Source organism: Raoultibacter massiliensis (assembly GCF_900199545.1).
Classification (GTDB): domain Bacteria; phylum Actinomycetota; class Coriobacteriia; order Coriobacteriales; family Eggerthellaceae; genus Raoultibacter; species Raoultibacter massiliensis.
In genome coordinates this window covers 2,049,522-2,136,154 of sequence record NZ_LT962671.1, presented here as the reverse complement: position 1 = coordinate 2,136,154, position 86,633 = coordinate 2,049,522, and the positions used below count along the sequence as shown (strand labels likewise).

71 protein-coding genes, 2 tRNA genes and 1 other RNA gene are annotated in these 86,633 nt (G+C 58.5%); 52 read left to right on the top strand and 22 right to left on the bottom strand.

Annotated features, from left to right (window positions below):
• Positions 1-227: 227 nt before the first annotated feature.
• From C1719_RS13410 to C1719_RS13385, 5 genes are all read right to left on the bottom strand, one after another.
• Complete coding sequence (locus C1719_RS13410; RefSeq protein ID WP_102375568.1) at positions 228-5,174, bottom strand: isopeptide-forming domain-containing fimbrial protein; 4,947 nt, start codon at positions 5,172-5,174, stop codon at positions 228-230.
• A 383-nt stretch (positions 5,175-5,557) separates the two neighbouring features.
• A complete protein-coding gene (locus C1719_RS13400; RefSeq protein WP_102375566.1) occupies positions 5,558-6,562 on the bottom strand; it encodes a hypothetical protein in 1,005 nt (334 codons plus the stop codon).
• Positions 6,543-7,100, bottom strand: a complete 558-nt coding sequence (locus tag C1719_RS13395) for an RNA polymerase sigma factor (protein ID WP_102375565.1) — start codon at positions 7,098-7,100, stop codon at positions 6,543-6,545. The genes C1719_RS13400 and C1719_RS13395 overlap by 20 nt, the downstream gene beginning before the upstream one ends.
• 731 nt (positions 7,101-7,831) lie before the next feature.
• Positions 7,832-7,905 (bottom strand) — tRNA-Gln (locus tag C1719_RS13390).
• A 69-nt stretch (positions 7,906-7,974) separates the two neighbouring features.
• A tRNA-Lys gene (locus C1719_RS13385) sits at positions 7,975-8,050 on the bottom strand.
• Between the two features lie 220 nt (positions 8,051-8,270).
• On the opposite strand from C1719_RS13385, the gene infA reads away from it, so the two are divergent.
• From infA to C1719_RS13335, 10 genes are all read left to right on the top strand, one after another.
• Complete coding sequence (infA, locus tag C1719_RS13380) at positions 8,271-8,489, top strand: translation initiation factor IF-1 (protein WP_102375564.1); 219 nt, start codon at positions 8,271-8,273, stop codon at positions 8,487-8,489.
• 192 nt (positions 8,490-8,681) lie between these two features.
• A complete protein-coding gene (gene rpmJ / locus C1719_RS13375) occupies positions 8,682-8,795 on the top strand; it encodes a 50S ribosomal protein L36 (RefSeq protein WP_006363204.1) in 114 nt (37 codons plus the stop codon).
• Between the two features lie 22 nt (positions 8,796-8,817).
• Complete coding sequence (gene rpsM / locus C1719_RS13370) at positions 8,818-9,186, top strand: 30S ribosomal protein S13 (protein WP_102375563.1); 369 nt, start codon at positions 8,818-8,820, stop codon at positions 9,184-9,186.
• A 9-nt stretch (positions 9,187-9,195) separates the two neighbouring features.
• Entirely contained in the window at positions 9,196-9,594 is a 399-nt protein-coding gene (gene rpsK / locus C1719_RS13365; RefSeq protein WP_102375562.1) for a 30S ribosomal protein S11, read from the top strand.
• 16 nt (positions 9,595-9,610) lie between these two features.
• Positions 9,611-10,237, top strand: a complete 627-nt coding sequence (rpsD, locus tag C1719_RS13360) for a 30S ribosomal protein S4 (protein WP_102375561.1) — start codon at positions 9,611-9,613, stop codon at positions 10,235-10,237.
• Between the two features lie 33 nt (positions 10,238-10,270).
• Positions 10,271-11,221, top strand: a complete 951-nt coding sequence (locus tag C1719_RS13355) for a DNA-directed RNA polymerase subunit alpha (protein WP_102375560.1) — start codon at positions 10,271-10,273, stop codon at positions 11,219-11,221.
• Positions 11,222-11,234: 13 nt separating this feature from the next.
• Positions 11,235-11,909 carry a 50S ribosomal protein L17 gene (gene rplQ, locus C1719_RS16265; protein WP_102375559.1) on the top strand — a complete coding sequence of 225 codons (675 nt, stop codon included), beginning with the start codon at positions 11,235-11,237 and terminating at the stop codon, positions 11,907-11,909.
• A 170-nt stretch (positions 11,910-12,079) separates the two neighbouring features.
• Positions 12,080-12,910, top strand: coding sequence for a MerR family transcriptional regulator (locus C1719_RS13345; RefSeq protein ID WP_102375558.1), 831 nt, complete (start codon positions 12,080-12,082; stop codon positions 12,908-12,910).
• A gap of 170 nt (positions 12,911-13,080) precedes the next feature.
• A complete protein-coding gene (locus C1719_RS13340) occupies positions 13,081-13,557 on the top strand; it encodes an SAM-dependent methyltransferase (protein WP_102375557.1) in 477 nt (158 codons plus the stop codon).
• Positions 13,558-13,795: 238 nt separating this feature from the next.
• Positions 13,796-15,550, top strand: coding sequence for an FAD-dependent oxidoreductase (locus C1719_RS13335; protein WP_102375556.1), 1,755 nt, complete (start codon positions 13,796-13,798; stop codon positions 15,548-15,550).
• A 191-nt stretch (positions 15,551-15,741) separates the two neighbouring features.
• On the opposite strand, the gene C1719_RS13330 is transcribed toward C1719_RS13335, so the two are convergent.
• The gene (locus C1719_RS13330) at positions 15,742-17,205 is read right to left on the bottom strand and encodes a response regulator transcription factor (RefSeq protein WP_180963617.1); all 1,464 of its coding nucleotides are present in this window, start codon (positions 17,203-17,205) and stop codon (positions 15,742-15,744) included.
• Positions 17,206-17,478: 273 nt separating this feature from the next.
• Here C1719_RS13330 and C1719_RS13325 point away from each other — a divergent pair, with 273 nt between their 5' ends.
• The 6 genes from C1719_RS13325 (at position 17,479) to eno (ending at position 21,978) form a co-directional block, all read left to right on the top strand.
• A complete protein-coding gene (locus tag C1719_RS13325) occupies positions 17,479-17,715 on the top strand; it encodes a hypothetical protein (RefSeq protein WP_102375554.1) in 237 nt (78 codons plus the stop codon).
• Between the two features lie 49 nt (positions 17,716-17,764).
• Positions 17,765-18,085, top strand: coding sequence for a hypothetical protein (locus C1719_RS13320; protein ID WP_102375553.1), 321 nt, complete (start codon positions 17,765-17,767; stop codon positions 18,083-18,085).
• Between the two features lie 92 nt (positions 18,086-18,177).
• Positions 18,178-19,023 (top strand): energy-coupling factor transporter transmembrane component T family protein, encoded by an 846-nt coding sequence (locus C1719_RS13315; RefSeq protein WP_102375552.1) that lies wholly within the window; start codon positions 18,178-18,180, stop codon positions 19,021-19,023.
• 44 nt (positions 19,024-19,067) lie between these two features.
• Positions 19,068-19,496: a toxin gene (locus C1719_RS13310; RefSeq protein WP_245874528.1), complete on the top strand. Its 429-nt coding sequence runs from the start codon at positions 19,068-19,070 to the stop codon at positions 19,494-19,496.
• A 1-nt stretch (position 19,497) separates the two neighbouring features.
• Positions 19,498-20,514 (top strand): type II TA system antitoxin MqsA family protein, encoded by a 1,017-nt coding sequence (locus tag C1719_RS13305; protein ID WP_102375550.1) that lies wholly within the window; start codon positions 19,498-19,500, stop codon positions 20,512-20,514.
• Between the two features lie 171 nt (positions 20,515-20,685).
• The gene (eno, locus tag C1719_RS13300; RefSeq protein WP_102375549.1) at positions 20,686-21,978 is read left to right on the top strand and encodes a phosphopyruvate hydratase; all 1,293 of its coding nucleotides are present in this window, start codon (positions 20,686-20,688) and stop codon (positions 21,976-21,978) included.
• A 213-nt stretch (positions 21,979-22,191) separates the two neighbouring features.
• Here the strand turns inward: eno and C1719_RS13295 are convergent, their stop codons facing one another.
• A complete protein-coding gene (locus tag C1719_RS13295) occupies positions 22,192-22,386 on the bottom strand; it encodes a helix-turn-helix transcriptional regulator (protein ID WP_245874527.1) in 195 nt (64 codons plus the stop codon).
• 284 nt (positions 22,387-22,670) lie between these two features.
• On the opposite strand from C1719_RS13295, the gene C1719_RS13290 reads away from it, so the two are divergent.
• The 6 genes from C1719_RS13290 to C1719_RS13265 all read left to right on the top strand — a co-directional run bounded on the left by C1719_RS13290 (position 22,671) and on the right by C1719_RS13265 (position 28,381).
• The gene (locus tag C1719_RS13290) at positions 22,671-23,414 is read left to right on the top strand and encodes a helix-turn-helix domain-containing protein (RefSeq protein WP_180963616.1); all 744 of its coding nucleotides are present in this window, start codon (positions 22,671-22,673) and stop codon (positions 23,412-23,414) included.
• A gap of 133 nt (positions 23,415-23,547) precedes the next feature.
• Positions 23,548-24,162, top strand: a complete 615-nt coding sequence (locus C1719_RS13285; protein ID WP_102375547.1) for a hypothetical protein — start codon at positions 23,548-23,550, stop codon at positions 24,160-24,162.
• Between the two features lie 93 nt (positions 24,163-24,255).
• On the top strand, positions 24,256-25,599 hold the full coding sequence (locus tag C1719_RS13280; protein WP_180963615.1) for an FAD-dependent oxidoreductase: 1,344 nt from the start codon (positions 24,256-24,258) through the stop codon (positions 25,597-25,599).
• A 395-nt stretch (positions 25,600-25,994) separates the two neighbouring features.
• Positions 25,995-26,402, top strand: coding sequence for a putative toxin-antitoxin system toxin component, PIN family (locus C1719_RS13275; protein ID WP_102375545.1), 408 nt, complete (start codon positions 25,995-25,997; stop codon positions 26,400-26,402).
• A 138-nt stretch (positions 26,403-26,540) separates the two neighbouring features.
• On the top strand, positions 26,541-27,797 hold the full coding sequence (locus C1719_RS13270) for a molybdopterin molybdotransferase MoeA (RefSeq protein WP_102375544.1): 1,257 nt from the start codon (positions 26,541-26,543) through the stop codon (positions 27,795-27,797).
• Positions 27,798-27,898: 101 nt separating this feature from the next.
• On the top strand, positions 27,899-28,381 hold the full coding sequence (locus tag C1719_RS13265; RefSeq protein WP_102375543.1) for a MogA/MoaB family molybdenum cofactor biosynthesis protein: 483 nt from the start codon (positions 27,899-27,901) through the stop codon (positions 28,379-28,381).
• Positions 28,382-28,443: 62 nt separating this feature from the next.
• On the opposite strand, the gene C1719_RS13260 is transcribed toward C1719_RS13265, so the two are convergent.
• On the bottom strand, positions 28,444-30,693 hold the full coding sequence (locus C1719_RS13260; protein WP_102375542.1) for an oxidoreductase: 2,250 nt from the start codon (positions 30,691-30,693) through the stop codon (positions 28,444-28,446).
• A gap of 118 nt (positions 30,694-30,811) precedes the next feature.
• The gene (locus C1719_RS13255) at positions 30,812-32,293 is read right to left on the bottom strand and encodes a helix-turn-helix transcriptional regulator (RefSeq protein ID WP_180963614.1); all 1,482 of its coding nucleotides are present in this window, start codon (positions 32,291-32,293) and stop codon (positions 30,812-30,814) included.
• Positions 32,294-32,475: 182 nt separating this feature from the next.
• Between C1719_RS13255 and alr the strand changes: the two genes are divergently transcribed.
• Both alr and C1719_RS13245 read left to right on the top strand, forming a co-directional pair.
• Positions 32,476-33,750, top strand: a complete 1,275-nt coding sequence (gene alr, locus C1719_RS13250; protein WP_245874526.1) for an alanine racemase — start codon at positions 32,476-32,478, stop codon at positions 33,748-33,750.
• 125 nt (positions 33,751-33,875) lie between these two features.
• Positions 33,876-34,514: a uracil-DNA glycosylase gene (locus C1719_RS13245; RefSeq protein ID WP_102376085.1), complete on the top strand. Its 639-nt coding sequence runs from the start codon at positions 33,876-33,878 to the stop codon at positions 34,512-34,514.
• Positions 34,515-34,551: 37 nt separating this feature from the next.
• Here C1719_RS13245 and C1719_RS13240 read toward each other — a convergent pair whose 3' ends face one another.
• Positions 34,552-35,475 (bottom strand): magnesium transporter CorA family protein, encoded by a 924-nt coding sequence (locus tag C1719_RS13240; RefSeq protein ID WP_180963613.1) that lies wholly within the window; start codon positions 35,473-35,475, stop codon positions 34,552-34,554.
• A 286-nt stretch (positions 35,476-35,761) separates the two neighbouring features.
• On the opposite strand from C1719_RS13240, the gene C1719_RS13235 reads away from it, so the two are divergent.
• Positions 35,762-36,922 (top strand): hypothetical protein, encoded by a 1,161-nt coding sequence (locus C1719_RS13235; protein WP_180963612.1) that lies wholly within the window; start codon positions 35,762-35,764, stop codon positions 36,920-36,922.
• A gap of 94 nt (positions 36,923-37,016) precedes the next feature.
• On the opposite strand, the gene C1719_RS13230 is transcribed toward C1719_RS13235, so the two are convergent.
• Positions 37,017-37,991 carry a LysR family transcriptional regulator gene (locus C1719_RS13230; RefSeq protein WP_180963611.1) on the bottom strand — a complete coding sequence of 325 codons (975 nt, stop codon included), beginning with the start codon at positions 37,989-37,991 and terminating at the stop codon, positions 37,017-37,019.
• Between the two features lie 210 nt (positions 37,992-38,201).
• Positions 38,202-39,131, bottom strand: a complete 930-nt coding sequence (locus C1719_RS13225) for a LysR family transcriptional regulator (protein WP_180963610.1) — start codon at positions 39,129-39,131, stop codon at positions 38,202-38,204.
• Positions 39,132-39,418: 287 nt separating this feature from the next.
• Between C1719_RS13225 and C1719_RS13220 the strand changes: the two genes are divergently transcribed.
• From C1719_RS13220 to C1719_RS13185, 7 genes are all read left to right on the top strand, one after another.
• Complete coding sequence (locus tag C1719_RS13220) at positions 39,419-39,844, top strand: hypothetical protein (protein ID WP_102375536.1); 426 nt, start codon at positions 39,419-39,421, stop codon at positions 39,842-39,844.
• Positions 39,845-40,181: 337 nt separating this feature from the next.
• Positions 40,182-41,030: a sulfide/dihydroorotate dehydrogenase-like FAD/NAD-binding protein gene (locus tag C1719_RS13210; protein WP_102375534.1), complete on the top strand. Its 849-nt coding sequence runs from the start codon at positions 40,182-40,184 to the stop codon at positions 41,028-41,030.
• A gap of 2 nt (positions 41,031-41,032) precedes the next feature.
• Positions 41,033-42,484 carry an NADPH-dependent glutamate synthase gene (gene gltA, locus C1719_RS13205; protein WP_102375533.1) on the top strand — a complete coding sequence of 484 codons (1,452 nt, stop codon included), beginning with the start codon at positions 41,033-41,035 and terminating at the stop codon, positions 42,482-42,484.
• Positions 42,485-42,523: 39 nt separating this feature from the next.
• The gene (locus tag C1719_RS13200; protein ID WP_102375532.1) at positions 42,524-43,150 is read left to right on the top strand and encodes a hypothetical protein; all 627 of its coding nucleotides are present in this window, start codon (positions 42,524-42,526) and stop codon (positions 43,148-43,150) included.
• Between the two features lie 12 nt (positions 43,151-43,162).
• Positions 43,163-44,059 (top strand): ATP-grasp domain-containing protein, encoded by an 897-nt coding sequence (locus tag C1719_RS13195; protein ID WP_102375531.1) that lies wholly within the window; start codon positions 43,163-43,165, stop codon positions 44,057-44,059.
• Positions 44,037-45,404 carry a hypothetical protein gene (locus C1719_RS13190; RefSeq protein ID WP_102375530.1) on the top strand — a complete coding sequence of 456 codons (1,368 nt, stop codon included), beginning with the start codon at positions 44,037-44,039 and terminating at the stop codon, positions 45,402-45,404. The genes C1719_RS13195 and C1719_RS13190 overlap by 23 nt, the downstream gene beginning before the upstream one ends.
• An 11-nt stretch (positions 45,405-45,415) precedes the next feature.
• Positions 45,416-46,714, top strand: coding sequence for a bifunctional folylpolyglutamate synthase/dihydrofolate synthase (locus C1719_RS13185; RefSeq protein WP_102376084.1), 1,299 nt, complete (start codon positions 45,416-45,418; stop codon positions 46,712-46,714).
• Positions 46,715-46,776: 62 nt separating this feature from the next.
• Here the strand turns inward: C1719_RS13185 and C1719_RS13180 are convergent, their stop codons facing one another.
• Positions 46,777-48,201 carry a response regulator transcription factor gene (locus C1719_RS13180; RefSeq protein ID WP_102375529.1) on the bottom strand — a complete coding sequence of 475 codons (1,425 nt, stop codon included), beginning with the start codon at positions 48,199-48,201 and terminating at the stop codon, positions 46,777-46,779.
• 242 nt (positions 48,202-48,443) lie between these two features.
• On the opposite strand from C1719_RS13180, the gene C1719_RS13175 reads away from it, so the two are divergent.
• Both C1719_RS13175 and C1719_RS13170 read left to right on the top strand, forming a co-directional pair.
• Positions 48,444-50,180: an FAD-dependent oxidoreductase gene (locus C1719_RS13175; RefSeq protein ID WP_102375528.1), complete on the top strand. Its 1,737-nt coding sequence runs from the start codon at positions 48,444-48,446 to the stop codon at positions 50,178-50,180.
• Positions 50,181-50,418: 238 nt separating this feature from the next.
• Positions 50,419-51,969, top strand: coding sequence for a helix-turn-helix transcriptional regulator (locus tag C1719_RS13170; RefSeq protein ID WP_245874525.1), 1,551 nt, complete (start codon positions 50,419-50,421; stop codon positions 51,967-51,969).
• Positions 51,970-52,154: 185 nt separating this feature from the next.
• Here C1719_RS13170 and C1719_RS13165 read toward each other — a convergent pair whose 3' ends face one another.
• From C1719_RS13165 to C1719_RS15795, 4 genes are all read right to left on the bottom strand, one after another.
• Complete coding sequence (locus C1719_RS13165; RefSeq protein ID WP_102375527.1) at positions 52,155-53,879, bottom strand: FAD-binding protein; 1,725 nt, start codon at positions 53,877-53,879, stop codon at positions 52,155-52,157.
• 471 nt (positions 53,880-54,350) lie between these two features.
• Positions 54,351-55,892, bottom strand: a complete 1,542-nt coding sequence (locus C1719_RS13160) for a helix-turn-helix transcriptional regulator (RefSeq protein WP_102375526.1) — start codon at positions 55,890-55,892, stop codon at positions 54,351-54,353.
• Between the two features lie 94 nt (positions 55,893-55,986).
• On the bottom strand, positions 55,987-57,618 hold the full coding sequence (locus C1719_RS13155; protein WP_180963609.1) for an FAD-dependent oxidoreductase: 1,632 nt from the start codon (positions 57,616-57,618) through the stop codon (positions 55,987-55,989).
• Positions 57,619-58,187: 569 nt separating this feature from the next.
• Positions 58,188-58,337: a hypothetical protein gene (locus C1719_RS15795; RefSeq protein ID WP_180963608.1), complete on the bottom strand. Its 150-nt coding sequence runs from the start codon at positions 58,335-58,337 to the stop codon at positions 58,188-58,190.
• Between the two features lie 453 nt (positions 58,338-58,790).
• Here C1719_RS15795 and C1719_RS13145 point away from each other — a divergent pair, with 453 nt between their 5' ends.
• From C1719_RS13145 to C1719_RS13100, 9 genes are all read left to right on the top strand, one after another.
• Positions 58,791-59,255, top strand: coding sequence for a type II toxin-antitoxin system RelB/DinJ family antitoxin (locus C1719_RS13145; protein WP_102376082.1), 465 nt, complete (start codon positions 58,791-58,793; stop codon positions 59,253-59,255).
• Positions 59,256-59,729: 474 nt separating this feature from the next.
• On the top strand, positions 59,730-59,966 hold the full coding sequence (locus tag C1719_RS15905; RefSeq protein WP_102375523.1) for a zinc-ribbon domain-containing protein: 237 nt from the start codon (positions 59,730-59,732) through the stop codon (positions 59,964-59,966).
• Positions 59,967-60,229: 263 nt separating this feature from the next.
• On the top strand, positions 60,230-61,906 hold the full coding sequence (locus tag C1719_RS13135; RefSeq protein WP_102375522.1) for a PucR family transcriptional regulator: 1,677 nt from the start codon (positions 60,230-60,232) through the stop codon (positions 61,904-61,906).
• Between the two features lie 281 nt (positions 61,907-62,187).
• Positions 62,188-63,459, top strand: coding sequence for an MFS transporter (locus C1719_RS13130; protein ID WP_180963606.1), 1,272 nt, complete (start codon positions 62,188-62,190; stop codon positions 63,457-63,459).
• Between the two features lie 23 nt (positions 63,460-63,482).
• Positions 63,483-63,734 (top strand): hypothetical protein, encoded by a 252-nt coding sequence (locus tag C1719_RS13125; RefSeq protein WP_102375520.1) that lies wholly within the window; start codon positions 63,483-63,485, stop codon positions 63,732-63,734.
• 373 nt (positions 63,735-64,107) lie between these two features.
• Complete coding sequence (locus tag C1719_RS13115) at positions 64,108-66,468, top strand: molybdopterin-dependent oxidoreductase (RefSeq protein ID WP_245874524.1); 2,361 nt, start codon at positions 64,108-64,110, stop codon at positions 66,466-66,468.
• A 15-nt stretch (positions 66,469-66,483) separates the two neighbouring features.
• Positions 66,484-66,819 carry an oxidoreductase gene (locus tag C1719_RS13110; RefSeq protein ID WP_102375518.1) on the top strand — a complete coding sequence of 112 codons (336 nt, stop codon included), beginning with the start codon at positions 66,484-66,486 and terminating at the stop codon, positions 66,817-66,819.
• A gap of 144 nt (positions 66,820-66,963) precedes the next feature.
• Positions 66,964-68,310: an MFS transporter gene (locus C1719_RS13105; RefSeq protein WP_146007908.1), complete on the top strand. Its 1,347-nt coding sequence runs from the start codon at positions 66,964-66,966 to the stop codon at positions 68,308-68,310.
• A 46-nt stretch (positions 68,311-68,356) separates the two neighbouring features.
• Positions 68,357-70,720, top strand: coding sequence for a molybdopterin-containing oxidoreductase family protein (locus tag C1719_RS13100; RefSeq protein ID WP_245874523.1), 2,364 nt, complete (start codon positions 68,357-68,359; stop codon positions 70,718-70,720).
• Between the two features lie 40 nt (positions 70,721-70,760).
• On the opposite strand, the gene C1719_RS13095 is transcribed toward C1719_RS13100, so the two are convergent.
• Positions 70,761-71,843, bottom strand: a complete 1,083-nt coding sequence (locus C1719_RS13095) for an acyltransferase family protein (RefSeq protein WP_102375515.1) — start codon at positions 71,841-71,843, stop codon at positions 70,761-70,763.
• Positions 71,836-72,927, bottom strand: coding sequence for a D-alanine--D-alanine ligase family protein (locus C1719_RS13090; protein WP_102375514.1), 1,092 nt, complete (start codon positions 72,925-72,927; stop codon positions 71,836-71,838). Before C1719_RS13090 ends, C1719_RS13095 begins: the two co-directional genes overlap by 8 nt.
• Before the next feature lie 405 nt (positions 72,928-73,332).
• On the opposite strand from C1719_RS13090, the gene C1719_RS13085 reads away from it, so the two are divergent.
• Positions 73,333-73,659, top strand: coding sequence for a hypothetical protein (locus C1719_RS13085; protein WP_102375513.1), 327 nt, complete (start codon positions 73,333-73,335; stop codon positions 73,657-73,659).
• Between the two features lie 547 nt (positions 73,660-74,206).
• Here the strand turns inward: C1719_RS13085 and C1719_RS13080 are convergent.
• Positions 74,207-75,616 carry a helix-turn-helix transcriptional regulator gene (locus C1719_RS13080; protein WP_180963605.1) on the bottom strand — a complete coding sequence of 470 codons (1,410 nt, stop codon included), beginning with the start codon at positions 75,614-75,616 and terminating at the stop codon, positions 74,207-74,209.
• Positions 75,617-75,911: 295 nt separating this feature from the next.
• On the opposite strand from C1719_RS13080, the gene C1719_RS13075 reads away from it, so the two are divergent.
• Positions 75,912-77,525, top strand: coding sequence for an FAD-dependent oxidoreductase (locus C1719_RS13075; protein ID WP_102375511.1), 1,614 nt, complete (start codon positions 75,912-75,914; stop codon positions 77,523-77,525).
• A 154-nt stretch (positions 77,526-77,679) separates the two neighbouring features.
• Here C1719_RS13075 and C1719_RS13070 read toward each other — a convergent pair whose 3' ends face one another.
• Positions 77,680-79,038 (bottom strand): response regulator transcription factor, encoded by a 1,359-nt coding sequence (locus C1719_RS13070; protein ID WP_180963604.1) that lies wholly within the window; start codon positions 79,036-79,038, stop codon positions 77,680-77,682.
• Positions 79,039-79,231: 193 nt separating this feature from the next.
• On the opposite strand from C1719_RS13070, the gene C1719_RS13065 reads away from it, so the two are divergent.
• The 7 genes from C1719_RS13065 (at position 79,232) to recR (ending at position 85,751) form a co-directional block, all read left to right on the top strand.
• Positions 79,232-80,842, top strand: a complete 1,611-nt coding sequence (locus C1719_RS13065) for an FAD-binding protein (protein WP_102375509.1) — start codon at positions 79,232-79,234, stop codon at positions 80,840-80,842.
• Between the two features lie 200 nt (positions 80,843-81,042).
• Positions 81,043-81,723: a DNA-3-methyladenine glycosylase family protein gene (locus C1719_RS13060; RefSeq protein WP_102375508.1), complete on the top strand. Its 681-nt coding sequence runs from the start codon at positions 81,043-81,045 to the stop codon at positions 81,721-81,723.
• Positions 81,724-81,846: 123 nt separating this feature from the next.
• An RNA gene (gene ffs, locus C1719_RS13055) (signal recognition particle sRNA small type) lies at positions 81,847-81,940 on the top strand.
• A 44-nt stretch (positions 81,941-81,984) separates the two neighbouring features.
• Positions 81,985-82,635: a VTT domain-containing protein gene (locus tag C1719_RS13050; RefSeq protein WP_102375507.1), complete on the top strand. Its 651-nt coding sequence runs from the start codon at positions 81,985-81,987 to the stop codon at positions 82,633-82,635.
• A 1-nt stretch (position 82,636) separates the two neighbouring features.
• Positions 82,637-84,781 carry a DNA polymerase III subunit gamma/tau gene (gene dnaX, locus C1719_RS13045; RefSeq protein WP_102375506.1) on the top strand — a complete coding sequence of 715 codons (2,145 nt, stop codon included), beginning with the start codon at positions 82,637-82,639 and terminating at the stop codon, positions 84,779-84,781.
• A gap of 54 nt (positions 84,782-84,835) precedes the next feature.
• The gene (locus tag C1719_RS13040; protein WP_102375505.1) at positions 84,836-85,144 is read left to right on the top strand and encodes a YbaB/EbfC family nucleoid-associated protein; all 309 of its coding nucleotides are present in this window, start codon (positions 84,836-84,838) and stop codon (positions 85,142-85,144) included.
• A 10-nt stretch (positions 85,145-85,154) separates the two neighbouring features.
• The gene (recR, locus tag C1719_RS13035; protein WP_102375504.1) at positions 85,155-85,751 is read left to right on the top strand and encodes a recombination mediator RecR; all 597 of its coding nucleotides are present in this window, start codon (positions 85,155-85,157) and stop codon (positions 85,749-85,751) included.
• 36 nt (positions 85,752-85,787) lie between these two features.
• Here recR and C1719_RS13030 read toward each other — a convergent pair whose 3' ends face one another.
• On the bottom strand, positions 85,788-85,982 hold the full coding sequence (locus tag C1719_RS13030; protein ID WP_102375503.1) for a hypothetical protein: 195 nt from the start codon (positions 85,980-85,982) through the stop codon (positions 85,788-85,790).
• Positions 85,983-86,633: the final 651 nt, after the last annotated feature.

Genomic DNA, 86,633 nt, shown 5'->3' with positions numbered 1-86,633 from the left:
ATTGAGTTGTAGCGCTTCGCTGCTCGTTGCTCGTTGCTCGTTGCTCGTTGCTCGTTGCTCGTTGCTCGTTGCTCGTTGCTCGTTGCTCGTTGCTCGTTGCTCGTTGCTCGTTGCTCGTTGCTCGTTGCTCGTTGCTCGTTGCTCGTTGGCGTATGGTGTGCCGGCGTTTTCGAGGGGTACGGGAAGCGCTTCTCGGGTTGATTCGATCCGAGAAGCGCTTTCTTGTTTTACTTCCAACGCAAATAGTTTTTTCTTCTTCGCTTTGCCGCGCGCGTCTTTCGGGGTCGCGGGTCGGCGGTGACGTCGACGTCGATGCGGTGCGGTCGCCTGTCCTCCTTTGCGCGCTTTGCACGAAAAGCGGCGGTGACGAGCAGGCCGAGAGCCAGTGCGGCAACGGCTCCAATCGCAAGAGCGAGGCCGCTATCGCCTGTTCTTGGGTAGGCTGCTTTTTCTCTCGTACCCGCCGTCGCGGGTAGCGGGTGTTCGACGATGTTGCTGGTGTTGTCGAGTGTTTCGTTCGAGCCGACGAGATCTATCGCTTCGGAGGCGAACGAAGCTTGGTTTGCGACGGTGCGGATCGATGGAGTGGATTCGACGGCGATTCTGAACGAAGCTTCGGCTGCCTCCCCGGGGTTCAATGTAGGTATCAGCCACTCGATCTGGTTGTTTTCGCGATCGTAGGTGCAATTCTGCGGCGTTGATTCGCCTGCGAACGTTGCTCCTGTCGGCAGAGGATCGTGCACGAGCACGTTTTTTGCCGCCTCGTCACCTTGGTTCGTGGCAACGAGCGTATAGTCGATCTCGTTTCCCGCCTGTACGATCTGCCCCGCTGCGGGAGCGGATGATTTGACGACGTTGACTATCGGGCCGAAAGGTTTTTCGGCTCCGACCGAGTGCACGACGCGTGCGGTGATCCGTTCGGGCTCGGGCAGCGTCGGATCGCCTGCGGTCTCTTGGGCCGAGGTGGTCGAATACCGCGCTTCGTTGATGATCCTGCCGGAGGCGATAGTCTCGTTTACTTGTACGGAAAAGCCGATCGTGCGCTCGCTTGCGGGGGCGAGATCGGTGAGCACCCATTCGATGTAAGGGCTTCGCTCGTCGGATGCGCGCACGAACGCACCCTCATCGGTGGCGGATTCGAATACGTAGGTGGTCCCCTCGGGAACGTAGTCGCGTACGCGCGTCGTCGGTGCCGTGTCATCTCCCGTATTGCGAACGGTGATGAGATAGGCGATGACGCTTCCCGGATCGACCGCCGATCCCGATGCCGGGTTCGCTGTCTTGTAGGCGGTTGTCGTGTAGCCGTAAACCGGATCGGACGTATCGGATGCATCGGAGATGGCCACCTCGTGCTCTGCGAATGCATCCCCGGTGTTGTCCGCCGAGGCCGTCGCAATGTTCTTGACCGAATCCCCTGCGGTTGCCTGTGGGTCGATCACCGACTCGTACGTAACGATCAGCGCATTTTCCGACGATAGGCTGGCTCCGGTTTCTATCGAAAAGCCGGTGGGCACACCGTCGTCGGATAGGCGATAATCGATGCGCGTTGGTTCGACGGTGTTACCGTCGGCATCGGAAACGACGATCGATCCTCGCGCTATTTGCGCTGCCGATGCGGCTTCGAGCTCATCTGCAATATGAACGTTGCGTGCTGGCTCCGCCTCGTCGGTGTTGCGGATTGCGAGCGAATAGCGCGCTGTGCATCCTGGCGCGTATGCTTTGCCATCCGATGATTTCTCGATGACGAGCGAGGTGCTGTCGGGATCGGCGCTGGCAACCGTGCAAGAGGCCTGTGCGCGCGGCGCATCGTCGGCTTCGGTCCAGGCGGTATTGCCCACTGTTCCCGATGGGGTTTTCGCCGCGAACTTCGCCTTGTAGGATACGATGAATTTCGATGAGTCGGGGAGGTCTGCATGCGTGTTGACAGTGAAGCCGACATGGTCTTCGGTATCGTTGTCGATCCACTCGATATCCCATCCCGAAACCGTGCGACCCTGGTGGTCGCGAAGGGCTACCGAGTCTTCGAGCACAATCGCGGCTCGCGGGCTGTCCGAGGAGAATTCGTCGCCAATTCGTACATCATGAGCTGTTTCACCTGTTCGCAGACTTGCTACCTCAATCGTGTATTCTGCGATCTCTCCAATGCGGTACGAACCCCTATCGGCGGTTTTCGCTATGCCCAAGGCCGGCCCCGCAACCGAAACGGTCTCTTCGTCGGTTGCCGGCAGGTTTTCATCGCTTGTGACCGCAATGCGGTTCGTAGCCGTTTGCGAAGCGAGCGCCTGGTCTGTAATCAGGGCTTGGTATTCGATTCGGTAGGCATGTTCGCGCTCGACTTCCAAAGGGTTCAGCGCCGATGTTTCGATGAGCGCTCCACCCGAATCGCAATCCCATATGCGATGGTTTCCCGTGTTGACGAGCGCGCCGTTCGTCTCGACCTTCCAGTCTTGCGTTCCGATGTTCTGGACAATGGTAGTTTGGTCGGTAACGATGTCGCCGTCCTGATCGCTGACCACGATGGAGTTGCGCAACAGCTCCATGCCGGGTGTCTCGAAAACGTCTTCGAAGACCACGTTGTTCGCCAGGGTGCCGCAAGCTGTATTGGACGCATCGATATGGTAGGTGACGACATCTCCCGTTTGATAGGCGAGCGAAGGGGCTTGTTTGGATACTTCGAGGCGCGGGGAATTAATCCAAACGCGGGCAGCCGGGTCGTTTTGGGTGGGGGCAGTGGCGTTTTTGGCGTGTGCGACTCCCCGGGAAAGCACTTCGAGACCGTTCGCTTCTTCCGTGGGAACGCAAGTGAACATGAGACGAACGGGGGTATCCGAGGGAAGGCAGGACAGCGTCAAGGACGCTCCACATCGATCTTCCTCGATTTCGGTTGCGCCGACGACGAGTCGCTGCTCGGTTTCTCGGTGGATGCTGTCGTCGCCGTGGGTGGGGTAGGAGATGCTGAGCGACTCGTTTTCGAACGCCATGCCTTCCATGCGAACGGCGTCGGGCCCGTCTGCGATGGACATGCCTTCGGGTAGTACGAGGCTTGCCAGCGCAAGATCGTTCGCGATGGTTCCATCGACGGTGTTCTCAACGGTGAGCGCAAACGTTATCGGCTCGCCGACGCGATGCTCGTAGCTGTTCTCGGTCGAAGGCGATACGGACACCTCTTCGGCGACGACGAGACGCGGCGAGTTGATGAAAACCTCCGCCTCGTCGGTTGCGGGCAGCGTTTCGGCGCCGGCGACACCCGCTTCGATGTTCTTCGCGTGCGCTTCTGCCGTGTTGACGACTTCGGTTCCGTTCCCCTCTTCGGCCGCCGTCGCGCGGTAGGCGATTTCTATCGGCTTCCCATAGTCGAACGTCTTCAGCTTTACCGTCCATCCCGCTTCGGTTTCGATGGTTTCGGCGCCTTCGCATCCGGTTGCTTCCACTGATCCGGGCACGAGCTTCAACCCTTCGGGCAGCGTGTCGGAGACGATCGCTTCGCGCGCTCTCGTGTTCTCGCGAATTTGATCGACCGTTGCATGGAAGGTTATTTCGTCGCCGACGAGAAACTCGTATTCGTCGGCGGTCGAGGGATCGGGATCGCTGTATTTGTTGATTGCGAGCTCGGGGGAAACGAGTTCGGTCACGACTCCTTCCGTTGTCTGTTCGATGCCGTTGATAGTGCTTTTCGCGCTGTTCGAAAACGACAGCGTGTCATCGTCGGGGTAATCGACAACCTCGGCGGCGATTTCGAGATAGTAGGTTTCTCCTGCCATGGCCATTCCGTTCTCGCAGAAGTCTCTTGAAAACTCGAACGTGACGAGTCTTGACGCCTCATCGAAGTGCGCGGTTCCGGCGGCCTCGAGCTCCGCGCCCGAATCATCGAGCAAACGTGCGCCTTTGTATTGCAGCGTGCTCGGCAGGGCATCGGATAAGATGAGCGAATCGTAACGGATGAAGCTCGTTGCGCCGAGGTCGTTGACTTGCTGGGCGATGCGGTATGTAACCGTGTCGCCCAATCGGACGCCGTCAGCCTTGTCGGCGGTTTTCGACGGCGCAGGCGGCGTGATTGATGTGAGCGTCATGAAATTGGTCGCAAACCACATGCTCCCGTTTGTCGCATAGCCATCGCCCGCAATTCCTGCGGTTCCCGACCACGAGGCGGTTTTGATCGCGTATGCTTTCGCATCGATTGCGTTCGAGGCGCCGCAATCGACGGCGAAGCAAACTGAGCGCCAGTAGAAGGTCTCCTCGCCGATCAGATCGGAGAAGTCGATTTTGCTGCCGTCGCCATCGAACACGTCGGGGCATCCGATGAACGTCGTGTAGCCGTCGTTGTATTCTGCCGTTTTGTCGTAGAGCAGGCTGCCTGGTAGAATGCTGTAAGGGGTTTTCACTCCGTTTCGGTTGTAGAGGCGCGAGGCGGCGGGGGCTTCGTTGCTTACATAGCAGGCGGAAACGCGGTCGCTCGGAACCGCGAACCCCTCGCCTCGGTTGAGCGAGGTGGCGGTTACGTACATGCGTCCGAGCTCGAGAGGGCTTCCGGTGTTCGCGTCGAAGAATTCGTAGCGCGTGTCGAGGACGTCGGTTCCTACGAAGAAGACGCCATGGCTGAAGCACTTCGGTATTTGAACGAGTGGATGGCCGGTATAGCTTTCGCTGTAATCTCCCTCCTCGTCGATGGATTTGCCGTCGCGGATCGTATAGGTTGTCTTAAGGGCGACGGGAACGCTGAACGAAGCGTCTGCAATGTCTTTCATATCGCCGATGTAGTCGTAGTAAACGCTGACGCTTGCTCCGTTTGCGGCAGAGGCGGTTTTGTCGCAAAGGAATCCGAATCCTGGAATTCTATCAGCGTTTCCGTAGACGTTTTCAGTATAGATCTGCATGGCCCGATAAGGGGAAATGTCTCTGTCGGGGGCGTAGCGCGATCCTCCATCTGCCAAGGCGACCATCTTGCCGCCCGAGGCGGAGAAGTCGGTGATTTCAATATCGTTCTCGTGATCGGCGAGGTTGATGTATTTACCCTCGTCGAAGAACGTCGTCCTATCAACCGAAACCACGCCTCTCGCTTGGAGCAGATCGGTATGGGGCGAGCCATAGGCGATAGGCGGACCGCATATGAGACCGGCTGCGCAGATGAGCAAAGATACGACGAATACGAGCATGCGAATCGGGTTGACGGGCATCGGCTTCCTCCTTGGTGTGCTTTCGTGCGCTTCTGAGTGCGCGCACCGTGGAAGCAAGCCTATCGCGCCCGTCTTTCGCGGCAGTCCGAGAAATCCGAGTGCGTTTTGGCGGAGATTGCGCGCAACTGGGAAGGGGTGCTTACGAGCTTGTGAGGTGTTAGAGAAGCAATGCGGAGTCCGAAGCGAAGCGGGAGGGAGCAAGAAAAGATCAGGGGAGGAGCAAAAAAGAGCGATGCTCGGCGTGCATGTTGGCGAGAAGCTTGGCGGTCGAATCGATCGAGGCCGACGGACCGCGTCTCGATCTGGGGATGTCCGGTTCGAGACGCGGGTTATCGAATCTGGATGCGGATGCACTTATGGTGTTGTCGGAGAAGGCTGCTCCGTTAATCAAGCTGCTCGATGACGAAGAAGGACGCCCGATCTTCCTTGCGACCTCCATCGACGTAGTCCTGATAGCGTTCAGCGAAATCGTCGACGGGTGCGATGCGGTACGAGTGGGTCTCGGTTGTTCCGTTCGAATACGTGGCCGTGATGGCGAGGGTGGCATTGCCGATCGCTTCGGCGGCCTTTGTTTGAACGAGCACTTCTAACTGGCTATGGGCTTCGTTGTAGGCATCCTGCTCGGCCTGGGGAAGCGGTTCATGGCGATTGGCGTCGATGCGTTTCAGGTATTGGTCGACTACTGCCGTTGGTTCGGCGAGATCTTCGTCGACGGAAACGTTGGCAACGATGTAGATGTAGCCTTTGCCAGGGTCTTTGAGGTCGCCCGGTTCGACGGAGAAGCTGTTGTGGCTGAAGTCTTCGGGTGCCGTGCTTGTATCGCGGGCGGGGTCGAAATTGAAGTAAACACCGTCGCCTTCAAGTTCGTAAGTTAGTTTTTCGATGCCCGTGCCCTCGCAGGCAAGATCGAAGTAGGTCGAGCAGATGTAGCCTTTTTTCATGCCCGTGTCGTGTATGAAATCGTTTTCGTAGGGATCGGAATCCTTCCAATCGGATTCATCGAAGCTATAAAAACCGCCCCAGCTTGCGAAATCGCCGAGGGCGAGCTTTATATTGTCGGGTCCGTCGAAATCCGTTCCATAGGCATAAGCTGTCAGCGTAAAGGAGTTTTCTTCGACGCCGATAAGGTGTTCCGCCGTCGGCGCGAGAAGGATTCCGCCGAGCACTACGGCAACGACGCACGCGGCTGCAACGGCAAAGCGCCGGATGGGCCTTCTTGGGGGCCGGCTCTGCCGCAACGGGATTGACGCTGTGGATGCCCCGGATACCTCAGATGCCTCTGATGCACGTTCGTCTTGAATGGCCTGATCGATGCGAGCGCGCGCGGTTTCGGGAAGCGCGACATTGCTCATGCGATCGCGGTAGTCGTCAAAAAGATTGCGTTTCACGGCTTACTCCTTTCTTTTCCCTCGTTGCCCGAGGCTCCGGATCGAGTACATCGCGCAGCTGCTTGCGCGCGCGAAAGAGGCGCGTGCGTACCGTTGCGGGATGCACGTCCAGTATTTTTGCTATTGAATCGGTCGGGCATCCTTCGATGTAGTGGAGGTGGACGACCTCTCTGAGTTTTTCTGGCAGCTGCGCGAGTGCCGTCCATACGGGATGCTCGGTTAACTCGTCGAGTGCGGAATCGCCAACCGCCCGATCCGCCAGAGGCTCCAGATTGTCCATGGTATCGACTTTGCGCTTCCAGGCGCTTCGATGGTATTCGCGGCAACGATTCGTGGTGACGTGCAGAAGCCACGCTTTCACATGCTCGTCGCCGTTGAAGAGCACGGTGCTTTTCAGCAAGCTGAGGAAAGCATCCTGTGCGATATCCTGCGCGTCGGCTGCGCAGCGCGTGTGGGAAAGCGCCAGCCGATAGACCGCGCCGCCCCACGAGTCGAGGGCCTGCTGCATGAATTGTTCCGAACGTAGTTGCTCAGCCATATGATCACCTCCTCACATCATACATGCACCAGGAGGTCGATTTGTTCCATGCGAGGGCGATAATGTGCCCATTGCATTTAGCGATGGGTATCGAGGCTCCAATGCGGCCAACTCGCGTTAGGGTAGCATTGCGCATCGTTTTGCGTTGAAGCAGAGCCATGTAATAATTTCCCTTTGCGAAAACAAGCTAAAAATGGCGGTCAAGGCAAGCTTCTGTCACCTCAACTGCGCCCAAGTCGCGTCTAAGCTGCTTACCTGTCGACGTTTGCGCAGGTCGGAAAATTCGAACGCTGAAAAGTGCGCCAAAAAGGCATCCGAAGGGCCCGCTGCAGATCGGATCTTTGACAGAAGCTTGCCTTGACCGCCATTTTCGGATCGTTTTTCCAGAGGAAGCTTGTTGGATGGGTGATTCTTGCAGAGAACCTCTGCAGAGCGCCCTTGCGAAGCACCCTCGGCGCGAGTCCGTTCGGCGAGACCTGATTTCAGGGGTGCATATCCGTGCGGAGCACGTGTTGCGGGGCTTGCGCAGCAGCGGCGAATTCGGGAGGTCATTCGTGCAGCGGCGCTTGGCTCGGGAGGTTGCATTCGTGCAGCGGCGCTTGATCCGGGGCATTCGTGCAACGGTGCTGGATTTAGGCGTATCCGAGCGACGAACGTCAGATTCAGTCTGCAGCTCCTGCCGCGCTTCAAAAAAAAGAAACTCCCCGGAGGGAGTTTGCCTGAAACTGCAATGGCTGGCCCACCAGGATTCGAACCTAGATAGCTGGTACCAAAAACCAGAGTCCTGCCGTTGGACGATGGGCCAGTGCGATTGCCTTTCCGCCATGTGCGAAACGGCAGGTGACGCGTTTCCAGCGCAGAGCCAAGGTAAAAGTGGTGGGCCGTGAGGGAGTCGAACCCGCGACCTTGGGATTAAAAGTCCCCTGCTCTACCAACTGAGCTAACGGCCCACTTTTTGCCTGAACAGCATGTGCATGCTGCATCCGCGAAACGCGACTCCTTATTGTAGCGGCGAGCCCGAAGTCGGTCAATGAGAATTATGCGATACTTTCAGACAATTCTTCTGTGCAGCCTGTGTGAACGAAGATATTGTGTGCTTGCATGGTGGCCTGCATTTTTGATATCATCTACGTTTGTCGCTTAATGACCTATTTGCTTTAAGGAGCACTTTTGACCAAAGAAGATGTAATCGAGCTTGAGGGTACGGTCCTCGAGGCATTGCCGAACGCAATGTTTAGGGTAGAACTCGAGAACGGCCACAAGATATTGGCTCATATCTCCGGCAAGATGCGCATGCACTATATCAAAATCCTTCCGGGAGATAAAGTAACGGTAGAACTTTCAGTGTACGATCTCAATCGCGGACGCATCACGTATAGGTACAAGTAAGCGATAAGTTCCCGCGCTTCGGGTTTCCGAATGTGCGGTTTTTGTGTGCTTGCACGATGCAAGTGCGCAGAACAAACGTGTGGATCAGCCCGATCCGCCATAAGAGACAACAATCACCTGCGGCTGGGTGTGGCTATACAGTAAAGAAGATGAGGGTCGCTTTAGACCTGCACAAACCGAAAGGAATTTATTATGAAGGTACGTCCTTCGGTCAAGAAAATGTGCGACAAATGCAAGATTATCCGACGCCACGGCAAGGTTCTCGTCATCTGCGAAAACCCGCGCCACAAGCAGCGTCAGGGCTAGGAAGAAAGAGGAGAAATAACCTATGGCACGTCTTGTTGGTGTCGACCTTCCTCGCGATAAGCGCATTGAAGTCGGCTTGACCTACATTTACGGCATTGGCCCCACCACAGCCAAGAAGATCATTGCAGAAACCGGTGTCGATCCTGATATTCGCGTGAAAGACCTGAGCGAAGACGATCTGACCAAGCTGCGTGATTACATCCAGGACAACCTCAAGGTCGAAGGCGACCTGCATCGCGAGGTTTCCCAGAACATCAAACGCCTCATGGAGATCGGTTGCTACCGCGGCTTGCGTCATCGTCGCGGCCTGCCCGTGCGCGGTCAGCGCACGCACACCAATGCGCGCACGCGCAAAGGTCCCAGGAAGCAAATCGGCGGAAAGAAGAAGTGAGGTAATTAAGTGGCAGCAAAGAAGAACGTGCGCACGCGCCTCAAGCGTTCCGAACGCAAGAACATCGCCGTCGGTGCAGCGCATATCAAATCTACGTTTAACAACACTATCGTGAGCATCACCGATCCTCAGGGTAATGTGATCTCGTGGCAGTCCGCTGGTACGGTCGGGTTCAAGGGCTCTCGCAAGTCCACCCCGTTCGCAGCGCAGATGGCTGCGGAAGCGGCAGCGAAGACCGCGATGGAGCACGGCCTGCGTAAGGTCTCCGTGTTCGTCAAGGGTCCGGGTTCCGGTCGTGAGACCGCCATCCGCTCGCTCCAGGCTGCTGGGCTCGAAATCGCCAGCATTCAAGATTGCACGCCTATCCCGCACAACGGTTGCCGTCCGCGCAAGCGTCGTCGCGTTTAACTGAAAGGATCTACACATGGCTCGATACACAGGGGCGGACTGCAGATTGTGCCGCCGCGAAGGGACGAAGCTGTTCCTTAAAGGCGATCGCTGCTATACGGACAAATGTGCCTTGGAGCGTCGCAACTATGCGCCGGGTGAAGCCGGCAAGAAGCGCGTGAAGGAAAGCGAATACCGCAATCAGCTCCGCGAAAAGCAGAAGACCAAGCGTATCTACGGCGTGCTCGAGAAGCAGTTCCGTGGGTATTACGATCTTGCCAACCGCCAGCAGGGCGTCACCGGCGAGAACTTGCTGCGCATCCTCGAAAGCCGTTTGGACAACGTGGTGTACCGTCTCGGTTTCGCCAAGTCCCGCGCAGAGGCTCGTCAGCAGGTCCGTCACGGCCATATCACCGTCAACGGCAAGCGCGTCGACATTCCGTCGTTCCGCGTGCGTCCGGGCGATCTTGTCGCCGTGGCTCCGAAGGCCAAGGATATGCTTGTCATCAAGAGTGCGCTCATCTCCAACGAGCGTGTGCAAGTCCCCGCATGGCTGGAAGTCGACATCGAGAAGCTGCAGGGCAGTGTGCTTTCCCTCCCGCAGCGCGATCAGATCGATCTCGACATTCGCGAACAGCTTATTGTCGAACTTTACTCGAAATAACATTGCGGCATACTAGAAGGAGGCTTACACAATATGACAGAGTTCATGAGGCCGACGGTAACAACGGAAGAGATTAACGAGACCGTTGCTCGTTTCGTTGTCGAGCCGCTTGAGCGTGGTTACGGTTACACATTGGGTAACTGCATGCGTCGAGTGCTCCTTTCGTCGCTGGACGGTGCGAAAGCAACCGCGATCCAGCTCGAGGGAGTGCAGCACGAGTTCACCACCGCTGAAGGCGTGATCGAAGATATTACCGACATCGTGCTGAATGTGAAAGGCCTGGTGTTTTCCGCACTTTCCGATGACATCGAAGAGGCGACTGCTCACGTATTGGCTGAAGGACCTTGCACGGTCACCGGTGCGGATCTCGATATCCCCACCGAATTCACGCTGATCAACCCCGAGCATGTCATTGCCACGGTTGCCGACGGCGGTCAGCTCGATATGACCATCCGCATCGGCGTCGGCCGCGGCTACGTCTCGGCTGAGCGCAACAAGCGCACCGAGGATCCCATCGGCGTCATCCATGTCGACTCGCTGTTCTCGCCGGTTCGTCGTTGCACGTTGAACGTAACCGACACCCGCGTTGGCCAGCGCACCGACTACGATAAGTTGGTGTTGGAGGTTGAGACCGACGGCTCCATCGCCCCGACTGAGGCGATCTGCCGCGCGTCTAACATTATCAACCAGTACATGGGCGCGTTCTTGAGCCTTTCCGATACCCTCGAGGAAGAGGAAGGCGAGGTTGCCTCGATCTTCGCTCCCGAAGGCCAGGAGAGCAACGCGGAACTCGACAAGCAGATCGAGGATCTGGACCTTTCGGTTCGCTCCTACAACTGCCTGAAGCGCGCGGGCATCCATTCCGTGCGCCAGCTCGTCGAGTTCTCTGAGAACGACCTTTTGAATATCAGGAACTTTGGTGCGAAATCCATCGAAGAGGTCAAAGATAAGCTGATCTCGATGGATCTCAATTTGAAGCTATAGGAGTTAGATAACGATGAGACACTATAAGAAAGGTCGCAAGCTCGGTACCGACGCGAGCCACACCAAGGCAATGAAGAAGAGCCTGGTCGGTGCGTTGTTCCTGAACGACCGTATCAAGACGGTCGATGCGCGCGCCAAAGAGATCCGTGGCGATGTCGACAAGATCATCACCTGGGCTAAGAAGGGCGACCTTCATTCCCGCCGTCTCGCCATTGCGGCGCTTGGCGATAAAGAGCTCGTTCGCGAGATCTTCGAGAAGGTCGAGCAGGGCATGTTCTCCGATCGTCAGGGCGGCTACACCCGCATCATGAAGCTCGGCAACCGCAAAGGCGACAATGCCCCCATGGTCATCATCGAGCTCGTGACCGAGCCCGTGAAGAAGAAGGCGGAAGAGAAGCCGGCTGCGAAGAAATCCGCCGCTAAGAAGGCTTCTCCGAAGAAGGCCGAGAAGACCGAAGAGGCCAAGGCTGTTGAGGCTGAAGAGGCCAAAGAGGCCGCCGAAGAGCTCGAGCAGATCGAGGAGGCAGTGAAGGAGGAAGCCGAGGCTTCCGTCGAAGCTGCCGATGAGGCGGGTGACACCGAGGCCGCCGTCGAGGCTGCCGAGACCGCTGCTGAGGCTGCGGAGGCCAAAGAGGAAACCCAGAAGGCTGAAACCGCTGCTGAGGAAAAGGCTGAAGAGGCCAAGTAAGCGCAGCGCTTGCGAACAGCATAGAGCTAAATCAGACGGGGGCTTCGGCCCCCGTTTTCTGTGTGCGGGGCTGGTTGCGGCCAACCGATTCGACGGACCGCATCGGCTTGCGCTTCCTGACAACGGGAGCGGAGCATCGGCGGCAAGAGGATATTATCGGAGGTGCAAGCATGTTCAAAATAGGGGAGTTCTCTCGGCTGTCGCGCATATCGGTGCGGATGCTTCGTCACTACGATAAGCTTGGTTTGCTCGTGCCGGCTGAAATCGATGCGAAAAGCGGCTATCGCCTCTATTCGGTGGAACAGCTTCCCCATGCCAACAAAATCACAACGTTGCGTGACATGGGATTCGGCATCGAGGATATCAAGCGATTATCGACGCTTGATGACGAGGCGCTGGCAAACGAACTGGAAAGAAGGGGCAAGGAGCTTCGCGCAGATATCGAGCGAAGCGAGCGGATGCTCTCCGATTTGGAAAATCTTAGACGTGCGGTGCTTACAGGCTCGAGCCTTTTCGACTACGAGGTATCGCTCGTATCGGTTCCTGCCTACGACGTCGTCTCTTTGCGGATGACCATTTCCGCCTACGATGACGAGCGTCTGGCGTGGGAGGCGCTTGGCGCGTACATGAAGGCGGAAAGGATATCCGTTTCCGATCCGTACATCGAATTCTGCGAGTTTCATAACGAAGGCGGCGAAGGCGAGGGCGTCGACATCGAAGTTGCCGTAGCTGTCGATGAAATGCGCGAAGGCTCGGGGGCGGTTCGCTTTTACCGAACTCAGGCATACCCCGAGGTTGCCTCGGTCATGATATACGGTCCTTACGAGAACATCGCTTCGGTGTATGCGTCGTTCGCCCAATGGCTCGAAGCTCATCCTTCGCTCGAAATGGCGGGAAACACCCGCGAGATCGCCCATCGCGGCTGCTGGAACGCGGATGACCCTTCTGAATACCTGACGGAATTCCAGATACCCGTCCAAACGAAAACCGCGCGGAGCTGATCGCTGCTCGTCTGTTGTTGCAGTGCGGGTGACCCGAGGGTCCCGGCATCAGCCTGCAGGTCGATACGGTGCGTCTCATGCGCTCGTTTTCTGCTGCGCCGAAACATCCTGTTGACCCTGACACGATGTCAGCCTGTATGTTCCTTAAGCCAATTGAAAGGAGCAGCTTCATGAAAGAGATAACCATCAATCCCATCGGCGAGATACGTTCGGGAGAATGCGGGCAGGTCATCGCAATCGACGAGGCCTACCGAGCGGGCCTTCGCGGTCTCGAAGGCTTCAGCCATCTCATTGTTTTGTGGTGGGCGAGTGGGGCCGATGAACCCGAGTACCGCACGCTTCTCGACGCGGGAATGCCCTACCGGAAGGTGAAAGCCCCCTTGGGAATTTTCGCCACCCGCTCTCCCATCCGACCGAACCCGGTATGCGCATCCGTTGTCGATGTGGCGGATCTCGATATCGAGCGGGGATGCGTCAGCACGTACTACATCGACGCCGAGCTGGGAACCCCCGTCATCGACATCAAGCCGTACACGCCGAGCGTCGATCGCGTGGCGAGCCCCTCGGTTCCCGCGTGGTGCGATCACTGGCCTGCTGATGTCGAGACGTCGGGCGATTTCAACTGGGATGCAGAGTTCACGTTCTAATTGAAACCCCAGGTCATTTATCCCCCAAAACGGGCCAAAGGTTGAAAACCGAATGTAGCCCCGTTGCGGGGGATACCCTGCTTCCTGATTTTTCATAGAGTGCGGTGCGAGAGGAGCGGGCACAAGCCCCGATAGGGAAATCCTCTTACACGCATGTTCGGCATGCGCCCCATCCGCGGGCAACGGGTGCGGATGGGCGAAACCAGCTGCGTGAAACCATCAGGAAGGGAGAAAAAACATGGAATTGGATCGTAGGAATTTCCTCAAAGGCGCTGGCGTCACTGCCATGGGGGCTGTGGCTGCGGCCACGCTCGGGGCGTGCGCGCCGAGCGGCGATGCCGGCAAGAAGGATGTTGAAACGCCCGTGTCGGCCGACGGGGAGGAATATCTGACCGCAGAATCCATGAAGCGCAAATGGTCGTTCGAGATTCCGCCCGAGCCGATTGCGGAGGGCGACATCGCCGAAACCATCGAGGCCGACGTGATTGTCGTCGGCGCCGGCACGGCGGGCCTCATGACGGCGAACAGCGCCGCCGAAGAGGGCAAGAACGTCGTCATCGTGTCGGCCTCCACCAAGCCGACGTCGCGCGGCGGTTCGAACAACGCCGTGTTCTGCAAGGCGTTCGAGGAGCAGGGGTATCCGCGCGTTCCCGTCTCGCAGTACCAAAAGGAGATATTCTGCCAGATGCACAAGGTCGACCAGCGCAAGTGGTACCAGCACTACAACAACTCCGAGACGGCCATGAACTGGACGATCGACCTTATGGAAAAGGCCGGCTACTCGATCGATATCGAAATCGGGACGCCCGATGAGGAGGATAGCCTCTACCTGCAGCGCACGGCTGCCGTGGGCTGGAATCTCAACGGCCAGGAGCCTCCTGAGGAGAACATGGAAGTCGTTACAGGCAAGATGCAGCCGCTCTTGGTCTACGAGCTTGCCCGCCATCTCACCGAAGATCTGGGCGGTGCGATCTATTACAAGAACGTTGCCGAGCAGCTTGTTCGCGAAGGTGACAACACGGGACGCGTAACCGCGGTCATCTGCAAGCGAGAAGACGGCACCTATGCGAAGTACGTCGGCAAGAACGCCATCGTGCTGGCAACGGGCGACTTCTCGGGAGATCGCGATATGATGCGTTGCTTTTGCCCTGAGACCGCTGATTTCGTCGACCCGAAGGTCTACGACAGCGAACCGGACTACGATCAGGGCTTCAAGTACGGCGGCATCTACAAAGGCCAGGGCCAGAAGATGGGGCTGTGGGTCGGCGCCGCATGGCAGAAGAGCTTCCCGAATTGCACGATGGGATCGTATTGGGCTCCCGGTCCGCGCAACCTCTACACCAACCATCTCGGACTTCTGCTCGACCGTGATGGTCAGCGCTACATGAACGAGGACTGCATAGGTCCTATGGCGGCTGAAAACATCATGCTGCTTCCCGAGAAGAAAGCGTACGCGATCTGGGATGCGGGCTATGCGAAGCACGAGGCCGTTTCGGGCGACTGGACGGTTGACTCGATGATGACCGGCGAAGAGGCCATTGCGGCTGCGGTTGCGGGCTGGACCAAAACCGCTGAGGGCAACGGGCAGACCTACGTTATGGGCGACACGATCGAGGAGGTTATCGAGAAACTCGGCCTTCCGAAAGAAACGATCGAGACGGTCAACCGCTACAACGAGCTTGCGGAAAAGGGCGTGGACGAGGACTTCCATAAGGATCCGCAGCATCTGCATAAGATCGAAGAAGGCCCGTTCTTCGGCGAGATGTGCGAGACGTTCGGCTTTTTGACGGTGCTCGGCGGGTTGAACACCAACGTGCACATGCAGGTGTGCGACGCCGATGACAAGCCGCTTCCCGGCCTGTACAACGTGGGCACGATGGTGGGCGACATGTTCTCGGGAACCTACACGTTCATGATCGAGGGCGCGAACTACGGTATGACTTGCATCACCTTCGGTTATTTGACCGGCAAGTACATCGCCGAAAACGAATAAGCTCTATTTTCGGCAGCAAACGGGCGGAACTTCGCCCGAAAGCTCCGGCGCCTTCGGGCGTCGGAGCTTTTCTCCGTCTCGGGGCGATATGCGGGATCGGGGCGGCAAGGTGCACCGTCTCTTTTTGCTCTGGGCTGGGTGCGCTCAAACAGACGTTTTCGGGTCGACGCCGATGCGCGTGCCTTTCTCCGTCAGGAATCGAGCGTTGCCGCCCGCTCGTGCGTCATCACGATGAGCTCTTGCTTGGAGTGCACGATGAACTTTTGATAGATCCTGCCGGTGTGCGTTTTGATGGTTTCTTCTGCAAGACACAGTTCGTTGCCGATCGCTTTGCGGCTGTACCCTTTGACGAGAAGCGAATACACCTCCGTCTCGCGAGCCGAGAGGCCATGCTCGCTTGCCAGCAGTTGGATCGCAAGCGATTCGTTGGCTCCCGAATCCGTTTTGTGGTCGGAGCCGGGGCTTACCGCCCCCCATCCGCGTTTGAGGTTCTGGCTGCTGGTCATGTAGAGGGCGGCGAGCACGAGCACGAAAGCGACGACGACGGCAAGCACCGTCTGGTCGGGGGAGAGGGCTTCGAGAACGGTTCCGAGCAGCTGGCCGAGAAGAAGGCAGGCGGTGCTCGTCCCAACGATCCAGATAGGCGGCTGATCGAGCCCCTTTGCGAGATATGCGCACAGCGAGCAGCTGATGAGATATTGAAAGCAGTACCCTACATCAAGCACCGCAGCGCCTAGCTCTATCGTGCTCGGCACGATGCCGAGCAGAAAAAATCCCATCGCCATAAGCGGGAAGCCGATCCGGTAGAACAGCAGGTCAAAATCGCTTTTAAGCATGATCGAGCAGAAGAACACAAGCCCGATGGCCGCGAGGAATCCGAACGATACGAGCAGTGCGGAATTCTCGAAGGAGTTGACGAGCAGGCTGTGCATGACGCCAAGCGCAAAACCTTGGAATGCCGAGGTTACGAGGAATTTCGTCGGCAACTTCACCTTCGTTTTCAACCCGTGGCTGTAAACCATTTTACGTGGGACGGCGTCGAAGCTCTTCATAAGGCAGTACACCATGGGGGCGGGTACAGCCACGATGGCGATCTTTCCTATTCCCATCGGCAGAAGCGAGAAGAGATATGCGCCTGCCGTTCCGATGAGCAGTGCGAACACCAGATGAAAAAGCGCCTGTTTGGGGCCTATGTGTCCGAGAATGCGGCTCGCCTCGAGGTTGATGTTGGCGGTGCCGCATCCGATGAGCACGGAGCCGAACAGGTAAACGATGACCGCGATGTCGTGGTGGGTTTCGGTGAAGGCGGGGTAGCAGGTGAACAGAAGCGCTCCCAGCGATAGGCCGATGCCGAGCGCAAAGGGAAACCAGCGCTTTATGCTCATCGAGTTGATGCGCTTGTACAAGATGCTCCAGGTGAGATAGGTCGCCACGCTTGCAACGAGCAGCATAGTGCCTTTGGGAAGCGGGAAGCCGACAAGAGGAGAAGCCTCAAGAAACAGATACGGGCTTTGGAACAGAAGCGTCGTCTGCATCCAATACAAGCCGAAGGCGATGCTCAGGTAGGGGTTTTTGGCAACGCTGCGCTTAACGCTCTCGAGCAAGCGCTGCCGTTCCTCTGCCTGATTGATGACCGCAGGCGTGCGTTTCCCCATCGGCATATCCTCCCGTGCCCTTGCACCGATATGCAAGTATACCGCTTATTCAACGCCTCGTCTCGAAGCCCGTCCCTTTCGCTCCGAGTGCCGTTCGGGCTGTTTGCGTATCTGCGTTACCCCCTCGTTTCTTTCGCAACGGAACCGTTGGATCTCCGTTGCCGCCCGTACGCCTACCGATCTGCCGTAAGCCATACAATCGAACTAACAAAAACACAGCGCCGTTCCCATCGGCGACATCGCCTCATCGGGGCTGAAGAAAGGAGCAGGATCATGAGCGAAACAGGATTGACCGATGCCGAGAAGATGCTCGACATGGACGATGATGTAGAGCGCAAGCGTGCAGCCGAAGAGCTTGAGCGCATGGAGGAAAGCATTAAATTCGAGGCTGAGGCCTCCGTTGAAGAAGCAGACGAAGCGGGAGACGAAACCGCTTCCGTCGAGGCGGCTGAAACCGCGGCAAAAGCCGAGGAGCTTAAGGAAGCGACCGAGCAGGAATTCGGCGACTAAACATCGCTTGACGATACAGGAACCCACCATTTGACCAGAGGAGGCCATCATGGCTGAAGTGAATACGATGATGAACGATGTGGAAGACAAGGCTCACGATATGAAGAACGCGGCGAAAGACGCTGCAACCGATGCGAAGAACGCCGCCAAGGATACCGCTCATGACGTGCGCAACGGCGTGAAGGATGCGGCAACCGACGCGAAGACCGAAGCACCCGATGCCATGGACAAGGTGAAGGAGAGCGCGAGCGAGGCGGCTGAAAACGTCAAGCATGCAGCGGAATCTGCAGCCGAGACGGTCAAGGGCGCCGCACAGGATGCAGGCGAGGCCGTCCAAGATGCCTTCGAGAAGATCAAGGCGAAGTTCTAAACCTACAATCGATTAAGCACACGAGAGCGCGGTGTCACCCCCGTAGACGCCGCGCCCTCTTCGTTTTTCCCCGGTTGTGGCATACTGCTTGCATGCAGTTCAACATAAGCATCTACATACCCGGCGCGACGAGCGTCCATCGTCTTGACGCGCGCGTCAAGCTCGTCTTGCTGCTCGCGTACTCCATCACGCTGTTTTTCATCCATACGTGGGCGGGGCTGCTCATCTGCATCGCGGCGTGTCTCGCCGCAACGATTTTGGCCAGAGTGCCTTTCAGGCGGATGTTCTCGCTGCTTGTGCCCGTGTACGTTATTCTGGCGTTCACGCTTGCGTTCAACAGCTTCGCTCTCGATGTGGGCCATGTGGCGACAATCTACGGGATGGGCGATGTGTCGGCCGGGGTTCTTACGGGGGCGGCGCCGGTGCCCTTGTTCGGAACGTTCGGGTTCGTGCCCGAGGGCTTTGCGCGCGGCTGCTTCTACGCGCTGCGCATCGTGTTTCTGGTGCTTGCCAGCTTCATCGTATGCTTCACCACCACCTCGAACGATCTGACCGATGCGCTCAACGACTTTTTAAAGCCCCTGCGCGCCTTTCGCGTTCCCACGCAAGATATCGCCATGATGGTTTCGATTGCGCTCCGGTTCATTCCCGTGACGGCCGAGGAATTCGGGCAGGTGCGCGCTGCGCAGTGGGCCCGCGGTGCAGCGTTTTCCGACGGAAGCGTGATCGAGCGCCTTCGCGCTTGGCAGATCGTGCTCATTCCGTTGTTCGTCGGGCTGTTTCGCCGTGCCGACAACCTTGCCATCGCCATGGAATCCCGCTGCTACGGCATGGGCGATACACGGACCGAGCTCAACCCAAGAAGACTCTCGGGCTCTTCTGTCGCGGTGCTCGGCATCGGTCTTGCCGCCTGCGTTGCGCTCGGCGCGCTGCTTTAGGCTGCGGCAAGGATTTTAGGTAAATTCAATCAATTGATGTATCAATGGAGCATGTATGCTATGATAGAAAATCGATACATCAATTGATTGATTGGGGCTTCATGATTGCGGAAAAATGGAAGGTGGAATCGATCCTTGCGCTTATAAAAGCTGTGGCGTTCGATGATTTCGTAATTGCGGGCCTCGGCAACCCGGCGGGTAAAACAAGCCGGCATATTCAAAGGGTCGGGTATAGCGTTTTGCAGGTTTACGGGGTTGTGCAAAACCTGGGTATGGAGAATTATTCGTCGGGCCCGCTTGCCGACAACAAGGGAAGGCCCCATGATGTGTGGGTGTTCGGAGTATTTCTTACATCGATCGAGACGTACATAAAGATAGCAGTATTTGTCTCGTGCGGATCGGTGAAAGCGGTTTGCGTATCGTTTCATGAAGCCGAACATCCTCTTTGTTATCCCTACCGAGAGGAAGAATGAGATGGTTGAGTTTGTGCATGCGATTTGCGATGCATGCTATGCTGAGGTTGATGCGCCGATCAGCATCGTTCGGGAATCTGTTGCAGTGCGCGGCATGCCCGTAACCGAAGATTTCGAATATCCGATCTGCCCGGAATGCGGAAATCGTATTGGGCACGCGCCGACGATGGATCGCAATCTCGAAAAGCAATACCGTCGCTACAGGGATCTTCGCGATATACCGCAGCCCGAAGAAATCGTTGCGCTTCGCAAGCGTTACGGATTTACCCAGCGAGCTTTTGCCGCGGTTCTCGATATGGGCATCGCCAGCGTCCAGAGGTACGAACACGGCGCCTTGCCGACTGCTGCCCACGCGCATCTTTTGCGCAATATGCGCGATCCTCGGTATGCGAGGGAGAGGCTTCTCGGGAATCGCAAAAAGCTCGGCAGCGACGAGGTCGACAAAGCCCTTTCGGCTATCGAAGGCTGTCTCGGCGGATCTGTCGATTATGCCTTCGTCAGGATCGAACTGCTCGATGGCATGGCTTCTTGTGCCTCGCCTGAAACCGGCATGAGATCGCTTGAGGCCGCACGTTTGCGCGAGACGGTTGTTTTCCTTGCAAGCCATGTGCGCGATCTATATCGAACGAAGCTGAATAAGGTGCTGTTCTATCTAGACTTTGCATCGTTTAGGGATGCCGGCGTAAGCTTTACTGGCTTGAAATACGCCAAGGCTGAGTTCGGTCCCGTACCCGACCAGTACGAATTGATGCTTGCCGCGCTAACCGATGGCGTTGATCTATCGCTTCTCGAGCAAGGCGAAGGCCAGGTTGTCGTGTCGAATAGACCGTCCGATCTGGCTGGGTTCAGCGCCGATGAGATTGAGCTGCTTAAAGCGGTATGCGCTTTTGCCAACACGTTTGCCTCATCAGCCGATCTTTCGCATTTTTCCCACGGAGAGACTGGTTGGCTTGAAACTCCCTTGGGGCAAATTATCGATTACTCTTATGCGGCATCGCTCCGATGGAAGTGCAAGTGATCGGTCCTGCCTGTGCCCACCTGCGCCGCTGCCGTGGAACTTGTGAGCGAAATAGCCGATCACGTGCCGCTTTCTGAACCGTTTTAGTATGATGGCATCGTTTACTAGGTTGCGGCTTTGCATTTGCACGGCAAGCCGCGCTAACCCATATACCCTGAGGAGGCAGTGCACATGAGCATCATCATCGATGTATTCGGCCGCGAAGTGCTTGATTCACGCGGTAACCCGACGGTGGAGGTCGAGGTCGTACTCGAGGACGGCTCGTTCGGTCGAGCGGCGGTTCCTTCCGGCGCATCGACGGGCGCGTTCGAAGCAGTCGAGTTGCGCGACGGCGATTCGGAGCGCTATCTCGGCAAAGGTACCCTCAATGCCGTTGCTCATGTCAACGAGGAGATCGCCGATGCCCTCATCGGCATGGAGGCCGACGATCAGCGTCTCATCGATGAGACCATGATCGAGATCGATGGAACCGATAACAAGGGCAACCTGGGAGCCAATGCGATTCTCGGCGCATCGCTTGCGGTAGCGAAGGCTGCATCGGAGGCCGCTGAGCTGCCCCTGTACAAGTATGTCGGCGGCGTCAATGCGAGCATGCTTCCCACGCCGATGATGAACATCCTGAACGGTGGCGTTCATGCCGATAACAACGTTGACTTCCAGGAGTTCATGATCATGCCCGTTGGCGCTCCCTCTTTCGCCGAGGCGCTGCGCTGGTGCGCCGAGATCTACCACACGCTCAAGAAGGTGCTGCACGATGCAGGACTTGGCGGCGGCGTGGGCGACGAAGGCGGTTTCGCACCCAACTTCAAGACCAACGAAGAGCCGCTCGAGTACATCGTTCGCGCGTGCGAAGCCGCGGGCTACAAGCCCGGTAGCGACATCATGTTCGCGATGGACCCCGCTTCCACCGAGTTCTACAACGCCGAAACCGGCAAATACGTGCTTGCCGGCGAAGGCCGCGAGCTTACGAGTGCCGAGATGGTGGATTACTGGGAGGCTCTCGTCGACAAGTATCCCATCATCTCGCTCGAAGACGGCATGGCCGAAGAGGACTGGGACGGCTGGAAGGAACTCACCGATCGCATCGGCGAGCGCGTGCAGCTTGTGGGAGACGACCTGTTCGTCACGAACTCCAAGCGCCTTGCCAAGGGTATCGAAATGGGCTGCGCAAACGCGATTCTCATCAAGGTGAACCAGATCGGCAGCCTTACCGAGACGCTCGAGGCCATTCAGATGGCGAAGCAGGCGGGCTACGCGTGCGTTATGAGCCACCGCTCGGGCGAGACCGAAGACACGACCATCGCCGACTTGGCCGTTGCATGCAATACCGGCCAGATCAAGACGGGCGCTCCCTGCCGCAGCGACCGCGTTGCCAAGTACAACCAGCTCATCCGCATCGAGGAAGAGCTCGATGCTGCCGGAACCTACGCCGGCATGGGCGCGTTCTACAATATCAAGCGCTAGATTCGGATTTTCGCATCGTTTTCGACGCCCGGTTCATTTGCTTGAGCCGGGCGTTTTTCGACTTTGGGACGTGACGGAAGGCGTTGTTGATGCGGGCGGCCTCTTGGCTGCGGGGCGGCAAAGGGAGACGTTGCGCCTCGATACGGCAAGAGGCGAGGTTTTTGGGGGCCGAAACAATCGGTTTGCGATTTGCAGCCCCTGCCAGTGCGTTGTCTACGCTTCGAAATCGACGAGATCCTTGAGCTCGACGCCAAGGCCGTTCGCTATGCGGATGAGGGTGCTGAGCCTGGGATTGCCCGTTCCCTTTTCGATCTCGCGGAGTCGCGTTCGATTCATGCCGAGCATAGTGGCGAACTGCTGCTGGGAAAGCCCCGCGGCTTTTCGCAGGCGCACTATCTCCTCACCCATGTTTCTTTTTGCAGTTAGTTCATCCATCGGGTAAGCATATGACGTATACTGGTATTGCATGAGCCGTATAAGAGTCATATAAAGGTAAAACGCGAGGAATACCGAAACCGTGAACCGATTGCTTGGGGGCATCGATGATACAGGACGAAGTGCTGTTTACGCCACAGCTTGCAACCGTCGTCGTTGATTTACGTCGGCGCATTACGCGGGTCGTTGCTTCACGCGTCGGGATTTCGTACCTTGCATTCTGCCTGCTCTCCTCCGTGCGTTCGCATGGAGGAAGCATGAACCTCGCATCGTTTCCTCGCAACGTACTGGGAAACGAAAACACCGTCGTGGTGGCTGCTGCCAAGTTGGCGAAAGCCTCGCTTGTCGAAAAGCGACGGGAAAGGACCGATGGAAGAGTCGTCGTTCTTTCGGAAACGCCGCATGGTGCGCAAGCGGTCGAGGACTGCTTCGATGCTCTCTACGATCATTTACGCGCGACGGTCTGGTGCGGACATTCCGATGAAGATGTTTACGAGATCATGTATGCATTTCCTTCGGTTGCGGAAAAGCTTGGGGTAGGGCGGGTTGAAATAAACAATGCTTGCCATTCTGTCATGACGCCTGCGTTTCTCATGATCCCCCTTGCTCTTTTACGGCGTTGGGAAGCTATTGTGCAGCAGTATGCGGGTCTTTCGTTTAACGAGTACCGCTGTTTGTCTTTGCTCGAAACGCGTCCGGCGGCAATGGGGGGATGCGCTATTGCCGACGCTCTTACACTCGATCGCAGTGCCGTGTCTTCCGCTATCTCAAAACTGCATTCGCTCGGGTTCGTTTCCGTGCTGGCGGGAGAAGATCGGCGCAGCCGTACGGTTTCGCTCACCGATAAAGGAGAGATAGCCGCAGCATTGACAACGGCGAAGCTCGGAAGACTGACCGCTGAACTGTATTCCGATGTCGATGCGCTCCTAAAGGCGAAGACGAACGAATTGCATATGAGGATGCATACAGCGTACGCAACCAAGTCAGAAAATCTGAAATAAAGCCTGATCAAAAAACTATAAATGGCATATTGCAAAGCCTTGAAACATGATATGTCCTTTGATTCGAAATTGCTTGCTGCACTGCGAACCCGCTCCCTAGAATCAAAGAAAATGATTCGTGAGGGGAGTAACGATGATTCTGCAAAAGAAAGCGAACTACGCAGTTTTGCTCGGCGTGTTCGCCCTGTTCTGCGCGTTCGGTTTGCTCGCATGTGCGCCGCAAGAGGCCAAGCAGCCAAGCGAAGCGCATGAGGGCAATGACGGCACATCGGCGGCTTTGGTTGAATTCACCTGGTCGGAAGATAGCGACTGCAAAATGTGCCACGAAAAAGAATCCGCATCATTCGAGGATTCCGCGTATGGAGCCTTCGCTCATGCAGCCGATGCCTCGTGCGCAACATGCCACGCCGACGTTGCGGGGCTCTCATCGGCTCACGAGGGTGCGACTATGGAAAAAGCGGGCCGTGCGGCGTTGAAGGCTACGACGGTGCAGGAGCAATCGTGCGAAAGCTGCCATGATCTTGCAGAACTTGCGCAGACCACAGCCGCCTCCACAGTGCTTATCGACGACAACGGAACCGTGGTGAACCCCCATGCAATTTCGGAATCCGAAAGCCATTCGGAGCTGTCGTGCCTGAGCTGCCATCAAATGCACGTAGCCGATGCCGATAGGGAGAAAAAGGCCCAGCGAGCTTGTGCGAGCTGCCACCATGCCAACCTGTTCGAATGCTACACCTGCCATAGCTGATAGGGCGTGATGTTTGGGATTGCGCTGCCTTGGTGCAGCGATGAGGTGCGGCGTGCGTGTGCGTCGCCAGATATCGGGAAAGAAGGGAATGATATGGGAAAAGAAGAGGGACGGTTAACGCGAAGGAGTTTCATCAAGGGTACGGGGGCTGCTGCGTTCATCGCCGCAGGCAGTGCGCTTGTGGGATGCAGTTCGGCCACGGGCTCTTCCGACTCGTCTGCTTCGGCAAATCAACCGACAGAAAGCGACCCGTCGATCACGTGGGACAAAGAGGCCGATGTCGTGGTGTGCGGCTATGGAGCAGCTGGAGCGGCGTGCGCCATCGAGGCTGCGGCAAACGGCGCCTCGGTGCTCATCGTTGAGAAAGCGGCGCTTCCCGGGGGGTCGATGGCCCGCTGTGGCGGTGCCATAATGGGAGCCCCTACGAAAATCCAACAGGCGTTGGGCATTGACGATAGTGCGGACGCTCTTTTCGATTGGATTATGACCTGCACCGATGGGACATGCAACGAAGAGATCGCACGAGCCTATGCCGATGTTGCGGGTCCGAACGTCGATTGGCTCGATGCGCTTGCCGAGGAATACTTGGGATATCCGTGTTTCGAGGTTGCCATGGCGGAAGCGAATTCGGGTACTGAAGATGGCGGCCATAACGGTGCGGTCGGAGGCTGCCTCGATGCAACCGGCTGCGAATACGAAAAATTCGGTGTAAGCCTCGATGAAGCGGTTCCTCGGACGCATTGGGCAAGCGCAATGCCCGACAATACGGCGAATTCCGGTCCTGAGCTATTCGATCCGCTTTTGGCATGTATCGAGGCTCAAGATGCGATAGAGGCGGTGTTCGAGACCGCTCTTGCGAAACTGGTGGTTAATAGCGAAGGTGCCGTGATAGGCATCGAGGCCGAGGGCAAAGACGGTACCGTGTTCTACAAGGCAAATAAGGGTGTCATGCTGGCGACGGGCGGATTTCCCGCGGGGCTCGATATGCAGGAGCGGTTTTGCCAAGAAGCGCTCGGCTACTCTACCTATATGTGCAAGGACTGCACAGGCGATGGCATCAGAGCCGCTATGGCCGTCGGTGCCGATCTATACAATATGTGCAACTACTACCCGATCGAGGTTGCCCAGCAGTATCACTACAACGTGCAATACAACGACGTGTACAACAGCTGGGACATGGATGGTGAAGGCTACATGGAGGTTCCGGCCATGAACATGGCAGAGACCCATGGCGGCTTGGTGATCAATGCGGAAGCGCAGGTTCTCGATGTCTGGGGTAATCCGATTCCCCATCTCTATTGCTCGGGGTGCGATACGGGTTCGAACATCTTCGGCGTTCCGGGTAACTATCCGGGGTGCGGATGCTATGTGAGCTTCTCGTTTGCATTCGGGCGTATCGCAGGCAAGCGAATGGCCGAAAAGGAAACTGTCGTTTAGGCGATAGCGCACGGAGCTTTCATTCGGGTCGGGCAAGATTGTTTTGCCCGACCCGAGCCGCGCTTAACTGGTTACCGACGGCCATCGGCCTTGTCATCATGTGAATATATATACATCAAGCGAACTTGCTTCAAAAAACGAAGGCGATATGCGATGCGGCCCGGAAGCAAGGGTGCGCGTATATCAGCACGAACGGAAAAATCGATCTCATGATGATCGACCTTTCCGATTTCGATACCCTCAACGATGCGGTCCATTCGTATGATGAGTGGATGGCCATGAGGACCTTGCATGCCCTATGGGATAAGACGGAAGGCCGCCCGATCTCAGAGGAGGACATCGAGCGAGAGATCTCCTCGCATCGATCAGAGCAAGCACAGGGCTAGGCTCGAAACATGACATACATTATCTTGGATACCAACGTCCTCGTTTCGGCGCTGTGGCAGCATCTCGATTACGGCAATCCGGCCCGTTTGGTTCGGCTTTGCATCGAAAGACGGTTCGGTCTGGTGTATTCAGCCGCTATGTATCGCGAATACGAGGCGGTGCTTGCGCGCCCTAAGTTTGCCTTCGATCGAGCCGAGGTCGATGCAATTCTTGGGACTGTAAGAACGTTTGGATGCTGCGCCGATCCCGTTGTGCGCGGATACGCATTCCCGCTCTGCCGCGATCTTGATGATCAGAAGTTCTACGATGCCGCGCAATGTTGGGACGCCATTCTCGTCACGGGAAACACCAAGCATTTCCCTGACGATCAGCGCGCGTGCACACCAGCTGATTTTCTCGCGAATCGCCAACTCTGAGCATGGTGCAAACCTTTTGATGAAACTTATTCTTCTAGCGCTATAATGGACGACGTGCATTGAATCGCGCGAAGCCAAAGGGGGCCGCCTCAGACGGCTGGAATTCGCATCGCGCTCATTAAGAGGGGAGAGATACCTGTGCCGGAAATGATCTCGCTTGAAGAAGCCCGTTCGCTTGTGCTGTCGCATGTTGAGCCGCTTCCCACCGAAACCGTTCCTCTGCTCGATGTCGTCGGACGAGTGAGCGCCTATGCGCTGACGAGCGACATCGACATATCGCCATTCGCGCATTCCGCCATGGACGGCTATGCTCTGTATGCCGCCGATATCGAGCAGGCGAACGAACAGAATCCGGTTCAGCTCAAGGTCATCGCAGAAGTAGCAGCTGGCGATTGGTACGACGGTTCGGTCGAGCATGGCGAATGCGTGCGCATCATGACGGGCGCCCCCATTCCCGAAGTGCTCGATGCGGTTGTGAAATACGAGATCGTCGAACCCGTAGAGGGCGACGGCAAGCCGGGCAGCACCGTGTCGTTCTCGGCTCCTGCCAAAGTCGGCTCGAACATCCGCGAGGCAGGCGAAGAGGCGAAGGCCGGCGAGGCCATTGTCGAAGCCGGCGAAGTTATCAGCTGCGCGGGCATCGGTTTTCTTGCGGGTTGCGGAATCGTGGAGGTTGCCACCTACGAGCGCCCGCGCGTTGCCATCATCTCCATCGGATCGGAGCTCGTCGATCCCACTGAGGTTCCCACGGGAGGCAAGATCCGCAACTCGAACAGCTTCGCCCTTGCCGCAAGCGTGCAGGCGGCGGGTGGCATTCCCGATATCCTTCCGATTGTCGAAGATAGCGAAGATGCGCTCGCCGATGCGGTGAAGAGCGCTTGCGCTACGCATGATTTCGTTATCACGAGCGGCGGCGCTTCGAACGGAGATTTCGATTTCATCAAGCCGGTGGTCGAGCGCTTGGGCGAACTTCTCATGACAACCGTTAACATGCGGCCGGGCAAAGCGCAGACCTTCGGCATCGTCGACGGCAAGCCGGTGTTCGGGCTGCCGGGCAATCCGGCGGCGGCGTACGTCGGGTTCGAGATGATAATCCGCCCTGCTTTGCGCAAGATGCAGGGCTATCGCTATTTCGAGCGCCCGCGCATCAAAGCGCGGCTTTCCCGCGATGTTAAGAAAAACGATCCGCGCCGCATATTCTTGCGTTCGACGCTGTATAAAAACGACGAAGGCGAGTACATCGTGGCGCCTGCGAGAAACCAAAGCTCAGGGCTGTTCGGAGTCATCCAGCGCAGCAACTGCATGGCCATTATGCCCGAGGGGCTGGAATCCCGCACGGCCGGATCGGTCGTCGAGTGCGTGCTGCTCGACGTGGCCGAAGAGCTGAGCCTTTAAGAAGCCCTCCATGCTGCGGTGCCTGACGGCTGGCTGCTATGCCGCCGGGCACCGTGGCTTACGAACCGATTCGTGCAAAGCCGATGAGAAGGAGTTCGACCATGCCAGATAAGTCCGTCCGCTTCGCGATCGTAACCTGCTCCGACACACGCGATCTGAGTCAAGACACGGCAGGAGCGGCGCTTGAAGAGCGCATTGCCGAGCAAGGCTGGGAGTGCGCGAGCCACGTTGTCGTGAAGGACGAGCGGGCCGATATAGCCGCCGCCATCGTGGAGGCGACCGACAACCTGGAGGTCGATGTCGTTCTCACTTGCGGAGGCAGCGGCCTTTCGTTGCGCGATGTGACGCCCGAAGCCACTCAAGACGTGTGCGACCGAAACGTACCCGGCATAGCGGAAGCCATGCGAGCCCACAGCATTGCAATCACGCCGCACGCTATGCTTTCGCGAGCGCTCTGCATGCAGCGGGGGCGCGCACTCGTCATCAATCTGCCCGGTAGCAAGAAAGCCGCATGCGAGAATTGGGAGGGAGTTCTTCCCGCACTCGGCCATGCGGTATCGATGATGGCGGGGGAAGGCCACTGAGCTTTCTGCGAAAGCGCCAAGGCGCCCTTTGCGGGCGCCTTGAACATTTGGCTGGGTTCTCGTTATATTTGCCGTGCGGCAGCATTGCCTGCGCAGATGGCTTCGCCAATGTTAAACGGCTTATCGCAATCGCCCACGGTGTATACCTCCATGGATAGCCCTTGGGCGAGATCGGTGTTCGGAAGACCGTCCAACGCTTCGATAACCGTGCCGCATGCCAGCTCGACTTCGACACCGGAATCGGAAGTGACGGTAACGGTGCCATCTCCGATGCTGGAGACGGTCGCTTCGGGCCAGAAGCGGGTGCCAAGGGCCTTGATGATGGGCTGCGTGTACGTCTTGATCCAGTAAGAGTGCCCTGCGCCGATTTCGCTCGCTGCGCTGGGGGTCACGACTTGAACGTGCTTGCCTTGGGCAATCAGGTACATGACGACGTCGATGGCTTGGGCGTTTGAACCTACCACCACGACGTTGTCGGCAATTTCGGAGGTCATGAAATCATCGATGGAGACAACGTTTGTGCCACTGGTCTCCGAAAGTCCGAGCGTGTCGCGCTTGCTGCCTACGGCGATAACCACTGCGTCGGGATTCTGCTTGTTGATAAAGTCGGCATCGGCTTCTTGGTTGGTGATGACCTCTACCCCGGAAACCTCGAGTTGTTTTTCGAGGTAGGTCTTGAAGGGAGCCAGGTTCTCGTGCGGGCCCTTTACGTTGCTGGCAAATGGCAGAAGGCCGCCAAGAGAACTCTTCCGTTCGCAGAGCGTTACATGATGTCCCCGTTCGGCTGCCACCCGTGCTGCTTCCATGCCGGCCGGGCCCGCTCCCACTACAAGTACGTTCTTGGCGGTTTCGGCAGGCTCCGGCTGATAGCTTCCCGTGAGCTGGCCGGAGGCAAACCTGAAGGGATGTGCGGCGTTTGTACGGCAGCTGAATGTGAGACTGCCATCTCCGCTGGCGTCCCAGTGGCAGTGCATGCAGCGCGTGCAAGGGCGAATTTCATCGAGGCGCCCTTCTTGCAGTTTGATGAGGTACTCGGGATCTACGCTCAAGGGGCGGTTCATGAGGATGAAGTCAAGCTCGTTTTCGGCGACAAGCTTTTCGAAAAACTCGGGGTCACGTGCAGGATCCATGTAAGTAACGGCACCAACGGGAATGGAAACGGCCTTCTTTATTTCGGCTGCCGCTTTTGTCATGATTCCCAAGCCGGAGCGGTCGCTCTTGAGCATCCCCTGCCAATGGCGCTCGAAATCGAACTGGGTGCCGTAACCTGTGGTCCCCTCGATGCCGAAGCCGGCAAAATACAGATCGCCTGCAAATTCCGCAACGTGCATACCGCAAGGCCCGATACGAACATGGAGAGAGTCGGCACCTGCTTCTTCGATGAGTTTGCACATCGCTTTGTTCTCTTCTACCGTGGTAAAGAGGGCGTTGTCTCCGACGTTCTTGTCGTTTTCCTCAACGCCGTTGATGAGAACCTGCACTGGGTAATCTGCGCCGCATGTATCTTTTATTCCTTTGACGACTTCGCATACGAATCTGGTGCGGTTTTCGAAGGTCTGCGGCCCGTATTCGTCGTCTCGTTTGTTGCGGTTGCGCGACATGAAGGTTTGGCCGATGTTCTCGCCTGCGGCGTTGATTTCAACGCAATCGAAACCGCAATTTTTGAGCACGCCTGCCGCCTTGATTGTGTCCGCGATGAGGTCTTGGATTTCCTGGGCGGTCATATCCATGCAATCCGATGACTGAAACAAGGCGTTGGGGTCTTCCTCGAAGCCGCTGAAGACGAGACCCATCGTGGCAAGCTGATAACCGGCGAGGCTTCCGTTGTCGTGAATGTTCTGCGTGAAGGCTTTCAAGTCGTCTTCTGTCCAGTCGACAAACTTGCCCACGTCGGGAATGGCTTTGAAATGGTCGTACAGCTCGGCGAAATCATCGCAGTAGACAATCCCCGCGCCACCTTTGGCAAGCGAGGCGTAATGTTGCAGATGCAGGTCGCCGAGGATTCCCTGGGAAGTGACGCCGATATATCCAGCGGCTGATTTAACGATGCGATTGGGAAGTTCGAGCGAGCCCATGGACCATCCGGTGAAAAGCGAGGGGCACGTGCCGTTGGCGACTTCGGGTTGATCGGTCTGGGGGTTGAGGTTTGCGGCGTGAGTGCGCGTATCGGTGCTGCTGGCGGCTCCCACGGCGCCATCCTCCGCTACGGTCTGGGGCTCCTTTGGAGCGCATCCTGCAATGCCAAACGAGGCAAACGCGCCTGCAGTCAATGCGGAGCCAGCCAGAAAAGAACGTCTTGATATGCTTCCCATAATAAGATCCTCCTCATTCCTCTTTGTGTCTTTGCCCCCTTGGGGCTCAACAAGAGTAAGATTTCGGACAGGGGAGGCGTGTCTCAAAATGGGTGATTCGACGGTAACCTAGGTGATTTTACGTCAGGTCGATGCTTTCGCAGTAGCTTATGAGCTCTTGTCTCGTGTGGACGTCGGTTGCGCGGTAGATGCGCTTCACATGGGATCGCACTGTATTCTGCGATATGACGAGTTCTTCCGCAATGGCGGGAACGTTTTTGCCACGCAAGAGCATTTCGAGGATTTCCGCCTCTCTGCCACTGAGTTGATGCCGGTCTTGGACGATATGCGAAACGGTTTGCGAATCGATTGCCTGTCCCGAAGCGCTTTTCCCCGAAAGGGGCTTCGCAAGCGAAGACGGCTCATCGTCGCTTGATTGGGCCGGCGATTCGATATGAGCTGACTCTCGTTTGCGCCGCCGTGCGAACATGAATGCCATGCTGAGTATGTAGATGCAGAAAAACACGCCGAACACCAAGAGCAGTTCGGTCGAGTTTGATGCCTGAAGGATCATCGGCATAACCTGCTCGAGAATCACGCAAACAACCATCAAAACGAAAAGTCCCGTGGCGTAGAAAAATTCGAAAACCAGATTGCCTTTACGGGCAATCGTTATGGAGTCAACCCAGAACAATGCGTTGACCACGACGAAATGCAGACACGAGCCCGCGAATAGCATGATGAGAGAGTACGCGTGTCCGGCAAACGGAACGGGGAAAAGGGCGATGATCAGCACGGGGGTTACGTACTTGAAGAACTGGACCGAGCGTAGCGGGGCGTTGATCAGCTTCAAGGCGAGAAATACAACGATGGCGGCTGTTGCTTGCGCAGCGCAGACGACCGCCAGTTGAGTGCCCGGGTCTATCGTGTTCATGAGCCCCATGTAGTTCATGGCGGGGGCGATGATTTGCAATGCGATAACGCAGAAGACGACTTCGGCGAAACGGGAAAAGGCCGGTACGTATTTCTCTCTTACGTTTGTTATGCGATGCTGCGAAGGGGCGTCGTCTTTTCTGCTTCCAGCGAGAAGCAGAATGCTGCAGGCCGCAGATGCAAGGAGCGAGCAGCCAAGATACGCATGCAGTTGGTTCTGGGGGGCGATGGCGTACCAGGCGTTTATGATTGCCGAGCAGAGCAGTATGAGCGGCAGGGTAATACGGGTTCGGGACGATGCGGAATGCAGTTGCACCACCCAAAACACCGATAGGCAAGCGAACGCCCATCCAGTGCAAAAGGCGGTGATGCAGATGGCGGGAACGCTGCTGGTCCAAAAGCCGCTTAAGAGCGATGCTGCTGCGGCGGCGACGGCCCAGAAGGTTGTTTGCGCATGAAACCGACCGTTGGATCCGGTCAGCATGGAAATGGCGGCTCGGAGAAATATGCCCGCCAGCAAGCCGATTGTCGCGAACCATATATACCAATCAATAAGTTCGTGACCAGCGGAGCCGAACAGGCCGCCGTTCGTCAGCGTTGTGCTCCCGTTCCATACGCCAATGCCGTAGAGGCTTAGATTGATGCCTGAGCCTATGGCGATAAGCAATGAACTCTTTCTGGCTGTCACGGCGTCCCTCCCTTTCGTGCACATTATACCGAAGCTCGAAACATGCGAAAGGAGAACGGATTGCGGGCGAGTGCGTCAAATCGGTTCTGCAAGGCGAGAATTCTTCATGCAGTCGGATCGGACGCTGCTGCACCGTCGACCCGTGCGCTATACTAGGGACGAGCTAAGAGAAAGGCTTTTTCGTGAGCGAGCACCGTAGCGATTATTCGAGCATGTATTCCCAGAGAAGCGTCAAGCAGCCCATCGATTTTGCGCGCGACGTCATATCGGCGTCGGGGAAGCTCGCTTTTGATCCGGAAAAGCTCGCGACTATTCCCGCACGCGATCGCCGATGGGCGTGGGTCGAGGTCGACCTTGCAGCCATCAGGCACAACGTCGGCGTTGCCCGCCAATGCATCGGGCGGGGTCGACGGCTGATGGCCGTGGTGAAGGCCGATGCGTACGGGCACGGTGCGGTGAAGGTGGCGAAAACCGCGCTCAATTCGGGTGCCGAATACCTCGGTGTTGCGACGGTTGATGAAGCCATCGAGCTGCGCGAGGCGCTTATCAACGCTCCCGTCCTCGTGTTGGCCGAGCCGCCGCTTGCTTCCATCCCCCTCCTGCTTGCCTACAAAATCATGCCGACGGTTTATACGCCCGAGTTCGCCATACAGTACGGCGAGGCGGCGGATGCGTTCGGGGTGAGGGCTCCATACCATTTGAAGATAAACACCGGGATGAACCGCATCGGCATACGCCACGACGAGGTCGTGGAGTTCATGACGCAGGTCAGCTTCCACCGCGCGCTCGATCTGGTCGGCACGTTCACGCATTTTGCAACAGCCGATTGCCCCGAAACGCTCGATTTCCAGATTCAGACGAAGCGCTTCATCGAAGCGATCAACGCCATGCGCGCAGCGGGCATCAATCCCGGCATCGTGCATGCGGCCAACTCGGCGGCCATCATCCGCTACCCTGATGTTCACTTCGACATGGCGCGCCTGGGCATCTCGCTCTACGGGTTTTATCCGTGTCAGGAAACGCGCCGTATGGTTGATCTCCATCCCGCCATGAGCGTTCATGCACGCATCACCGAGGTCAAACTGGTGCCCATGAGCGAGGGCGTGAGCTACGGGATGCAGTACCGAAGCCCCGGCAGCGTGAAGATATGCACGTTGCCGCTTGGCTACGCCGACGGGTATCGCCGCGAGCTTTCAGGCAGAATCGATGTGATCCTTGATGGGCAACGGTGTCGCCAGGTCGGCAACATCTGCATGGACCAGTGTATGTTCGAGGTGGATATGCGCGTATACGGGAACCGACGCAGGCTCGATCCGCAGATAGGCGACGAGGTCGTCGTCGTCGGGCGGCAGGGCGATTCGATCGTGACGGTCGACGATATGGCGAACATGCTCGGCACGGTGCCGCACGAGATCGTCATCGGCTTTTCGCATCGGATGCCGCGAATATACGTATGAGCGGCTCGGTGAGCATGCGCCGCATCGAGGAGCATCGGCGTGTGGCGGGTACGGGAAAGGCTCCCGAAGGCGTTTCGGGCGGCGATGCGCGCATCGAGGGTAAAACGACGATGGAACGGACAGCTATGAAGAAACCGCATATTCCTTTGGATCAGATTAGGGCCGAAGTTGAAGCGTGCAGGAAATGTGCGTTATGCGAGGGCCGCACGCAAATCGTATTCGGGGTGGGGAATCCGCAGGCTCGCGTTATGATCGTCGGTGAGGCTCCAGGGAAAAACGAAGATCTCCAGGGCGAGCCGTTCGTGGGCGCGGCGGGCCAGTACCTCAACGAGCTCCTTGCTTTTGCGGGCCTCAAGCGCGAGGATATCTACATCGCAAACGTGCTCAAGTGCCGCCCGCCGGGAAATCGCGATCCGCAGCCCGAGGAGATCCAGCTGTGCACGCCGTACCTGCGCGAGCAAACGCGCACGATCGATCCGGAATTCATCGTGACGCTCGGCAATTTCTCAACCAAGTTCATTCTCAAGACCGATGTGGGCATCACGCGGCTGCACGGCAAGCTTCAGCGGGCGGGGAAGTTCAAGGTGTTTCCGATCTTCCATCCGGCGGCGGCGATTTACGATCGAAGCAAGCGCGATGTCATGGAAACGGATTTCCGCACGCTCGGCGCACTGCTGGCCGAAACGCCCGATCCGAAATCGATCGAGCCGGCTAAGCGCGAGCCCGAAGCCGAGCAGCTGGCGTTTGGCGGCGAGGAGGCCTAGGTGCGGGCCTTGTCCTCGGGCGTGAGCGGCATGGGGCTCAGAGCCATTTCTTCTTTCTGAAAAAGCGCAGCTCGACAATTACGAGCACGACGCAGATGGCGATGATGGCGGGGTAGGCGAACGGCGAGGCGAGCTCGGGCATGTTTTGGAAGTTCATGCCGTACCAGCTGGTGATAAGAGTGAGCGGCACGAAGATGGTCGTGATGACCGTGAACCATCGCATGATTTCGTTTTGTTGGGTGTCTATTTGCATCTGAAAAAGCTCGCGCAGCTGAAGGCTGTAGTCTTTGAGCGATTGGGCGCGCTGCATAAGCCGGTCGGTCTGCTGGGAGAACAGGTGGAACAGCCGCCGCTCCTCCTTGGTGAGCAGGTGATGCTCGTCGTCGCTCATGATGCTGCTCATATCCGAAAGCTGTTGGTAGTAGCTATCGAGGCGCAGTATCTTCCTTCTGATTTGCAGCATGTGGTGGTTCGTCACGTGCCGTTTTCGGTTGAGGATGCTCTCTTCGGTATCGCCGAGCCTTTCTTCGACGTCGGCTAAAAACAGGGTGTCGTCCTTCACGGCGAACTTCAAAAACTCGTAGAGCACGCGGGCGATCGTCGGATTCTGCGCTCTGCGGGCTTTCGCTATCTCGTTGAGAATCGATTCGCAAAGATCTCCGTCGTCGACGAAGATAAGGCGCGTTGCATCGAGATAGAAGCCGAAGCACGAAGGGTCTTCGAGCAGCTGCGCTTTGTTCGGTATGGAAAGAGAGCCGATCATGCAGTCGGGGAACACATCGACGTAGGAGCTTTGAGACGCAGCAAGGCTGCGAAGCGATTCGAGCGCATCCGCGTCGCCGATGCCGATGGAGCCGAGCTCTTCGGTTCGCAGCACTTCAACAATGAGCTCCGAGGGGTTGGTCTTTTGCTGGGGATCGATGGCTTCGAGGCGATCGGTGATCCGATAGAGTGCTGGCATGGCGGGTTCTCCTTCGGGCTTCTGCGGGCGCTTGCGTTCGACGACGCGGTTCGTTGCTGTACGGCCTGCAATTCCATTGATTATACGAAAGGCCGAACGATGTGAAGTGCGTTGCGCCGTTCGGTCATCGATTCGTTGAACGGGTGCGGCGTCCAACTTCTCGTTGAAACGGAGACCGAACGAGAGACACGCCCAGGGGACGACGCTAGAATACACGACTCGGATATAAATGCGGGTTGAAGCGATCGATGTTTGGCCTGCTGCAAAAATGGGAGGAATCGAACGTATGGCAGAGGGGCGCAAGGTGGAAGCGAACGAAAAGAAGCAGCCGGAGAAGAAGTACCGGTTGCATGATATGGAACCGTGGCAGAGGCGGCGGCTTTTCGGTAGCATTGCGGCGGTCGTTTTGATATTCGGCATTTTCCTTATCGCGACCTGTTGCCAGCTGTACCAGGACAAGGTTGCGGAAGATGCATACTGGAATCAGTATCTGCAGGAGGTTTCACCAGAGCTGCAGGAAAAGGTCGAAGAGTTTTCGGGCGATGCGACGCACGTGGAGACCGCCGTTTACCTTGAGCAGGTGCGTGCGGTTGACATAAAGAACTCGCAGTTCGAGGTTGTCTTGCAGGTGGGATACCGCTGGGAAGGCGATCCCGAACTCGATTTCGCCACCAATGAGACCGTTCATTTCTACAAGGGAAAGACAAACGGGCTTACCCTTTTGGATGAATATCACGAGGGAAGTACGAACTATCAGCTTATTCGCTACGATGTGGTGATCAACAAGCAGTTCTGGACGCCTCGTTTCCCGCTTGAATCGCACCAGTTGCGCATTTACTTGGAGCCTTCCGAAAACGTGAACAGCATCGTGCTCGTTGCCGCCGCCGACGAGAGCTATACGAACCCGAATCTCGGAATAACGGGGTATCAGCTGACGCGCTTCGATGTGGCGCAGGCGGTCATCGCTTACGATGACCCGTTGCTCAATCCCGCCTTCGATGAATACGGTGACAACAGTTCGGTCTACAAGACCGAGGTTATGGCGCAGCTTGAAATCAACCGCGAAGGCATCGGCCTTTTCATCAAGTGCTTCATCGCCCTTTACGGCACGACGGCGTGGATACTGCTCTGCCTCTATATATGCACGTTCAGGCGGGTCGATCCGCTCGGCATGATCGGTGCGGCGTTCTTCGGCTCGGTCTCGAACATCATGGTGGGCGCGAACCTGGTTCCCGATGCGTTGCAGATGGGCTTGCTCGAGTACGGAAACCTGTTCGGCGTGGGAATCATCATTGCGGGAACATCGGTTGTCATCAGCATCAACGCGATTCGCAAAGAGCATGGAAGCGAAGCGTTCGCCCAGTTCTACGGACGCGTCATGCTTGCTCTGTTCGTCGTTCTCGTCGTGGTGGGCAATCTGGCGCTGCCGTTGTCGTCGATGCTGTAGCCGATTGCGTCGCATCGCCGGTATCTGCAAGGAAGGGCGCTCCTCAACGGGGCGCCCTTCCTTCGTTGCTCGCAGACGCGCTCGGCAAGCGGCCTCAGCGTGCGGCTTTGCTCTGGCGGGTATCCGAATCAGGGGGAATGACCTGAGCTATCGTCTGTTCGGTCGCGGCGGTCGACGTGCTGTTGTTGTGCGCTGCCGCCAGATTGCAGAAAGCGGGGAATGCGGGAGACTTTCTTCCCAAGGGGCCTATGATGCACATGGGAACGGAGAGCCCCTCGTCGGGATGAAACGACACGGGTTTGGTTTGCATGATGTCGACGTCGAGCGCCGCGATGCGCGGGACAATGACGGCGCCGCCCGTTGCGTACATTTTGATGAGGCTGCGAATGGAGCGATCGGTTTCCCGAGGATCGATCGGCGCTCCCTTGGCGGCAAGCATCTGCTTGACATGGTCGTTGAAGAAATCGTAATGAGGCCACAGGGCAACGCTGGTTCCCTCGAGCTCGGCAAGGCGTATGTAGGGCTGCTGCGAGAGGGGGTTGCGCTTGGATATCTGGACCCCGCAGGGAAGCTTCCCGACGGGTATGCAATCGTAGCCGGCAACGTCGGCTTTGCCGATGGTGATGACCGCGTCTGCATCGCCGCTGTCGAGGGCCGCAAGGCATTCGCTTTTGGAGCCAAAGTGGATCTCGGTTTCGATTCCGAGGTTGGTGCTGATGAACTTGGCAACGTTGACGCTGACCTTTTCTTTGGAGCCGAAGGCGGGAATGCATATGTAGACGCTGAAAACCGATGTGCCTGCCGTTTTGTTCCTGTGGTTGCGCGCAAACGATTCAAGGTCTTCGTAGCAGCCCATGACCAGTTGCGCACGCTCGTAGAACTCGTATCCGAAATCCGTTGGAACGACGCCGCGGTTCTTCCTCACGAGCAGCTGCGCGCCGATTTCGCTTTCCAGATCGGCGATCGATTTCGACATGCCCTGGGCCGTGATGAACTGTTCGGCGGCGGCTGAGGAGAAGCTGCCGCATTCGACAACCGATACGAAGTATTTGATCTGGTTAATGTTCACAGCGATTCCTCTGGAGACGGGTGCATGTTTGCCTCTGAAGAAGCTTTTCGCAAAAGGCAGCATCGTTCATTATGGGTACCCTTATGCGGGTGTCAACAAAGTGCAACGAGAAGTTGAGGCATGGCGATTATACCAGTTAAATAAGAACTTACTTACTTGCGGGGAGCGACGGAAACGCGAGGGAAGCTTCAAGGCGTGCGGGCATCGGCGCTACTGGGAGAGGATCTCGGAGGCCTTCGACTCCGAGATGAACCGCTGCGCAGCCATGAAGAAGCGCTTGAGTGCCTGCACTTTCGACGATTGGTTTTTCGGATTGCCAAGAAGGCACAGCGGTGCGGTTATGCCTTCGTTCGGATCGAAGGGAACGGCGATCGAGTGTGCAACCTCGTCTTCGATGGCGCTGATGTAAGGGAGAAACAGCGCTCCTCCGCGTTCGAGCAGATTTGTCATGTCTTCGAGGTCGGCTTCAAGGGGGATGGGGTCGATCATGGCCCCTTTCTCAGCAAGGCGTTTCTTTATGGATTCGTTGAAGAACTCGTTGCCGGGCCAGAAGGCGACATGCGCTCCTTCGAGATCGGCGAGCCGGATGCTCTTCTTCCGCGAAAGCGGATTGTCCAAAGATACCTGAGCCCCGCAGGGGATGGTTCCGATGGGGTCGCAGTCGATGTTTTCGATAGATGCTTTGCCGATGGTGATTACGAGATCGGCCGCTCCGTCCGATAGGGCCGTCAAGCAGTAATCAGGCGGTCCGAACGAAATGGACGCGTTGATGCCCAGGTTCTTGCGAATGAACGCCGCTACGCTCGTGCTCACTTTGCCCATGCCGATGAAGCTGGGGGCGCAGATCAGCAAAACGAGGGAGGGCGCTCCGTCGGCCGGCAGCACGTAGTCGCGGGCGAACCCCTCCAGATTGTCGAAGCAGCGCTCGGCAAGTTTTGCCTGTTCGTAGAACTTGGCGCCGAACTCGGTGGGCTCGACGCCTCGGTTTTTCCGGACGAGCAGCTGCAGCCCGATTTCGTGCTCGAGATCGGCGATGGATTTCGACATGCCTTGGGCCGTGATGTAATGATCTGCGGCGGCTGCGGAAAAACTGCCGCGTTCGACCGCAGAAATAAAGTATCTTACCTGGTTGATGTTCAAAACGATCCCTGCGCGTCTGCCGTTGTGCGGATGTTGGTTACATATGCCTACAAAATATGATTTCCATGATAAGAATTGGCGAAATACCATGTCAACAGACGCAACGAGAAGTTGGAGCACGAAACGGATCGCGTGCATGATCGGCGTGCGATGATACTCTGTGGAAGGTCTTGTCGACATGAGCCCATGCTCCGCTCGCGTAAATCGCCCTTGCGGCGGTGGGCGGCTTTTCGGGTATTCGCGCTCGCCGTCGGCCGGCCTTTTCATTGGATCGAAAGGAAAAAATGATGTCAGGTTCTCAAAAGGCGTTGAAGGTCGTATCCATCATCATGATCATCTATGCGATCATCGTGGTTCTGCTCGGAGCGTTTCTCTGCTTCGGGGCATCGATCCCCGGCGTAGCCGGCCAGGCTATCGACGTGAACGGATCGGCTGTCGATGCCGCCGCGCTTTCGGTTGCCATGGGTGCGGGTTTCGTTATTTCAGGAGTTTTCTACCTGATCATCGGCTTCCTCGGTCATCGTGGGGCAAAGAACTCCGCCAAGATCGGACCGTTTTTCGTCCTATCCGTCGTCGGGGTCGTTCTTGCAGTGGTTGGCTCCGTGATGGCCGTTATGCAGGGTTCGTTCCCCTTGTCGCAGCTCATCGGCCTGTTGGTTGTCATCCTGTGTGCGGTTCTGGCTTTCAACATCAAAAAACAGCGGCAGGCTTAAGGCGTCTGGCGGCCGATTGTCGAACCCAGCGAGCGCGAACGGCTTCGATGCCGCTCGCGCTCGCTCTTTTTGCGGATTCGGGTCGCGGGCCTTCGATGCGGGCTGGCTGCGCTTTGGCACAGATGCGCTTGTCCGGGTTCTCGTGAAGCCGTATCGGGTGCTTTCCCTTCCGTTCGCATCCTGTAACGCGGTGTTTCGGCTCCTTTAACCGTTTGGAAACATATCCCGCATAAGGGAATTGCTATAATTACCCGTCGATACTAATGAGTGAAGCGGCACCGTGCTCCGTACGCATCGGTGCTGTTTTTGCATCTGAGACGAGAAGGATGAGATCGCCGTGTATCCCATTATTGAAGTTGAGGCGCTCAATGACGAAGTGACCCGCATGGTCATCGAGGCGCCCGCCATTGCGAAGAAGATCAGGCCCGGCCAGTTCATCATGCTCCGCATCGACGAAGAGGGCGAGCGCATTCCGCTCACCATGAACGATTGCGATGCGCAGGCCGGCACGGTGACGATAATCTTTCAGGCAGTGGGCGCCACCACTGCGAAACTCGCGAAGATGAAGGCGGGAGATTCCCTTTTGGATTTCGCGGGGCCGCTCGGCAATCCCACTGAGCTCGAAGGTGCTAAGCGCGCCTGCGTGATCGGTGGCGGCTTGGGAACCGCCATCGCGTTTCCCCAGGCGAAATGGCTGCATGAACACGGCGTCGAGGTTGATGTGATCACGGGTTTTCGCACTGAAGATCTCATAATCCTCGAAGACGAGATCAACGAGAATTCCTCTCGGCAGATCATCATGACCGACGACGGTTCGAACGGCAACAAGGGCCTCGTCACCCAGGCGCTGCAGCAGCGCATCGACGAGGGCGCCGATTACGATCTTGTGCTTGCGGTCGGTCCGGTCATCATGATGAAATTCGTGGCGGCAACCACGAAGCCTTACGGCATCAAGACGCTCGTTTCCATGAACCCTCTCATGATCGATGGGACGGGCATGTGCGGCGGCTGTCGCGTGAAGGTGGGAGACGAGTACCTGCATGCGTGCGTCGACGGTCCCGATTTCGACGGCCATCTTGTCGACTACGACGATGCGATGCGTCGCGGCGTGCAGTACCGATCGTTCGAGAATGCCGCCCGAGAGGCGAACGAGGGACGAGATTGCATGAACGGGAAGGGGGAATAGCCATGGCAGACGCAAAGAAACTGCAAGTGAACAGGCAAAAGGAAAAGACCCCTATGCCCGAGCTCGATCCGACCATCCGCTCGCAAACATTCGACGAGGTTTCGCAGGGTTATTCGGCCGAGGAGGCCGTCAACGAAGCGCTTCGCTGCATCCATTGTCCGAACAAGCCGTGCGTGAGCGGCTGTCCGGTCGGCGTTCCCATCTCCGATTTCATCCGCGAGGTGGGCGAGGGCAATTTCGGCCGCGCCTATGCTGTCGTGAAGGAAACCAACACGCTTCCCGCCATCTGCGGTCGTGTATGCCCGCAGGAAAACCAGTGCGAGGGCGTGTGCACCCGTGGCAAGAACGGAGAGCCTGTGGGCATCGGCCGTCTCGAGCGGTTTGTTGCCGACTGGGCCTTTGCTAATCCCGAGCAAGCCGCAGCCGCCCTCGAGGAATATCGCAGCGGAAGCGAATGCGCAACGGGGCACGATCTTTCCGGCAAGCGCGTTGCGGTTGTCGGCTCGGGTCCCGCATCGCTTACCTGTGCGGGAGAGCTTGCGAAATGCCATGCCGAAGTAACGGTGTTCGAGGCATTGCATCGGGTGGGCGGCGTGCTCACCTACGGCATCCCCGAGTTTCGCCTTCCGAAGGATCTTGTGGCGAAAGAGGTTTCGGCGATCGCCGATCTAGGCGTGTCGTTCGAAGTGAACGCCCTTGTCGGCAAGCTGTACGACATCGACGAGCTGATGGGCGAAATGGGTTTCGATGCCGTATTCGTCGGTACGGGTGCGGGGCTTCCTTCGTATCTGGGCATCGAGGGCGAGGGGCTTAACGGCTCCATGGTCGCAAGCGAGTTGCTGACCCGCGTCAACCTTATGAAAGCCTACAAGTTTCCCGAATACGCTACCCCGGTGTACGCGGGCAAGAAATGCGTTGTCGTCGGTGGCGGCAACGTTGCAATGGATGCAGCGCGCACGGCTCGCCGCCTTGGCGCGGAGGTGACGATCGTCTACCGCCGCGGGAAAGAGGAGATGCCCGCCCGTGCCGAAGAAATCCATCATGCGGAGCAGGAGGGCATCGCGTTTCAGATGCTCACCAACCCCGTTCGTGTGCTCGGCAACGAAGAGGGTTGGGTCAGCGGACTGGAATGCGTGAGGATGGAGCTCGGCGAACCCGATGCAAGCGGCCGCCGGCGTCCGATGGAGATTGCGGGCAGCAATTTCGTCATCGACATCGATATGCTGGTCATAGCGGTTGGTTCGAAATCGAATCCCCTCATCGCCGATACGACGCCTGGCCTGGAAACCACGCCGCGCCATCTCATCGTTGCCGATGACGAGACGTGCATGACTTCGATCCCCGGCGTGTTTGCGGGAGGAGATGCCGTGATCGGCGCTGCCACCGTGATTCTTGCGATGGGTGCGGGCAAGCGCGCTGCGAAGGGCATTGCGGAGTATCTGAGCGCGGTATAATGGGCCCCTTGGCCGCTCGCGCTTGTGAGGAGCATCGGTATGAACCGCATGTTCGACGATAATCGCATTGAGGACGGAGATCGCTCCTACGTTGTTGAGGAGGGTGCTGGATTTGTGCTTCTTTCGGCACCTCATCAGGTCGAGCACGGTCGCGAGGGCACGATAAAGCAGGCCGAGCCCGATACGGGAAGGCTTGCACGATGCCTCAACGAGCGCATAGGATGCCCTATCATATATCGGTGCGGCAGTTCGCTTGAGGATCCGAATTACGATGAGGCGAGTGCGTATCGCGATCGGATCGTGCGCTTTGTCGAGGAAAAGGGAATCAAGGTGGTGCTCGATCTGCATGAGATGGCCGCACGCCATCAGAGCATGGTTGAAATCGGGACGGGCCATGGCCGCAATATCGACGACAGGGACGACTTGCTTGCCGTGGTTCGACGGGCATTCGAATCCCACGGCATCGAGCCGGTCACCGTCGATACCGTTTTTCCGGCAGCGGGCTTTTTTCGGGTTTCTTCCGATGTTGCGCGAAGGTCGCCTGCCTGCTGTTTTCAGATAGAAATGAACGTGCGCATGTTCGGCTTTGACGCTTGTCCGTCTGCGTTCGAGGCGGTATGCGGCTCCTTGGAAGAAGCGGTGATTCGGCTAGGCGAGGTGATCTGAATCGAAGGTTGGTTGGTCGTTAACGGGTTCTTGCGATCCGATCGCTTCAAGGCGACGTATTCCCATCTTCTGGATGCCGCCGAGGCGATGGGCATCGGGCTTTCGGTGAAGACGAACATCGAATTGGCGCCGTTTGATTTTGCGGATGCGCGCGAGCGCGCGTTGCTGCCCGATTTCGTTTTGTTTTGGGATAAAGACATCTGCTTGGCGCGGCTGCTCGAAGCGCAGCGATTGCCTGTGTTCAACCGCGCCGATGCCATTGAAATATGCGATAGCAAAGCGCTCACCTATCTGGCGCTTGCCGAAAGCGGAATCGAAATGCCCGATACGATCATCGTGCCGATGGCTTTTCAGCCGCCTTCGTGGGACGGCGAGTCCTTTCCCGATCGGGCGATCGAGCGGCTTGGGCTGCCCCTTGTTGCAAAGGAGAGCAGCGGGTCGTTCGGAGAGCAGGTCCACCTTGCCTCCTCGCGCGACGAACTCGTAGCGGTGCTCGGATCGTTCGGTGCGCGCGCTTCGATTCTGCAAGGGTTCGTCGAATCGAGCAGGGGTCGCGACGTTCGCCTGCAAGTGGTCGGCGATCGTGTGATTGCGGGAATATTGCGATCGTCGGGAGGCGGGGATTTCCGTGCCAACATCGCTGCCGGCGCATCGGCCGAACCCTTCGATGCGCCCGAGCCGTTCGAGCGCATGGCGCTTTCGGTTTGCCGGACGATCGGTTTGGATTTTGCCGGCGTCGACATCCTGTTCGGCGAGCAGGGGCAGCCTGTTTTCTGCGAGGTGAATTCGAACGCGCAGTTCGAGGGCATCCTTGCGTGCTGCGGGGTTAATGCTGCGGCGGAGATACTCGCCTATATCGTATCGGTGCTCGAGAAAGGTGCTCGCAATGGCGGAGATGCCGTCCGGTGAACCGCGCTGCACGAACCTCGATGGCTATTCGGATATTGCCCGGATCGTCATCGTCGGGAAAGCAGGGTCTTTCGTGCCATCAAACAGGATTGATGTCGATGCAGGCTGGGCGCGTCGAAACGGGTTTCTGAATCGCGAGCTGGTTCTCGTCGGCCGCGAGGGCGGTTCCCCTTCGGTCGAGTGCTGCCTTGTCGCGACTTCCTTCGCCGACGACGGGGAAGACGATGGCGGATTGGTCGAAGCGAAAGCTCAGACGACTTTGCACGTTATGGAGCGGCTTGGCATCGATGCGGGCGATCGCGCTTGCGTTTCGATTCGCAAGCTCTCGAATGCGCTTTTGGTAAAGCGCGTTGCGGTCCAGCGCATCGATAAGGTACGCGAAGGCAGCATTGCGGTTTCCGACGATCTATACCATGAACTGAGGGAGATCGAAGAGGGGCGGGCTTCGAAGCGAAGGCGCTTCTATCGCCTGAACCATCTGGCTACGGGGGCGCTTTACTACGTCCCGTTCGACAAGATCGAACGGGATCCGAGCCTTGCCGCGCAAACGGTTCGGTTGAGCAGATACCAGCGAATGCTGCTTAATCTGCACGCTCCGCCCTGCGTTATGGATGGCGTGCTCAAGGATCTGGTCGAAAACGCCGAGATCGATCAGGCGACCAAGCAAAGCCTGTTCGATCGCTATGCCCGCGATGCGCTGTTGGTTCCCGACAGCTATGACGAGCAGCAGTCGATCATGCGGAATTTGCGTTCATGCGGTTACGATACGCTGCAGATAACCGAATCGGCGTTCGAAGAGCCTTCGTCGCTTTGGGCGAAGGTGCCCAAGGCCATTTCCGGCTTCATGGTGGGGAACAGCTCGATCCTTTTGAAAAGCTGCCGCCCTTTCGCGAACGATGAAGAGCGGGATATTGTGAGATTGTCGCATTCGGCTATGGTTCATCTGGGGATCGACGAATCGGACAAGGTGATTTTGCGACACGGGAAAGCCAAGGCGAGGGCTCGGGCGTTGCCCATCGATTCGATGGAGCGCATCATGGAAACGAATACGATCGCCCGCGAAGCCGACATCGATCCGCTTGTCGGCATTCCCGCCTCCATGCGGCGCTCTCTGGGCGTTTGCGATCTCGATGAGGCGGTTCTCGTCGAGCGCGATACCGGTTATCTGTTCAGGAAGAACTTGAACGCGCAATTCATGCCTGTGTTGCTGTTCTTTCTCGCTATCGTGCAGACGGGTTATCTGTTTGGAACGGTTGTGCTCGGATATTCGCTGCTGGCATCGGTCGTCGGGCTGCCGATAATTGCGTTCATCATGTTTTCCGAACAGCGCGCTAAAGTGAAATGAGGATGGATTCGATGTTCGACCCGATAGCGTATCTCGAAAATCCCGCTTGGCGGGTAAGCAAGCTCGGCCTCGATCGCATTGCCGAGCTTATGGAGCGATTGTCCCGTCCCGAGCGAACGTATCGCATCGTGCATGTGGCGGGCACGAATGGAAAGGGATCGACCGCCGCGTTCGTTTCGAGCGTGCTGCAGCATGCCGGAAACAAGGTCGGCTTGTTCACGAGCCCCACGATCGGGGATTACGCTAGCAGCATCCTCGTGAACGGCGAACCGATTCCCCCCGAGGGCCTTTGTGCGGTAACTCGAGCCGTGCGCGAAGCGGCCGAGGCGATGGACGATCATCCGACCGAGTTCGAGCTTGCCTGCGCCGTGTCGTTTCTGTGGTTCGAGCGGGCGGGGTGCGATGTCGCCGTGATCGAGGTGGGGCTTGGCGGCGCGCTCGATTCGACCAACGTCATCGAGGCGCCCGAGCTGTGTCTTTTCGCTCGCATCGCCCTGGATCATACAGGGGTGCTCGGCGCAACGCTCGGCGAAATAGCCTCCGAGAAGGCGGGCATCGTCAAGCGCGGCGCCTCGGTTGTTTCGTGGCCGCAAGAGCCTGAGGCCATGCAGGCGATCGAGCGTGCGGCCGAGGCATACGGCGCTTCGGTGCGCACGCCCGATTTCGGCGAGCTTTCCGTTTCCTCGGTCGAGCTTTCGAAAGACGGCACGTTCGGCATCCAGCGGTTTCGTTATCGCGGATATGACGACTTGTCAATCGGTCTGCTCGGAAGCTACCAGCCCTATAATGCAGCGCTCGCCATCGAAGCCATCGAGGCGTTGCGCGAGAGGGGTTGGGCGATATCCGATGAGGCGCTTCGATGCGGGTTGGCTGAGGCGACGTGGCATGGTCGCTTCGAAATCGCAGCCGTGAATCCGACGTTCGTGATCGACGGGGGGCACAATCCCCAAGGAGCCCGTGCGCTCGCCGATTCGCTCAAGCGGGTGTTTCCCGGCCGGAAAGCGGTTTTCGTCATAGGTGTGCTTGCTGATAAAGATTACCCCGAGATGCTCGAAGAGCTGCTGCCCCTCGGGAGCGCTTTCATTGTGATCGAGCCTCCGAATTTGCGTGCGCTGCCTGCGGAAAAGCTCGCCCGTGCCATACGTTGGACAGGGCAAGACCTGCTCGGCTGCTCGGCCTGTACGAACCCCTACATTGCCGAAGATATCCCCGACGCGGTTGCGAAAGCCCGCGAGATCGCAGGTCCCGACGGCCTCGTGTGCGCATGCGGGAGCTTGTACTCGATTGCGGAGATCGAGCGGGCGCTGTAGGGTCGATCTCCGCGCGCTTCGGACGCAGGTTTCTGCAGGCAGCCGTGTCCAGCCTATCTTGATTACAGCGTCCTGCACGTTTCGATGCACTCCTGTTTGCTGTGGACGCCGAGTTTCTTGTAGATGTGCTGGATATGGGTTTTGGCGGTGGAGTTGGAGATGTAGAGGGCGTTTTCGATGCCGGCAACGGTTCTGTCGTCGAGCAGCATGGCGAGAATCTCCTCTTCCCGTCTGGTGAGTCCCTTGATCCGGGCGATGTAAGCCGCTTGCTCGATCGCATCGGGGAGTGCCTCCTGATCTTGAAGCGGCGTTTTCTTGCTTGAAAGCGTCATGCCCCACGTGCTGGTGAAGTCTTTGTCGCTCATGAACACGACGAACAGGATGACGATCACGGTGGCGATGAGGCAGACGCACAGGGTGTAAAACGTTGCGTTCTGCAAATGCACGTCGAACGAGGCGTGAACCGATTGCGAAATGATCTGCGCGAGCGCGAGGGCGCTTTGCGTGAATCCAAACGTCCAAAGCGGGTTTACGCCGTACCGAAACGATATGTTGCATAGGACGGCGGTGATGAAGATGCTGAACAACGTGTAGGCCCCGTTGGTCAGAAGCGAGCCGATAAGCGCGGCGTTGGGCAGGTCGATGAGCGAGCAGAGAGCGCCCGCCACGGCCATCGGCAGCGAGATGAGATACAGCGAGCGAATGCTGAACCGCTTGAACAGCAGCAGAATGACAACGAGTACGGTCGCCGAAACGATCAGCACGCCGAAAAGGGCGTATCCTCGTCCCGCGCCCGATAGGAATCCCCGTAGGAAGTTGTTGCAGAAGGTGAAGCCCGCGAACAGCACGACGGGTTTGAGGGGAAACGACCAGCCCGACGAAACCGCCTCGCCTTGCGCGAAGGAAACGTGCTCGATCCTGTGCGAACTGACGATCAGAAGCGCCGTTGAAACGAGCGGGAACGCAACGATTGCTCCCGAGACGAACGCGGGGGAGCTTACGAGCGTGAGCGCGAACGAGAGAAACGACGAGAGCGCATGCGTTGCCGTGTAGTAGGCGAGAACGTGGCGCATATCCATGTTCGCATACAGCTCCATCCATGCAAGGTAGAGAGGCACGGTGCCGACGCTGATAACGATCGATCCGCAAGCGTTCATCCAAAGCGCCGTTGCGCCGACCGACGAGCGGGATGCGATGGTGAAGATGGCGCCGAGCGACAAAACGACGGCCGCTGCAACAAGCAGCCGGTGCTTTTTATGCAAAGGGGTGAGCTTTGTGGAGAGGAAAGCCGCTGCTGCAAACAAGATCATCTTCGTAAGAGGTCCGAATGGCAGCTGGCTTTGCGCAACGAGCGAATCGTCTATCGAGTAGTTGCTGAGCGAAAGCGACGTGCTGAACGAGACCATGAGAAAGAAACCGAGGAAGCAAAAGCTCGGAATCGATGGGTTCGGTTTCACTCTGATTGTGTTTGCTCGATCGGTATCCATAGACCTCCATCCCTGCCGCTATTCTACTGTCGGTGCGGCTCGTCGAGTGCGAGAATGCGCCATCATGTCCTCGTATCCTTCATCGTTCCTGATCAGATGCTGGAGTATGAGAAAAATCATCCCGGGTCCTCATCCCTCTTTCGCCTTCTCGCATAGGCGTTCTCGCTGCATAGTACGCCTATCGCATCGGACTTCCATCGGTTGATCGATGCGCAGTACGGCGAAACCAAGGAGGAATCGACATGAAAGAGATTTCGAGAAGGAACTTCATCGGGGGAGCGGCGGCGTTCGGTCTGGGTCTTGGAGCCATGGGGCTTGCGGGCTGTGCGGCGGGCGAGCTTGCTTCGACCGGCGCAGAGGCCGGGTCGGCGAACCAAACGGGCGTACGGGATGCAGCGGGCGTACCCTCGTTTTTGAGGGAGCCCGATCCGATCACCGACGACCAGATTGCGCAAACCATCGAAACCGAGCTTGCCGTCGTGGGCCTTGGCGTTGCCGGGGTATCGGCAGTGCGTTCTGCCGCCGAGGCGGGCGTGAAGGTCGTTGCGATCGAAAAGTGCTCCGAACCCAATTGCCGCTCGTCTCAGTTCGCGGCATTCAACACCGAAAACGCCCGCTCGATGGGAATCGAAGACATCGAGACGACCGACCTCGTCAACGAGCTCATGATCCAGATGAGCCACCGCAGCGATTTCAGGATTCTCAAGAGGTGGGCGGATAACTGCGGTGAGGCGTTCGACTGGTACGCCTCGGCCTACGACGACCTTATCTGGGTGCACCCCGGCGATGAGACGCCGAGCGAAGACAAGGTGTACGTGAGCAACAAGAATTCCTATCCTCCCTACGAATACGGGCGCGATCATGAGGTCATTTTCAGTGGCACGCTCTCGTTCACGGCGCCCGAGAAGGGCGGCCAGAAGCCGGTGTTTCTTGCGAACTTCGAGAAGGCCGAGGCGACGGGGAACGTCGATGCCCACTTCGACTGTCCGGCGCGTCAGCTTGTAAAAGACGGCGACAGGGTTGTTGGCGTCATCTTCCAGAACCTCAACGACCAGACCTATACCAAGGTGCTGGCTTCGAAGGGCGTCGTGCTTGCGACGGGAGACTACGTGCGCAACGACGAGATGGTCGCGTACTACTTGCCGTGGATTTACAACCAGAAGGAAAAGTTCACCTTTACGTATATGCACCAGGATATCGAAGGGAATTTCGCCGATATGGGCGACGGCCACCGCATGGGCTATTGGGCCGGCGGAAACATCGAAGCGGGGCCGCATGCCGCAATGGCGCACGGCGATTTGGGCAAACTTGGCGTCGATGCGTTTTTGCAGCTGAACGGAAACGGCGAACGCTATATCAACGAAGATCTGACGAACGACCATTTCGGTTCCGCATTGATTCGCCAACCCGGCAACGTGATCTACCAGATTTTCGATTCGAAGTTTCCCGAGCAGCTTTCTTCGATGCAGGCGGGCCTCGGCACGAAGAGCAAGATCTCGCAAGAGGATATCGATGCGATCGACGATTGGACAAGCGCCAAGGGCGATACCGTTGAGGATCTGGTGGCCAACCTCGGAGTCGAAGCCGATGTTGCCGAAACAATGAAAGCGCAGATCGCACGCTATAACGAACTGTGCGCTGCCGGCAAGGACGAGGATTTCGGAAAATCCCCCGAGCGTCTGTTCGCCTTGGAAACCCCGCCGTTCTACGCAATTCGCTATGCGGTTGGCGAACCTGGCTTGAGCGGTGCCTCGCAGGATGCCCTGCGCTGCCTTGTAACCATGAGCGGTCTTTCGACAACGAAGGACGCCGAAGTATGCGATGCCGATCTCAAAGTCATCCCCGGCCTGTACGCCGTTGGAAACGTTCAGGGCGGTCGGTTCCTGGCGGATTATCCTGCAACCATTGCCGGTGCGAGTCACAGCATCGCAATGACGTACGGCTATCTGACCGGCAAGCACATCGCCGAAAGCGCTTAGAGCGAAACCGATCATCGGCGCTTTCCGTCAAGACCCGCCCCGCGTGCTTTCTCTGCATGCGGGGCGCGGGGCTTTCGGGCGAGAGTGCGCGAATTCGAACGGGTGCCGGGGTTGAAAGTGGAGTCGTGGGCGGTTGGGGATTTCGATTAATCGAGAAATCGGTCGATTGTGGCTATAATGGAGCGATCGAGTGCAGGCGCCCGTCGAAACGGGCAGGCGAAGAAAGCCGATTGATCCAGTGAGCATCGACAGCCGAAAAGAGCAGGGCATCGCGCGCATGGTTGCGCGCTTCACGCCGCTTCGGCGGTTCGGCTGGTCCTTTCTGCTCGCATGGGTGTTCTGCGTGTTCTATACCGAGGTGGTCGAGGGGTATACGGGCAAGTTGGGCATGTGGCTCGGGGCGTACGGTTCGTTCGAGCTATTGTTCTTCACCGGGTTTCCCGTGTTCATGTCGGTTGTCATGCTCGTCGCCATCGTGCTCGGCGAAAAGCGGTTCGGCTCCCCGACCGAGCATCTCCCCCTCTTCTTTATCGCACCTGTTGCGACGGCGCTTTCGACGCCGCTTCTGTTCGGCATTACAGGGGATGTCGCGTTCACGGTTGCGTTGTTCGTTTTCGGCGCTGTGCTCACCGGGTTCGGCAGCGGGTTCATGTGGGTGATGTGGGGCGAGTACTATGCGCGCGTTTCTCAGGAGGACGGCGAATTTCTTGCTCCCGCGTCGGCTATCTTCTCTGCTCTGCTCGTACTGCTCGTATCGGCTATGGACGGCTGGATCGCGCTTGCGTTCGTAACGTCGTTGCCGCTTCTTTCGGGGCTGTGCTTCTATCTTTCCTGGAAGGACGTGGGCGGCGCAGCCACTGCAGAGCATTCCGGGGCTTCGGAGCAGAAGGCGTACGACTATGCGCGCAACCTTGCAAAGCAAAGCCTTGTGAGCGTGCTCGCCTCGATGGGCAGGGCGGGGCTCGGTATACTGGTTGCTTGCCTGTTCGTGTGCCTTCTCGGAACATTTTGGCCGGCTCCCGACAAGCATGCCCCTGAGTTTCAGGCGGTGCTGCTTGCAAGCATTGCGTTCATGGCCGTCGTCTCGTTCGCCTCGACGGTAGGCCCTCGGCGCATCTCGATTGCATTCCTCTACCGGTGGATGTGCCCCGTCCTCGTGATGGGGTTTGTGGCGTTGATCCTGTTCGGTACGGGTTTGGGCGGATACTGGGCGTTTCTGATATCCATTGCCGCGCGCTTCGCCTTCTGCGTGATAACCCAGCTGTACTTCGCGCGGTATGCGGTGGCGGGAAAGGCGACGGCGGTTCAATCGTACGGTCTGGGTTGGATATTCGTCCACCTCGGCGATTTCCTCGGCGTGATGCTGTATGCGGGGTTAACCGAGCCTCTCGACAGCGGCAGCCTTTCTGCGGTGCAGGTGGCGGCAGTGTCGATCGCGGTGCTTGTGGTGGTTACCATGTTCGTGCTGAACGACACCAAGAGCTTTGCGTTTGATCGAGAAGGCTCGCGCGGCGGCTCTGTTGATATCCCGGCGGTTCGAACCGACGAAGCGGATGGTCAGGAGCGTTCGGGTGCCGAGTTGTCCGATCGAATTCGCGAACTCGCGCTGCGCTTCGAGCTGACGCCTCGCGAAACCGAGGTGTTCGAGTTGCTCGCGCGCGGAAGATCTATACCCTATGTGCGCGATGCGCTCGTCATATCGAAAGAAACGGCAGCGACCCATGCAAAGCACATCTATGCGAAACTCGGGGTCCATTCGCGCCAAGAACTCATCGATTTGGTTCACTGAGAGGCTGCCGAGAGCGGCGTTCTAAGGTGTTGCCCTGCGCGGCGGGTACGGCTTGGTGCCGGCCCGCTGGAATCCGCGCAGCTTGAAAGAAAAAGGACCGGAAACTTCGGTTTCCGGTCCGACTTGTGCAGAGCGCTCTGCTTCAGATGAGAACCCTTCCAGAGATAATCGCCTTGTCTCGATGCCTACGATACGCCGAGCGCATGTTTGGCTGCGATGCGGGCGAAGGTTGCCACGCGACCCGCGTTGATTCCAGTGAAGTTGCTCGGGTAGTTGTGCGGGTAAAAACCGCCCTGGTCGTTGCCGCAGACGTAGAGGTTCTCGATCACGGTGCCGTCCTCGCGCAGCGGCTGGCTGTTCGTGTCGGTAACCACGCCGTGGGTGGTGACGAGCAGCTCGCCTGCGATGCGCGCCGCGTAGTAGGGAGGCTCGTCGACCGCGCTCATGCGGAACGGCTCCTTGCCGAAATCTTCATCTTTTCCAGCTGCAACCAGCTCGTTGTAGCGCTCGACCGATGCGATGAAGGCTGCGGTCTTGTCGGCGTCGAAGCCCATGGCGCTTGCGAGCTCCTCGAGCGTATCGGCCTTCTTGATGGCGCCGCTTTCCAGGTTGGGTGCGAACCAGAAGCTGTCGAGATGCTCTTTGCTTATGGCCTCGCAGTCGTACACGTCGGCGTTGAACGCGGTTCCCGAGGGCGCGGGAGCCAAGCGCGAGCAGCCGCAGGTGTCGAACTGCACGATATCGTCCCAGTAGCTCGCATCCCAGATTTCCCACGAGAAATGACCTGGCTGGTTGAGTCCGCCCGAATAGCTCATGGGGTAGCACTGATCTTCGTTCATGAAGCGCTCGCCGTTGGCGTTGACGTGAAGGAACGGCTGGCTTCCCGGCAAGAAGATCTGGCCCTGCCACGGACGGCCGAACTCGGTGTCGTCGTTCATGAGCCCGCGGTTCCAGATCATGCACGAGCCGCCTTGCTCGAGATAGGCTCCCGCCCAAAGCGCCATCCTGATGCCGTCGCCCTCTTCGGTTACGCTGTCGCCGAGCACGCAGTATTCCGATACGACGGGGCAGAGGTCTTGGAGCATCTCCTCGTTGGCTCCGTAGCCGCCGGTGCAGATGATAACGCCTTTGCTCGCGTTCACCTGGATGTTGCCCTTGTCCTTCGAGGTGGCGATGACTCCGGTTACGGCACCTGCATCGTCTTGGACGAGCTGTTGGGCGGGAGTGGTGAAAAGGATTTCGCCGCCGAGCTCCAAAAACACTTCGCGCATCATCTCGAGGTGCATGTAAGCGCCGTAGTTGGGGCCGTCGGGGTTGTATTCATCGAGGCAGGGGTTGTAGCACATGGCCGGATAGTACGCCTCGGGGGCGATGTCGGGCGAGGGGCAGTGCCATTCAAACGGGAAGAGCATTCCCTTGGGCTCGAGCGTCTCTTTCATCCATTCGATCATCTCGCCGGATTTTTCCGCCCAGGTTTTATACATGAGCATGTTCGCATCGCCGGATTGCGTCATGTTGGCGTGGTTCATGAGTTTGGCGGGGTCTTCGTAGTGATCGGGCTCGAGGTTCGAATTGAGCGCACCGATGGCTTCGCGCGCCATGGCGATATCGCCGCCCTTTTCGATCACGATGACCTTTGCGCCTTCCTGCGCGGCGGTGGTTGCGGCAACGAGGCCTCCGTTTCCGGCGCCGACGACTTCGATGTCGGCCTCAAGCGTTTCGGGGATGTCGGTAATGGGCTCGGGTTTGTCGCGCCACGATGCGGCGGTGCCGGCGTCGGCCTTTCCCGTCGAGTCGGTTTCGCCCGAAGCGCTCGGGGCGCACCCTGCGAGCGCGCTGGTTGCCGCAAGGGCTCCCGTGGCGGTGAGTCCTGCCAGAAAGCTGCGGCGGCTGATGGTTTTCTCTCCCATGATTTTCCTCCCGTTTGTTCGATGTGTTCGAGCTGCCCGCGTTCGCGATGCCCGCACGGGCGGCTTTCGCTTGCCCGGCGCGTCCGATCGAGCCTTGCGATGCGCGGTGGTTTCACTATAGGAGGCTGCACGGGCGCGGCCATCGCGTGATTGCGGGTATTTTCGGCCGTATGGGGCTTGCCGGTGAAAATACCCGAAAAGGGGTGAGATGAGAAAAGGACTGGTAAACGGGTTAAACGATGACCGCCATTTTCGGGATGGTTTCCCGCGGGAAGAAGGCTGGCGAAGGAAACCCCTTGACCCTCGACATGGTTCAGGGTCTACCGTGGGGATGCGTCGTTTGACGCTACGAGGAACGGTCGAGTACATTTCCCCACCTCGCAAGCGCCAAATGACGATACGGGTATCAATATACCACAGTGCCTTGAAGGCGTTGGTTCGCCTTAGGGCTTCGTATGCCGATCGGGTTTGCTATTCTTCCGCATCGCTTTTCATGAGATCGATGCGATCTTCTTTTACCTCGCGAATTCTGCGCGCAACCATGTCCTCGAGTTCTTTGCGCGAGTGAATGCCGCATTTCTGATAGATGTGGCGCAGGTGGGTTTTTATCGTTTCCTCCGACAAAACGAGCTCGTCGCCGATTTCGGCCCGGCTCTTTCCCTGGGCCATTTGGAGCAGCACCTCGCGTTCCCGCGCCGACAACCGGTATTGCCCGGCAATCTGCATGCAGCACGATTCTGCGATTTCGCGATCGTTCAGGGTTTCGCCAGGTTTTACCATGCCCCATGCTTCAAGCAGGTTGTTGTGGCTTACGAGGAAGAGCGCTGTCACAAGCAGCACGAGCAACACGCTTGCGACAAGCAGCAAGACGTCTTCGCGCCCGACGAGCGGGTGGAGGAGCGTGAATAGCTCGAATCCGAGGAACCGGCCTGCGAGCAGCGTGCCGATGCTCAGACCGCCAAGCCAGATGGGCGAAACGCTTCGATGCCGAATGAGGTAGGCGCACAGGCACCAGACGAGCATGTCGAAGCACCGGTAGCCCACGCAGTAGATTCCGTAGCCCCATGAAGAGGCTTCGGAGCCGAACAGGCAAACGAATGCGCCCGTCGCCATGATGACGAACGAGACGCGGTAGATCATGTAGTTGAAGTTCATGCGAAGGACCAGGGTAATGAGGGCGAACAGCACCGATGCAACGAGAAACCCGACAACGCCGTTGGCGTACCAAGCGGTTGTGCCGAACGCTCCCGTGAACGACAGGCTTTGGAAAACGCCGAAGGAAAAGCCCGCTACGAGGGTTGTGAGAAGCAGTTTCCAGGGCGCACGCGGGGCTTTTGGAATCGCAAGTCCCACGGGGGACGGAGCTGCCGTTCCCGGCGCATCTTCGGCGGGGATTCTTTGCGCCATGCGGTACGCGCACGCCGCCGCGGCCACGCCGACGATGGCAGGCATGAACTCTCTGACGAATTGCGGAAAGAAATTCATGGCGAACAGGAGTGCCGAGCCGAGCACCGATGCAGACACGACGAAGGCGATGGTCTTTCTCGGCCCGACTCCGCCGAACGCCTTCATCCATTCGAGGAAGAGCAGCGTTTGCCCGATGCCGGCGAAAACGGGCCAAATGAAGGAAACGGTTGCATAGCTCGGGTCGAGATAGTCGATGGGCAGCTTCGAAAGCTGTACGAAAAGAGCCGATGCTGCAACATAGCAAACGCCTGCAATGACTGCAACGGCGCTGTTCGGGAAGCGCTCGCCGACCCTTCTGGATCCGATGCCGAAGGCTATGCCTGCGATACCGATGATGAGGTACGTGAAGTTCGATCCGATCCAAACGGGGGAGCCGACCGTGACCGCGTTGGCGTACGCAAGCGTTGCAGACGTGCACGTCCACGGCCAGGCGCAGACGCATGCGAAGCCTATCCAAAGGGCTGGATTCGAGGCGACGATCTGCGTGAAGCTATGAAAAGATTGCTGTATTGTGCGCATGTCGCGATACGCCGATTCCCTTGGCATCGAAGCCTCCTCCCACTGCGCGAGTATAGCACAGCGGTGCTCCCCGCCTTTCGCCGGGGAGCACGTGAGGGTTCGGTGAGGCCGGCCGGTTAATCTACGAGGCGGCGTTTGCGGCGGCTGCCGCTCCAGCGTATCGGCCGAAGCAGAAGCACATGCACAGCGACGTGCCCGATTGTGGATAGAAGTAGCCGATCAGGTGTCCGTTTGCGGATTCGCCCACGGCGTAGAGGTTCGGGATGACCTTGCCCTCGACGTCGATGACCTCGCCATCGGTGTTGGTGCGCATTCCGCCGGTTGTGCCGGAGAGGGCGGTTGTTTGCACGGTCATATCGATGGCGTAGAAGGGGGCGGTTGCGAGTGGGTTGAGAAGCGTGAACTCCCTTTCGACGAGATCGAGGTCGTATTCTTTGGTGTCTTCGGGGTCGAATACGCGGCCCATGCGCACGGCGGGTTTGCCGAAATCGGGGTCTTCTCCCGCTTCGCAGTACCCGTTGTAGTCTTCGACCGTTTTCTTGAGGGCCGCCACGTTGACATTCATTTTCTTGGCAAGCTCTTCGATCGTGTCGGCCTTGACGATCGATCCCGCTTCAAGCGCTTTCTCGCCGGTTCCTGCAGCAACCTGCTCGTAGAGCGTCGAATCGTAAAGCGCCCAGTATTCGGTGATGCCCTGCTTGTAGGCGATGCCGGCGCGGTCGAGGAAGTAGAGGTTCTCGTTGACCCATCGCTTTCCTTCGCGGTTGACGAACATGCCCTGGCCCGGGTTGTCTCCGTATCCGCCGTCGACGTTTACGAAGTAGGCCATGGTGCCGCCGGGTGCTACGACGTCGGCCGATACGGTCTTGGCCTGCGAAAGGGCGAAGCCCTGCGATTCGCCGTCGAACGTCGAGCAGTTCGGCGTGTGAGGGGCGTACAGGCGCAGCATGTCGGGGGAGCCGCCGAAGCCGCCTGCCGCGACGATAAGCGACTTGAGGTTGAACAGGGTCCCCGTGTTGCCGGAAACCGTTTCGACTCCGGTTACTGCACCCGAGTCGTCGGTGACGATCTTGGTCGCTTCGGTTGAGAAACGGAATTCGACACCGAGTTCTTCGGCCTTCGCCTTCAGGGGTTCGAGGTAAGCCTTCACGCCGTCGCGATCGGCGCTTGTTACGAACGTGCGAGCCGGAACCTGAAAGGGGTTGGTGGGAGGCACCGTCACGCCGACGATATCGACGCCGTGTTCGATGAGCCACTCGATGGATTCGGCGGAGTGCTGGGCGGCAAACAGCTGAGCTTCGGTATCCATGAAGGAGTCGCTGTCAGGGTATTGGTTCCAGAATGCCACGAGCTCCTCGGGCGTCCAATCTTCGCCGAGCTCTTTTTGGAACGAGGTGCCGACGGCGGTGATGCTGTGGGCGTAGATCTTCTTGAGTCCGTCGAGCTTTTCGAGAACGGTGACCTTGGCTCCCGATTCCGCCGCCGAGATGGCTGCCGTCAGCCCCGATACGCCGGTTCCGATTACGACGACGTCGGCTTCAACGGTTTCGGTCATTTCGACGGTTGTTGCGCCTGCGGAGGTCTGTTTGGGTTCCTCCGCGGCCGAAGCCTGCTGCTGCGGCGCATCGCTTTGCGGCGAGCAGCCGAACATGCCTGCTGCCGCAATGCCGAGCGCTCCGACGCCCGCTCCCGCGAGGAACGTGCGGCGGGTGACGCCGGCTATAGGGGGTTGGTTCGATATGCGAGTATTCATGGTTCCCTCCATTCATGTCGATACGACGCGGATGCGTCGACGAAGAAGATAAGGTGGAACCGGAAAGCGCGATATCCCCCGTGCGGGAGTGACTTGCGGGCGATTGCGCTCACCCGCGGCGGGGGATGCTTTAATCAGGGGATATGTGAATCGCTATGCTGTGGCGGCGGCGATAGCGGGAATGGTGTCGGGGGCGATGGCGATGGCAGTGGCGATTCGTGCGGCGGCGCGAGCGATGGCGATGGCAGTGGTGACTCGTGCGGCGGCGCGAACCCGATCGGCAGACGCTTTGATGCGATGCAGCGATTTTGCGGGTTGGTATGATCTTCCTATACGAAAATCGCATCGAAAATGGCGGTCAAGGCAAGCTTCTGTCGGAATCGAGCTTGCTTAGTAACTTATTCCATGATAGCGACCAGGGGAAACGCTAACGGTAATGCTCGAATGGCGCCGAAAATGCCTCCTGTGAGCTCCAAATGGCGACAGAAGCTTGCCTTGACCGCCATTTTCAGGCCGTTTTTCCAGAGGAAGCGGTTCGGCCTGTGTGATTCCGCTCTTGCTTCAGGCGTTTACTCGGTAACGGTTGGCTCTTCGCCGTCGGATGCCGTCGGAATGCTTATGCCCGCATCTTCTGCCGTGTTCGCTTCCGCCAGCGCGGCCTCTTTGCCCAGGGAGAATCCGATGAGGACGCCGGCCATGACGATGCAGATTCCCACCATGATGCACAGTACGATGGCGTTGCGGCGTGATGAATCGTGCTTTCTGAATATCGCACGATCGCCGCCGGAGTAGATTGCGCTTGAGGACCGGACGTAGGGATGTTCTGCGATAGGGACGCTGTCGCGTTTCGGGAGGGAGGCGCGGTTTGAAGAGAGCGACGTATTGCGGGTCTGGTTAAACGACCCGCTGTTGCGCTTATGTGGCTTGGTGCCGGAGGTGTACCGATTTTGCATAAATGCTTACCTACCATACCCGCAAGATGCCCGAATGGCACTAAGTATAGTGGCAAAAATGTAATTTGTACACTACTAATAGTGTGTTTTAACGATTACTTGAAGATAAATCGCCTGATGCCCACACGAACGGCCCTGTGAAGTGCGATTTCTGGGTTGTAATAATTTATATTAGTATATAATACAAAAGCCATAAATATATTAAAAATGAGGTATGCCATGTATACAACGGTCAGCGCGCGACTCGATGCTCGTTTGAAAGAGGAGGCAGAAGCGGTTCTGTCTGCCCTCGGCATATCCCATTCCGCGGCCATCGCCGCCCTCTATTCTCAGATAGTGTTCCAGCAGGGCCTTCCATTCGATGTCAGGATCCCGCGCAAAAACGCGAGGATGGGGCTTTCGTATTGGGAGCTGCGCGACGCCGTTCGCGGCATTGCCGAATCGTGCGAGGTGCGTGCGGTTTGGCTGTACGGGCCTTATGCGACCGGCGCTGCGGATGCGGGCAGTTCCATCGATTTGCGCATCGACGCCGAAGAGGGTTCCGATTTCGATACGGAGTCGTTTGCACGCGCCGTCGAGCATTTGCTTGGCGTTCCCGTGCGCGCTTCGCTTACGCCGAACCTCTCGCGGAAATTCCTCAACGCCATCAAAGAGACGGAAGAGATTCTCTACGAGCGCGGGTAGCGCACGTCGTCCAGGGGATGCGGGCGTGAGTCTGGGCGGAGGATGCGGGCGTGCGGCCGATCGGAGGATGCGGGTAGCGCACGTCGGTCCAGGGATGCGGGCGTGCGGATGGGACGGGCCGCGCCGGGGGCGTTGTTTTGAAGAGTGGGAATCCGAGTATCTGCCAGAGCCTGCGGCGAGCTGATGAAGTCGCCCGCCAAAGCCTCATGATTTCTTCAGTATGAGGAAGAATCAGACATCTAGTCTGAGGGATCATACCCAGTATCAAGCAAATCGTGGGATGCGATGCATTGCTCTCTCTGGGAGAATAATTTGCAGTTGCAGCGGTTGCGGCGGGCGAAATTCCTGTAAGGCCGCGAGGCAGCTTGCGTGCGGCAGCCTTTGCATGGTTTGTGCGGATATCGACGATTCGAAGACGCGATGCAGACGTTGTGAGCATAATGAAACAGTAGTTTGTCAGAGAAAGGAAACGATATGTGCTTCAGACCACCCACTATCGAAGCCGGCCCCGTTAAGTGCCCCAAGTGCGGAGCAGAGGTCGACCCCACGGCAGACAAGTGCCCCAGCTGCGGAGCGGAAGCGACCAAGGCTCCCGGCATGCCCGGCGCTCCCGGAGTTCCCGGTGCCCCCGGCGCTCCGAAGGCCCCCGGCGCCCCTGGCGCCCCGAGCGCTCCGAAAGCCCCCGGCGTGCCTAAGGCCCCCGGCGCGTAGGACGCGTACATTTACTGTCCCGGTATGTAGATCGGACCCCGCGCAGAGCAGTGCTGTGCGGGGTCCGATTGCGTTGCGGGGTGGCGCGCTGAAACGGGTCTTGGCGAAAGGTCGCCTTTCCATGCTGGCAACGGGTTCCGCGAGCTTTTCGCGGGGCGAGCTTCATGGGGCTTGCGACATGTTCGACCATTGGGCTATCCTACAGATGATAATGGAATACGTTTTCTTTTCGCGATTGTTGAACGCTACGGGGGGAGTACACAATGGGCGAGAAAACCTATGCGGGCGATGAGGGTGAAGCCTCGTTCGGATTCGGCATCAACGCGGCGCTTCGTTTGGGCGATGTCAGCTACAACATGCTTCTCGAGAAGCTCAGGCCCTTCGAAGTGCTCTATTCGCCCGAAAGCTCTTCGACCCGGTTCTCGTGGTACGCATCGGTGCCAAGCAAGATGGGGTATCTCGATCACAGGCGCGGGAGAAAAGCCCTCTTCCTTTGCCACGAAGAGGTTGCCGGTGATCTTTTGGACGTCTATCCGGGAAGCTATTGCGTGGTGCTGGTTGACGATGACGCTTTGCCCGAGCTTCTCAATCGGAAAAACTATCGGCATCGCGTGATAGTGATCAGGCAAAGCAAAAGGTTCTACTTCTACGATTCGATGCTGCAGTCTTTGTTCGTCAACGATCTTATTTGGGAAAACGAAATGGATAGGGTCGTTTACAACAGGGGACGGCTGGATCGGTTGATATCGCTGAGCGAAGAAATGCTCGGGAATTTCATCTGCATTACCGATACGGGATTCAATCTGATAGCCTATTCTCGCGGCATCGAGCCCCCGCAAGGGGGAGATGGCTACCGCTACCTCATCGAAAACAACTGCTATAGCGCGGATTTGATACATGAGATCGAAGACCGCGTGCTTGCGGTGGCTAAAAAACAGAATCAGCTTTTTCTCCTCGAGCCTAACGAGAGCCATTCGTATCCGGTGCTGCACTACCCCGTATTCATCGACAATGCGTATCTTTTCCATGTGGCGATGGTTTGCAAGACGGGTTCCATAGAGTATTTGCAGGACATCTTCATGAAGTTCATCCGTCGGGTGGTTTCCATCTGCAATGATTTCTGGAAAACGACCGTCAACCTGGAGGCATCGTGGCACAGGGTGCTCATCGGGCTCATAGACGGGGAGCCCATGACCGACGAGTACGTCGATGCCCAGTTGGCCAAAACCGCGATTCCCGCAGCGAGGCAGTTCAGGCTGTTGCTCTTTCGATTCAGCTCGCATAAATCCTACCAGGAGCGATCTCGCATCATCGAAGCGACAAAAGAGCTGAACAACGGTTTCGTGTATCCGTTCATGCACAAAGACGATTTGCTGGCTTTGCTGTTCTCGACTTCGACGAACGACGCCGCGCTTTCAGGTGCGGGCGTGTTCGGTGACGTGGGGGAGCTGGTTTTCCAGCCCTTCGGGATTGCCGCCGGCGCTTCCCAGGTCTTTTTCAACATAGAGGACATCGAATACGCGCATCGGCAGGCGTCGGTCGCCTATGCCATGCGGGTGCCCTTGAGAAACGAATACGAGTCCCTCAACGGAAGCCCTGACGTTCCCTGTTACGCGTTCGAGCATGTTTTGAAATACTATATCCTGACGGAGGGGTTCGATTCCGATCTGGTGGACTTTTCGTTCGAGCACAGCATTCTGAAAAGACTTGCCGAAGAAGACCGAATCGCAGGCACGAACATCGTGCAAATGGTATGGGTCTACCTGAACAGCGACCGCAATGCGACCGAGACCTCGAAACTCATTCACGTGCATAGAAACACGGTGCTCTACCATATCGCTCGATTGGAAAAACGGTTCGATATTTCGTTCGAATCGGCTCTTCTCAGAAGCCGCATGATGCTTGATTTCCATCGGCTATTACTCGAAAACAAGCTATAGAGCTGGTGTTTCAGCCTGTTCTACAAATATCGCCCCTTATTTTGTGATCTCAGCCGATGAACGTACTCGGGTTCGTTTCATACAATGCGTAGCGTGTAGACGAGGAAGCGAATCGGCCCCCTGTCGGGTGTTTCGGCAGAAGGCGATTGGCATTTCTGAGCTGGCCGGCTGCGTATGCTGCACGCAATAACCATGGAAGATCTTCTATAATTAGAATCGATATGCAGTCGAACGCATGTGCGCATGCGGCTGCATGCCTCACACAACAAAGGGGGTTGTGTATGTTCACTCTGAAGAACAGCAAAATGCAGGCCGCCATCGTCCTTATCCTGGTTTGGCTCGGCGTGTTCATCGCGTCATATGCCCAAAACCAGCTTGCGGGCATGTCGACCCAGTTCATGGAGCACTATGGCTTTTCTGCCGAGCAATATGCGGCAATTTACTCTTCTTCCCAGTTCATCGGCATTTTCTTTGCGTTTGTCTCGGGTATTCTCTCCGATAAGATCGGCACGCGCAAAATAGTCTTGATCGCTGCCGCCATGGTGTTCATCGCCGCCGTTTGCCGTATCTTCGCTTTCTCGTTCGAGGCGCAGTACATATCGAACATGTTCTGCGGTTTCACCGGCATGTTCATGGCTGTCAATCGCGCGAAGATCCTCGGTGGTTGGTTCCCTCCGGCAACGATAGCGCTTGCCGTGGGTATCGCGACCACGACGACGCCTGTGGCCAACACGCTGGGCGTAGGCCTGACATCGCTCATGCCTTCCGTCGAGTTCGCCTTTGTCGTTACGGCCGTTATCGCTGCGGTTTTCTTCTTCGGTTGGCTTTTGTTCGGCAAAGAGCGCTCGGACGAGATCGCGGCGGCCGAGGATGCTGCGAAAACCGAGGATTCCGGCAAGGTTCTGAAGGTTCTCGTCGACGTTCTGAAAAGCCCCTGGGCTTGGGTGTGCTGCGGCGCGGCGATGTTTTGCATGGCTGCCCAGGTTCCGGTGATGGCGTTCTCGACGGCAGCTCTCCAGGCTTTGCGCGGAATGTCTCCAGTTGAATCGGGCGCGATGATCACCGCGCTCACTATCGGCATGGGCGTCGGTTCGGTTGTATCTCCCATCATCGTTCGGGCCATCAAGAAGTTCCGTCCCATCATTGTGGTGTACACGGTGATTACGGCGCTTGTCATCTACTTTGGCTGGCAGATGCCGGCTGGCCCGATCATGTACGGCGTGTATTTCTGCGGCGGGTTCTGCCTCGGATACCTTCTCGCGATCATCTTCACCTATCCGGTTATGATCTTCGGTCGCGAGAAGGCCGCTACAGCGGGCGGTTTGGTTCAGACGTTCGTTCTCATAGGAGCATCGGTCTTCCTTACGAACGTAACCATTCCCTTGGCTGGCGGCGCAAGCCCCGAAACGTTCCCGACCATTTTCTTGATCGCCACTGTCTTCGTGGTCGTCGGCGGCATCCTTCTGTTCGTGCTTCCCGATCAGGGGAAGAAGCTCGTGAAGAACAAGGCTGCCGTTGAGGGCGACGGCGAGGGCAAGGGCATTACGGCATAAGGCATTTACGAGAGGATTCAATCATGTGTTTTAGACCAGCAGAAGCGAATGCGGGCGCGGCTTGCCCGAATTGCGGTAAGAAAATCAACGTGACGCAGGGCCTGCTTCCCAAAAAGTGCCCGTTCTGCAAAACGAGCCTCGAGGGGATCGACCCGGCATCCTTGGCGCCTGCTGCCAGCGGCGCGGCACCGGCTCCGAGCGCTCCCCAGGCGGCCCCGAGCGCCCCGAAGGCCCCCGGAGCGCCAACGGCGCCGAAGCCTCCGACCCAGCAGTGATCCGAGTTTGCCATGTGCTTCGGAAGCTGTCGGGTAACCTGCGACAACTGCAAACCCAAGTTTGTCTACTGCCCTGATTGCGGACACAAGAACATGCTTGTCTTCAAGGCGTGCAAGCGATGCGGAAAGCCTCTGACGGAAGAAATGAAGGACGCGGCAATCAGAGATTGGGAAGAGCGGTCGAAGGCGCGTAACGAAAGCTGACGGCATCGACGCAAAACCGATGGCAAGGATCGCGAGCGATCCGCCAAAAGGGAAGCGCACCAGCTTCTGCACGCAGGGGAAGCTCAGTTCTCGTGGCGAAGGCGCCCGCGAAATCCGAGCGCAGAAGCTGGTGCAGTTTAGCGAAGAAGACGAGCGGGAAGGAATACCAATGACTATGGATAAAGAATGGAAGGTCGACGAAGGCGAGCTCATCCGCACCCGTACGTGCGGTTGGTCGCCTCCGGGGTGCCATCCGGTGGGATGCGGCATGTTCATCTACACCGACAAGGACGGCAAGTTCGTCAAGGTCGAGGGCGACCCAGACCACCCGATCAGCCAGGGGCGCCTGTGCCCGCGGTGCCTTGCGATGGGGGAGTTCTTGCAGCATCCCGACCGCATCAAGTACCCCATGAAGCGCGCCAAGGAAGACCGCGGCAAGGATACGTGGGAGCGCATCACCTGGGATGAGGCGCTCGACATCCTCGAAACCGAGGTTCGCAAGATATGGGATACCTACGGACCCGAAGCGATCTTTCTTTCGAAGGGAACCGGACGCGAGGCAACCGAATACGCTCCTCCCATGGCGCAGGCCGTATTCAAGACGCCTAACAACGCGTTCATGATGTCCGGCGCCTCCTGCTATGGGCCGCGTACCGTTATCGGTGACTTTTTGCTGGGCGCGGGCTATCCCGAGCTCGATTACGCCGCGTTCTTCCCCGAGCGCTACGACGATCCGCGCTACGAGGTGCCGAAGTACATCATACTTTGGGGCAAGAGCCCGCTGCAGTCCAACCCCGACGGCTTCTACGGCCACGCCATCGTGGACCTCATGAAGCGCGGCTCCAAGCTCATCGTGATCGATCCGCGCCTGACCTGGCTCGCATCGCGCGCCGAGTACCACCTGCAGCTGCGCCCGGGCACCGACGCGGCAATCGGGTTGGCCATGCTCAACGTGATCATCGGCGAAGATCTCTACGATCATGCATTTTGCGACGAATGGGTGTTCGGCCTCGACGAGCTGGCCGAGCGCGTGAAGGACACGACGCCCGAGTGGGCCGAGGGCATCACCTGGGTCCCCGCCGACGTCATCCGCGGCGCGGCGCGCGCCTTCGCCACCAACGCCCCCTCGTCGATCATGTGGGGCCTTGCCATCGACACGCAGCAGAACGGCGCGCAGGCGGGGCAGGTTCTTCTGTCGATCGGAGCCATCTGCGGATACATGGACGTGCCCGGCGGCATCACGCTTGCCTTGCCCTCGAGCTTCTTGGGACGCTGGACCTACGAGACCATGCAGTTCGTCGGGAAGGAGACGGAGAAGAAGCGCATCGACGCGAAGGACGATCATCCAGCCTATGCGACAGGTCCGTACGCTCATCCCGATTCGGTGCTTACCACGCTCGAGACAGAAGAGCCCTACGCGTTCCATATGTTCTACTTCTACGCGTCGAATCCCATTTCGCCTACCTGCTATGCGGAGCCCGAGCGCTGGTACAACGGCATCATGAAGATGGATTTCAACGCGGCTCAGGACTGCTTCATGACGCCCACCATCATGGGCCTGTGCGATCTGGTGCTTCCCGTCAGCTTCTTCCCCGAGCATGATGGTTTCGTGCTCCCGCACTTCGGGCGCAACACCCACTTCCTCGGCGCCATGAACGCGGCTGTGGATCCCGGCGAGGCTAAATCCGACCTTGAGATCGACATGCTCGTGGGCAAGCGCCTCAATCCCGAGGCGTGGCCGTGGGATTCCGTCGAAGAGTTCTTCGACGCCCAGATCCATACCCAGTACGAATGGGGCTTCAACGAGCTTCGCGAATTCGGGGCGTTCCAACAGCCGTTCGAATACCGCAAGTACGAGAAGGGCATGCTGCGCCCCGACGGAGAGCCCGGCTTCAACACGCCGACCGGATTGATCGAGGTGAGCTCTTCGATCTACGACGACTTCGGCGAGGACGGCCTGCCGTACTTCATGGAGCCTGCGATGAGTCCCTACAGCACGCCCGACCTGTACGAGGAGTACCCGCTCGTGCTCACCACGGGGGGACGCAGCTTCGTCTCGTTCCATTCCGAGCACCGTCAGATTCCCTCGCTGCGCTCGCTTCATCCTGATCCGCTCGTCACCATCAACCCGAAGACCGCCGAGAAATACGGCATCAAAGACGGCGACTTCGTGTGCATCGAGAACCCGTTGGGCAAGTGCGTCGAGCGGGCCCGCGTATCGAACGAGGTGTCGGAGCGCGTCATACACGCGGAGCACGGCTGGTGGTATCCGGAGGACGACCCCGAGTATCCCGATCTGTACGGGGTATGGAAGTCGAACATCAACCGCCTCATCCCCATGTACAAGGTTGGCGTAACGGGGTACGGCGCACCGTACAAGAACGTGCTTGCGAAGATATACAAGGTTGACGGCTACGATGCCGCAAAGGAGATTCCCGAGTCGTACGTGCCGCGCGATAGCCGTGGACCCGAAAGCATGACGAACGGGGCGCCTCAGCCCATGAGCTACGAATCTATTCACCAGGATTAAGGACGGGGTGACGAAATGAAGAAGCACGCGCTGCTCATAGACTACAAGTACTGCACCGGCTGCCACAGCTGCGAGGTGGCCTGCCGCCAGGAGAAGGGCATCGAGTCGCAGGACGAGTGGGGCATCAGGCTCGCCGAGTTCGGCCCCGAGAGGCTGGCGGGGGAATGGTACTGGAACTACGTGCCCGTCCCCTCGTCGCTGTGCGACCTGTGCGCCTCGAGGCTCGAGGAGGGCCTCAAGCCCGCATGCGCCCACCACTGCCTCGCCAAGTGCATGGAGGCCGTGCCCCTGGAGGACGTGCCCGCCCGCATGGCGGAGCTCGGGGACGGGGTCACCTGCTTCGTGCCGTAAGGTTCGACGAACCTGCTCGCGGTAGGGCGGTGCGAAAAGACCGCAGCTTGGCCGACCGACCGGTCGAGCTGCGGCGCACCGCCCGAGCAAGGAGAAACCTCGGGCCGATTGCTGGTTGTTGCTGGGAATAAGGGGGATTCTGTTGTGGATAAAGTCTACGTTTCAGACATCATCGAAAAACCGGGAGGTATGAAGTTTTCCGTTCGGATCCTGCTCTTCGTCGGGCTGGCGATGGTGTTCGACGGATTCGACTACATGATCGTGTCGTTTACGATGCCTCAGATCACCGAGGAAATGCAGTTGGGTTTCATCGCCACCGGCAGCTTGGCTTCGTTCAGCCTCTTGGGAATGCTCATTGGCGGCTTCCTGTCGGGCTACCTTGCCGACAGGTTCGGCCGCAAGCATGTGATGAACGTGAGCATCATGATATACGCGCTGCTCACGGTTCCGATCTTTTTCGTCCATACCTACGACGCGTTTGCCGTATGCCGAATACTGTCGGGTATCGGAGTCGGCGCCGTCATTCCCTTGAGCGTTACCATCGTTTCGGAATACGCGCCAACCAAGCATCGCGGCGCGTTCGTGACCATGACCAAGACATTCATGATGCTCGGGTGGGTGCTTGCGGGGTTGACGGCCATGTACGTGGTTCCGAACTTCGGCTGGCGCATGTGCTATCTCATCGGGGGATTTCCCTTCCTGTACGGGATACTCATGCACTTCATCATGCCCGAATCGGTGCAATGGCTGCTGAGCAAAGGCAAGACGGCAGAGGCGCTCAAGATCGTGAACAGGATCAACGATACGCTCGATTCGCCGAAAGAAGGCGGCTATACGGTTGACGAGATACGGATACCCGAGGCGGAAACGACGGGCCAGCTCCGTCAGATCGTATCGAAGAAGTACCTGAAGGTTACGGTGGGCATTTGGCTGGTCGCATTCACCACCTGCGCGCTGTCGTATGGATTGACGAACTGGATGCCCACGATCTTGCTGCAAAGCGGATATTCGGTAAGCGCGAGTTACGGGTACACCACGCTTATGAATCTGCTCGGATGCGTTGGCGCGGTAGTGGCGGGAGTCGCAGCCGATCGCCTTGGCAGGATCAGAAGCGCGTACGTTGCGTTCTTTCTCGCCGGGTTGTCGGTTGTGTTCACGGCGGTGTTCGGGTTCGGCGGATTGATGATCGTGGCGTGCATATTCATGGGGTTCGCCATCAACTACGCCTACATGTCTCCAGCGCCCATCACCATCGAGGCGTATCCCACCGAGATCAGGGCGACGGGGCAGGCGTGCGTTACTACGGTTGCCCGAATCGGCGGGTTCATAACGCCGATGGTAATCGGCGGCGCCCTCGAATCGGGATCGACGTTCTCGACGGTTCTCATCGTGTTTCTCGTCCCGCTTTGCCTGGCTGCCATTTTTACGAAGCTGCTTATCAAGACGGAGACGAAAGGCGTCGCAATGGAAGATCTCGGCAATGCTGCCTGACGATTCGCCGCATAGAGGGAAATACATCTAAGGAAGGAGTACGGTTATGACAATGGCTCAGACGTGGAAAAGTGACGAGGGGGAGCTGATCAGGGTTCGCACCTGCGGTTGGTCGCCTCCGGGGGATCATCCGGTAGGATGCGGGATGTTCATCTACACCGACAAGGACGGCAAGTTCGTGAAGGTCGAGGGCGACCCCGACCACCCGATCAGCCAGGGGCGCCTGTGCCCGCGGTGCCTTGCGATGAAAGACTTCCTTGAAAGTCCCGACCGCATCAAATACCCCATGAAGCGCGCCAAGGAAGACCGCGGCAAGGATACGTGGGAGCGTATCACCTGGGACGAGGCGCTCGATATCCTGGAAGCCGAGGTTCGCAAGATATGGGCTGATTACGGCCCCGAGACCATCTACCTGTTTCAGGGAACCGGCCGCGAAGCGACGCTGTACGCTCCTCCGATGGCCCAGGCCTGCTTCAAGACGCCGAACTGCTCGTTTTCCATGAGCGGCGGATCGTGCTACGGACCGCGTACGGTCGTTGCCGACTTCCTTCTGGGCGCGGGCTATCCCGAGCTTGACTATGCGGCCTATTTCCCGGATCGCTACGACGATCCGCGCTACGAGGTGCCGAAGTACATCATCCTTTGGGGCAAGAGCCCGCTGCAGTCCAACCCCGACGGCTTCTACGGCCACGCCATCGTGGACCTCATGAAGCGCGGCTCCAAGCTCATCGTGATCGATCCGCGCCTGACCTGGCTTGGATCGCGCGCCGAGTACCACCTGCAGCTGCGCCCCGGCACCGATGCCGCTATCGGCCTTGCCATGCTCAACGTTGTTTTGGGCGAGGACCTCTACGACCACGAGTTCTGCGAGAACTGGGTGTTCGGGGTTGACGATCTTGCCGAGCGCGTGGCCGACAAAACGCCCGAGTGGGCAGAAGAGATCACCTGGGTCCCCGCCGACGTGATCCGCGGCGCAGCCCGCGCGTTCGCCACCAACGCCCCCTCGTCGATCATGTGGGGACTTGCCATCGACACGCAGCAGAACGGCGCGCAGGCGGGCCAATCGCTGCTCGCGCTTGCTGCGATCTGCGGCTACATGGACGTTCCCGGCGGCATCACGCTGTCTTTGCCCTCGAGCTTCATGGGACGGTGGCGTTTCGAGACCGCGCAGTTCGTCGAGCCCGAAACCATGGCGAAGCGCATCGACGCGAAAGAGGACCATCCGGCATACGCATGCGGGCCGTTCGCTCATCCCGACGAGGTGCTTACCGTCATGGAGACCGAGGAGCCCTACGCATTCCACATGGCTTACTTCTACGCGACCAACCCGATTTCGCCAACGGTGTACGCGGAACCCGAGCGCTGGTACAACGCGCTTATGAAGATGGATTTCAACGCAGCTCAGGACTGCTTCATGACGCCCACCATCATGGGCCTGTGCGATCTCGTGCTGCCGGTCAGCGGGTTCGCCGAGCACGATGGCGTGGTGCTCCCGCACTTCGGGCGCAACACCCACTTCCTCGGCGCCATGAACGCCGCGCTCGATCCCGGCGAGGCGAGGTCGGATATCGAGATCGACATGCTCGTGGGCAAGCGCCTCAACCCCGAGGCGTGGCCATGGGAGACCGCTGAGGAGTTCTTCAACGCGCAGATTCGCACGCAGTACGATTGGGATTTCAACGATTTGCGCGACATGGGCGTGTATCAGCAGAACTTCGAGTACCGCAAGTACGAGAAGGGGCTGCTGCGTCCCGACGGCGAACCCGGCTTCAACACGCCGACGGGTATGATCGAGGTGTGCTCGTCGATCTACGACGACTTCGGCGAGGACGAGCTTCCCTACTTCATGGAGCCGGCGATGAGCCCCTACAGCACGCCCGATCTGTACGAGGAGTACCCGCTCGTGCTCACCACCGGCGGCCGCGACTTCGTCTCGTTCCATTCGGAGCACCGTCAGCTGCCCACGCTGCGAAACATCACGCCCGATCCGCTCGTCACCATCAACCCGAAGACCGCTGAGAAATACGGCATCAAGGCGGGCGACTTCGTGTGCATCGAGAATCCGCTGGGCAAGTGCGTCGAGCGGGCCCGCATCTCCAACGAGGTGCCCGAGCGCGTTATCCATGCCACGCATGGCTGGTGGTATCCCGAAGAGGACGGCGAGTTCCCGAATCTGTTCGGCACGTGGAAATCGAACGTCAACAAGCTTATCCCGATGTACAAGGTCGGCAAGCTCGGCTACGGCGCGCCGTACAAGAACGTGCTTGCGAAGATATACAAGGTTGACGGCTACGAGGCGGGCAACTCGGATCCAGCGGCATACGTGGCGCCTGCGAGCCGTGGACCCGAAAGCATGACGGCCGGAAGCCCCGCTGCGCTGAGCTACGAAGCCAAACACGACGGTGAATAGAAAGCGAGGTGAGACGATCGNCGGCCTCCCGTCTCGGGCTTTACCGCAAGCGCCGCCCCGCGTCGTTTGCGCCGTGCGCGCCACATGGCGCTCCGGCTGCCGAAAGCCGCCGCCGTCTCCAGGCGGCCTTCGCCTTTACCGCCGCAAGCGAAAGCGCGAGCGAAACCAGGCATACCGCCGCGAAGAAGACGAGCGAGTTGCCTACAACGATATCGGTTAGGCCGCATGCCTTCGCAGCGCCGCGCACGAGCACGATGCACAGCGGGTGCAGGATGTAGATCCACAGCGAGAGGCTGCGCGCCCAGGAGGCGTTGAGCCGCAGGGGCGTCCGTGCGAGTACGACGATCAGGAAATACGTTGCGGGAGCGAGCATGAGGTACATGCTATCGTGGCGGTCGAGGCCGAGCCCGTGTACGAGGGCTCCTTCGGCTACGAGCAGCGCAGCGGACGCGAGCAAGCCCGCGCATCGGATGCCCTCGTTGCCCGACCCGGAGACCTGCTTCGATGCGATGACTCCGATAAGCAGGAAGAGCGGCGCGAAAAGAACGCCGTTGCGGGTATGGGGCGATACCGAAAACACGACGTCGTAGAAGCTTCGCAGCGCATCCGCCTGAGAGGCCAAGCCGTAATAGCTATCGCCGAGCATGCCGACGAGGTACAGTGCTGCTGCGATCGCCAGCGAGATTCTCATTCCGAACCGATCGAGCAGAAGCGCAACGAGCACGCAGCCGAGGATGGAAGCAGGGAAGTACCACAGATGGTAGAACGTGCCCTCGAATACGAGGGCTTGTACGGCGGAAAACAGCGAGTCGGGCAGATTGCCCGCATACGCGGTGATCGGCAGGTACAGCAATGTGGCGATTGCATAGAGGGTGGCGAGTTTCCCAAGTTGCGAGCGAAACGACCTGCTTGCGAGGATGGAGCCCGCACGATGCCGTCCGAGTACGAAGAATCCCGTGGTGGCCAAGAAGAACGGCACGGCGATGCGCCCGAGCGTGTAGGTGACGATATCGTCGAGTGCGGGGTCGATCGAGGCGAACGGCGCTGTATGGATGGCGATGACGAGAAACGCCGCCACCATTCGGAAGAGGTCGATCGCCTGATAAGCGCGACGCTCAGGCATAGGCGAGCAGGCGGGCGTCGGAGGGTTCCTGCGCCGTTGTGAGCGCTTCCTCGATTGCGATGTTGAGCACCTCTTCGAGCGATAGGCCTGCCGCCTTGAGCATCGAGGGGAAGCGGCTGTGGGCGGTGAAGCCGGGGATCGTATTGGCCTCGTTGAAGAGCAGCCGGCCATCGTTTGCGAGGAAGAAATCGATGCGCGCGAACCCTGTGCACCCAAGAGCACGGAACAGGCGCATCGCCGCACGCTTCACGCGTTGCGCATCGCGTTCGGCTATGCGGGCGGGTACGATGATGTTGGCTGTTTCGCACGAGTACTTTTCGGCGTAATCGAACACCGTGCCGTTGAGCTCTATCTCATCGGGTTCTCCCACGATGAGGGTGCGGCCCGATTCGAGCACCGCGCAGCCGATTTCCGAACCGTCGATCTCTCGCTCGAGGATGGCTTCCGAATCGTAGGCGAAGGCGTCGGCGAGGGCTCGGGCCAGGGAGTCGGGCGATTCTACACGGCTGAGCCCCATGGAAGACCCTTCGCGCGGGGGTTTTACGAACAGGGGGTACCCGATTCGCTGCGCAATGTGGTGCATTTCGAGTTTGCTCATGCTGATATCGACGAGCGCTCCTTCGGGCACGCTGATGCCTTCGGCTGTGGCGATGCGATGGGAAACGGTCTTGTCCATGCAGACCGCCGATCCCGTAACGCCGCAGCCGACGATAGGGATGCCGGCAAGCTGCAGGGCGCCCTGCACGCTTCCGTCTTCGCCGTTGCGGCCGTGGAGGATCGGCAGCGCGGCATCGAGACGTACGAGCGACCCCGTAGAGAGGTCGATCAGGCCGCGCGCTTCCCGTCCGAACGGCAGCGCAACGGGCGTGCATCGCGCTGTTTCGAGCCAGGAGTCGTTCTCGATCGACTGAACGTCGCCATCGTAGCGATGCCAACCGCCTGAACGGTCGATTCCGATGGCAACTACGTCGAACCGCCCAGGGTCGATGTTCTGCATAACGGCAGCTGCCGAGTGGAGCGATACGGGATACTCGTTCGAGCATCCTCCGAACAAGATTCCGATGGTGGCTTTCGTTGCGCCCATGTTGTTCCTTTCAGGATCGCAGAAATGAAACGCGCAGGTCGCGTTCTCCCAGTGCGCGATCCAAGGCTGAAACGACTCGCTTTTCGCGCTGCCGAACCTGTGTGCCCGCGTGTTCAGGCTACCCTGAAGCGTGCTTAAGAGTCTCGAAACAATCGTCAACGAAAACCTTAAGGAGCTTTAAATTATTCTGAAGGGCGCAGGAGGCGGTTCTCGTTGCGCAGTTGCGGGTGAATCTTCGCGGTCTTCGCCGCGTGCTGTTTGCCGCTCTCCCTTTTGTCACGCGACCGTCACCGCTTTGATACCGTGCGTCGGTTGATCGGGAGCTTCGGGTTGCTGATACTTGGAGGCAACTAAAAGCGCTTCGGGCGCATGCTCCGAGCGATGCAGCGCGTGGAAGGAAGAGATATGGAAGCAGCACACCGCACGAATAGGGAACCGTCGATCGAACTTGGCGATACCGAGCCGGTCGATGCCATCGAGATGGCGGCCGACGAGCTTTCGACCGGCGCCGGCGCCGAAGAAACCGAGTCTAAGAGAGATGCTCCCACCGACCGCGAGATCGACGAGGCCATTGCCGAGCTCGAGGACCGTGCGCGGGAGATAGAACGGGGCGCCGAGATCGACGAGGCGATAGTCGAGCTCGAAGAGCGTGCGGAAGAGATTTCGCGCGGGGACAACGCCGATATCCAATTGGAAGTGGACCCCGACTGCTGCTCTCCTTCGCGCGAATAGAGAACAAAGGCAAGCGGGCGTGTTGCCTCGACTCCGACTTGGCATCTTTGAGGTGTCGGCGCGAACCAGCGAAGGGCTTTCGGGGCTTGTGGGCTGGATCGAAACGAAGTTCCTGTTGAGTCAAGGCGTCCAGCAGGAACCGGTTTTCACGGCGAAGTTGGTGTAGCGCTGGCCATCTGTCTTGTATCGCGCTGCGCATTTGGCAGCCCGACTTCGGCGCTGCAGCTTTCGTGTCCCAATCTGCGATTTTTTGCCGAAAAGGGCCGATCTGAAGGGATCCGACCGGCTTCGGGGCTTGTTTCGCAACCCTCGCGGAGCGTCGTTGCGGGTCGTTGGGGCAATTCCGGATTTCCCCCATTTTGATCAGGCCTTTCGGTGGGTACGAAAAGGCCTTGGGACAATGGGGTGGAAGCTGCGGGATCCACGCCTTCAGATCGGCCCTTTTCGGCAAAAAATCGCAGATTGCCTTCTAATTATGGGTTTTGCGGTGGCGATGACTGGGATGAATCGCTAGCGAGCTATCCTGTCGGGCAGCTTGAGGGCGCCCCTACCGCAGTTCCTCGACCATCTCGACCACGTCTTCGCGTGCGTGCACGTCGAGCTTGGCGTAGATATGGCGGATGTGGCTTTTCGCGGTTCCGTTCGATATGACCAGCGTCTCTTCGACTTCCGCGATGCTTTTGTCCTGAGCGAGCAGTACGAGCACCTCCTCTTCGCGCTGGGTCAACCCGAAGCGATGCGCTATGACAGAGCATTTTCCCTGCAGCGTTTCGTAGAATTCTTCGACGGCGCCGCTTCTCTTGGGCGGCAGCGGGTTGATGCCCCAAGTGCTTGTGAAATCTCTGTCGGAAAGAAACAGCATAGCGCACGCGGCGATGAGCACGATCGTGCAGCCGCCGAGAACCATCTTGTCGGCAAGGCCCATCGAGGCGAGCCACGAGTACCCGTATGCCGCAAGGGTGCTTGCGAGCACGCGGAATGCTCGGGTGAGTCCGAAGAGCCAGATGGCTGTTACGCCGTAGGTGTATGAGATGTTGCTCAGCACGATGAGGGTGAGGATGACGAATCCGGAAAACCCTGCGTTGATGAGCACGTTCCCGATCCCGTCGAACCCGGTGAAAAACGAGATGAGCAAAAAACCGGAGATCATGAGCGCGGGCGTGATCTTGTAGAGCATGCGGGCGTCGAATCGATCAAACAGAAACACGTTGCAGATCAGCACGACGGCGGCGATGAACAGCATGCCCAGCATGCCGACATCGTTCGAATCGAAGCTCATCGATCTGCTGAGCGTAGAAGCGAACGCGTAGACGGCGAGCAGCACCGAAGGTCGTATGGGAAACGTCCAGTGCGAATCGGCGCTCTCCTTCACCTCTTCGTCCTGGTCGGGAAGCAGCCGCAGACTCAGCGAAAACATCGCCATCGAAACGACGGGCAATAGTGCGACTACCGTCATCTGCATATAGGCGTCGAGCAGGGCGACTCCGTAGAACAGCACGGCGGCCAGCATGAACGACGCCGAGTAGAAGATGCTCGCCTCGCGCCGCGGCAGGCTGGCGTAAAGCTCGCTCCAAAGCAGGATCAAAAGCGATGTGCCCGATCCGATGAGCGCATTGCCGATTATGAAGAGGGGTAGTTCGGCTGCGGCTGCGAGAGGGGCAAGCGAAGCCAAGATCGTTCCGAAAAGCGAAAACGCTCCCGCCGCCAATGAGAATCCGCGCTTGGTGGAAATGGGGGCTATTCTTCGGGCGAATACGGCGGCAAGGATAAGACAGACGAGGTTGGCGAGGTTCGAAAGGACGAGCGAGTCGAGCGCCCGGTCTGACGTTTCGAAGATGCCTGTCGAGAAGTGGATGGTGAACAGCCAGGCAAGGTAAACGCCGACGCCGAGGAATCGCAGGGGGAACAGATTGGCTTTGCCCAAAAGCGGTTCTCTATCGGTTGACGTGCCGCCCATGGCTCCTCCTCTCGAATGCATCCCGCCGCGATTATAGCAAGCGGGGGCGCCTTGGTTCCGCGCGGTTTCCAGCCGAATCACGCCCGATCTTTTCTTCGCCTCCCTCCGACGAGGGGAAACGTTGAGGGATGATAAAGATCATCCCTCGATATCCCGTGATCACCCGCCTTCTCTTCTCGCGTTCCGGTGCTTTCGCCAGCACAATAACCGCGCCGCAGCAGATCGGGCGATTGCCTGTGCTGTGGCCGACGGAAACGGGAGGGCGGCGCGGGCCGCCGAAGAGAAAGGGTTTGTCATGGGAAGCAAACATAGTTCGCAGTTGAGCAGGCGCAGCTTTCTCGCTTTGGGAGGAGCATCTGCCGCGGCGATTGCAGCATCATCGCTGATAGGCTGCTCCCCGTCCATTGAAGCACAGGGCGAGGCGGTGCCGTCTGCCGGCGGAGCTTCGAGCGGGAGCGCCTACGCCAACGGCCGGGTGAGCGCGCAGGAGCTGGAAGCGTCGTCGGTTGTGGCCGATCCCATCGAGGAGTTTTCCGAAGAGCTGAACTTCGATGTCGTTGTCGTTGGCGCTGGGACGACTGGCGTGCCTGCGGCGCTCGCCGCGCACGAGGCGGGGGCGAAGGTCGCCGTGCTGCAGAAAGAGGCGAACCCGGTTGCGCAGGGCATGCTCGCCGCACGCGTCGTCAAAGACCAAAGCACCGAGGCTGGCATCGCGGCCTACATTCATGAAATGCATGAGTTCAACGCCCATCAGCCCGATATGGCCCTTTTGAAGGAATTTGCCGACAAGTCGCAGGAGGTGCTTGAATGGTACGAGAACAGGCTTGCTGAGATAGGATTCGATGCAAGCAAGGAAAGCGATTCGATGGACCATGTGTACGAGGACGGAAACTGCTACGTGAAGGGCCTTCTGTTTCCCGATAGCATGCAGGCTCCGACGACGGCGCTCGCCGAGCAGGCGGCAGGCGAAGGTGTCGAATTCTTCTACAATACCCCCGCAGTGCAGCTTGTTGTCGAAAACGGCGCCGTGACGGGCGTTGTCGGCAAGGCCGAAGACGGAACGTACAAAAAGTTCGCAGCGTCGAAGGGCGTGATTTTGGCGACAGGTGATTTTCAGAACAACGACGCCATGCTTGAAAAGTACGTTCCCGACGCGCTCGTGTTCAACCGCAAGCAGATCAACAAGACGGGCGACGGCCATCTGATCGGCCTTTTGGCGGGAGCAGTCATGGAGCCCGGCGGCCACAGCAAGATGATCCACGGCGGCAAAGGGTGTTTCCGCGAAGAGCCCCTGTTGGCGGTCAACGTAAACGGTGAGCGCTTCATGTACGAAGACGTTCCGTACGGCGCGCGCAACACGATTCTGCGCGATCAGCCCGAGCACCGCATGGTGACCATCTTCGATGCGAACTACTCCGATCAGATATACGGGTGGGGAAGCGATCCGACGGTGCCGACCGTCGCAAACGGTACGCCCGAAAAGATCGCCGGATTCGTAGAGGATGGCACGCTTCTGCAGGCGGACAGCATCGAGGAGCTGGCGAAGGCCGCCGGGCTTCCGGTTGATGCGACCGTCGCGACCGTTGAGCGCTACAACGAGCTGTGCGAGCTGGGGGCCGACCTCGATTTCGGGAAGGCATCCAAGTACATGCAGCCTGTCGATACTCCGCCGTTCTACGCAATGCCGCGCGAGTACGCCGTGTCGGCCATCCCCGCAGGGCTTCTGATCGACGTGAACGGCCAGTGCAAGAACGCCGACGGCGAACCTATCGAGGGCTTGTTCGCGGCGGGCAACTGCTCGGGCCCGTTTTACGGGGCGATCGATTACTCGCTTTCGACCATGGGTCTTTCGGTCGGACGCTGCATAGTGTTCGGGTACCTGACGGGCAAGCACGTGGCTGAGAAATAGGGGCTCGGGAATCGGTTTCGTTCAAGCGAAAGGCGGACGGGTGTGCGGCCGTCCGCCTTTCTGCGTTTGTGCGGAGATTTACGGAACGGGTGGGCCTCCTTTTCAAGGCATCTGCCTTTCGGTGAAAAGCGAAACGGTATTGCCAGTCGACTTGCTACGGCCGTTTCACACGCTCGATGAGCTCCTGTTTCCCTGCGACGCCGAACTTCTCGTATACATGGCGGGCATGGGTTTTCACGGTGCTGTGCGACAACACGAACTCCTTTTCTATGGCCGGCAGGCTATATCCCTGTACGAGCAATTGAAACACATCGTTCTCACGGGGAGTCAATCCGTGCTCTTCGGCCAATGCGGCAAAGTGATCTTCCTGTCCTTTCTCCCATGAAGGGAACTGCTTCGCGGCGAGGCGCTTTGCGCTGTTGCGGTAGAGCAAAAGCGCAACAGCGAGGGTATAGACGATTATCAGAACCAATGCGGTAAGCGACAGTGTTCCCTGGTTGACCTGCACTTCGAAGAAAAACGCGAGGGGAGCAGCCAAAAGGAGAAGCAGGTTGAGCGCCGTCCACCCGCCGACGAGCACGATAAACGGGTCGGCTTTCTTGGAGTTTGCGATCTCGGGCAGGATGAGCCATATCAGTACGTAAAAGAACGTCCAGCTTGATTCGACGAGCGCCACGGCGATCGTCGCGACCATTCCCTCGCGGCCCGGCAGAAGAAGCAGTCCGAGCAGGGTAAGGAAGAACAAGGGGATGATCATCTGCTGGGCGTTCGGCGCGAATCGAACGCGCGAGAGGTACAGAAGAAGCAGGATCATGCCGCCAACGCGGATTGCCGCCGCCGCAACGGATTGTGCCGTTTCGTCGACAGCGGGGAAGTTGAAGAATACGAGAATCCTGAAAAGCATGGCATAGCTCGCCATGAGCACAATCAATTCCCATGGAATGGAAGCAAGGCTGCGGCGGGTGTCGAGCGCCTTTCCTTCCGAGGTCTCTTCGGCGTTATCGCCGCCATCTTGCGGCGTAAGGAAAAGCGGCAGGACACTGCCGCAGGCGATGGCGAGAAAGCATACGGCTCTCATTTCGGGGGGCAGCATGCTCATGGCGGTGAAGATGAACACTGCAAGAAGCGCCGCAAAGGCGATGGAGCGATTTCGGTGGGATTTCTCAAGCGAGGCGAGGTATTCCGCCCAACAGAGGAGTATCCACGCATGGGCTATCCCAATCAAGCATTGCGCGGCGAAATAGACCGGTAGGCTGTAGGCGTAATAGAAGGTAAGAATGAAGCCGATAAGGAGCGCTGCTCCGTTGGCGGCCAGCATGGTGCGCAATCGGAGAAAGCGAAGGCCCCGCAATGCCAGGGCGAGCGCAACGAAGAGGACGGCTACCGAAAGGATCCGGGCGATCCAAAGGCTGAAAACGGGGAATGCGTTGATCTCCGCCTCCCATAAAGAGTAAGAGGGCGTCTGCCGAAGAAGGCCGAGCGTTGCAAGCTGGCAGCAGAAAAATAGCGGCAAGGCCGTTGTTTCAAAAGCTTTTGATCTGGCCTTTTCCACCATCTCGTCCTTTTAGGTCAATACGAAAACGTTTCCGGATTCTCCGATTCAACCCCTTTGGGCCGATGCCCGATCACGCTGTCGCTGCAACGATGCAAATGACGGCGATGCCGTCGAATCGGTTAATGGGAATACTACCAAAGGGGATGATCTTATGAGCATCACACGAAGAAATTTTCTCAAAGGCGCCGCCATCGGCGGTGTGGGCATGGCTTCAGCGGGTTTGCTTGCGGGCTGCGCCGGTCAAGCGAGCGGAAGCGGCGAGGCTTCGCGTGCGGAGGACGCTCAGCCGTCGAAAGTCAGTGTGCTCGGCTCGATGGAGCCGGCCGACGAAACGTTTGAAGGCGATGTTGTTGTACTGGGATGCGGCCCTGGCGGAATAGCGTGTTCCGCCCGGTTGGCGGAAAGCGGAGCGAAGGTTCATATCGTCGAGAAAACCGAAAACATCGGCGGGACGGGTATGGTTTGCTCGGGCAACTGCTACATTTCCCTCAACAGCGAATACCAGCTTGAACAAGGACTCGAGGCCGATATCCCGGCGTTTTACAAGGAGTGGCTCGAAGCGGTTCACTACCATTGCGATCATGAGGTGCTGAGCACGTATCTGCGCAATTGCGGCCGTGTAGTCGATTGGCTGCGCGGATACGGTTTTGGGTTCTACATGAAGGAAACTCCCCCGACCAATGGACTGTCGGGCAACGAGTATCGCATCTCGCAGCCGCCGAAAGACGACGACAACCGAAAGGAAACATACGGGAAGATGGTCGAAGTCGTTACCGCTGCCGGGGGAGCCATGCATACGGGATGCACGGGCCAGGAACTCATTGTGGACGACGCCGGCACCGTTGTCGGCCTTCGTGCCGCACAGGGTTCGAAGACCATCGATTTCATGGGCAAGGCCGTCGTGCTGGCTTCGGGAGGCTACGGTGCGAACCAGGATATGATCAACGAGCTATGCTCGGTGCCTTTGCTCGGGCGCGATCCGGTGTTGAACAATGGCGAAGGGGCTTTGATGGCGTGGGCGGCCGGCGCGGCAAAGCCGTGGAACCTCGGCATTCTCTGCTGCGATACGCTCTATCCCATCGACGAGAACTACGTATCGTATCCGGGAGGCGTTCAGGCGCTGGGCAACGTTATGCAGGACCCCGCGAAAGGTCGCATGCATGTCAGCCAATTCGGCAAGCGTTTCCATTCGGAAGATGCGTTTTGCTGGGTTCCCACGTACGGCGGCGCGAACGGAGTGGCTTACGATGAGCCATGGCTGTTCGTCATCGCCGATCAGTCTGCGATCGATAGCCTGAAAGAAGCCGATCCCGATACGGTCAGCGATGCATATCTGGCATCCATGAAAGACTCCGGCGTATTGTTCGAGGGCGCTACCCCTGAAGCGCTTGCGGAGGCTGTCGGGTGGGATCCCGAAACGTTCGCTGCAGAGTTCGAGGCGTATGCCAAGCTGTGCGAGGCCGGGGAGGATCCGGTTTTCTTCAAGGACGCCCAGTACCTCGTGCCGTATGGTGATGGGCCGTACTACGCCGTGCGCATGGCGCCCACGCCGTTCGGCACGTGCGGGGATTTGAGCGTGACGCCGAAGATGCAGGTGAAAGCCTCTGAGCCTGGGCGAACGGTGAGCGGACTGTATGCGGTTGGAACCGAATCGGTGGGAACCATGCACAACGACTATTACTGGGCGCTTGGGCAGACGGTTGGCTGGGCGCATACTTCGGGCGTTCTGGCCGCCGAAGAGATTGCGGCTAGCGTTTTGTAGCGCATCGGAATTCTAGCGCGCATATCATAGCGCCGGGGGCTTGATGCGGCTCCCGGCGTGCGCTTTTAGCGGTGTCCCTCGAATCGGTTCGACACCGTTCTCTTCCGAGGCGGTTTCGGTTCGTTCATTTTTGCCGCCCATCATGTACAATGATAATGTGAAACACGCACGGGTGTTCTATATCGGCGAAAGGCGGCTTCATGGAGACGCGCTACTTCGAATACGGCGACGAAGAGCTTGCTTACCTCAAGGCGAAAGACAAGCGCCTGGCCGAGGTCATCGAGCGGATCGGCCCCATCAAGCGCGAAGTGCATGTCGACGTGTTCGAGTCTCTGATCGATTCCATCGTTTCGCAGCAGATATCGGGCAAGGCGGCTCAGACGGTATGGGGCCGCATGGTCGAGGGCCTCGGCGCGATTACGCCCGAAGGCATCGCGTCGGCTTCCATCGAAGAGCTGCAGAAGTTCGGTATGACGTTTTCGAAGGCGCGCTACATTCGCAATGCGGGCGAGAAGGTTGCGGCAGGCGCGCTCGACCTCGAGGCGCTGCACACCAAATCCGACGAGGAGGTGTGCCGCGACCTCTGCGCTCTCGACGGCATCGGCGTATGGACGGCCGAGATGCTCATGATCTTCTCGCTCCAGCGCAAGGACGTTTTGAGCTTCGGTGATCTCGGCATTCAGAAGGGGATGCGCATGGTGCATCACCATCGAAGGATCCCGCGCGACCTGTTCGAGAAGTACCGCCGCCGTTATTCGCCGTACAACAGCATCGCGAGCCTGTACTTCTGGGAGGTCGCGGGCGGCGCGATCGAAAGCATGAAAGACTACGCGCCGAAGGCGAAGAAGAAGCAGGCGAAGGGAATCGCGAAAACGCAGTGAGCCGACCCTGGGCGTCTGTCCGGATGCTCTGGGGTCTGTGTGAATTTGGTTGCTTCGGCGGTTGATGCGCAGGCGCTTGCGGCGGGTTCGTCTATACTGGTCTGGTTCAAGATCGAGTATCTCGAATGGGCTAGGGCGGCGCCAAGTTCTGAACCTGGTCAGGTCCGGGAGGAAGCAGCCATAAGGGACCGCTGACGAGCGCCCTTGCCTATTCGGGATACTTGCATGTTCGACGTTGTACGCGCGATGCGATAGGTTGCAATGGAAATCATCCAGTTCTTCATCGACCTGCTCCAAGACCCTCGTAGCTTCATTGCGGAATGGATATCGAGCCTCGGTCCCCTTGGTGCATACGGCCCCATCTTCCTCATCATCTTCATCGAGACCGGCGTGGTCATCATGCCGTTTCTGCCGGGTGATTCGCTTCTGTTCACGGCAGGCTTCTTCGCTGCCGACGGGCAAGGGCTGAACCTGGCCATTCTGCTGCCCGTGGTGTGGGTGGCCGCCATCGTCGGCGACCAGTGCAACTACTGGATCGGCCGCGAGTTCGGCAGGCGCATCATCGATTCGGGGCGCGTCAAATCGATGACTCCTGAACGCATCGAGAAGACAGAGGCCATGCTCGACAAATACGGTCCGCTTGCCATCTTCCTCGGCAGATTCTTCCCGTTCATCCGCACGTTCGTACCGTTTTTCGCCGGTATGGGACGCATGCATTACAGGAAATTCTTCCTCTTCAACGTGCTCGGCGGCATCGTCTGGTCGTCGGTGTTCACGCTGCTCGGTTACTTTTTCGGAGGCATTCCCGTCGTGCAGGAGCACTTCGAGCTCGTGATCGTGGCGATCGTGCTCATCTCGCTTATCCCCGCAGTCGGCGGCGTGCTCAAGGCGAAGTTCGGAAAGAAGCGATAACATGGCAGAGGCACTGTACAGGAAATACCGCCCCCAGATCTTCGAGGATGTGGTGGGGCAGGAGCATATCGAGCGCACGATCAAAAACGCGATCGAACAGGACAAGGTCAGTCATGCGTATCTGTTCACCGGACCGCGCGGTACGGGCAAAACAACTACGGCGCGCCTGCTTGCCAAAGCGCTTCTGTGCGAGAAGGGGCCGACGGCTGAGCCGGACGGCACCTGCACGAACTGCACGGAAATCGCCAACGGCACGCATCCTGACGTCTACGAGCTCGACGCGGCGAGCCGCACGGGCGTCGAGAACGTTCGCGAGGAGATCATAGGACGCGTGCAGTTCGCGCCGACCCGCGGGCGCAGCAAGGTTTACATCATCGACGAGGTCCACATGCTCTCGACGGCCGCGTTCAACGCTCTTTTGAAGACGCTCGAGGAGCCGCCGTCGCACGTCGTGTTCATCTTGTGCACGACTGATCCGCAGAAGGTTCCCGAAACCATCCATTCGCGCTGCCAGCGCTTCGATTTTCGCCGCATTTCCTCCGAGGCCATCGTATCGCGTCTCGGCGCCATCTGCGTGGCCGAGGATGTAGAGTTCGAAGGCGATGCGCTCGATCTCATCGCGTACCGCGCCGAAGGCGGGATGCGCAACGCGCTCACTTCGCTCGAGCAGGTCATCGCGTTCGGCGAAGGCAAGGTTACGCTCGAGAATGCCGAGCGCTTGCTCGGATCGCTCGATACCAACGACATGGCGGAGATCGTCCGCTTCGTGGGTGCGCGCGATATCGCATCGTGCTTTACGTGGACGGCCGAATACATTGAAACGGGTGCGGATCTAGCGCAGTTTACCCGCGATCTAGCCGAACACATTCGCAACATGTACGTGCTCGCGCTTGCGGGCGCCGATACGGCGCTCGAGGTGAGCGAAGCGACCCGCCGGGAACTCGTCAGCGAGATGGAATTGTTCGGGCCCGACCGTCTGGCGAGGCTGCTCGGCGTTCTCGGCGATCTGTCCGCCGAGCTCAAGACGTCGACCAATCCGCGCCTTTCCTTCGAGATTGCGCTCACGCGCATGGTTCGTCCCGACTCCGATCTTACGCTCGAGTCGCTCGCCGAGCGCATCGAGGCGCTCGAATCGGGCTATTCCGCAGTTGCTCACGTCGTCTCGTCGTCTGCCCCGGCTCAAGCCGCTGCCGCGCCGGCGGCGCCTGCGGTTCAGCAGGTTGCGGCAAGCGCCGCTCGCATTGCGCAGCCGCAGCAGGCTCCCGAGCAAGCTGTCGCGTCAGCCCAGCCTGCTGCCATCCCCGCAGCGGCCGAGCCCGTTTCTGCGTTCGACCCTGCTGGCGACGAATCGGCTGCCGCTTCTGCGCCTGCGGCCGAGGCTTCCGCGGAAAGCCGAGGCGCTCCGGCAAGCGGTCTCGATAACCCTGCGGCCCTGCAGCGAATCTGGCAGGCGGCGCTTTCTTCCATCAAAAAGGCCAAAGCCGCTTACGGCGTGCTTTTCCTCAATACGAAAGCCGTGTACGACGCCGAGAGCGGCGGTATCATCATCGAATTCCAGACCGAGAACGCCTTTGCGTACAACGCCGTGCAGAAGCCGGAAGTGTTCGAGGTGGTGAAAGCGGCGCTCGACCAGGCGGCGGGCACCGAGGTTCCGTTCCGCTATGCACAGGGCAAGGGCGCAGCCGCTGCGCCTGGCGCTGCGCAGGCGAGCGCTCCTCAGCCTTTGGCTTCGTCGAGCGTGCAGCCCGTCGCATCCGCAAGCCATCAGCAGCCGCGGCCTTCGGCGGGTCAAGCCAGCGCGGCGGCGGTCGCTCCCGCCGTCCCCATTGCGGCGAAAAGCGCCGCTGCGTCCCCGCCGGCATACGGTGCGCCCGAACCCGATCTGCCCCCGATCGATGCCTACGACGACGTGTACGTTGCCCCTGATGCGGATGACGCGCCTGTGGCGGCAGCCTTTTCGTCGGCGTCTTCGGCATCTCCAGCGTCCGGTTCGACATCTGCCGCGCCCCAACCGGCGCAGCCCTCTTCGCCTCCCGTGCAAGAGGCTGTTCCGAAACAGGGCGGCGCGTCTGCGGGGGAGGGCGATATAGAATCGATTCTCGCGGCGGGATTCGGCGAGGGGTTCACCATCGAGGAAGTTGATTAGCCCGGCTCGCGCGGCGGAGCCGGTGGCAAGCGATAACGACGAAGGAGTACCGCAATGGATATGAAGAAGATGATGAAGCAGGCTCAGAAGATGCAGATGGAGCTTGCCCGTGCGCAGGACGAGATCAAGGATATGACCTTCGAGGCCACTGCCGGAGGCGGCATGGTGAAGGCCGTGGCACTCGGCGACATGACGATCAAGAGCATCGAAATCGACAAAGATGCCGTCGATCCCGAGGATGTCGAAATGCTCGAGGATATGGTTCTCGCTGCGGTGAACGAAGCGCTGCGGGGAGTCGGCGAGGCAAGTTCGTCTCGCTTGAATTCCATCACGGGCGGCATGAACATCCCCGGCTTGATGTAGGAAACGCGTCGTGAACGCTGCGCCGTCCATACAGAAGCTGCTTGACGAACTCGAGCGACTGCCGGGCGTTGGCCCGAAGTCGGCGCAGCGCATCGCGTATTGGATTCTCAACACCGATAAGGCGACGGCCATGCGGTTGTCGGAGGCGATCGCCGAGGTGAAGGAAACCGTCCGATTCTGCTCCCGCTGCTTCAACTACGCCGAGGACGAACTCTGCGAGATCTGCGCTTCGCCAAAGCGCGATCAGGCGATAATCTGCGTGGTAAGCGAGCCGCGCGATATTCCGCCCATCGAGCGCACGGCGGCGTTTTCGGGCACCTATCACGTTCTGGGCGGTGCGCTTTCCCCCATGGAGGGGATCGGCCCCGACGATCTCCATATCGCTCCGCTGCTTTCGCGATTGGCGTCCGAAGAAGTGGGCGAAGTGCTGCTTGCCACCAATCCCAACGTTGAGGGCGAGACGACGGCGACGTACCTCGCTCGCCTCATCAAGCCGATGGGCATCAAGGTCACGCGTCTTGCGAGCGGCCTGCCCGTTGGCGGCGACCTCGAGTTCGCCGACGAGGTGACCCTCGGCCGCGCCATCGAAAGCAGGCGCACGCTGTAAGTGCGCGACGATCTGCGAGTTGTTTTTCGGCAGCCTCTATTCGAAGGCACGTTGCCGCTTGACTGCACGCTGACTTAAGCTCATGAAGGTGCTCTGCGTATTCGCTGCACCTTGCTGCGTTGCGGCGATTTGCGCCCGCACGAGCTTCCGGGCCGGCTCGACCGCATCGGCGTAGCTTTCGGAGAACGTGACGAGATAGCAGCTTGCAAGCGGATCGTGTTCGTAAGCCATAGCCTTGCCGCGTCTCTCCTCAAAACACACGCCGATCTGCCGATTTTCGCCGAAAAACACCGATCTGAAGGCGCGTGCCTGCAAGCTGGCGCCAAGCTTGGTTGCAACCTTGGAAAGGGCCAGGCCAAAGGCTTGTGCGATAGCCGCCTTAAGCGGTGCTTCCTCGGTGAGCCTCGCCAGCGTATCCAGGTGAGGAAAATCTCTTCAGATCGGTTCTTTTCGGCAGAAATATCGATTTTGGTTCACGAAAAAGGTGAACCCTCATGCTGGTCGGTCTGTCGGATGGCGGATTTTCTGGCCGCGGGGTGCGCTGCAGGGCGGTTGCCTGGTTGCTTGACACATCGCAAGGCGCGTCCCCCGATTGTCTGACACGCCATGGGGCGAGCTGTCTGGTCGTTTGGCGCATCACGGGGCGGGTTGCCTTCGTTTGCGTGGGCGGTGGATTCCCGCCGCTGACCACGGTGACGTTCGGGCAATAAAACGGGCGGTGAATGCTCACCGCCCCTGAAAGCGTTTCGGCAAAGATGAAAGATCCTGCCCCCTCCAAAAAACAGAATCCTTATCTTTGCCGAAACTCGTTGAAGTGTTTCCTTCATTAACGCAGCCGTTATTATACAACGTTTGCCACAAGAACAATAGACTTTTTTCAAC

What these genes read in the sequence shown, in the direction of transcription:
- C1719_RS13410 (WP_102375568.1), bottom strand. Translation starts at nt 5,174, where the DNA reads ATGCCCGTCAACCCGATTCGCATGCTCGTATTCGTCGTATCTTTGCTC.
- C1719_RS13395 (WP_102375565.1), bottom strand. Translation starts at nt 7,100, where the DNA reads ATGGCTGAGCAACTACGTTCGGAACAATTCATGCAGCAGGCCCTCGAC.
- rpmJ (WP_006363204.1), top strand. Translation starts at nt 8,682, where the DNA reads ATGAAGGTACGTCCTTCGGTCAAGAAAATGTGCGACAAATGCAAGATT.
- rpsM (WP_102375563.1), top strand. Translation starts at nt 8,818, where the DNA reads ATGGCACGTCTTGTTGGTGTCGACCTTCCTCGCGATAAGCGCATTGAA.
- rpsD (WP_102375561.1), top strand. Translation starts at nt 9,611, where the DNA reads ATGGCTCGATACACAGGGGCGGACTGCAGATTGTGCCGCCGCGAAGGG.
- C1719_RS13355 (WP_102375560.1), top strand. Translation starts at nt 10,271, where the DNA reads ATGACAGAGTTCATGAGGCCGACGGTAACAACGGAAGAGATTAACGAG.
- rplQ (WP_102375559.1), top strand. Translation starts at nt 11,235, where the DNA reads ATGAGACACTATAAGAAAGGTCGCAAGCTCGGTACCGACGCGAGCCAC.
- C1719_RS13345 (WP_102375558.1), top strand. Translation starts at nt 12,080, where the DNA reads ATGTTCAAAATAGGGGAGTTCTCTCGGCTGTCGCGCATATCGGTGCGG.
- C1719_RS13340 (WP_102375557.1), top strand. Translation starts at nt 13,081, where the DNA reads ATGAAAGAGATAACCATCAATCCCATCGGCGAGATACGTTCGGGAGAA.
- C1719_RS13335 (WP_102375556.1), top strand. Translation starts at nt 13,796, where the DNA reads ATGGAATTGGATCGTAGGAATTTCCTCAAAGGCGCTGGCGTCACTGCC.
- C1719_RS13330 (WP_180963617.1), bottom strand. Translation starts at nt 17,205, where the DNA reads ATGGGGAAACGCACGCCTGCGGTCATCAATCAGGCAGAGGAACGGCAG.
- C1719_RS13325 (WP_102375554.1), top strand. Translation starts at nt 17,479, where the DNA reads ATGAGCGAAACAGGATTGACCGATGCCGAGAAGATGCTCGACATGGAC.
- C1719_RS13320 (WP_102375553.1), top strand. Translation starts at nt 17,765, where the DNA reads ATGGCTGAAGTGAATACGATGATGAACGATGTGGAAGACAAGGCTCAC.
- C1719_RS13315 (WP_102375552.1), top strand. Translation starts at nt 18,178, where the DNA reads ATGCAGTTCAACATAAGCATCTACATACCCGGCGCGACGAGCGTCCAT.
- C1719_RS13310 (WP_245874528.1), top strand. Translation starts at nt 19,068, where the DNA reads ATGGAGCATGTATGCTATGATAGAAAATCGATACATCAATTGATTGAT.
- C1719_RS13305 (WP_102375550.1), top strand. Translation starts at nt 19,498, where the DNA reads ATGGTTGAGTTTGTGCATGCGATTTGCGATGCATGCTATGCTGAGGTT.
- eno (WP_102375549.1), top strand. Translation starts at nt 20,686, where the DNA reads ATGAGCATCATCATCGATGTATTCGGCCGCGAAGTGCTTGATTCACGC.
- C1719_RS13295 (WP_245874527.1), bottom strand. Translation starts at nt 22,386, where the DNA reads ATGGGTGAGGAGATAGTGCGCCTGCGAAAAGCCGCGGGGCTTTCCCAG.
- C1719_RS13290 (WP_180963616.1), top strand. Translation starts at nt 22,671, where the DNA reads ATGAACCTCGCATCGTTTCCTCGCAACGTACTGGGAAACGAAAACACC.
- C1719_RS13285 (WP_102375547.1), top strand. Translation starts at nt 23,548, where the DNA reads ATGATTCTGCAAAAGAAAGCGAACTACGCAGTTTTGCTCGGCGTGTTC.
- C1719_RS13280 (WP_180963615.1), top strand. Translation starts at nt 24,256, where the DNA reads ATGGGAAAAGAAGAGGGACGGTTAACGCGAAGGAGTTTCATCAAGGGT.
- C1719_RS13275 (WP_102375545.1), top strand. Translation starts at nt 25,995, where the DNA reads ATGACATACATTATCTTGGATACCAACGTCCTCGTTTCGGCGCTGTGG.
- C1719_RS13265 (WP_102375543.1), top strand. Translation starts at nt 27,899, where the DNA reads ATGCCAGATAAGTCCGTCCGCTTCGCGATCGTAACCTGCTCCGACACA.
- C1719_RS13260 (WP_102375542.1), bottom strand. Translation starts at nt 30,693, where the DNA reads ATGGGAAGCATATCAAGACGTTCTTTTCTGGCTGGCTCCGCATTGACT.
- C1719_RS13245 (WP_102376085.1), top strand. Translation starts at nt 33,876, where the DNA reads ATGAAGAAACCGCATATTCCTTTGGATCAGATTAGGGCCGAAGTTGAA.
- C1719_RS13240 (WP_180963613.1), bottom strand. Translation starts at nt 35,475, where the DNA reads ATGCCAGCACTCTATCGGATCACCGATCGCCTCGAAGCCATCGATCCC.
- C1719_RS13235 (WP_180963612.1), top strand. Translation starts at nt 35,762, where the DNA reads ATGGCAGAGGGGCGCAAGGTGGAAGCGAACGAAAAGAAGCAGCCGGAG.
- C1719_RS13220 (WP_102375536.1), top strand. Translation starts at nt 39,419, where the DNA reads ATGTCAGGTTCTCAAAAGGCGTTGAAGGTCGTATCCATCATCATGATC.
- gltA (WP_102375533.1), top strand. Translation starts at nt 41,033, where the DNA reads ATGGCAGACGCAAAGAAACTGCAAGTGAACAGGCAAAAGGAAAAGACC.
- C1719_RS13200 (WP_102375532.1), top strand. Translation starts at nt 42,524, where the DNA reads ATGAACCGCATGTTCGACGATAATCGCATTGAGGACGGAGATCGCTCC.
- C1719_RS13190 (WP_102375530.1), top strand. Translation starts at nt 44,037, where the DNA reads ATGGCGGAGATGCCGTCCGGTGAACCGCGCTGCACGAACCTCGATGGC.
- C1719_RS13185 (WP_102376084.1), top strand. Translation starts at nt 45,416, where the DNA reads ATGTTCGACCCGATAGCGTATCTCGAAAATCCCGCTTGGCGGGTAAGC.
- C1719_RS13180 (WP_102375529.1), bottom strand. Translation starts at nt 48,201, where the DNA reads ATGGATACCGATCGAGCAAACACAATCAGAGTGAAACCGAACCCATCG.
- C1719_RS13175 (WP_102375528.1), top strand. Translation starts at nt 48,444, where the DNA reads ATGAAAGAGATTTCGAGAAGGAACTTCATCGGGGGAGCGGCGGCGTTC.
- C1719_RS13165 (WP_102375527.1), bottom strand. Translation starts at nt 53,879, where the DNA reads ATGGGAGAGAAAACCATCAGCCGCCGCAGCTTTCTGGCAGGACTCACC.
- C1719_RS13160 (WP_102375526.1), bottom strand. Translation starts at nt 55,892, where the DNA reads ATGCCAAGGGAATCGGCGTATCGCGACATGCGCACAATACAGCAATCT.
- C1719_RS13155 (WP_180963609.1), bottom strand. Translation starts at nt 57,618, where the DNA reads ATGAATACTCGCATATCGAACCAACCCCCTATAGCCGGCGTCACCCGC.
- C1719_RS15795 (WP_180963608.1), bottom strand. Translation starts at nt 58,337, where the DNA reads ATGGTGGGAATCTGCATCGTCATGGCCGGCGTCCTCATCGGATTCTCC.
- C1719_RS13145 (WP_102376082.1), top strand. Translation starts at nt 58,791, where the DNA reads ATGTATACAACGGTCAGCGCGCGACTCGATGCTCGTTTGAAAGAGGAG.
- C1719_RS15905 (WP_102375523.1), top strand. Translation starts at nt 59,730, where the DNA reads ATGTGCTTCAGACCACCCACTATCGAAGCCGGCCCCGTTAAGTGCCCC.
- C1719_RS13135 (WP_102375522.1), top strand. Translation starts at nt 60,230, where the DNA reads ATGGGCGAGAAAACCTATGCGGGCGATGAGGGTGAAGCCTCGTTCGGA.
- C1719_RS13130 (WP_180963606.1), top strand. Translation starts at nt 62,188, where the DNA reads ATGTTCACTCTGAAGAACAGCAAAATGCAGGCCGCCATCGTCCTTATC.
- C1719_RS13125 (WP_102375520.1), top strand. Translation starts at nt 63,483, where the DNA reads ATGTGTTTTAGACCAGCAGAAGCGAATGCGGGCGCGGCTTGCCCGAAT.
- C1719_RS13115 (WP_245874524.1), top strand. Translation starts at nt 64,108, where the DNA reads ATGACTATGGATAAAGAATGGAAGGTCGACGAAGGCGAGCTCATCCGC.
- C1719_RS13110 (WP_102375518.1), top strand. Translation starts at nt 66,484, where the DNA reads ATGAAGAAGCACGCGCTGCTCATAGACTACAAGTACTGCACCGGCTGC.
- C1719_RS13100 (WP_245874523.1), top strand. Translation starts at nt 68,357, where the DNA reads ATGACAATGGCTCAGACGTGGAAAAGTGACGAGGGGGAGCTGATCAGG.
- C1719_RS13095 (WP_102375515.1), bottom strand. Translation starts at nt 71,843, where the DNA reads ATGCCTGAGCGTCGCGCTTATCAGGCGATCGACCTCTTCCGAATGGTG.
- C1719_RS13090 (WP_102375514.1), bottom strand. Translation starts at nt 72,927, where the DNA reads ATGGGCGCAACGAAAGCCACCATCGGAATCTTGTTCGGAGGATGCTCG.
- C1719_RS13085 (WP_102375513.1), top strand. Translation starts at nt 73,333, where the DNA reads ATGGAAGCAGCACACCGCACGAATAGGGAACCGTCGATCGAACTTGGC.
- C1719_RS13080 (WP_180963605.1), bottom strand. Translation starts at nt 75,616, where the DNA reads ATGGGCGGCACGTCAACCGATAGAGAACCGCTTTTGGGCAAAGCCAAT.
- C1719_RS13075 (WP_102375511.1), top strand. Translation starts at nt 75,912, where the DNA reads ATGGGAAGCAAACATAGTTCGCAGTTGAGCAGGCGCAGCTTTCTCGCT.
- C1719_RS13065 (WP_102375509.1), top strand. Translation starts at nt 79,232, where the DNA reads ATGAGCATCACACGAAGAAATTTTCTCAAAGGCGCCGCCATCGGCGGT.
- C1719_RS13060 (WP_102375508.1), top strand. Translation starts at nt 81,043, where the DNA reads ATGGAGACGCGCTACTTCGAATACGGCGACGAAGAGCTTGCTTACCTC.
- C1719_RS13050 (WP_102375507.1), top strand. Translation starts at nt 81,985, where the DNA reads ATGGAAATCATCCAGTTCTTCATCGACCTGCTCCAAGACCCTCGTAGC.
- dnaX (WP_102375506.1), top strand. Translation starts at nt 82,637, where the DNA reads ATGGCAGAGGCACTGTACAGGAAATACCGCCCCCAGATCTTCGAGGAT.
- C1719_RS13040 (WP_102375505.1), top strand. Translation starts at nt 84,836, where the DNA reads ATGGATATGAAGAAGATGATGAAGCAGGCTCAGAAGATGCAGATGGAG.
- C1719_RS13030 (WP_102375503.1), bottom strand. Translation starts at nt 85,982, where the DNA reads ATGGCTTACGAACACGATCCGCTTGCAAGCTGCTATCTCGTCACGTTC.